Source organism: Ruegeria sp. BB10, assembly GCF_056535725.1.
In genome coordinates this window covers 2471721-2582959 of record NZ_JBQFIW010000001.1, presented here as the reverse complement: position 1 = coordinate 2582959, position 111239 = coordinate 2471721, and the positions used below count along the sequence as shown (strand labels likewise).

Sequence of the window (111239 nt, the reverse complement as noted above, 5' to 3'; positions counted from 1 at the left end):
CTGCGCGTGCGGCCCGATGCGATCACGCAGGACAGTGTGACGCGCGCGATCGAAGCAGGCTACGGCACGCCGCTGCATTTCGAAACTGCTGCCGTTGGGCATTCCAAATGCAATCGTTATGCCAGTGTGGTCACCGCTGGAGGGCGCGCGGTCTCGTTGCTGTCGAACCGGCGGCTGGTGCATCGGGTGATCGCCGCGCTTGAAGGCGTTGACGATAAGCAGGACGCGCATATCCGCATCCGCCCCAAACTGCGGCGCATGATCTGGCGGCACCCGCTTCTGGCCTTGCGGGCGCTTGGTCATCTGGCGTTAAGCGTGGTGCGTCTGGGATCAGGGCTGCTGCGCGGCCCGGTGCGGCGGCAGGCCGTGTTCATCCATAACTTCATGGCGGCGGATGCGCTTGAGGAGGATCGCTGCGCCTCATGCGTGTTCATGGTCGCGACGGCCAACGGACCGCTGTCGATGTGTGTACACAATGCGCAGCGCGATATGCATCTGGCCAGGCCGGACCGGATCGAAGGCCCGACCGGCCCAAGCTGGTGGAACGCCGCCGTGCCGCGCCTGTCTGGTGGGCCGGATCTGCCCGAGCTTGGCGACCCCTCGCTTGCCCCGCTGAAGCGGCTCAAGGGTCAGATGCGGGCCCTGCACCTGACCCGGAAGGACGCGTCATGAGATACCTGCTGATCCTGCTGCTGCCCTTGCTGGCCGCCTGCGCCAGTGTTGAGCGTTTGGCGCTGCCCGCGCCCGAGGCCTTGCCGGGGCAGACCTTGACCAGCTACGCGCCACTACCCGGACAATGGGTTGATCACAGTGATTGGACGGCTTTCCTGTCCCGTTATGTCGCGCCGGATGCGCAAGGTGTAAATCGGCTGGCTTATGGGCAGGTGACGCAGGCCGACCGGGCGCGGCTGGATGGTTATCTGACCGATTTGCAAGCCGTGGATCCGATGCAACTGACTCGCGATCAGCAGCTGGCCTATTGGATCAATCTCTATAATGCAGTGACGGTGGATGTGGTTCTTGATAACTATCCCGTGGCCTCGATCCGCGACATCAAAGACGGGCCGCTGTCGATCGGCCCCTGGAACCGGCCTCTGGTTGAGGTGGCGGGGCAGACGCTGACCCTGAACGATATCGAGCATCGCATCATCCGACCCACATATGATGAGCCCCGCATCCACTATGCGTTGAACTGCGCGGCCGTGGGTTGTCCCAATCTGATGAGCCGCGCTTGGCAGGCCGAGACCTTGGAGCAGGACTTTGCCGCGACCGAGCGTGCCTATGTCAATGATCCGCGCGGAGTGCGGTTCAATGATCACGGGAGGCCTGTCCTGTCAAAAATCTACATCTGGTTCCGCGAAGATTTTGGACCAAATGAACAGGCCGTGCTGGCCTATATTCGAACGGTCGCCGATCCCGACTTGCGGGCCCGACTGCAGCAAACACAGCGGGTCAGGGCGTATGATTACGATTGGCGGCTGAACGACGCAGCCGGTTCATAGCACGATCTTCCGATCACACCTGGCCGAGAATACCCTGCGGGAGTTCCACGACGCGGTTCATGTCGGGTGTCGCAACAGGCACAAGGATACCGCGCCGATACCAGGCCGGTCTGTGGCGATTGCTTTGAACGTTCCGGACGTGACTGAGATGAGCATCGCTATCATCGACCTGACCCAAAGCAATGTGGTCAAGAATAATCCGTTCCCACTTGTCCAGATTCTTCCACGAGCGCGGCGCGTTCTTCATCATGATCTTTCGGTCACGATGGGCCTGATGCACGGCGTTCGAACACATCCGCATGTGCAGCAGATACAGCCCTTCAGGCATGTTTACAGTGTAGGAAGATGATCCTCGAGGGTTTATGTGAACCCCATGGTTTTCCAGCCGCATGCCATTTCGTACCGCAAACGCCTTGGAATACCTCGCAAGAACCAGACCATAGCGCCGCTGGGTGGTGATAGGGTCTGGCGTCAGTTCCTTTTCGCTTTCGTGTTGGAAAACCTCAAGGCCGAGGGCAAAGGCGAACGGAACCTCCTGACGCTGCAGTATCTCGGGCACGGTTCCATATGCCCTGTCCGCGACAATGAACTCATCCGAATCCGTGCGAATGACCCAATCATAAGAACTGGACAGAAACTGAACGAAGCGATGCAGCATTTCGAACCGCCACGTGTCGAAATTCGCAACGGGCTCCCTTGGGACAGTGATGCAGTTGCACCCTTGGGCAATCTCACGGTGCCGTGGGTCGGCACCATGAGAGACGATAAAAAGGTTTTCGCGGCCCAGCATGTCGCCGTAATAATCGCACCAGCGCGCCAGCATTTCATAGTCGCGGTACACCATCGTCAGCGCAGCTATTTTCATGCGATGCCCTCTGTCCGGCCCTGACTTTTTACAGCAAGCCTGCGGCGCGCAGCAGTTCCTGCATATTTGCTTCGGGCCTTGGGCCGATATGGCTGATCACTTCACGGGCGCAGACATTGCCGATGCGGGCGCAGGTCTCATAATCGCGACCGGTGGCCATGCCATACAGAAACCCGGCGGCAAACTGGTCGCCCGCGCCGGTCGCGTCCACCGGCACCACCTTTTCCACCGAAACGTCGGTGCGCTGACCGTCATACAGAACCGTTACCCCGTCACCCGACCGGGTACACACGACCAGAGGGCAGATCGCGGCGGTTTTTGCCAGCGCTTCTTCCAGATCGTCGGTTTCGAACAGCGACTTGATCTCGGCCTCGTTGCCGATGACGAAATCCAGCTCGTTCTCGATCAGCAGCAGGAAATCGACCCGGTGACGTTCCACGCAGAACGGGTCCGAGATGGCGATGCCCGCCATTCCGCCGCCTTTGTGACAGTTTCGCGCAGCCTCAAGAAACGCCGCCTTGCCCTTTTCCTTGTCGAACAGATACCCCTCAAGGAACATAAGCTGGCTGTTGCCTGCCACGTCAGCAGAGACGTCCGCCGAGGACAACTCGGACGAAATCCCCAAATATGTGTTCATCGACCGTTCCCCATCGGGCGAGACAAAGATCATTGAGCGCGAGGTCGGCAGTTCGCCACCCGGCACCGGCGGGTTCACGAAATCCACGCCATCTTCGTTCATCGCATCCGCATAGAACCGGCCCAGCGCGTCATCATGCACCCGCCCGATAAACGCGGCATCCAGCCCCAGTGCGCCGGCCCCGGCGATGGTATTTGCCACAGACCCGCCCGGCGTCTGAACCCGACCTTCCATCGAGGCATACAGCACCTCGCCGCGTTCCTGTTCGATCAGCTGCATGATGCCTTTTTCGATGCCCATCAGTTCCAGGAAACTGTCATCGGCCTGGGAAATCACGTCCACAACGGCGTTTCCGATGCCAACAAGCTGGTAGGTTTTCATAGGTTCTTGTCCTCAAATTCGCAGAGATCGCGGATGATACAGGTGCCGCACATGGGTTTGCGCGCCTTGCAGTGATAGCGGCCATGCAGGATCAGCCAGTGATGTGCATGCAGCTGGAAATCGGTTGGAATGTTGTCTTCGATGGCACGCTCGACCGCGTCCACGTTTTTGCCCGGGCAGATGCCGCTGCGGTTGCCGACACGAAAGATATGGGTGTCCACCGCCTGCGCGGGATAGCGCCACCACATGTTCAGCACCACATTCGCCGTCTTGCGCCCCACCCCCGGCAGCGATTGCAGTGCCGCACGGGAATTGGGCACCTCGCCGCCATAGTCTTCAACCAGAATACGGCTGAGCTTGATGACGTTCTTGGCCTTTTGCCGGAACAGGCCGATGGTCTTGATATGTTCGATCAGGCCGTCTTCGCCCAGATCCAGCATCTTTTGCGGGGTGTCGGCAACCTTGAACAACGCGCGTGTGGCTTTGTTGACGCCCGCGTCCGTCGCCTGCGCAGACAGCGCTACGGCCACGACCAAGGTGTAGACGTTCACATGCTCCAGCTCGCCCTTGGGTTCGGGGTCGGCGTCATGGAAACGCGTAAAGATCTCGCGGATCGTGTGATAATCGAGTTGTTTTGCCATCCGGGCCTTAATGCCGTGTGCGGGCCACAGGGTAAAGAGCGTCAGGGTCGGGTTGCGACAAAGAAATGTGCCTCCTGCGGCACGATAAACACGCCGTCCTGCACATAAGGCGCAAGCCGGGCGGCAATGTCTTCTAATACCTGGTCAATCACGGCCTCTCCTTTGGCACGCATGTCCTGCTCGACCGGTAACGCGAGTACCTGAGCGCTCAGGTCTTCAAACCGACGTTGCAGAACGATGCTGTCATGCGAGGTGATCGAGAAACCGGCGTCTCGCAGCAAAGAGGTGATCACGTCTCCGTCCCGGAACGAAAAGGGTGCGCGAGCCTTTTGTGCCGCGTCGTCACTGACATGCGTTGCCAATGCTTCGGCAAGCGCGTCGTTGAAGGGAGAGATAGCGCGCCAGCATGTTAGGCTCAGGCGCCCGCCCGATTTGAGCACCCGGAATATTTCGGACAGTGCCGCAGGTTTATCCGGGAAGAATTGCAACCCCTGTTGGACGCAAACCAGATCAAAACTCTGAGCGTCAAAGGGCAGTACCGAAACATCGGACGCAACCCATTCCACCCTATGGTCCGTCTGCGTGGTCATGGATTGAGCGATATCAATCATTGATTGGTTCAGATCCGTCCCGACAACACGGCCTTGTCCGGGCAAATGCTCTATAATGACCCGCGTTAACGCTCCGGTTCCGCAGGCAACGTCCAGTACATGTCCGTCCGTTGGCAAATCCAGTCGCTTTACTGTGGCTTCTGCCAATGGAGCGAACATCGCGGGTACCGAGTGATCCTGATATTTACGTGCTGCTGCTTCGGACAGGCGAAAGGCATCAATTGGCGACATTGGCAAGCTCCAGAAATGGCGCAAGTTACCAAAGCATGGCCTTTTCGACAAACTGATGGGCGGTTGCGCATGTTCCGGGTCGCTCTGATTGCGTCTGAGGGATTAAGATCAATGCAACGAAGGAGGTGCGATATGAACATCCAGAACGCTGAGTCCGGCTATCATTATAACGTCATGCGGCGCGCGATCGAGTTGATTGATCAGGGCGGTGAGCCCCTCAGCCTGGATGAGTTGGCCCGCCAAATGGACATGAGCCCGGCGCATTTCCAACGCCTGTTCTCGCGCTGGACCGGCGTGTCACCGAAACGGTACCAGCAGTACCTGACTTTGGGTCACGCTAAGGCGCTGTTGCGCGAACGGTTCACGACGCTGGAGACCGCCCACAATGTCGGTCTGTCCGGCTCTGGCCGCCTGCACGATTTGTTCCTGAAATGGGAATCCATGAGCCCCGGCGAATACGCCCGCAAAGGGTCAGGGCTGACGATCTATTGGGGTTGGTTCGAAAGCCCCTTTGGCCCCGCGCTGGTGATGGGTACCGACAAAGGCATTTGCGGCATGGCCTTCGGCGCCGAGACCGGTGAAGAAGACGCGATGGAGGATATGCTGTCGCGCTGGCCGCAGGCGGACTTTGTCGAGGACCCGATGCGCCTGCGCCCGTGGGTGCTGAGCGCGTTTGGATCGGTCAGTGATCGGTTGGAGCCGACACCGCTCTACCTGATCGGCTCACCCCTGCAGATCAAAGTTTGGGAGGCTTTGATGCACATCCCATCAGGCCAGGTCACCACCTATTCCGAGATCGCGCAGCGGGTAGGGTCTCCGCAAGCGGTGCGTGCGGTCGGTACAGCGGTGGGGCGCAATCCGGTCAGCTGGCTGATCCCCTGCCACCGGGCGCTGCGGAAATCCGGCGGTTTGGGCGGCTACCATTGGGGCCTGCCGGTCAAACGCGCGATGCTGGCTTATGAGGCCGCGCAGGCGGATGCCTGAAAACAAAGCGAGGCACCGCAAGGTGCCTCACAATTGGATTATTCCAAGTCTGTTTACTCGGCTGCCCAGCCGCCGACGGATTTGACTTCCAAAAAGTCCTCCAAACCCCAAACGCCACCTTCGCGCCCGTTGCCGGATTGTTTCATCCCGCCAAAAGGCGATCCGGCGCTGCGTGACTGGCCATTCATTTCAACCATGCCCGACCGCAGCACCCGCGCCATGCGATTGGCGCGCGCGGCGTCCTGTGTCTGAACATAGTTTGTCAGACCATAAGGCGTGTCATTGGCGATCTCGACGGCCTCTTCTTCGGTGTCGAAGGGCATCATGGTCAGAACCGGGCCAAAGATTTCTTCACGCGCGATGGTCATCTGATTATTGGCATCCGCAAAGACGGTGGGGCGGACGTAGTAGCCCTTGTTCAAACCCTCGGGCCGTCCGGTGCCGCCAGCAACCAGACGCGCACCTTCATCAATACCCTGCTGGATCAGGTCCTGAATCTTGGTCCATTGCACCTCGTTCACCACAGGGCCGATATGGCGACCTTCCTCAAGCGCGGGACCAACGGTGACTTTGTTGGCTACCTCTGCCGCAATCTCCACCGCCTGATCATAGATCGCGCGCTGGACCAGCATGCGGCTGGGCGCGTTGCAGCTTTGGCCGGTGTTGTTCATCATGTGCAGCACACCGCGTTTAACGGCCTTTTCATCGGCATCGGCAAAGATCACATTCGCGCCCTTGCCGCCCAGTTCCAGATGCACTTTCTTCAGCGTTTCAGCCGCGGCTTTGGAGATCGCCGTTCCGGCGCGGGTCGATCCGGTAAAGCTGACCATATCCACATCTGGGTGTGCCGAAAGTTGCGAGCCTACGCCCATCCCATCGCCGTTCTCCAGGTTGAACACGCCGGGCGGGAATCCTGCGGCGTCCATCATCTCGGCAAAGATCATCGCGTTCAGCGGGCTTTGCTCGGACGGTTTCAGCACCATGGTACAGCCCGCAATTGCCGCCGCACCGACCTTGAGCGTGATCTGGTTCATCGGCCAGTTCCACGGTGTGATCAGGGCCGCAACGCCGACGGCCTCGTGAATGATGCGGTCATTGGGGGCATGATCGCCCAACGGGCGTTCGAATTGGAAATCCTTTGCGGCGCGGATGAAGTTCTTGAGGTGATAGATGCCCGCACCCGCTTGCGAACTGCGTGACATATCCAGCGGCGCGCCCATCTCAAGCGACATAGCCTGCGCCAGATCTTCCGAGCGGGTCTGGTAGACCTCAACGAGCTTCTCCATCAGCGCGATCCGTTCCGCAACCGGAGTGGCCATCCAGCTGGGCAGAGCCGCCTTGGCCGCAGCGACGGCGGCATCCGTATCGGTCTGTGCGCCCAACGAGATCACCGCGCAGGGTTCCTCGGATGAGGGGTTGATCACGTGAAAGTCATTGGCCGCCGAGGGGGCGACCCACTGACCGTTGATATAGAAATCGCGTTTTTCGATCATGGCGCATCCTCCTGTGCCAACAGCCCGAAGCCGGGAATCGCGGCCACTCTGTCACCGGGGCAAGGGCACGGCAAGGAAAAATTTGATCAAATTATTTGACGCCCTTATGTGGTTTAACAATCGCGCAAAGTGTTTAGGTTTACGGCAACCGACTCGGGTTTTTCACAATAAAGGAGATTCGCCATGGGTTTGCGCATCAATGATACGGTTCCGAACTTCACTGCAGAGACGGATCAGGGCACCATTCAGTTCCATGATTGGATCGGTGACAGCTGGGCGATCCTGTTTTCGCACCCCAAAGATTTTACTCCTGTTTGCACCACCGAGTTTTCGGCTGTGGCGCAGCTGAATGACGAATGGGCGGCCCGCAATACCAAGGTTCTGGGCGTGTCGGTCGACGGGGTCGAGGATCACAAGAAGTGGAAAAAAGACATCGAGGCTTACGGCAACGCCAACCCCGGCTTTCCGATCATCGCCGATGACGGGCTGGCGGTGTCCAAGGCGTTCGACATGCTGCCAGCCGAGGCGTATCTGCCCGACGGTCGCACGCCTGCAGACAGCGCCACGGTGCGCTCGGTCTTTATAATCGGGCCGGACAAGCAGCTGAAACTTTCGATGACCTATCCGATGACCGTGGGCCGGAACTTTGCCGAGATTCTGCGCGCGCTGGACGGGTTGCAGATGTCGGCCAAGGGCGTTGCGACGCCTGCCAACTGGGTGCCGGGTGAAGACGTGATCATCCCTCCCGCCGTGTCCAACGACGAAGCGAAAGAAAAGTTCGGCGAGTTCGAAACGATCTTTCCCTATCTGCGCAAGACCAAGGCACCGTCGTAAGGCGGCACCGGGTCCGGGGGGCTGTCTGCCCCCCTCGCGCCTAACGGCGTACTTCCCCCGAAGGTATCTTCAGCCAGATGAAGCAGGCGGGCGCTGCGGGTGCAGGTGCAGCTTTGCCCGATAAGCTGCGCGTTTGAATTCGCGGGTCAGTTTATCCGACAGTGGCGGTTTGGTTTGGATGGTCGACCCACCGATTTCGCGCGCCACCTCTTGATTGCCACTGCCCAGCAGGGCGTGGATGGGTTGGCCGGTCAGCCAGTGCATTTGCATGAAGGTATCTACCGGGCGGTCAATCTGTTCGGTGGCGGCAAGCAATCGTTTGGCCGCGTGTCGACCCACCATCTGACAGACGCATTGCAACCCGATCACCTTGGGCAGGATCAGCCGAAGCCCGTTCTGTTCGGCCAGAGTCTGAACCGGGACCTCGCGCTGCTTTACCGGAATGCGGATATAATGGTCGGGTGTGGCGATCGGGGCCAGAACCTTGAGCGTCTCGGCCATGCGGGCGGGGTCGATACGCAGGTCATCTTCGGTGATGATGGCCAGATCAATTTCTTCATCGACCAGCTTGCGCCAGATGCGGCGATGGCTTTCGAACACGCCGATTTCAGCCGGACGGAGGGGAAAGGGGTAATGCGGGCGGTGCAGATTGCCGGGATGAAGCTGAACACCGGCGATCTGTTCAGGATCACGGCCATTCACGGCCTCGAACAGTTCGGCATTTGGCAGATCGGCGCACAGCTTGTCGGCATTGGGTCGCCGGGCGGTGCTAGAGGACATATGGATGATAAAAGATCGCATGATCCCGTGCATAGAACACGGGACCATGCGGGGGAAGAGGAACCGGATAGAAACTCTGCCCCCGTGCGCACTCAGAACCCGTAGCGCAGGCCGACATTGACGCTGAACGTGTCGATATCGTCCTCGACAGAGCCGGTGGAGGCTCCGTTGGGTGCCACGCGGTTGGTTGAGACGTCGAAGGCACGAGAATAGCGGGTATCGAGGGTTAATGCAGTGGTTTCGTTGACCTCATAAGCCACGCCGGCGATGACTTGGGCTGCAAAGTTCGTCTCACTGTCGTCCAGCCGCACGCCCGGCCCGTAAGAGATGTCGATATCGGAATAGGTTACGCCAAGACCCAGACCCACATAGGGTGTGAAAGCGCTGTTTTGCTTGATGTCGAACAGCACATTGCCAAACAGCGAGGTCTGCGTGATATCGCCCGATGTATTCCCCTCGTTCCCCGGCCCGTTGCCCGAGAAATTGACGCCGTCCACGTCGTTGTCGCGGTAGGACAATTCCAGTTCGACCCGGGTGCCGATGCGGTCATTAGACCATTGTGGAATTTCCTTGCCAACGGCGATACCCAGCCCATAGCCCGCGTCAAAATCGGTGTCCACGGATTGTGGCGATCCGTTGACCGTGCCGCCGAAGTCGCTGTCTTGCAATTGGCTGTAGCCTGCGAAGCCCTGAATATAATGGCCATCAGTCAGGCTTTGGGCAGCCAGTGCCGACGCGCTGACCGTCAGGGCCGCCGAGGCGAGAAAGAGACGAGAAACCATAACCATGTCCTTTGTTCCGAATTGGGTACAAGGCACATGTGGGCAATTGAGACGCGAAAAGAAGGCGCGGGAGCTTCACGTTGAGTCACAGGTTATTTGCACGGTGTGAGTGAATAAATCCGCCTTGAATTTCAGGTTTGATCTTTCCTGGACTTGGGCGCTTTGGGCTCGTTCATCAGCGGAGCGGTCAAAAGCTCTTCGACAAAGAAACTGAGCAGTTGAAGCCGCCCCGTGACATCTGCCTTACGATAAATCGCTGCGCTTTGTGCCTTGATCGTCCCTTCTTTGGTCTGCCTGAGTTCGGCGATTTCCGCGATGGACAACCCTTTGATGGACAGCAGCGCGACGTCACGTTCAGCGTCGCTGAGTTGCCATTCGCTGAACTGGTTGTCGATGATCTTGGCAAAGGCACCCTGCGCCACACCAAGCTGACGCTGCATTTCGCGCACGCGTCGATTTTGCGTGCGTATCAGGGTAATGGTTGCGGCCAGTCCCCCCATCAGCGCCAGCGACAGGACCAGTTCAAACCCGTGCAGATGGCGGAACCCGGCACTTTCGCCTCCGGTCCAATCCAAGACTGCGTCGGTCAAGAAAAAGGCGGCGCAGAGGACCTGCACCACCAGAAGGAGCCAGAGTAAAGACGTCTGTGAGAGCTTCATGGCGCTCCTTTGATATCGCGCGGTCAGTCGTCGTCTTTTTCGATTTCGATGGCGGTCACCTCGCCATCCGTTTCGGTCAGGACCAGTTCAGTTTCCACGCCATCCTTGCTGAGTTCAACCTCGATCTCACCATCTTCGAATTCGATCTCTTCGATCTGGTACCCCTGCGCCTCAAGAGTCGACCGGATTTCGGCCTCGTTGGTTCCCAGTTTGTCGCCAAGCCCTACGTTGGCCAGAGCCAGGGCCGGGGCAGTTACGATCAGGCCGGTCAGTGTCAGCATCTTGAAGGTTTCCATATCGCATCTCCTTTTGTGCATTGCGTCGGTGCGATCGAACTGGGGATGGCCCCCGGCTGCTGCGATTGGATTTTGGTTGAAACTGGCGGGTTTAAACCAAGGTTTACGCCGCAATTTCAACGAAACAGGGGCATTTAGGCCTTACGGTTCTGAACGCAACCAATTTGTGGTAGGGTGTTGTCGGGGGAATAATCTACAGGCTTGCGACCAACGACGTCGGGATTTTCAGACTGTGCATAACAGGAGAAGACGATGGGTTTTACTGATTGGTATATTGAAGGCGACGCTTTTGGGAACTGCAACTGCGGGTATGCATGCCCTTGCCAGTTCGAAGAATTGCCAACCCATGGCCATTGCCGCGGGTTTGAAGTGTTGGAAGTTTCAAAGGGGCATTTTGGCGACACGGATCTAAGTGGTACGAAGGCTGCTCTTATCTATGCCTGGCCGGGTCCCATTTTCGAGGGCGGCGGTGAGATGCAGGTGATCATCGATCCAAGTGCCTCGGACGCCCAACGCGCCGCATTGGAAAAGGTCTTTCACGGCGAAGAGACCGAGGAAATGGCGACCCACTGGCATGTTTTCCGTACGATGTGCGACAACGTTCACGAGACTCTGTATGTGCCGATTGATTTTGAGATGGACATGGACGGGCGTACGGCCCAGGTCACCATCGGGGATGTGCTGAAATCTTCCGGCGAACCGATTCAGGCACCGCATGGCGGTGGCCCGCATCGCGTTCGGATTGATATCCCCGGCGGTATCGAATTCACCCTGGCCGAGATCGGCAGCGCGTCGACCAAGGCAGACGCGGCGATCAAACTGGACCTGAACGACAGCTATGGTCAGTGGCATGTTATGAAGCACGGGCCGACAGGGGTGGCGCACTGATTGTCGAGCAGCGCCGCATTTGTCCAAAACCCGAATTGCGGCGCAGTTCACACTACATATCGAGTGTTCGAGCGCCTTTGAATGTCTCGAACCCGTTTGTTGTCTCGGTCAGTTCTGCCTCGTAATGGGCAATCATTGACATAGCGATGGGCTCGATCTGCTCGTGCCAGACTGGCCCTTCGTAGAAGTCATTCTTTAACCGCTCTCTTGCTTCCAAAGAGGGGAAAGCGCGCATCCAGTGTACTTTGTTGGCATCCTCCAGATCGCGGAGTGGCCCAAAAATAAGCATGCCTGCATCGCGTAGAGCAGAGCGGTTATGCTTTTCAAAAAACGCAATAAATTCCTCCCGGAGGCCGGGTTTCAGCGTGTAATGACGAATTTCCAGGATCATTGCATTGCCTCACAGAAGAACTCTTTAACTGTCGCCATGGTTCGAGGACGTTTCAAGGGCAGCCCAAACAAAAAAAGACCCCGGCTGAAACCGGGGTCTTTCCTGTTCGAAATAGAAAGGCAGATTACTCTGCGCTTTCCTCTTTCTTCTCTTTCTTCTCGGGAACGATCTCTTCACCGGTTTCCTGATCGACCACTTTCATCGACAGGCGCACCTTGCCGCGATCGTCAAAGCCCAGCAGCTTGACTTTCACTTCCTGACCTTCCTTCAGAACATCTGACGGATGGTTCAGGCGGCGATTTTCGATCTGGGACACGTGGACCAGACCGTCGCGCTTGCCAAAGAAGTTCACAAAGGCACCAAAGTCGACGATCTTGACCACTTTACCGGTATAGATCTGGCCCTCTTCGGGTTCTGCGACGATCGAGTGGATCATCTCATAGGCCTTCTTGATCGATTCACCGTCGGGCGAGGCGATTTTGATCACACCGTCATCGTTGATGTCGACCTTGGCACCTGAAACCTCAACGATTTCGCGGATGACCTTACCGCCCGAGCCGATCACTTCACGGATCTTGTCGGTCGGGATGTTCATGGTCTCGATGCGCGGTGCATGGACCGAGAATTCGTTGGTCTCGGACAGGGCTTTGCCCATCTCGCCCAGGATGTGCATCCGGCCGTCCTTGGCTTGCGCCAGGGCTTTCTCCATGATCTCGGGCGTGATGCCCGCAACCTTGATGTCCATCTGCAGCGAGGTGATGCCGTTTTCGGTACCAGCCACTTTGAAGTCCATGTCGCCCAAGTGGTCTTCGTCACCCAGAATGTCCGACAGGATGGCATAGTCGCCGTCATCTTCCAGGATCAGACCCATGGCCACACCGGCAACCGGTGCTTTCAGCGGAACACCCGCATCCATCATCGACAGCGAGCCGCCGCAGACCGACGCCATCGAGCTGGAGCCGTTGGATTCGGTGATCTCCGACACGATGCGGATCGTGTAGGGGAAGTCGGTCGCCGCAGGCAGAACCGCCTGCAGGGCGCGCCATGCCAGCTTGCCGTGGCCGATCTCACGACGGCCGGGGCCACCAACGCGGCCAACTTCACCTACCGAATACGGAGGGAAGTTGTAGTGCAGCAGGAAGTTCGATTTAAAGTTGCCGTGCAGCGCGTCGATGAACTGCTCGTCATCACCGGTGCCCAGCGTGGTCACGGCCAGCGCCTGTGTTTCACCACGGGTGAACAGCGCGGAACCGTGCGTACGCGGCAGCATCGAGGTTTCTGCAACGATCGAGCGGATATCGGTGGTCGAGCGACCATCGATCCGCTTGCCGCCTTTGACGACGTCGCCGCGCAGAATACCTGCTTCGAGCTTTTTCATCGCGGAACCAAGATTGCCATCTTCCAGCTGTTCCTCGGTCAGTGCTTCTTTGATCGCTTCACGGGCAGCGGCAACAGCAGCGGTGCGCTCCTGCTTGTCAGTAATGGCAAATGCGGCGCGCATCTGCTCTTCACCGGCGGCCTTAACGGCAGCTGACAGTTCGGAGTAATCCGGCGCCTGGAAATCGAACGGCTCTTTCGCGGCTTCTTCGGCCAGCGAGATGATCAGGTCGATGACCGGCTGAATCTGCTCATGCGCAAAGTTGACCGCGCCCAGCATTTCCGCCTCGGACAGCTCGTAGGCTTCCGATTCCACCATCATCACGGCGTCTTTGGTGCCAGCAACAACCAGATCCAGACGCTGTTCGGGGTTCAGGCGCAGGTCCTGCATATCGTCGACGGTCGGGTTCAGAACGTATTCGCCATCCTCAAACCCAACGCGGGCACCGGCGATCGGGCCACGGAACGGCGCACCGGAAATGGTCAGCGCAGCCGACGCAGCGATCATCGCGACGATGTCGGGATCGTTGACCAGATCGTGGCTCAGCACGGTGCACATCACCAGAACTTCGTTCTTGAAGCCGTCAACAAACAGCGGGCGGATCGGACGGTCGATCAGACGCGCGGTCAGCGTCTCTTTCTCGGTCGGGCGCGCCTCGCGCTTGAAGAAGCCACCCGGAACCTTACCGGCGGCATAGTATTTTTCCTGATAATGCACGGTCAGCGGGAAAAAGTCCTGACCGGGTTTTTGTGCCCGCGCAAAGGTCACGTTTGCCATGACGCTGGTCTCGCCCAGCGTGGCAATCACGCTGCCGTCCGCCTGACGGGCAACTTTGCCGGTTTCCAGTGTCAGCGTCTCTTCGCCCCACTGCATAGATTTCTTTGTTACATCAAACATATGCGTATCCTAGATGGGAGCGCTCCCGGCCCTCCGGGTCTCCCGTTTGCATGGCGGCCCCATTGCCGCCGACCCCATTTTAACTTTCGTCTGAGTGCCAGGGTCAGGGCACAACGTCTCAGATATCGCGCGCATACATGAGATTGCGCCCAAAGGAAAGCGAAACCGAACCGGGTTGGCGGTCTGCCGCCCTGCTGAATTCGTGATGATGCCGGCATGGACCTGGGGTGGTACAGGCCGCTAAGGTACGGGGGCATTTCGGGTTTCGGGCGGAGAATGCAGATGACGGCCTGGCTAAGGATTATACCGCTGGCATTGCTGGGTTTCATCGGCCCGGTTTCGGCCGCGCCAGGTGCTGCGTTAGATTGGGCCGCGCTGCCGGACCCGTCGGTCCAGACCTATGACGATCCGTTTCGCGCGCTTACCCCCGAGCAATTTGATGATCTGTTATTCGCGGTCCGCCTGCGCAGAAGATTGCAGCAAGACGTCGGCAGCGCGGAAGACCGCCAGAAATGGCAATCACTTCTGATGGAAACCGAAGATGCCCTTGCCGCCGACCAGATTGACGTCGACTGGCTGCTGTCCCAGCGCGAATACGTGTCCGAGCGCCGAAACAGGGCCAACACAAGCGGCAATCCCGGTCTTGACGGTCAGACGGTGACCCTGATGGGTTATGCCATTCCTGCGCCATCGGATGAAGATGGCCAATCGGTGGCCTATCTGGTGCCTAAGCCCGGCATGTGCAGTCACCTGCCACCACCCGCGCCGAACCAGATGATCCGGTTGAAATTGCGCAACGGCTGGACACCGGCCTATACGCATGAGCCGGTGCGCCTGACCGGGCAACTGGTAATCGATCCTTCGGACCATGAGATGAACGTCGTTGACGGGCTAATGCCGATGCGTGCCACATTCCGGATGGATGTCGACCTTGTCGAGACGCTGGAAAATCAAGAGGGTCAATCCACCTGGACGCCATCCCTCAGGGACCGGTTGCGCGCGGCGGGCAGTCGTAAAACCCGTGGGGCGCCGTTACAGGATTAATTGCCCGTTTTGCCGTTTTTGGCAGTAAAACCCCGAAAATTGCGCGGATTTGGCGAAATTTTGATGATCGTGTAAGCTCTTACCAGAAGACTCGCGGTCGACATGACGGGAAACGCGCCAAGGGAAAACCAGAAAACTTGCCGTCCACCGACCGAAGACCTTGGCGTTTGCACGCAGCAAACTGAGGGAAAGTCGAATGGCACAAACCAAGAAAATGCTGGATCCAGATCCACGGATCTATGATTTCGAGACCGAATATGAGCTGGGCCAGGATAATGTCAGGCCTTTCGGGCTGGATATCCACAACCCGGTCTTTCTGATCTCTAGTATCCTGATCTTTGCCTTTGTTCTGATCGCATTGGCAAACCAGGAAGCCGCCGCCACGTTCTTTGGCTGGCTACGGCCCTGGCTGACCAGTACGTTTGATTGGTTCCTGGTCCTGTCTGTGGACGCGATTACTCTGTTCTGCCTGGTGCTGATCATCCTGCCCGTGGGCAAGGTCCGGATCGGCGGCAAGGACGCCAAACCCGATTATTCCTATGCAGGTTGGATCGCGATGATGTTCGCCGCCGGCATCGGCATCGGTCTGCTGTTCTTTGGCGTGATGGAGCCGGTCTATTACAACTTTGCCGAGGACGGTAACGCCGTGCCGCTAGGCATTGATATCGCGGTACCCGGCAATGAATATGCTGGTGTCGTTGGTACCATTCACCATTGGGGTCTTGAAGGTTGGGCGGTTTACGCCGCAGTGGGTCTTAGCCTCGCAATCTTCAGCTACAACCTGGGCCTGCCGTTGACCCTTCGATCTGCGTTCTACCCGATCCTGGGTGAGCGAGTCTGGGGCTGGTGGGGCCATTTCATCGATACGCTGGCCGTCTTTGCCACCCTGTTCGGCCTGACCACATCATTGGGTCTGGGCGCGCAGCAGGTTGCGGCGGGGCTGTACGAAGTGTTCGGCATCGAATCCAGCCCGACCGTCGTTGTCCTGCTTATTATTGGCATCACCATGATTGCACTGGGCTCGGTCCTGATGGGTATGGATGCAGGCGTCAAACGGCTGAGTGAGATCAACATGATCATGGCCGTAGGGCTGTTCATTTTCGTCATTGTTGTCACCGGAATTGGCACAGCCATCTCACGGTATTTCAACGTGATGACGGATTATGTGCTGCACCTTCCAGCGCTGTCCAACCCGTTCGGACGTGAGGATACCAGCTACTTCCATGGCTGGACCACTTTCTACTGGGCGTGGTGGATCGCATGGTCACCGTTTGTGGGCATGTTTATTGCCCGTATCTCGAAGGGCCGCACGGTACGAGAATTCGTCATCTGCGCCCTGCTTGCGCCAACAGCGGTTTGCGCCCTGTGGATGTCGACATTTGGCGGTGCAGCCATCGACATGCTGAACGCAGGCGGAGCAGAAGGTGTTCGCGCCACGGTGATCGACAGTTATGCCCCCGAAGGCGCGCTGTTCGGCTTCCTGAAAGAGCTGCCACTGTATAGCATCGTGGCCCCAATTGCGCTGGTCCTGATCGTGGTGTTCTTTGTCACCTCGTCGGACTCGGGTTCGCTGGTGATCGACACGATCACGGCGGGCGGCAAGATGGACGCCCCAGTCATCCAGCGTGTGTTCTGGTGTACGCTCGAAGGTCTGGTCGCCATCGCATTGCTGCTGGGCGGTGGCCTCGCCGCCCTGCAAGGCGCGGCGGTATCGACCGGCATCCCCTTCACGCTGGTAGTTCTGATCATGTGCTACTGCTTGTGGCTGGCACTGAAGTCGGAGAAGGCGAAGATGTGAGGTAATCCCTGACACAACGGAAGCGCTCGCCATCAGGCGGGCGTTTTTTGTTGCGCCTTAGGTCGGTTCTCGGCCTAAAATCTGAAAGCTTTGTTTTGCTATCAAACAGAAGAATTCTAAGCGGGGAATTCGCCGAACAGAGGTTTTGATTGCTCTGATGCCGCTGGACAAGCTTTCGCATTTGTTTGCCCTTTGGGGAATATAACGTGCCGACAGCGCTTGAACCTGCGGGTCGCCGCATCCGGGAAACAAATCCATTATCTCTTGCCGGGCCTCTTCCGAGACTGATTTTATGGCTTCTGGCCCTGTAAAAGGCTTTCCGTTGGTGTGCCGTTGGACCAGATGATTTCATGCGTATCGAACAGAAGATGGAAATACACCACCCCGTCTGATGTGTTTTCCAATGTCTCAACGCCGCCAAGCGGAAGAAGCTTGTTCGCCGGGATCAAGATATCCTTACAATCAAACATGCGCAGAGCGACCGTTGAGGAAACAAGAACACGATGCTGTGGTGAGACGACAAGATCCTGCTTTGGGTATCCTGCCCCCAAGGCACCGGCGCGGATCAAAATCGGTTTTAGTCTCGGCTGGGCCTCAAGTTCAGCGTTGCTGAGACAGCGTGACCCGATCCATCGGATAGGTTTATGGCCATGATCATAGGTCAGAACCTGATCTGACACTTGCAGGTCCTCGACCCGCCTTGGACCCTGAAGCGTTTCAATAAGGGTTCCGGACGCAAAGCATAGCACGTCCACAAACTCGCCGCTTGCGTTTGTTGGGCCCGTTTGTGACTGGTTGATGTCAATTTCGTTTTGCCCGCTATCATTCCAAGCCGCAGCAATTGCATCGGTGTTTACGGTCAATCCATTGAACAGCGCCAGCGGTTCCAGCGGCCCATTGTTCACCTTCACACCAAACAGCGCGATGGTTCCGTCCGGATTTACCTCTAACCGGACGACGGGCTCCCCATTCGTGTTTCCCAGCTGCCAAACGGCAGGTGTGTCGATCTCATACCTGTCACCGTCAGCAAACTGAACCGTTTGGCCCGCGGTTCCAGGTATCTGAAATTGAAGCTCATTTGGGGCTCCGGCAGGCCCGCCGACAAACAGATCGACGTCATTGATCTGAAGACTGAAACTGTTGTCCAGACTATCGAAGTCAATAACGAATCCGCCACCAGGGGACGTATCTGTAAAGTCGGTGGAGCCACCACCACTGATGCTGAAGTCTGTCATTTAATTTCTTCGGTCCCAAATCTTACGCGGACACAAAATCCATGTGCGGGGGTTCAATCAAGGCCGCAATGAGGTCATTTCGCGGCATCGGGAAAGTGTGTTCCGACGCTAAGGTTGGCGAAGTGTAAGGAAAAACTGTATTCGTTTCATCACGTTCGCGATTCATGCGCTTTACCATCACTGGCAAGGGTAAAACAAAAAAACGCCCGCCAAATTGGCGGGCGTCTGAATTGTACCAGCTGTAGAGTCCGATCTTAGCGGCGGATGCCCAGCTTTTTGATCAGGTCCTGATAACGTGCTTCTTCCTTGCCCTTCAGGTAGTCCAGCAGTTTACGGCGCTGGGCGACCATTTTCAGCAGACCGCGACGACCGTGGTTGTCTTTCTTGTGGGTCTTGAAGTGCTCGGTCAGGGTGGTGATGCGCGAGGTCAGGATGGCAACCTGGACTTCTGGCGAACCGGTGTCGCCGTCCTTGGTGCCGAATTCTTTCATGACGCGTGCTTTTTCAGCGGCAGTAATCGACATCGGGGTCTCCTTTAAAAGGTTAGAGTTGATGGCGCAGGCCGGGATGTCGTCCAGCACAGGCCCATGGAGAAAACCGCACCGATTCCGATGCGGATGCGGATGCGGATGCGCGCGTATAAGCGTATTTTTGACGAATGGCAAAAAGATTCTTCGGGCTCAGCCCAATGCAGTCAGCTGTGCCAGATCGATCTCAGAGATTAGCTGAATGTCGTCGGCGGTCAACCCTTCGGCCCCCAGCAACTGCGCCACATCCTGCCCGTCGATCAGCACATGGGTTAGATTCTCGTTTTCAGCGTCGGGTTCAATCTGGATATCAGGGTCTTCCTGACCATCCCATGACACAAACAGCTTGTCCTGGCCAGGTTGGAAATCCATCACAGTGACCGCTTCATCCTCGTCCTCGGGGGTGAGGATAATGTCATCCGCGCCGTCGCCGCCGGTGACAATGTCACCGCTGTCAGCCAAAATCGTATCATTCCCGGCACCACCGTTCAGGAAATCGACGGAGTCTTCGTCTTCTTCACCGGTCAGGACGTCGTCACCCTCGCCGCCGAACAGAACATCCTCGCCCGCGCCGCCGTCCAGCATGTCGTTGCCATAGCCACTATGCAGCGCATCGTCGCCTTCGCCACCGTCAAGCGTGTCCTCATCTTGCCCGCCATAGAGCGTATCTTCACCCTCGCCCCCTTCCAGCTGATCTGCGCCGGAATGACCATAAAGCATGTCATCGTCTTCACCCCCGGTCAGCAGGTCATCCCCATCCTCGCCATGCAGAATATCGTCGCCCGCGCCTCCTGACACGAAATCCGCCCCTTCACCGGCGAACAGCACGTCATTTCCGGCACCGCCGTCGATGGTGTCATTCCCACTATATCCATTCACTTGGTCGTCCCCGTCCTGACCGGTCAGCACATCCGCCTCTTCGGTTCCGGCAATCACCAGATCACCATCGAATTCGGACAGGATGGTTCCGGTCGATGGTTCCTGTTCTTCCGCGGTGTCTTGGGACGTGGTCGGGTCTTCGTCGGTTTCGTCGATCTCAAGGTACTTGCCGTCAGAGACCTCGTCAGGCTGATCGTCAATGCTGTCTTCATCTTCGGGAGCGTCTTCAGGGACAAACGCGTCGCTCATGGCAAAGGCTGCGCCACCGACAGCGGCCAGACTTAGGAATCCGATCAGAAACATGGGAACCCTCCGTGAACGTACTGCCCCGAGGGTAAATGTCTCATGCGGTCAAGCACTTGGTCAAAGCCAAGCTGATCTCGTGGTTAACCTTTTGTCACCACGGTTCGGGTTGTTGAGTATAGGCGATATAGAGCGGGTGTTTCGGGTGTCCGCCCTTGGTCAGTCCCAGGTGAAACAGTGGTTGGCCGGTGCCGCGCAGCAAGGTTTCCACCGCCGGGCCGCGATCCAGATGCGCACCATGGGTGCCCCAGGCGGCAATGACCTGATCGGCCCATTCGACGCCGTCCAGAATCGCCGCGTCATTCGCAGGCCCGACCGGATCGGTGGCGGCGCGCATCTTGCGCGGATCTGTGTCGCGCCAGGCAAAGATGTTGGTCACCTGAAACGCCCCGAACCCCAACGCCCGCGCCCGCCGTTCACAGCGTTCGACGGTGGGGTCGTTCTGCACCTCGGTCGCGGTTGAGGGGTTCAGCATCACGAACAGCGCCTTGCATCCCTCCGGGTCCCAGATGCGGGCCAGGCTATAGCGATACTTCTCGCAATCGGAATAAATGGCGGTCGAGGGCGCGTCGCCCTTGGTATGCGTTCGGGTGATCATGCCCTTCGCCTAACACGTGGCTCAGGCGACGAACACCCGGCTGGGGTGCAATTCGCCGGATTTATAGATGCCCACGGCCACAGCCTTGCCATCCAGCGAGGCCCATGCCTCGTCGCCGTATTCCACGTCCGAGGCCAGCACCATGCCCGGGTTGCCGTTGCGCAGGCGAGTGGCCCCTTCGGGGGTACATTTCAGTTCGGGCAGATCCGACAGACCGGTTTCCAGCGGATGCAGATACTCGTCCAACGCGGTTGTCTTGGCCATTTCGTCGATCTGTTCGATGCTCAAACCGTCCTCGGCCTCAAACGGGCCGGACCAGATGCGGCGGAGGACCTTGACGTGGCCGTGGCATCCCAGTGCCGCCCCCAGATCGCGGGCGATCGAGCGAACATAACCGCCTTTGCCGCAGGTCATCTCCAGAACAACGTGATCGGCGTCAGGTCGGTCGACCAGAACCAGTTCCTCGACCCATAGGGGGCGGGCGGTCAGTTCCACATCCTCGCCATCGCGGGCCAGCTTATAAGCGCGCTGGCCGTCAATCTTCACTGCCGAGAACTTGGGCGGAACCTGCATGATCTCACCCAAAAAAGGGGCCAACGCCTGTTTGATATCCTCATCCGAGGGGCGCGCATCGCTTTGTGCAATCACCTCACCTTCGGCATCGTCGGTATTAGTGGCCTGACCCAGACGCACGGTGAATGTGTAGGCTTTCAGCGCGTCGGTGATGTGGGGAACGGTCTTGGTTGCCTCCCCCAATGCCACGGCCAGAACACCGGTCGCTTCGGGGTCCAGCGTGCCTGCATGGCCCGCTTTTTTCGCGTCCATCGCCCAGCGTACCTTGTTGACCACTGCGGTCGAGGTCATGCCCGCAGGCTTGTCCACCACCAGCCAGCCGGAAATGTCGCGACCCTTGCGTTTACGTCCCATCTTGCACCTTGCCCTTTGCTGAGGCGCGCGACCTAACGGATCACCCGGGTCCTGTCAATTTCCCGGTGTGTCTTCGACCACACCCACGATTGGTCCCAGCGAAAAGCCAACGTCCGAGCGGTTGCTGGCCCGGTCGTACATGCGTGAGATATTGCCATCGAAGAACAGCGCATTCGGCGTTTCCAGCACGTCGCGGAAAAGGCTGCCGAATTCATGAAAAGTGACGTAGTCATCCGAGATTGCGAACACCGCCCGCGTGCCATCGGCGCTGGTGCCCACCCCGTTGCGCACATAGAGCGAGGTCGAGTCAGGCAGAAAGCGCGGATGCAGCTCACCGTCGATCACCAGCATCGGGCCGGATTGGGTGGCAAACCGGCAGTCGGGGGCCTGTTCGACGAAATCCAGCGTCTCGAACACATCGGCACGACCGTCGCGGATGCAGAACACGCCGTTGGGCAGCAGGCCGAAATTGCCGGGTCCGGGATTCGGGATCACGCGCATGACCTCTTCGCCCTCTTCGACATAGTGGCCGACGGGCGAGCGGTCGTCGTGATACATACCGGCGTTCATCCCAAAGGCCAGACGCTTTCCACTGGGTTCAAGCGCCTCGTTCACCGATGAGAAATGCCCCAGCAGGTCGTCATTTTCGTCGTTCAGAAACAGGCGCAGGTCTTCATTGGCGGCGTCCACCTCGCAAAAGGTATACCGCTTATTCCCGTGGGTCAGCTTTTCGCAGGTGACCGCGCCGGCCTGCGCGGCCCAGAAAACCGCGCCCAACGTGACCAGTGTGCGGATCACTCGTCCAGATCGCGGCGCACCGCGTCCTGATTGAACATGCGGCGGGTGTCGTCCAGACGATCGAAAGTATCATCCAGACGGAACCGCAGATCGGGCGAAAACTTTAGGTTGAGCTTTTTGCCGATCACGCGCCGCAACTCGCCCTTGTTGCGAGCGAGCAGTTCGATCACATCTTCCTGCCCTTTGCCTCCAAGGGGCAGCACATAAGCGGTGGCGATCTTCAGATCGGGCGAGGTGCGCACCTCACCTACAGTGATCGACATGCGGTTCAGGTCGGGGTCGTGGACATCTCCGCGCGCCAGAACCTCGGACAGGGTGCGTCGGATCAGTTCGCCGACGCGCAGCTGTCGTTGGGAGGGGCCGGGGCCATCGTGGAATTTGTTCTTTGCCATATCCCCGATCTAAGCGCAAAGCTGGGCTTTGCCAAGCGGGCGCGAACCGGGTAGGAGGCTTTGAGCCGACTTTAGAAAGGACCAGCGCAATGACCCATATTCCGGGGATCGTCATCACAGGGGCTTCGGGCCGTATGGGGCAGATGCTGATCAAGACCGTCACCGACAGCGATCAGGCGCGTTTGGTCGGTGTGGTCGAGCGTACAGGCCATGATTGGATCGGTCAGGACGTGGGCACGGCCATGGGCGGTCAAGCGCTGGGCGTCACCGTGACCGATGACCCGCTTGAGGCATTTTCGCAGGCGCAGGCGGTGATCGATTTCACAGCACCCGAAGCGACGCTGGAATTTGCCGCGCTGGCCGCGCAGGCGCGCTGCGTGCACGTGATCGGCACCACCGGCATGTCGGATGAGCAGATCGCAGCGCTGGAGCCAGCTTCGCGCCATGCCGTTATCGTGCGGGCCGGGAACATGAGCCTTGGGGTCAATTTGCTGGTGCAACTGACCAAGAAAGTTGCCGCCGCGCTGGATGAGGACTTCGACATCGAAGTGATTGAAGGGCACCATCACCACAAGGTCGATGCGCCCTCGGGCACTGCGCTGATGCTGGGTGAGGCCGCCGCCGAAGGGCGCGGTGTCATTCTGGCCGACGTGTCCGACCGGGGCCGCGACGGGATCACCGGGGCCCGTAAACGCGGAGACATCGGATTCCACGCCATTCGCGGTGGCGATATCGTCGGCGAGCATGACGTGCTGTTCGCCGCCCCCGGAGAACGCATCGTTCTGCGCCATCTGGCCACCGACCGCGCCATCTTTGCTCGCGGTGCCCTAAAGGCAGCGCTATGGGGGCAGGGCAAGGCCCCCGGCCAGTATGACATGGTGGATGTGCTGGGGCTGTAACCCCGATTAGCGGAATGCGGCCAGACCGGGCGGTTCTGCACCATCCTGTTCTGCCGTTGCAAAGAGCAGCCCCAATCGTTGATCCCATGTCGGGTACTGGCCGGTCCGGGCATAGGTCAGGCGCTCGGCCCCGATGGAAATGCCAAGGGGCGCGGCCTCACCTCCGATCACGATCTCGCCGATCTCGGTCCAGTTGGCGGACGGAGGATAGGCCGTGGGGGCGAGTTCATCCGTATCACCGACGCGGTAATAGACGCCCATCGTCACGATATAGGCATCGCCAAACGGATCAGGAAAGAAAAAGCCCGAGGCATCGCGGGCGGCCAGGGCCTCAACCTCATCGCGCAGCAGCACTTTTTCGGTAAAGGGTAGGGCCATCTCGTCCAGCACCGTGCGCATATCCTCGGACTGCGGCACGCTGACAAAGGCAATGCGGGTGGGGTCAAGATCGAAGGCTTCGGTCAAAATGCGCATCATCAGACGCGTCGTGGCTTGACCGTCTGTGTCTGCGGGATGGCAGCCAACCTCATGAAATAGTGGCAACACGTCCGCACGAGATTTCTCACTGACATCGGCAACCCGAGCCAACGGTTGAATGACAAAAGCGTTCGAGGGCAGCGCGGATTGGTCAAAATCGTGCCGCAGCCCCTCGTTATAGTCATCGCGCCCGGAAGCAATGGACAGTGGTGCTGCTTCGTTGAACCCAAGCCCCGAGAATGTTTTTCTCAGATGATCGAGCGTCGTGCTGAATTCCTGTTCGAACGCCGCATTTTGGTCTTCCGCTGCTGTTGCCACGCGCGGCAAAAAGGTTCCGACCGTTGCTGCGGTTCCCAGCTGGACAACTTTGCGCCTGTTCCATCCCATCGGATACCTCCCGTGCCTGTTGGACGTGGCATCAGAGTATCACAGATGTTTCGGCTAAGGGTTAAGGGTTTCTGAAGACGGGCTTCCTGAGGTGCAATTACAGATCCTTCACCTTATCTTCACGCAGCGGGCAGGCCAGATAAACACCGAATTCTGTGCCGATATCGGCGCTGACACGAGCGTGGACCCGGCCCTGGCGGTCGAGGAACCGTTGATTGTCTTCGACGGGGAAAATCCCCTCGTGCCAGATACCGGGGTGGATATAGAGGCCTCGCGAGCCGTCACACCAGAAAGCGACCACCTTTTCGGGGGTCAAATTGTCCCCGGGCAGCGCAGCGGGAACGATGAAGGGCTTGTTGTCCAACGGCCAGAACATCTGTCCGCCGTCTGGGTGATAGTTCATATGCCACAGCAGCACCTGATCACGCGGCGCGGTTTGCTGGTCGGTCTGTGCCTGTTGCGGGTCGGCGGACCAGCCCAGAACATAGTGGCCTTTAACCGCCTCGTTCTCACCATACAGCACGTCGCCCTGCCAGTCGCATTTGAACGTGCCCTCAACCCAGCCACCTTCATCGCCGGTGCCTTCGTCGATGGGGCGCCAGCCCTGTTGGGGCCAGCGAGAGATTTCGATCTCGAAGCCGTCCGGGTCATCGACCAGACAGCCATAGCCCTTGACCGACGCGTCTGTGGCCCGGATCAGGGGCACCTCATGCCAGGGCAGGGACGGCTTTGAACTGGCCTCAAAGATATATTCGGGGGCGTTCATGCCGCCCCCAGATGTTTGTCGACCATGCGTTGCACCATCGGCGCGAAATGGGTGAAATCCGGCGTCTTCATATCCGCACGCTTGCCTGCCTCGTCCAGATAGCGGACCTGAATGATTTCTTTCAGGTTCGGGTTGGCCTCGAATTCCGCGACTTCCTCGGCGCTCATCGGACCACCCTGCAGCTCCAAAGTGTGAACCGAAGCTGTGGATAGGCGGTTGAAATATTCAGGCTTGGTGGCACAGAGATACCGTTTGGCCGCCACATGATAGCGGCAGCAATCGGTGATGACTGACGGGAAGAACTGTTCCAGAACTTCGGCCCCCGCATCCTCGTGGTGGCGATCCTCGGTATCGTCGGGGTGATAGGTGCCGAACTCGGATGTGAAATGGCCGATATCGTGCAGCAGCGCGCCAACGATGATTTCCTCGGACTGGCCGTTCTGTTCGGCAATTGTGGCACCTTGCAGCATGTGTTCTGCCATCGTGACCGGTTCACCCAGATATTCCTCGCCACCACGACGGTCGAAGATATCCCCGATAAAGGCCACGATGTTGTCGCGGTTGAGGGTTGAGAAATCGGGTTTCATTCCGCTGCCTCCGGTTGCGCCATGTCCATCGCTGCGAGCGTCGACAGCAATCCATCCTTGTCGGCATAGCAGCCTTGTAGCCAACGCGATCCTGCGCCGGAATAGCCCAGCCGCGCGTGTAGGACGCGGGTGTTGTCGACGATGAAACTTTCACCCGGTTCCAGCTTGAACGACACGCCCATGGCCGGATCGTCGATGATCTCGCCAAGTTGGCGATAGGCAGCATAGTAGGCTTCCATCTGATCGAATGGCACGTCAACAAACGGGGCGGAAGACCGATTGTTGAAGCGGATGCCGACTAGCTCACCGTCCGGCGACAACTCGATCATTGGGCGGCGAGACCGCAGGCAGATGCCGTCCGAACCTTTGTATTCAAATCGCGCGGGATAGCCTGCCAGCAGGGCGAAGCCTTCGGGGTTCTGATCGCGCAGTTTTTCGGCGGCACGGAAACCATCGACTACAATGGAATCGCCACCTTCGGCGCTGTTTTCCAGACAATAGAGGATTTGCAGCGTCGGCACCGGGTCACGATAGGGGTTGTCGGTATGCGCCTGAAGACCAAGGCCAGTATAGGCTAGGTTGGTCGGGTTTACCTCGGTCCGAACCTCAAAATAGGGGCCATAGTTGGTTTCGCGGACGTAGCCGAACAGATCGGCCACCTTCAGCAGTGATTCCGGCTCAGTCGGGCCGCCGGTCAGCTTGGCAAAACCGAACTTAGCCACTGCAGCCAGCCAGCCGCGCTTGGCGGCGGGATTGGCGTGGACTTCACCCCAATCAGCACTTGGCGCTTCGATGCCGCGTTCCCACGTGGTGATGCCATGTGCGACACGGCCTGTTTCTAAGGACCGGGCGCAATCATAGACGTGATCGGCCAGCCAATCGGCGGGGAAGGTCACGGTCTTGTCTTCGGGCTGGAAAGTGACCGTTAGATCGCCATTGCTGATCTCGGCGGAGCTGACTGAAATATCGACGGGAATGTCGCTGATGGTGATCAGACGCTGACCGTTTCCGGGCGCGCGTGTCTCCGGATCCAGCGCATTATCGCGCAGCCAGATCGCATGGAAACGGGCCTGAGTTCCGGTGTCAAATTCAACAGTCACAACCGAAGTATCGTGATTGGCAGTGCGCAGCATGGGGGTCTCCTGTTCAGCGCGGGCTTTGATTGAGCAGATACGCCTCTTGTGGCATTAACACAATTAATCCTTCTTTCGGCTGAGGCTTGGAAAATCTTATGGCAAAGAAAAAAATCGGATTGCCGCCACTGGATTGGCTGCGCGTGTTCGAGGCCGCCGGTCGGTTGGGTGGTTTTTCCGCCGCCGCCCGAGAGTTTGGGCTGACACAGGCAGCCGTCAGTCAGCGGATCGGTAACCTGGAGGCTTGGCTGGGCCGGTCCCTGTTCGTGCGCGAGGCACGAGGCGTGTCACTGACGGTTGAAGGCGAAAGCTATCTGCCGCTGGTGCAAGAGAGTTTGCAGGCGTTGGAGCGCAACACCGAAGATTTGTTCGGCAAATCCCCGCAAGAGCTGCGCGTCGCGGGCCTGTCTTCGAACATCCACGCGCTGGTTCTGCCTGGGCTTGCCCGGTTTCAGGAAACGCGACCCAATGTGCGGGTGATGACCGACTCGGTGGCGCGCCGGTCGTCCTTGGATGAGGAGCGGACCTGGTTGCAAATCCGTTATGGGCGTGGGGCCTGGCCCGGTCGGGATGCGGCCCTGATCGCGCGCGAGGTTCTGGTGCCGATGGCCGCGCCCGGTGTAAAATGGGGGGTGCCGCTGATTGAGCTGCGTGGCGAGCGCCCGGCGTGGCGGGATTGGGCGCGTAAGACGGGGCATGGCGAGATGCCGCCGTCACAGATCAGTTTCGATTCGATGGAACATGCCATTTCGGCGGCCCGGCAGGGGATTGGGGTGGTGCTGGGCTCGGTGCCTCTGGCCAGCGCGGATTTGCAGGCCGGTCGGCTGTGTCGGCTGGATCTGCCCGATTTGCAGACCAATGACGGCTATTGGCTGACTTGGCCCGAAGAGCGGGTCAAATCGAAAAAACAGCGTGCCCTGATTGCCGATTTTCTGCAGGCCCTTCAGGGCTGATCAATCAGAAATCGACGGCGATGCCCTTTTTTTCCCAATCGCCATAGCGGGCCGGATCAGGGCCGTCGCGCCCGCCCAGTTCCTTGGGCATCTCTTTTTCTTCTGCCTCGGCCTTGCTGCGGCGTTCTTCCGCCTCGGCCAGGGCGCGCTGGGCGGCGGGGGGCAGGTCTTTGTGGTCGTCATTCGTGGTGTCGGGCATGACATCGGGTTCCTTTCCGGGCACGGGCTTGATATACGCCCCCGTCCGCCTTTGGCAATGCGGACGAGAGTCACATCAAAGGCGGTTTCATGTCCGACAACGCAACAGCGGCGCGACGCAGCGCGATCTATCTGTTGGATCAGATATTGGGTGAGGGGCGGCTGTTGTCCGAATGCCTGGCCGCAGGCGCGTTGGATCGACTGGCCCCCGAGGATCGCGCGCGGGCGCAACGTTTGACCTTGCAAACCCTACGCGGTTTGGAACGAGCTGACCGCCTTCTGGACAATCACCTTAACAGGACGCCTGCTCTGACCGTCCATAACGCGCTGCGCCTGGGCGCGGTTGAGCTGTGCCAGGGTGAGGCCGCGCATGGTGTCGTGAACTCGATGGTCGAAATTGTGGGGCGGTCGCGCAAACATGGCCGGCTCAAGGGGTTGGTCAACGCTGTGCTGCGCAAGGTTGCCGCCGAAGGGCCGGAAGCCTGGCCCAAAATGCGGGTGCCGCGCCTGCCGGACTGGCTGCGCGAGCCGCTGATCATGGCCTGGGGCACTGATGCCGTTGCAGGCATGGAGCAGGCGCATTTCACTGGCGCACCGCTGGACCTCTCACTGAAACCGGGGGCCACGGGACCGGGTGAGGCACTGCCGACCGGGTCGATGCGTATGCAGGATGCGGGGCAGGTCTCAAACCTGCCGGGGTTTGATCAGGGCGACTGGTGGGTGCAGGACGCGGCGGCGGCTTTGCCGGTGTGTTTACTGGCACCAAAGCCCGGGGAAACCGTGCTGGATCTGTGTGCTGCACCGGGCGGCAAGACGCTGCAAATGGCGGCTGCCGGGGCCAAGGTGACGGCTCTCGACATCTCAGAATCGCGGTTGGAACGAGTACGCGAGAACCTCAAACGCACTGGCTTACAAGCGCAAGTCAACGCTGGTGACGCGCTGGAGCATCAAGGCCAGTATGACGCGATCCTGCTGGACGCACCCTGTTCGGCCACCGGAACCATTCGGCGCCACCCGGACCTGCCCTTTGCCAAGGACGGCTCGGAATTCGGCGGGTTGATTGAACTGCAGGCGCAGATGCTGGCCCATTCCTGGACCCTGCTAAAACCCGGCGGACGGTTGGTCTATTGCACCTGTTCCCTGTTGCCTGACGAAGGCGAGGTGCAGATCGAAGAGGCGCTGGAACAATATCCCGACATGAGCATCGACCGCACCGCGCTGGACGTGACCGGGGTGGATCAAAGCTGGATCACCGAAGAAGGTGGCCTGCGTCTGCGGCCCGATTATTGGGCGGATCGCGGTGGCATGGACGGGTTCTATATCGCCTGCCTGAACAAATCCGCCTGATGGCACGCTTTTCGATGACTTGACGATCACACCGGTCTATCGTTGGGTCTCAGGCGCCAGCAGAGCGTGAGAGGCAGAGTAACGAGCGTCATGTCAAACTCAGATACCATGACAAACCGGTGGACGCGGTTTCAGAACCGTCTGTATGCGCGGCTCAGTCAGCGGCGCAAGGCCGCTGCCGGCTTCGTCACCGAGCCTGAACCGCGCACTGTAGGATCGTTTGCCCGGGGGCGGCAGCTGGTCGCCGGAAATCTGCTGTTTGCCGGGTATCTGGTCGAGGCACAGGATACCGGCCTGTGGGACGTGGCGGCGCCTAGCACCGGTTTTGACAGTGAACGTCACGGTTTTGCCTGGCTGGATGATCTGGCCGCCGTCGGCGATATGCGGGCGCGGGAAAAGGCGCAGCGTTGGGTGTGGGGTTGGATCGACGCGCATGGCCGCGGGCAAGGGCCTGGCTGGGCACCCGATCTGACCGGCCGACGGGTGATGCGCTGGATCAACCACGCCGTCTTCCTTCTGCGCGGAATGGATGACAAGCAGAGCGCTGTGTTCTTTCGCGCGTTGGCGCAGCAAACCTGGTTCCTGTCCAAACGCTGGAAAGCGGCCACGCCAGGCCTGCCCCGGTTCGAGGCTCTGGCCGGTCTGGTTCAGGCCGGACTGGCGCTGAAAGGGTTGGAGCAGATGGCTGACCCGGCCCTGCGCGCCCTGGCAAAGGAATGCGAACGGCAGATCGACGCGCAGGGCGGTATTTCCACCCGCAACCCTGAAGAGTTGCTTGAGGTGTTTACCCTGCTGTCCTGGACCTCGGCCGCGCTGAGCGATCAGGGGCGGGGCACCCCCGGCGCGCAGGCCGATGCGATCAAACGCATGGCGCCGACGCTGCGCAGCCTGCGCCATTCAGACGGCGCATTGGCCCGCTTTCATGGCGGTGGGCGCGGGATCGAAGGGCGGCTGGATCAGGCGTTGGCTCAAAGCGGGGTTCGCCCGCAACACGCAACTGGGTTGGCGATGGGATTTGCACGGCTTTACGCGGCCCGGACCAGCGTGATCGTCGATGCTAACGTGCCGCCCAAGGGGGCTGCATCCTATAATGCCCATGCCTCGACCCTGGCGTTTGAGCTAACTTCGGGGCGGCGGCCACTGATTGTGAACTGCGGATCAGGCGAAAGTTTCGGAACGGAATGGCGGCGAGCCGGGCGCGCAACACCTTCGCATTCGACCCTGTGCCTGGATGGCTATTCTAGCGCGCGTTTGGCACCAGCGGGGAATGGAGGTGAACGAGAGGCTTTGGTCGATGCACCGCAAGACGTACCGATTGATTTCGAAGAGGCATTCGAAGGCACCCGCTTTATGGTCGGGCATGACGGCTATACCAAAGTGTTCGGTCTGACCCATGCGCGTACGTTCGAGCTGCGATTTGATGGGCGAGAACTGACGGGCGAGGATATTCTGCTGACAGCTACCGACAAGGCCAAGCGGCAGTTTGACCGGGCGCTGGACGCTTCGGGCCTGAACGGGATCGGGTTTGATATCCGGTTTCACCTGCATCCAGACGTGGATGCGGCCATTGATTTGGGCGGCGCGGCGGTGTCGATGGCGCTCAAAAGTGGCGAAATTTGGATTTTCCGCCATGATGGCGTGGGAAAATTATCCGTTGAACCAAGCGTTTACCTTGAAAAAGGCCGTTTAAAGCCACGCGCGACAAAACAGATCGTTCTATCCGGGCGCGCAATGGAGTATGCGACCCGCACCCGGTGGACGCTGAGTAAGGCTCAGGATACAGCCTATGCCGTGCGCGATCTGCACCGGGACGAGCCCGAGTTTGACTGACGCCAAAAGGACCTTTGGACCCATGACCGATCTTCACCCCGTGCGCCGCGCGTTGCTTTCCGTTTCCGACAAGACCGGGCTGATCGAGCTGGGTAAGGCGCTGGCCGAGCGCGGGGTCGAGCTCCTGTCGACCGGCGGTACAGCCAAGGCGCTGCGTGATGCAGGGCTTGAGGTGAAGGATGTCAGCGAGATCACCGGTTTCCCCGAAATGATGGATGGTCGGGTCAAGACTCTGCACCCGATGGTGCATGGCGGCCTGCTGGCGCTGCGCGACAACGACGGCCACGTGGCTGCGATGAATGAACATGGTATTGGCGCGATCGACTTGCTGGTTGTGAACCTCTATCCGTTCGAGGCGACGGTGGCCAAAGGCGCAGGTTATGACGAGTGCATCGAGAACATCGATATTGGCGGCCCTGCGATGATCCGTGCGGCCTCCAAGAACCATGCCTTTGTGAACGTAGTTGTGGATGTCGAGGATTACTCTTCGCTCCTGGATCAGTTGGAAGAGAATTACGGCAAGACATCCTACGGTTTCCGCCAGTGGCTGGCGCAAAAGGCTTACGCCCGGACCGCAGCGTACGACACCGCGGTTTCGAATTGGATGGCCGACGCACTGCAGCTTGATGCGCCCAAGCGCCGCGCCTTTGCCGGTGAGCTGAAACAGACCCTGCGTTATGGTGAGAACAGTCATCAACAGGCGGCTTTCTACACTGATGGAACCAACCGTCCGGGTGTGGCGACCGCCGTTCAGCACCAGGGCAAGGAGCTGAGCTATAACAACATCAACGACACCGACGCAGCGTTTGAACTGGTGGCCGAGTTCGATCCTGCAAAAGGTGCGGCCTGTGCGATCATCAAACACGCCAACCCTTGCGGCGTAGCTACAGGCGCGACCTTGCTGGACGCGTATAAGTCGGCATTCGACTGCGATCGTACTTCGGCCTTTGGTGGGATCGTGGCACTGAACCAACCGCTCGACGCGGAAACCGCACAGGAAATCACCGGGATTTTCACCGAAGTCGTGATCGCCCCCGGTGCATCGGATGAGGCCAAAGCGATCTTCGCGGCCAAGAAGAACCTGCGCCTTCTAACCACCGAAGCCCTGCCGGACGTGACCGCAGGCGGCAAGACCGTGCGTCAGGTAGCGGGCGGTCTGCTGGTGCAGGACAAGGACAATGGTTTTGTCGGCATGGACGATCTGAAGGTCGTCACCAAAAAGGCGCCGACCGAAGAGCAGATGCGCGACCTGCTGTTTGCCTGGAAAGTGGCGAAACACGTTAAGTCCAACGCCATCGTTTACGTGAAAGATGGCGCGACTGTTGGCGTTGGTGCAGGCCAGATGAGCCGCTTGGACTCTGCCATGATTGCCGCCAAGAAGGCCGAACGCATGGCCGACGCGCTCGGCTTGCCGCAGCCGCTCACCATCGGCTCGGCCGTTGCGTCTGATGCATTTTTCCCCTTCCCTGACGGGCTGATGGAAGCCGCTGAGGCTGGTGCGACCTGTGTCATCCAGCCGGGCGGTTCAATGCGTGATGACGAGGTGATCGCGGCCGCGGATGAGGCCGGATTGGCCATGGTCTTCACCGGCATGCGCCACTTCCGCCACTGATGCGCTCTCGTATTCTGCTCTGGGCCGCGCTGGCTGCGTTTGCGATCGACCAGATCAGTAAGTATCTGGTCGTTCACGTGATGCGTGTGGCCGAGGGAAATATCGACGTGCTGCCGCCGCTCTTGGTGTTCAAATACGGTGAGAATCGGGGCATCAATTTCGGCCTGTTCCAAGGCGACAGCGACACCGCCCGTTGGGTGCTGATCGGCATCTCGCTGGCTGTTGCGATTGGCGTGCTGATCTGGCTGATGCGGACAACCCCGTCCAAGCTGATGTTGTTTTGCGGCGGGTTGCTGATTGGTGGCGCGCTTGGGAATGTGGTGGATCGGGTGCTGTACGGCTATGTTCTGGATTTCCTGAACATGTCCTGTTGCGGCCTCAACAATCCGTTTGTTTTCAACCTGGCCGATGTGTTCATCTTTGCGGGTGCTTTCGGACTTGTGTTGTTCGATGGCAAAAAGCCCTCGTGACGCGCCGGGTGATATGCGATAAAAGCGCCTGAAACTGGCTGGAGACTCTGATGCGGTTGCCGCGTTCCATTTTTGCTGTGACATTGGCCTTTGCGGTTGCCGGGTGCTCGGATATCGGTTTGCGCCATCTTGAGGCACCGGGGGACGGACCGGATGAGTTTTCGGTCATGCCGGTCAAACCGCTGACCCAGCCCAAGGACTATAAGTTCCTGCCTGCGCCCACACCGGGCGGTTCCAACCTGACCGACCCAAACCCCAAGGCGGATGCCGTGGTGGCGCTGGGCGGTAGCGAAGCGGCGTTGAACCCGAATGCCGCAATTCCTGCATCTGATGGCGCGCTGGTGACGGCCTCAAGCCGCTATGGCGTACCGTCCAACACGCGTCAGGTCGTCGACACCGAAGACGCCGAGTTTCGCAGAAAGCAGGGCCGCTTGACCCGTCTGCGCCTGTTCAAGATAGACCGCTATTCGCAGGTTTACAGTCGCGAGGCACTTGATGCCAATCGGCAGAACGAAGCAGCGCGTCAGGCCGGGATTGAGACGCCCTCGGCCCCACCGGCTGATGAATAAATCTTAACTTTCCGTCATCACCCTTGAACCTGCGCACCACAACCGTAGTTTGAACACCATCAAACGAAACGGAGGACGCCCCATGGTTCGGGCCCTGGCATTATCTGCCGCCCTGTTCGCCGCCACCCCTTTGCTTGCCAAGGAAGGGCACGAGGCGGTTACCACTTTCACGCTGGATAACGGCATGGATGTCGTTGTGATCGAAGATCACCGCGCCCCGGTCGTGCAGCACATGGTCTGGTATCGCGCCGGATCTGCGGATGAGCCTGTTGGTTCGTCCGGCGTGGCGCATTTCCTGGAGCATCTGCTGTTCAAGGGCACCGATACGCTGGCACCGGGCGAGTTCTCCGCTACCGTCGCCGCCAATGGTGGCAATGACAATGCTTTCACCTCCTATGACTACACTGCCTATTTCCAGCGTGTAGCCGCCGACCGGTTGGAGTTGATGATGCGGATGGAGGCGGACCGGATGCGCAATATCCGCCTGAGCGAAGAGGATATCGCAACCGAGCGTGACGTGATCCTTGAAGAACGCAACCAGCGTACCGAAAACAGCCCGCGGGCGCTTTTTGGCGAGCAGATGAGCGCGTCTCAGTACCTTAACCATCGTTACGGCGTGCCGATCATCGGCTGGAAGCACGAGATGGAGACGCTGGACATGGAGGATGCGCTGTCCTTCTATCAGACCCATTACGCGCCCAATAACGCCATTCTGGTGGTGACCGGCGATGTGGAGCCGGATGAGGTCAAAACTCTGGCCGAACAGTATTATGGCGTTATCCCCGCCAACCCGGACTTGCCTGAACGCGTACGTTCGCAGGAACCGCCACAATCGGCCGAACGTCGCCTGACCTTCAAGGACGCGCGTGTTTCGCAGCCTTATGTCCAGCGCAGCTATCTCGCGCCCGAACGGGATGCCGGTGCGCAGGAAAAAGCCGCCGCGCTGTCCCTGCTGGCCGAATTGCTGGGGGGCAGCACCACGTCCTACCTGAACGAAAAACTGCAATTCGAACAGCAAAAGGTCGTTTACACGGGTGCCTTCTATCGCGGCGTCTCGCTGGACGACACGACCTTTGATCTGCTGGTCGTCCCGGCCCAGGGCGTGTCGCTGCAAGAAGCCGAAGAAGCCATGGATCAAGCCGTCGCCGACTTCATCGCTGAAGGTGTGAACGAAGAAGACCTTGACCGGATCAAGATGCAGCTGCGCGCCGCCCAGACTTATGCGCGCGATAATGTGGACGGGATCGGCAACCGCTATGGCCGCGCCCTGACCAGCGGCTTGACGGTCGAGGATGTACAGGCGTGGCCCGATATCCTGCAGGCCGTGACCGGGGAAGAAATCATCGCCGCCGCCCGTGAGGTTCTACAGCCCGAGGCGTCGGTCACCGGATGGCTGATGCGCGACGATGAGGTGACGCAATGAAACGGATTTTTGCAACCCTGATCGCCGTTGTCATCGCGCTGCCTGCTTGGGCTGAGATCGAGATCGAAGAGGTCACCTCACCCGGCGGTATCACCGCATGGCTGGTCGAGGATCACTCGATCCCCTTCACCGCGCTGGAACTACGTTTTCGCGGTGGTACCTCGCTGGATGAGCCCGGCAAACGCGGCGCCACCTATCTGATGAGCGGTCTGATCGAAGAAGGCGCAGGTGACATGGACGCCCGCACCTATGCGCGCGAGTTGGAATCACTGGCGGCCTCGTTCCGGTACAATGCGTCGGATGATTCCGTTTCGATTTCGGCGCAATTTTTGACTGAGAACCGGGGCGAAGTCATAGACCTGTTACGCACCACGATCCACGAGCCTCGGTTCGATGAAGACGCGGTTGAGCGGGTGAAGGCGCAGATTCTGTCCGGGCTGCGCTCGGACCAGACTGACCCCAATGACATTGCCGGGCGCAATTTTGCACAGATGGCATATGGCGATCACCCCTATGGGTCTGAGGGCAAAGGCACGATCGAAAGCGTCAGCGCATTGAGCCGTGATGATGTGGTCACCGCCTATGACAATGTGTTCGCCAAGGACCGCCTCTATGTCGGTGCGGTGGGCGATATCACAGCCGATGAGCTGGGCGCGTTGCTGGACACGTTGCTGGCGGATCTGCCCGAGGCGGGCAAACCCATTCCGGGCCGTGCTGACGTGGACATCCCCGGTGGCGTCAGCGTGGTCGAGTTCGATACGCCGCAATCCGTGGCCCTGTTCGGCCACGCGGGGATCGACCGGGACGATCCGGATTTCTTTGCCGCTTTTGTTCTGAACCACATTCTGGGTGGCGGTGGTTTTGAGAGCCGCCTGATGCAGGAGGTGCGCGAAAAGCGTGGCCTGACCTATGGCGTCGCGACCTATCTGGTACCCAAGGATCTGGCTTCGGTCTATCTGGGCTCGGTGTCCTCGGCCAATGACCGCATCGCCGAAGCGGTCGAGGTGATCCGCGACCAGTGGGCGCGTGCCGCGACCGAAGGTGTGACTCAAAAAGAACTGGACGACGCCAAGACCTATTTGACCGGAGCCTATCCGTTACGGTTTGATGGCAATGGCCCGATCGCCGGGATCATGGTCGGTATGCAGATGGAAAACCTGCCCATCGACTATATCGCCACCCGCAACGACAAGGTGAACGCGGTGACGTTGGACGAGGTGAACCGCGTGGCCAGTGAATTGCTGGATCCCCAGGGGCTGCATTTCACTGTTGTCGGCAAACCCGAAGGTTTGGAAACCACAAACTGATCAAAGGGGGCTGAGCAACGCTCAGCCCTTTTTCCCCGCTGCGCTGCGCAGCATCTGCCCCATCATCTGCCCGAACTTGCCGGACCCGCGCTGATACAGCGCGCCATCAACGGACAGAACTGTGCCACTGATATAGCTGGCCATGTCCGAGCTGAGGAACAGGCAGGCATTGGCTACATCCTGTGTATTTCCCCAACGCCCCAGCGGCACATCGCGGCGCAGTTCCTCGTGGGCGTTTTCCGTTGGTGCCAGACGCCGTGCGCCTTCAGTTCCTTCAATAAATCCTGGCACCACCGAGTTCACGCGGATGCCTTCGACCCCCCATTCCATCGACAGGGTGCGAGTGATCTGATCGACCCCGGCTTTGGCCGCGCAAACATGGGCTTGCCCTTCGTAGGGCAGAAACGCCTGTGGGGCCGAGATATTGATGATGCTGGCGCCGGGGCGTTTGAGGTAAGGATAGGCCCCCTTCATCACATGAACGGTGCCCATCAGGTCGATATCCACCACGGTCTTGAACGCATTGACCGACATCTCGGAGGTCAGGGCCGGGAAATTCCCCGCCGCGCCAGAGACCAGAACGTCGAAATCACCCAAGGCGTCATGGAATTGTTTCAGCCCGTCCGCCACTGCCTGCGCATCGCGCACATCAAAGGCTGCGCCAACTACTTCGGCTGCGCCGGCCTCTTTTAGCGCGGCAAGCGTGTCATCGACCTTGTCCTGCGACCGGCTGGCAACGGCCAGTTTGGCCCCCGAGGCCGCAAACGCCTCGGCAATGCCGCGGTTGATGCCGCTGGTGCCGCCAATGACAATGACGGTCTGTCCTGAAAAATCCATGTAGGCCTCCCTAAAACGGGAGCCCTACTCGCCGTAGGGCACCCAGATGTTTTTCACTTCGGTTGCAGCCTGCAGGAAGCGGCGCGAATGGTCCACGCCCCAATCAAATGCCGTCGCGTTATTGACCCAGGTCCGTTTCAAATTTCCGGCCGAAACGACCTCGATCTCTTGTGAAAGATCAGTGGACGAGAACGACCAGACCGCATCGACGTTCAGGTGTGAGGCCAGCGGTTTCGCCAGTTCCACGTGGCTGCCGGTCAGGATGTTGACCACACCTGCGGGCACGTCGGACGTCTCAAGAATCTGGTAGAAGTCGGTTGCTGCCAGCGGATAGGGCTCGGACGCAACCAGAACTGTCCGGTTACCCATAGCGATCGCCGGGGCCATGGCCGAGACCAGACCCAGCAAAGGTGCCTCATCCGCGCACAGCGCGCCGATGACACCAACGGACTCTTTCATGGCAATGGCAACGCCCCGGATCGGAACGCCATGCACTTGACCGTCATATTTGTCCGCCCAGGCGGCAGCGGTGAACAGGCGCTGGATCGAGGCCTCGACCTCTTTCGCACCATCCTTCTTACCGGTCATGGCATCGAGACGAGCCGCGAATTCATCAGCACGGGCCGACAGGTTTTCACCAATATAATACAAGATCTGCGCCCGCAGATGGCCAGTGGTTTTAGACCAGCCCTTGGCGCCCGCCGCAGCTTCAACCGCGTTGCGGACGTCCTTGCGGTTGGCCAGGCCCACATGGCCCAAAAGGCCGGATTTACCCCAGACAGGTTTGGAATAGCCACTATCGGGTCTTGCCTGCTTGCCGCCGACATACATCTTGGCGGTGCGGTCGATGGGATCAACCGGAGCACCTTCGCCCAGGGTCGCCTCAACCTTGGCCAGCGGTTTGACCTTGCCCTTGGGCTTGGTATAGGCCGCCAGACCTTCCCAACCGCCTTCACGGCCAAAGCCGCTTTCGCGCACACCGCCGAATCCGGCGGCAGCATCGAACAGGTTGGTGGCATTGACCCAGACCACGCCCGCGACCAGTTTGGGCGCAATATCCAGTGCAAGGTTCACATTCTCGGTCCAGACCGTCGCGGCCAGCCCGTAGCGGGTGTTGTTGGCCAGCTCGACCGCCTCTTCCGGAGTGCGGAAGGTGGACGATACCAGTACCGGGCCAAAAATTTCTTCCTGCATCAGCGGGTCCGAGGTTTCGAGCCCCGAGATCAGCGTCGGTGGGTAATAGCACCCGTTCGCGGGCAGGTCGCAGGCCGCCTGATGAACGTGACCGGCGGTGTTGCTTTCGACCATGCTCTTGATGGTCTGCAACTGAACCGGGTCCACCACTGCGCCCACGTCGATACATTTGTCTAGCGGGTCCCCAATGCGCAGCTTGTCCATCCGCGCGCGCAGTTTCTCGTGGAAGCGGTCGGCGATGCCTTCCTGCACCAACAGGCGCGAGCCTGCGCAGCAGACTTGGCCTTGGTTGAACCAGATCGCGTCGACCAGACCTTCAATGGCTGAATCGATATCGGCGTCGTCAAAGACGACGTAAGCAGACTTGCCTCCCAGCTCCAGAGTCAGTTCTTTGCCTGAGCCCGCAGTGGCTTCGCGGATGCGACGGCCCACAACGGTCGAGCCGGTAAAGGCGATCTTGTCCACGTCTGCGGAAACGATCATTTCGCCCACGGCACCGTCGCCGGTGACGATGTTGACCACGCCTTTCGGCAAACCGGCCTGGGAGCAGATATCAGCGAACAGCAGCGCGGTCAGCGAGGTGTATTCAGCCGGTTTCAGAACCACGGTGTTGCCCATCGCGATCGCAGGGGCGATTTTCCATGCCAACATCAGCAGCGGGAAGTTCCACGGAATGATCTGCCCGCACACACCCAACGCCTGCGCATCGGGCAATTCGCTTTCCATCAGCTGCGCCATGCCCGCGTGGTAGTAGAAATGTCGCTGCGCCAACGGGATGTCGATGTCGCGCGATTCCCGGATCGGCTTGCCGTTGTCGAGGCTTTCCAGCACGGCAAACAGGCGCGCGTGTTTCTGCAACAGCCGCGCAATGGCATAGAGGTATCGCGCACGGCCCGCACCGCCCAGCTTTTCCCATTTCGGTTGCGCCTTGCGGGCGGCGGCAACGGCTGCGTCCACATCGGCCTGTTTGGCTTGGGTCAGCTTGGCCAGCACCTCTCCGGTCGCGGGGTTGCGGCTTTCGAACCCTTTGCCGGGCTTGGTGAAGGCGCCGTCGATATAGTGACCGAACTTATCACCCTGATCGACCAGCCAGGCCAGTGCCTCGGCGGCGCTTTCGGGGGCAAGGCCGTAATCCATCGTCTCGAAGATTTCTTTCACAGTCATGACTTCATCTTTTCCCAAATACTCACTGTCCTGACACTTGTCACAGGCTCAGCCGAGTGAATGCCTGTAACCGGCGGAATACGCGCCCGTTACATAATGTTCCAACTGCCGTTCGATATCGCCCAGCAGGGACGATGCGCCAAAGCGGTACAGGTCCGGCTGCAGCCAGCGGTCGCCCAGCTCATCCTTGATCAGCGACAGATACACCAGCGCATCCTTGGCCTTGGATATCCCGCCCGCAGGCTTATAGCCAACGCGATACCCGGTGCGGTCATAATAGTCGCGGATCGCGCGGATCATCACCAGCGACACGGGCAGGGTGGCGTTGACGCTTTCCTTGCCGGTCGAGGTCTTGATGAAGTCCGCCCCGGCCATCATGCAGACCAGCGAGGCGCGCGCGACGTTGCGCAGGCTGCCCAGCTCTCCGGTGGCAAGGATGGCCTTTACATGCGCATCACCGCAAGCCACGCGAAAGGCTTTCATCTCATCATACAGCGCCTGCCAATCTCCGGACAGCACGTGGCGGCGCGAGATGACGATGTCGATCTCTTCGGCGCCAGCTTTTACGCTTTCTTCGATTTCGGCTGCACGCAGGTGGAACGGCGAAAGGCCCGCCGGGAAACCGGTTGACACAGCCGCAACCGGAATGCCGGAGCCTTTCAGCGCCTCAACCGCCGTGCCGATCATGTCGTGGTAGACGCAGACAGCCCCGGTGGTGATCGGCGGCATGTCCAGCGCCTGCAATACCGAAGGTGCCACCGGCTGACGCGCCTTGGCGCACAGGCGGCGCACCCGGCCCACGGTGTCATCGCCGGACAAGGTGGTCAGGTCGATCATGGTGATCGCCTTCAACAGCCACGCGGCCTGATACTCTTTTTTAACCGAGCGACGACCGGGCAGCGTCGCGGCCCGGCGTTCGATGGCCGAGGTATTGACCTGCACGGCGCGTACCCAATCCAGATCAAGATTCATGCCGGGGTTTCTGGGTTCGGTCACTTGCGGCAGATGCGCGGTGCGCACGGGGCTTTCTGAGCTCTGCGTATCCATAGTCACGTCCTTTGGGAGGTTTGCGCCAAAATCGCACGAGCCGCACGTAAAGGGAAGGTGCAGCAAGGGTCGATCTGCAAATTTTTTGACCAAATGGACAAAAATAGGCATTTTCTTGCGAATAATTCGCAATAGCGTTGACTTAGTTGCGAATGGTTCGCATATTCATTCTCAACAGGACACCAAATCGGGATCTGACTATGATTCGTCGCAGCTTTCTTGCAGCGCTGGCATTTGCGGCTGCTTTGCCTCTGACGGCCTGGGCCGAGACACCACTGAAAGTGGTCGCAACCACTGGTATGATTGCTGACGCCGCGCGTCAGGTGGGCGGGGACCAGGTCGAGGTGAAGGGCCTGATGGGTCCAGGAGTCGACCCGCATGCCTATCGCCAGACCCGCAGCGATATCGTTGCGATGACCCGTGCGGACCTGATCCTTTGGCACGGTCTGTATCTGGAAGCGCAGATGGAAGATTTCTTCCATGACCTCGGTCGCAAACGCACTGTGGTGGCCGTGGCTGAAGGGATCGACAAGTCCAAACTGCGCGCGCATGACGATTATGCCGACAAATACGACCCGCATGTCTGGATGAGCCCGACCCTGTGGCGTGATGTGGTGGTTGAGGTGCAAGAGGCCCTGACCGCAGCGCGCCCCGAAGCGGCGGATATTTTTGCCGCTAATGCAGAGGCGCATTTGGCCGAACTTGATACGCTGACCACCTATGCCAATCAGGCGCTTGCAGCTGTTCCCGAAAACAACCGCGTGCTGGTCACCGCGCATGACGCCTTTGGCTATTTCGGCGCGGCTTACGGCTATGAGGTGATGGGCATTCAGGGCATCTCGACCCAGTCCGAGGCCGGGCTGAACCGGATCGGAGAGCTGGTGGATACGCTGGTCGATCAGCAGCTGACGGCGGTGTTCGTTGAAAGCTCGGTCTCTGACCGGTCGATGCGGGCGCTGATCGAAGGAGCTGCTGCCAAAGGTCACGACGTGGGTGTGGGCGGCGAGCTGTATTCCGACGCCATGGGAGAGCCTGGCACGTATGAAGGCACTTATGTTGGCATGTTGGATCACAACATCACTGTCATCGCCGGGGCGCTGGGCGCGGATGTGCCTGATCGGGGTATGAACGGCAAATTATCGGCGGGGTTTTGAATGATGCTGGAACTGGCCGCTGATCAGGGTGTTTCAATTACCGGGCACAGTTTGGACGAGAGCCCTCTAGCCATTCGTGGATTGACCGTTTCCTATGGCCAGAAACCTGCGGTGTTCTCGGTGGATATGACCGTGCAGACCGGTGCGATGACGGCGATCATCGGACCTAATGGCGCGGGGAAATCAACCCTTCTCAAAGCCGCATTGGGAATCGTATCGCCGCTCTCCGGGCAGGTCACTGTCTTTGGCAAACCGCTGGAGCAGCAGCGTGCCCGCATCGCCTATGTCCCGCAGCGCGCCAGTGTGGACTGGGATTTCCCGACTCGCGTGATCGACGTGGTGCTGATGGGCCTGTCGCGGCAGTTGGGCCTGTTGGGCCGCATTCGAGCCCGACATATGTCGCGGGCCATGGATTGCCTGAACCGGGTCGGCATGCGCGACTTCGCAGCTCGTCAGATTGGCCAGCTTTCCGGCGGTCAGCAGCAACGGGTTTTTCTAGCCCGCGCATTGGCGCAAGAAGCTGATCTTTACCTGTTGGACGAACCTTTTGCCGGGGTCGATGCGGCCACAGAAAAGGCCATCATCGCGGTTTTGAAATCGCTGAAAGAGGCGGGCAAGACCGTCGTTGTCGTGCATCATGATCTGGCCACCGTTACCGATTATTTCGACCACGTCTTCCTGATCAACACCCGTAAGGTGGCCGAAGGAACAGTGGCCGAGGCCTTTACCGCCGAAACCCTGCAATCGGCCTATGGGGGCCGTTTGGCCACCGCCCAGATCGACCAGATCTCACGCGCGCTGGGGTAAATCATGCTTTGGGATGCTCTGAGCCTGCAGCTTGGCTATAACGCCACGCTGGTCGCTATTGGTGCGACCTTGTTGGGCGTATCCGCCGGGGTGACCGGTACTTTCCTGTTTCTGCGCAAACGCGCGCTGGTCAGCGATGCGATCAGCCATGCGACCCTGCCCGGCGTGTGCCTGGCCTTCATGGTGCTGGTCGCTTTTGGCGGCGATGGACGCAATCTGATCGGTCTGCTTGCCGGATCGGCGATCTCGGCCTGGATTGGTCTGCTGTGTATGAATTGGCTGACCCGGCGCACGCGGCTGGCCGAAGATGCTGCCATCGGCGCGGTGCTGTCCGTTTTCTTCGGATTTGGCATCGTACTGCTGACCGTGATTCAAACCATGGGCGTTGGTCGTCAGGCGGGGCTCGAAGGGTTCTTGCTGGGCTCCACTGCTGGGATGTTGTGGGCGGATGCGCTGATCATTGCGATTGGCGGGGCAGCGACGCTTGTTCTGGTGATGATCATCCGCCGTCCGATGACCATGGTGGCGTTTGACCCGGAATATGCCGCCGCACGGGGTCTGCCGGTGCATCGGATTGATCTGGCGATGATGGGATTGGTGATGGCCGTCACCGTTGTCGGGTTGAAGATCGTCGGGCTGATCCTGATTGTGGCATTGCTGATCATACCGCCCGTGACCGCGCGGTTCTGGACCGACCGCTCGGACCGAGTTGTTTTGCTCGCTGGTTTGGCGGGTGGGTTGGTCGGGTATCTGGGCGCGGCCCTGTCGGCCTCGGCGCCGAACCTGCCGACCGGTCCGATCATCGTGCTGGTCAGTTTTGGCTTTTTCGCGCTGTCCCTACTGTTTGCACCTGTTCGCGGTGTTCTGGCGGCGGTGTTGCAACATCTGAGATTCCAGCGCCGAGTGCATATTCGCCAAGGTTTGCTGGCGCTGGCACAAGGCCAGAAAATCTATGAACCGCTGACTCTGCGCTTGTTGAAACGCGCTGGCTTTGCCCGCGCCGATGGCGTTGCTACCGAGGCTGGTAAAGCCCGTGCCGCCAAGGCGCTGCGCGACGAAAAACGGTGGGAATTCGTACGCGCGGATCAGGCGCATGAGGCGACGGCGGCGCTTTATGACGGGCTGCGCGATATCGAAACGGTGCTGACCCGCGATCAGATCGCGGATATCGACCACCTGATCGGTGGCCCGCAGGAGGTCCAGCCATGAGCGGTGAAGAATTTGTCCCCCTGTCCCTGACGCCTCTGTTGATCGGGATCTTCGCCGCCATCGCCTGCGCCCTGCCGGGAAATTTTCTTGTACTTCGCAAACAAGCCCTAATTGGGGACGCAATCAGCCACGTGGTGCTGCCCGGCATCGTTGTGGCCTTTCTGCTGACCGGAGCGATCTCGACCTGGCCCATGATGCTGGGCGCGGCGGGTGCAGCCATTGTTGCCGTTGTGATGATCGAGGCGATCCGGCGGCTGGGCCAGATTGAACCCGGTGCTGCGATGGGCGTGGTATTCACCACCATGTTCGCAGGCGGTGTGCTGCTGCTGGAGCAGACCGATACCTCGACCGTGCATCTGGACGTGGAACATGCGCTGTATGGCAATCTGGAAAGCCTGATCTGGCTGGATGCTGTGGGCTGGTCATCGCTGTTGGACCTGACGGCTTTGGCCGGGCTGCCGCCGGAGCTGCCGCGGATTGCGCTGACGCTGGTCGGGGTGGTCCTGTTCATCTGGCTGTTCTGGCGCCCGCTAAAGATTTCGACCTTCGACGAAGGCTTCGCACGCACCATCGGCATTCGCACCGGCGCGCTGGGTATGGCGTTGGTGATCGTGGCTGCAATATCGGCCGTGGCCGCGTTTGATGCAGTGGGGTCAATTATCGTGATCGCCATGTTCATTTGCCCCCCGGCGGCGGCGCGGATGATGACAAATCGGCTGGAAACCCAAATCGCCTGGAGCGTCATTTTCGCCAGCGTGTCGGCAATATCGGGCTATGTGCTGGCGGGCTACGGGCCGCTTTGGTTGGGCAGTACGGATGCGGTCAGCGCGGCGGGGATGATCGCAACCATGTCCGGCCTGATCCTGGCCTGCGCCGCATTGTGGGGCCCGTGCCGCTCCCGCGCCGGAGCGCCCCAAGCCACTTGACACGGCGCTTTCCCGCTGTTGGTCAATGCGAGGGGTCGGCTGAAATTCGCCCAGACGCCCAGCGAGGACAGAGTTAATGATTGTCGCGCGGCGTTTCGTGTTAGGCCCGCCGCAATAAATTTCTGAATGACCACCACTCACTTGGATCGTTCGGACAATCGTGGCAAGGTTTGCCGTCTGTTGACATCGGCACAGCGCGATTGTTCGAACGCCCCCTCCCTCCTAAAAATAGGACTGCCAAATCAGTGGCAGAATCGTGCGCGCATATGCTAGGTCTGGTGGTATGGTGCAGGCAAACCCCAATATCAGCGAAATCCGCCCCGTAATCCGTCAACTTGACGATGCTGCAATCAACCGCATCGCTGCGGGTGAGGTGGTGGAACGCCCCGCCTCGGCTGTCAAAGAACTGGTGGAAAACGCCATCGACGCCGGATCGACCCGGATTGCCATCGATATCGCTGATGGTGGCAAGACGTTGATTCGCGTCACGGATGATGGGTGCGGGATTTCGGCGGACGATCTGCCACTGGCCCTTTCGCGCCACGCGACATCCAAGATCGACGGGTCGGATCTGCTGAACATTCACACGTTCGGCTTCCGGGGCGAGGCGCTGCCATCGCTGGGTGCGGTTGGGCGGCTGAACATCACCAGCCGGGTGCCGGGGTCAGATGCGGCCCAGATATATGTATCTGGTGGCAAGGTGGAGGCGGTGAAACCCGCCGCCTTGCGTGCAGGCACGGTGGTCGAGCTGAGGGATCTGTTCTTTGCCACGCCCGCTCGGCTGAAATTCATGCGCACCGACCGGGCCGAGGCGCAGGCGATCACTGATACGGTCAAACGTCTGGCCATGGCCGAGCCCGCCATCACTTTTACGCTGCGCGATGTCTCGGGCGGGGGCGAAGGTCGCGTGACCTTTCGCGCCGATCGCGAAAATGGCGATCTGTTCGATGCGTTGCACGCCCGTCTGGCCCGCGTGATCGGGCGCGAGTTTGCCGAGAACGCATTGCAGATCGATGCCAAACGCGAAGGCATTCGCCTGTATGGCTATGCTGCCTTGCCGACCTATTCGCGTGGCGCAGCGGTGGCGCAGTATCTCTTCGTCAACGGCCGTCCCGTGCGTGACAAGATGCTGACCGGTGCGCTGCGGGCGGCCTATTTCGACTTTCTCAGCCGTGACCGGCATCCGGCGGCCGCATTGTTTATCGACTGTGACCCGATGCTGGTGGATGTAAATGTTCACCCTGCAAAGTCCGAGGTTCGGTTCCGCGATCCCGGCGTGGCGCGGGGGCTGATCGTCTCGGCCTTGCGGCATGCGTTGGCCGAGGCGGGGCACCGAGCGTCCTCGACCGTGGCAAATGCAACGCTGGGCGCGATGCGGCCCGAACCGGCACAGCCCACTCCCGCCCGGGTGTATCAGTTGGATCGTCCTTCGCCCGCAGCCCGGCAGGCCGCGTTTCACGCGCAGGCGCCGGGTTTTGCCGAACTGTCCCGCGATTATAGCGGTAGCATCGTGGAGGCGGCTCCGCCAGTTTCGACCACAGAAGAAGAGCCCCCGATGCAGGACCTGCCCTTGGGTGCGGCGCGCGGGCAAGTACATGAGAACTACATCATTGCCCAGACCGCTGATGGTATGGTGATCGTCGATCAGCACGCTGCGCATGAGCGTCTGGTTTATGAAAAACTAAAAACCCTGATGGCCGAGAACGGCGTCGCGGCGCAGGCACTGCTGATCCCGGAAATTGTCGAGCTGTCCGAAGGCGACTGCGCGCGTCTGATGGCTGTTGCGGATGACCTGTCGCGCCTTGGGCTGACGTTGGAACCCTTTGGCGGCGGCGCCATCGCCGTGCGCGAAACACCTGCCATTCTGGGCGAAGTGGATGCCCGTGCAATGATCCTGGATATTCTGGATGAACTGGCCGATCAGGGCGAAAGCCAAACGGTGCAGGCGCGGATCGAAGCAATCCTCAGCCGGGTGGCCTGTCATGGCTCGGTCCGGTCTGGCCGCCGGATGCGGGCCGAGGAAATGAATGCCCTGCTGCGCGAGATGGAGGCGACTCCCCATTCCGGCCAGTGCAATCATGGGCGACCCACTTATGTGGAACTGAAGCTGAGCGACATCGAACGCCTGTTCGGGCGCAGTTGATCCCGGCGCTTCGCCGGGCTATGAAGAATAAAACAAGAACATCCGAGGCGACATGATCGAGATTGCTGGCACAGAAATGGCTTTGAACGACCCTGTGGTGCTGATCGCGGGTGGAGTGGTGGCATTGATTCTGCTGCTGCTATTCCTGTCCTTGCGGGCAGCCAACCGTTCCGCCCGAATGGCAGAACCACTGGCGCGGCAGATGGCGCATTTGGGTCAACACGTGCAGCAACTGGGGCAGGGCCAGGAACAGTTGCGCGGTGGTTTGCAGCATGTGTCGGATACACAGGCCAATGCGCAGGTGCAGGTGATCCAGACGGTTGAATCGCGCCTGTCCTCGGTGCAGCAGCAGATGAATGACCGGCTGGCAGACAACGCGATGAAGTCGGCCCGTGCGCTGGCTGAAATGCAAGAGCGGATGAAGGAATCGCTGCATGGCTCGTCGAAACAGACCGCGACGTCTCTGACACAATTGCAGGAACGGCTGGCTGCCATCGACAAAGCGCAGGACAATATCACCAAGCTGTCGGGCGATGTGCTGTCGTTGCAGGATATCTTGTCGAACAAGCAGACACGCGGCGCGTTTGGGGAAATTCAGTTGAACGATATCGTCTCGAAGGCATTGCCGTCGGACAGCTTCCAATTGCAGGCGACTTTGTCGAACGGGCGCCGAGCGGACTGCCTGATCCACCTGCCAAACCCTCCCGGACCGATTGTGATCGACAGCAAATTCCCATTGGAGGCGTATGAGGCGTTGATCGCTTCGACCAATGATGCCGAGTTGAAAGCGGCGGTTCAGATGTTCCGCAGCACCGTGCGCAAGCACATCAACGATATTGCCGAGAAGTACATTCTGGACGGCGAAACCGCCGACGGCGCGCTTATGTTTCTACCGTCCGAGGCGGTATATGCCGAGTTGCACGCCAAATTCCCGGAACTGGTGCAGGAGAGTTTCAGCAAGCGAGTCTGGATCGTTTCCCCCACCACCTGCATGGCGACGCTGAACACGATGAGAGCGATCCTGAAGGACGCGCGTATGCGAGAACAGGCGGGGGCAATCCGCAAGGAACTGGGCCTGTTGCACAAGGATGTGGAGCGTCTGGGGGACCGTGTTTCGAACCTTGATCGCCATTTCGGACAGGCAGCCAAGGATATCTCGGAAATCAAGATCAGCGCCGAAAAAGCCGGGCGTCGGGCACAGCGGTTGGACAACTTCGATTTCGAAGAGCTTGCCCCGGACGATCACAATAATGTGGTACCGCTGGGCAAATCCGAAGGCTAGGCTTTACTGAATCGACAGATCCAGATTGTAGCCGACTGTCCTATCAGTATCCCGATCATTGCCCATCAGATAGACGCGGATCGTATAATCTCCGTCTTCGGGCAGGTCGATGCGGGCGGTGTTGCCATCGATAGAGCCGTTGTAGATCGCAACGCCGTCACTGCCGGGTGGCAGGATGTTGAAGTAAATCACGCCATTGCCATTGGTGTCGCTGACCTTGAGGTCGGCGAACATTTCCTGACCAGCCTGCGCGCCCAGCGTGTAGTCAAAATATTCATTACCGGTGATCGCCCCGTTTACCATGGTACCGAAATTGCCGGGTTCAAATTTCACTTCTGCCGCACGCTGTGCCCACGCTGCGCTGGCAAGGCATGCGATCAATGCAGTCAGTTTCAGATGATGTCTCATGAAACGTCTCCCGAACCTATTGATGAGTCAGTGTAGCACGAGCCGCATCAACGCTTCAGATTCGTAGGAATGGCTGGAACAGGCGCGGCATCAACTTGGTAAACTTCAAGGGCGCGTCAGTTACGGCCAGACAGATGCAATCTTCGGTGATATCGGCGGTCGGCGTGTGGTGCAGGCTTTCATCCGCAATCTCAACATCTCCACGACCGAAATGGTCGACCTCGTCCGAGAACGCGCCTTGCAGAACCATCGTCAGTTCCATGCCGTTGTGGCTGTGATCGGGCACGGCCGCACCGGCCGGAATGAATAGCAGGCGGGCGGTGGCCTCGCTCGTGGTGGGTAGGATCGCCTGTTTTACACCCATGCCGATGGATCGCCATTTGATGTCATTCACATCGCCGCCGACATAATCCTGCAAGGGCGCGGGCAGAACCTTGCATCCCGGACGTGCGGGTTTTGCAATCGGGGCTCCCTGAGCGATCAGCGCCATGGTTGCGGCTAGAGACCCATCGCTCATGCTGGTAGGGCTGTCCTGCTCTTGCAGAACACATCCGCCCACAGCGTCAAAGCTTTCGGCCCGGGCGCGGCAGTGGTCACACAGGGACAGGTGTGTTGCCACCATCAGGTCGAACGCTTCGGGCAGGTTGCCCGCGGCGTAGGCCATCAACAGATCGTCTGTCAGGTGATGTTTGATATCGTTGCTCATCTTCGTCATCTCAATTCATCGCATGGCGCAAGCGATCCAGCGCCAGCCGTATCCGTGATTTGATCGTACCCAAGGGCAACCCGGTCTGAGATGCGATTTCTCGATGGCTCAGATCACCAAAATAGGCCTGTTCGATCAGTTGTCTTTGCGCCTCGGGCAACGCCGCCATGGCGTCGCGCAGCTGCGCGGTTTCCTGTTGCAACGCGACCACGTCGTCCTGATCTGGTTCCGCCTCAGGCCCCCACCACAGATCCTCGGGTTCGGGTCGGCGTTGTTTGCGCAGGACATCGATGCGCTTGTTCCTTGCAATCGTGAACACCCAAGTGGCCACGGTCGCGCGAGTAGGATCGAACAGATGCGCCTTGTGCCACAAGGTCGCCATCACCTCTTGCGCGCACTCCTCGGCCAGCGCGGCGTCGGACCCTGATTTAATCAGGAACGCCTTAATGCGCGGCGCGAAGTGTTGGAACAGTTCGGCAAAGGCCGCCTGATCCTGCGCGTCCCGAATGCGCCTGACGTGGCTCACCCACTCAGTTCTGGTGTCGCAACTGCCTTCCGCTTTGTTCACCGGCTTGCCCCTGATGCGTTTGCTTGTGCGCCAAGGTTTCAGTGCTGGCCTTTCGGCCGCCGGTTCATCCAAGGTCACGGTATCGATCTCGGTAAACATAACCACATTACGCGGCCCAGCCCAAGACGGATCACTTTATTTGCTGTTTTTGATCCGTGTCGCGTCAAATATCGTACTATCTGATAGAAACACATGAGGGAAAGAATGCCGCCGGAACGGTTTGCACGGAGATCGGAGAAAATTGCGTGAACACGGTCGACCATATTGCAGGCCATACCTTTCACGGGCGCAAGGGCGCGATTCAGAACGCCTTTCGGTATTCCGTCGACTACATCTTGTTGGATCCGGAAAGCCATCCGGCCACTCCGGCGCTGTTTTCCCTGAACCGGACTAATGTCACCAATTGGCGGCATCGTGACCATGGGGGTGAGCCAGGGCAGGGGCGCGGTGCGGCCTGGCTGCGGGAGCAGTTTGACCAGATGGGCGTGACCCAACCGGATCACGTGACATTGCTGACCCAGCCGCGAGTGTTCGGCCATGTGTTCAATCCTGTCAGCTTCTGGTTTTGCTTTGATGTTGACGGCCAGCTTTACGCCGTGGTGGCCGAGGTCACAAACACCTATGGCACGCGCCACAGCTATCTGTGCCACACCCCCAACTTTGCGCCGATCCGACCCTCGGACCGGATCGTGGCGGACAAGCTGATGCATGTCTCGCCGTTTCAAAAGGTCGAAGGGTCTTATACCTTCCGGTTTGACTATCGCCCGGACCGAGTGGGTGTCTGGATCGATTACGGGCGCGACGATGGTGGACTGATTGCAACCCTGACCGGACGGCGGGCTCCGCTGACCAATCGCACGATCCTGTGGTCTTTGCTGCGCCGACCTTTTGGTGCGCGCCGCGCGTTTTTCCTGATCCTGTGGCAGGCGGTGAAGTTGAAGGCGAAAAAGGCCCGGTTCCGCCCGTTTCGTACAGCCCCCATTCCCGACCACCCGGTTTCCCGCATTCGCGAGCCTTAAGCTGGCATAGTTTGCGTAAGATCAAAGACTCAGGCGCCGTGGGGTGGTTGTGCTAGGATGAAACCGCGAACACGAGGAGTTGGGTCATGTTGGAAATCTCGGCAAGAAAAATCGCTCAGGTCGCCATGATGGGGCGTGAATTGAACCGCGCCGAGGGCGAACTGCGCGCCTTTATCGACCGTATGGGTGAGGACGAGCAGGCCGAGCTGGTTGCTGTCATGTGGATCGGACGCGAAAGCTTTTTCGCCGAGGATCTAGCCGAAGCCATCGCAACCGCAAAATCCGAGGCCTCGACCCCCTGCGCCGATTATCTGATCGGCACACCACACCTGTCGGATCACCTAGAAAACGGTCTGGATGCGCTGGGGATTTCAGCCGAGGACGTGGAAAACGATCTGATGTAGGCCGGTTTGAACAAAGCGCCTTTTCCCCATGCTTGGTGGTCATCAAATCCGACCGCCAGTTCGGCGGCGCAAAGAACTGTTGCAGCAGGGTCGTAAACTGGTGGATGCTCGAACCATGCGACTCGATTGGCGTATTCTAGTGGGACTTGTGTTTGCCGTGGCCAGCATGGCCGCTCCGCGCGTTTCGAACGCCTGTTCAGTTTGTACAACATTGCCGGAATACTCTCTTGCAGACCGTATTCTGTCTGCGCGTGTGATTGTTCTGGCTGCGCCGTCGCCGACCAATCCCTTTAAGTACGCCTCGGTTTCCGTGCTGAAAGGCGCGCCCGCGCAGCTAGAGACCCTACCGGATATCCCATTCCTGGTTGACAGCGTGACGCGATCAGCCTTCCGCGTCGACCCTGAAAGAGTTGTTTTGATGATCTACGGCAGCGGATCTGTGGACAAGTCAGGCCGCAGCTTCGCAAGCGCCTGGTCCAAAGGTTTCCTGATGACGCAAGAGCGGGCAGCTTTTCTGGAAGCGGTGCGTTTTCAGGGTAAACACTGGATCGTCGGAAAGACGGCTAACCCTGCACGCGTCACTTTTTTTAGCCAATATCTGACGCATGAAGACAGGCTGTTGCGCAATGCCGCGCTTGCAGAGGTTCATCGCGCACCGTATCCGACTGCCCGACAGGTGCGGGACGTTGTGACAACCGCGTCTTTGTTGCAGGAGTTGCGCGATGTAAATCGCCTTGCTTATGCGCCGGCTGTCATTCGATTGTTGGGTATGCAATCCGATCCTGCCGCGCAGGCATTCGTTCGACAGCGGTATCAGCCCGCGTTGCGTGCCGGTGACCGGAACATGGCGGATTGGGCGCTGGCCGGGATCGAGGTGGACGGCGCAGACGCAGTAGAAGCGATTGGGCAGGCGTTAGCGCAGGCGAACTGGTCGCCAGAAGATAAGCAGAAGTTAATTCAGGTTCTTGCCGTTGGCGGTTCCACATGGCCGGAATTGCAAGAACAAATACTGGAGATTTACAAGCTTGAGCTTGAACGCAGCGCGGAACTGGCAGGCTGGATCGCCTTGTCTGTACGGACATGGGATACGGATGCATTGACGGCGTCGTTCAAACAAGTTTTGGCGCGTGAAGACCTTGATGCCGCGGTTTTGTTTCTGGTTCAAAACGCGCTGGATATTGGTGACTTGGATTAAATTATTTTATTTCAGCTAGTTAAACCTGACCGTGCCATGTTGTCGGCGTCTGGTCCTGCGAAGATTAAGCGGATTTAATCCAACCCTCCGACGCTTTTAACCCCGAACCCTTTTCTCTGTTTCAACGACAAACGCAATTCAGAGTTAAAGGAGAAAGTCATGGGATACGCACAAACAGTTACTCCGCAAAAGGGGCTCTTCTTCGGTCTGTTCTCGAATTACGCCGAAGCACGGGTCGAACATTTTCGCCGCGATATCTTTGCCAAATCCGTTCGGGCACTGGAAAACCTCAGTGATCGTCAATTGGCAGACATCGGCATCCCACGCAGTGAGATCAAGCAACGCGCCTATGAGAGCGTTTATCACAAGAAGCCTTACTCGGGCACCGCACACTGATCCACGGGCCGCGCCGAATATCGTAAAATACTTGGAGGAGAAAATGTTTGATTTTAACCCAAATCGCGACCAATCGATAAATGCCAGTTCCGTGTTGTTGTTCGACCGGGCGATGCGGTTGCAGGCGATCAGTTCCAGCATCGTACGCGCCGCACAAGATCTGAACCGCTTGAACGATTCCGAACTCGCCGAACTGGGCATCAACCGCAGTGATATCGAAACCGTAATCGATCGCTATATCTAACGGATCACCTAGCAAGACAAACCAAAAGCCATTCCGATATTTCGGGATGGCTTTTTTTAACCTTTAAGCGGCCCATTCTCGAACGGGCGGTGTCAGCCGTTCATTTCAACTGGTCTACGATCTGAAGATGCTGAGCCAGCGTGTCGATTTCGGCCATCCAGTCCTGTACCAGTTTCGGGTCACTGGGGGCGGCGTGGACGCCAGCTGGGATGGCGCGGTTCAGGACCGCCTCGACCGCAAGCGACACCGGGATCGACACCAGTCGCGCCATGGCGGTGCCACGCGCGTCACCCCAGGCGTCCATCACATAGGTCTTGTGCCAGATCGGGATGCCGTCTTTTTCCGCCTTCAGCCCGACGCACAGGACCACGCGGTCGGGTTCGCCCTTGTCATAGGCGTTTTCTTCCCAGAACTGGTCTGACATCTCTTTCAAGCGCGCGTCACCTTCGGGGCCGGACAGGGTTTCGATTTCGCGGAATACATCAGACCACGCATCGGCCCAGCCGTTCAGGCGCAGGGTGCCGCGGACAAATTCCTTGACCGGCCAGTGCTTTTCAAAGTGGTACTGCTCCATGAACGGGATCGAGTCGCGGTTGGGGTAGACCTCAAAGCTTTCGGGCGTCGGCAGCGGCGCGATATAGCTGGTGATTGCGTCCCAGGGACGGGCCACGTCCAGCGGAACATAGTCGCGGATCGACTTGGACGGCGAACGCAGCGCCTTGAGTACCCCCAGCGGCGACCAGCTGAATTTATAACGGAACGGGTTGGGATTCTTCGGAATTCCACCGCAATACGAAATGAAGCTCAGGTGGTTCTGGGCATCGAACGCATCCGAGGCGCGGTAGTCATCGACCAGTGAATGCGCCATCAGGTGGTCTATGCCTGGGTCCAGCCCGACTTCATTCACCAGTGCCACACCGGCTTCGCGGGCCTTGTCGTCCAGCGCACGCATCTCGGGCGCGATATAAGACGAGGAGACGAAATTGGCCTGTTTCGCGATGGCCAGTTCGGCCAGCGGCACGTGCCAGGCACCCGGCAGCATCGAGACGATCACGTCGCCTTTTTTCAGCACCGCACCCAGCGCATCGATGTCAAAGGCGTGGATGTCGTCGGTCAGGTCACCGACCTCGGCTTTGGCTTTTTCGATGGTCCGGTTCCAGACGGTGACCTTGTGCCCGCCTTCAATTAGGCGGCGCAGGCCGGGGATGGCCGACAGGCCGGTGCCACACCAATGAATCGTCATCGCTCAGAATCCTTCGATATGAGTGTTATAGGTCGCCGCCGCCCGGCCCCAGACACCGGAATCCAGATTGGTCAGGGTCAGCAGCGAAGGCAGCAATTGCGCGGCATAATCTTGCGAGCTTTCGACCGGCAGCATTGACGGAAGGTTGTCGATGGCCATCACGTCCATCACCGGATCAGTCGCCACACGCAGGGCAGGAGCGTCCCAGGTGGTGGCACGGTCATAAACGGGCACCGGGTTGTAATCGCTGTCGGGGTCGCAGGCCACATCGCCTATGGCGGTCAGCTTGCGCGGCGCGGTCAAAGCCTCACGCGGTACAAAGACCGGGGTGCCGGGGCGTGCAAAGATGCAGTTCAGGAACAGATTGTGGTCAAGGATTTCCGGGAACGGTCCGCCACTAGACGTTTCGGCCATGTCCCATTTGGTAACGCTGACCCCCATGGCCTCGCATAAGTCTGCAGCCCCGGTGCCCACTCGGCCCAGAGCGCCAATGACAATGGCGCGGGGGCGAGTTGCGCCCGTTGCATCCAACTCAGTCAGCAACTCCGCGTTCAGCGCGTCTTTGCTGGCATACACACCGACCGGCGGGCATTGCTGACCAAGTTGCTGCGCTGCCCAGGTCTTGAGCGTCACAGCAGCGCCCGCATATCCAGCCCAATAGCCGAAGGCGGCGACGCGGCGGCCGGCTTCGTCCACCAGATATTCCAGATCATAGAGCGTTCCGCCGCCGGCCTTGAACCGCGCAAGCAGAGCACGGCCTGAATGCTGACCCTTGTAGGCGTGGCCGAACATGATGTGGCGGTGGGGCAGGGGCGTACCATCTTCGGGCAGTTCCTTGAGACCGAAGATAATCGCGTCCAGCGGTGCCCGGGGCCAGGAGTTTTCGGGCGCGATCTCGCATCCGACCTCTCTGTAACCATCAATCGGGATTGCGCGCACGGAACTTTCCTCAACCGTCACGCGGATGCCGGCTGCGATCAGATCAGCGGCGCCTTCGGGGGTCAGCCCGACCCGTTCCTCATTCGGGCGCTGTTCTGCCCGGACCCAAAGATGTGTCATGCGTTATCCTTTTGTCAGAGCATTCCGGCGGCGCGCACCGCCTGAACCGAAGAACGTGCCTCCATCGCCGCGCGGAAGGTCAGAATTTTGGGAAAGGCCGAGACGTCGACGCCGTCGACTTCCAGCCAACTGCAAACCACATAGAGATAAGCATCTGCCAGCGAGACGGCCTCGCCCAATACAAACGGCCCGCGCAACCCGTTGGAGGAGATATAGTCGCAGGACGCGGTCATCGTCTGTGGAACCTTGTCCGTCATGTCTTTCCAGCTGGATTTCTTGTCGGCCCAGCGGGCGCCGCGCAATTTGTGCGCGTGGTTCACATGCATGGTCGAGGCCAGGTAATACATCACCTCGCGCATCCGGGCGGCCATGACCGGATCTTTGGGCACCAATTCGGCTTCGGGCGCCTTGGCCGCGATATATTCCAGCAGAGCGCCGGTTTCGGTCAGGATACCGCCATCGACCACCAGTGCCGGAACCCGGCCCTTGGGATTGATTTGTTTATAAGCTGGTTTCGTTTGTTCTCCCCCAGCGAAATCCAGTTGGATCGCTTCATACTCTAGCCCGGCCTCTTCCAACGCAATGGCAACAGCGACCGAGATTGTGCGGGGGGCATAGTATAGCTGCATCATAATGGCCTCCGAGGTCAAAGGTGGGTTTGCGCGTATTGCCTGTCGGGCGAGTCCAGGTGCGGCACCGCATTGAACAGAACCGGGCTTAGCTGCGCGCCGATCGGGTGCAGGCGATGCAGCGACGTGTTCATGATGGCCAGCGCCACCCGTGCCATCGCCGGGATATCCAGATCCATCGCTTGCCGTACCACCATCGAAATCAACCCGCCCGAGGTCACAACGATGGCCGGCCCGCCCTCGGTTCCAATCTCGCGCAAAGCGTCCGAGACACGGGTTTCGAACTCGGCAAAGGTTTCGGGCGTATCCGTGATCTCACCCCGGGCCCAGGCGGCAAAGGTTCGGGGCAGATGTTCGACAAAGCCCTCTCGGTCGGTGGGGATCGCCACGCCGTGCTGCTGTTCATATAGCTGCGCGATGGTGAAATACTCGATCTCATTCAGGCGTGCGTCCCGGATTGGGTCAGGCAAGCCCATGCTGGCCGCAGTTTCCACATGTCGCTGCAACGTGCCGCAATAGACCCGCGGGTAATTGGCGCGTGTATCCTGCAGGTGCGCCCCAAGCCAGCGGGCCTGCTGATGACCCAGATCGCTGAGCCTGTCATAGCTTTCTTCATCCCGTGCGGTGGTGTTGGCCTGTCCGTGACGCACCAGTGTAATATGTGACATTGCAATTCCTCTTGGGCGAAGTCTTAGGGCAGGATTTGGATAGGGGCCAGAGGCGTTTGTCAGGGGGCGGGCAAAAACCGACCTTCGTCAAAGGTTTTGCGTGTTCGTTTTCAGACCCGCGATATCGCGATGTGATCGTTGCCCAACGGAAAATAGTTTCCTATACGATACAAAGCTGCTGCATGCGGCTGTATACGCTTTGTATCGGCAATCATGGCAAATCCTGTTGACTCGCAATAGCGTCCCGGGAACCTTGGTGTTGATTGTAAAAGGGTTGCCATTGCAGACCGCACGGTGATCTTTCAAAACGGCATTCGAAAGGCCCGGATTATGAGCACCGAACCGAAACGCACTCCTCTCTACGATCTCCATGTTGAGTTGGGAGGCAAGCTGGTTGATTTTGCGGGTTGGGAGATGCCTGTTCAGTATCCGCTGGGGATTATGGGAGAGCATAAGCAGTGTCGTGAGAAGGCGGCGGTGTTTGATGTGTCGCATATGGGTCAGGTGATCCTGCGCGGTGAGGATGTAGGCGCGAAGCTTGAGGCGATCTGTCCGCAGGCTTATGCGACGCTGAAGGAAGGCAAAGCCCGCTACGGGTTCTTCACGAACGAAGACGGCGGGATCATGGATGATCTGATCGTGTCGAATGCGGGGGATCATTTCTTTGTGGTGGTGAACGCGGCGCTGCGGCATCAGGACATTCCGCATATGAAAGCGAACCTTGAAGGCGTTGAAGTGACCGAGATCTTCGACCGCGCGCTGGTGGCGGTTCAGGGCCCCAAGGCCGAAGATGTCGTGGGCGAACTGTGCCCGGCGGCGCGGGACCTGAAGTTCATGGAAACCACCGTCGCCGATATCAACGGTGTCGAATGCCGCATCTCGCGGCTGGGCTATACCGGCGAGGACGGATACGAGATCTCGATCCCCGAGGACAAGGCGATCGAGGTCACCAAGGCCTTTCTGGCGCATGAGGATTGCGAACCTGCCGGTCTGGGCGCGCGCGACAGCCTGCGGCTGGAGGCGGGTCTGTGCCTCTATGGCAATGACATCGACCAGACGACCTCGCCGATTGAGGCGTCCCTTGGCTGGGCCATTCAAAAGCGCCGCAAGGAAGAAGGCGGTTTTCCGGGTGCGGACCGCGTACAAAAGGAACTGGCCGAGGGTCCTGCGCGCAAGCTGGTGGGCATCAAGCCCGACGGTCGCGCGCCCGCGCGTCAGGGCGTCGAAGTCCAATGTGCCGAGGGCAATACCATCGGCCAGATCACCTCGGGCAGCTTTGGCCCCACGGTCGGCGGTCCCGTTGCGATGGGCTATGTGAGCAAGGGTCATGGCGAGCCGGGCGAGAAGGTCAATCTGATCATCCGGGGCAAGGCGCAACCGGCGCAGATCGTGGCGCTGCCCTTCGTCAAACAGAATTACAAGCGTTGAAGTCAGGAGAGAGAGACATGGCAACCTATTATTCCGAAGAGCATGAATGGCTGACCGTCGAAGGGGACACGGCCACTCTGGGCATCACCAAACACGCGGCTGAGCAGCTGGGCGAAGTGGTCTTCGTCGAGCAGCAGGAAGCGGGCGACGAGTTCGAAAAAGGCGGCGAGATCGGCGTGATCGAATCCGTCAAGGCCGCGTCCGAGCTTTATGCGCCGGTCGATGGCGAGATCACCGAGGTCAACGAGGCGCTGGCCGACAACCCCGGCGCGCTGAACGAAGACCCCGAGGGCGAGGCCTGGATCTACAAGATCAAGATCGCGGATGCCGCGCAGCTTGAGGATCTGATGGACGAAGCCGGCTACAAGTCCTTCATCGGGTAAATCTATGTCGGAGCCCTGTCCCTGGGGCTCCGCCCGTTCGGGCCTGAATCTGTCCACCGGACAGATTCCGGGACGGCCCTCACTCTCCGCCGGAGGCTCCCGCAGTCTCCGCCGGACCTGACCTTTTCGACAGGAGCGCTGCAATGGCCTTCAAACTGACCGATTACGAAGCCTATGACTTCGCCAACCGCCGCCACATCGGCCCGTCGCCCACCGAGATGCGCGACATGCTCAAGGTGATCGGCTTCAAGACGCTGGACCAGCTGATCGACGCCACGGTGCCGCCTGCGATCCGGCAGAAAGAGCCGCTGGACTGGGGTCCGGCGATGACGGAACGCGATGCGCTCTTTCACATGAAAGAGGTGGCGAGCAAGAACAAGGTTCTGACCTCGCTGATCGGTCAGGGCTATTATGGCACCACCACGCCGGCACCGATCCTGCGCAACATCCTGGAAAACCCGGCCTGGTACACCGCCTATACGCCGTATCAGCCCGAGATCAGCCAGGGCCGTCTTGAGGCGCTGTTGAACTTCCAGACCATGGTCAGCGATCTGACCGGGCTGGACGTGGCCAACGCCTCGCTGCTGGACGAAGCCACAGCCGCTGCCGAAGCGATGGCGATGGCCAAGCGCGGCGGTCGCTCCAAGGCCAACAACGCGGCCTTCTTTGTCGACCGCAACTGCCACCCGCAGACCATCGCGGTGATCAAAACCCGGGCTGAGCCGCTGGGCATCGACGTGCAGGTCGGCGACCCCGATGCGCTGGATGCAGGTGCCGTCTTTGGCGCGATCTTCCAGTATCCCGGCACCCACGGCCATGTGCGCGACTTCACCGCCGAGATTGCGGCGCTGCACGAACACAAGGCGATTGCCATCGTCGCCGCCGACATCCTGTCGCTGGCGCTGCTGAAGTCACCGGGCGAGATGGGCGCGGATATCGCCATTGGCTCGACCCAGCGCTTTGGCGTGCCAATGGGCTATGGTGGCCCGCACGCCGCTTATATGGCGACCACCGACAAGCTGAAGCGGTCGATGCCCGGACGGATCATCGGTGTCAGCATCGACAGCCGCGGCAACAAGGCCTACCGCCTGTCGCTGCAAACCCGCGAGCAACACATTCGCCGCGAGAAAGCCAACTCGAACGTCTGCACAGCGCAGGCGCTGCTGGCGGTCATCGCCTCGATGTATGCCGTGTACCACGGCCCCGACGGCATCAAGGCCATCGCGCAATCGGTGCATCGCAAGACCTCGCGCATGGCTGCCGGTCTGGAAGAGGCGGGCTTTGCCGTGGAACCGGAAGTGTTCTTCGACACCATCACGGTTGAGGTCGGCCACCTGCAGAACGTCGTGATGGAGGCCGCCGTGGCCCGTGGCGTCAACCTGCGCAAGGTCGGTGATACCAAGGTGGGCATCAGCCTGGACGAACAGACCCGCCCCGAGACCATCGAGGCCGTCTGGGGCGCCTTCGGTATCGACCGCAAGGATGACAGCTCGAACGTGGCCTACCGCCTGCCGGATTACGCGCTGCGCGAAAGCGCCTATCTGACTCACCCGATCTTCCACCAGAACCGGGCCGAGGCCGAGATCACGCGCTATATGCGCCGTCTGGCCGACCGCGACCTGGCGCTGGACCGGGCGATGATCCCGCTGGGGTCCTGCACCATGAAGCTGAACGCCACGATCGAGATGATCCCGGTCACCTGGCCCGAGTTCGGTAACCTGCACCCGTTCTGCCCCGAAGATCAGGCGCAGGGCTATCACGAGATGATTGCGGATCTGAACGACAAGCTGTGCCAGATCACCGGCTATGACGCGATCTCCCAGCAGCCCAACTCGGGCGCGCAGGGCGAATATGCGGGCCTGCTGACCATCCGCAACTATCATGCATCGCGGGGTGAGGCGCACCGCAATGTCTGCCTGATCCCGACCTCGGCGCATGGCACCAATCCGGCCTCGGCGCAGATGGTGGGCTATCAGGTTGTGCCGGTGCAGGCGGATGAGAACGGCAACATCGATCTCGCCGATTTCCGCGCCAAGGCGGAAAAGCACAGCGATCATCTGGCTGCCTGCATGATCACCTATCCGTCCACCCATGGCGTGTTCGAGACCACCGTGCAGGAGGTCTGCCAGATCACCCATGATCACGGCGGTCAGGTCTATATCGACGGTGCCAACATGAACGCCATGGTCGGCCTGTCGCGTCCCGGTGACATTGGCGGCGACGTCAGCCACCTGAACCTGCACAAGACCTTCTGCATCCCGCATGGCGGCGGCGGCCCGGCATGGGTCCGATCGGCGTCAAGGCGCATCTGGAAGAGCATCTGCCCGGCCACCCGGAATACGGCAGTGCCATCGGCCCGGTCTCGGCCGCGCCCTTCGGCTCGCCGTCCATTCTGCCGGTCAGCTGGGCCTATGTGCTGCTGATGGGTGGCGCGGGTCTGACCCAGGCCACGAAAGTGGCGATCCTGAACGCCAACTACATCGCCGCGCGTCTGAGCGAGGCCTATCCGATCCTCTACACCTCGGAAACGGGCCGGGTGGCGCATGAATGCATCCTCGACACCCGTCCCTTGGACGAGGCGGCCCATGTCAGCGTCGACGACATCGCCAAGCGTCTGGTCGATTCAGGCTTCCACGCGCCCACCATGTCCTGGCCGGTGGCCGGCACCCTGATGGTCGAGCCCACGGAATCGGAACCCATGGCGGAACTCGACCGCTTCTGCGACGCCATGCTGTCCATCCGGGCCGAGGCACAGGACATCATCGACGGCAAGATCGACGCGGACAACAACCCGCTAAAAAACGCCCCCCACACGGTGCGCGATCTGGTCGGCGACTGGGATCGCCCCTACACCCGAGAACAGGCCTGCTTCCCGCCGGGCTCCATGGGCGTCGACAAATACTGGTCCCCCGTCAACCGCGTCGATAACGCATATGGCGACAGAAACCTCGTCTGCACATGCCCACCAATGGACGCATACGAAGAAGCCGCAGAATAAACACAAAACACAAAACCCCGCCGGAATACCGGCGGGGTTTTTCGCCAATAGGAAACCTGTGTTCCAAATTGCGCACCCACCCTATGTCGTTTTCTGCGGGTGAACGGTCTTTTTTGCTTGCTGGATCTGCGAAGGCCTCATACCCCTGTCCGTGGGACACCCCTCCCCAACGAGGGGCGTGTATCTGGAAGGGTAATACACATGACCATCGAACAACCGGCAACGCGGCCGGCGAATCCGCGTTTTTCCTCGGGCCCCTGCGCCAAACCCCCCACATTTGATCTGTCCAAACTGGCCGATGCCGCGCTGGGTCGGTCGCACCGTGCAGCCGTTGGCAAGGACAAGCTGAAGGCGGCCATTGAAGGCACGCGCGAGGTGCTGGGCATTCCGGCAGATTACAAGATCGGCATCGTTCCCGCCTCGGACACCGGCGCGGTTGAGATGGCGCTGTGGTCGCTGCTTGGCGAACGCAAGGTCGAGATGCTGGCGTGGGAGAGTTTTGGCGCGGGCTGGGTGACCGATGTGGTCAAACAGCTGAAGATTGATGCTGAGGTGAAAACCGCGGATTACGGGCAGATCGTTGATCTGGCGTCCGTGGATTTTGCAAATGACGTTGTGTTTACATGGAACGGCACCACCTCGGGCGTGCGGGTTCCCAATGGCGACTGGATCGCGGATGACCGTCAGGGCTTGACGATCTGCGACGCGACCAGTGCGGCTTTTGCGATGGATCTGCCGTGGGACAAGCTGGATGTCACCACCTTCAGTTGGCAAAAAGTGTTGGGCGGAGAGGCTGCACATGGGATGCTGATTCTTTCGCCCCGCGCGGTGGAGCGGCTTGAAAGCTATACCCCCGCATGGCCGCTGCCGAAGATTTTCCGCCTGACCAAAGGGGGTAGGTTGATCGAAGGTATCTTTGCCGGAGCCACGATCAACACGCCTTCGATGCTGGCTGTCGAAGATTATTTGTTCGCACTGGACTGGGCGCGGTCGGTCGGTGGCCTGCAGGGTTTGATCGCCCGCGCGGATGCCAATGCCGGTGCGGTGCATGCTTTCTGCGCGCAGAATGACTGGATCTCTAATCTGACCGCGGATGCCGCGACGCAGTCGAACACTTCGGTTTGCCTGAAGTTCACCGATGACCGCATTCAAGATGGCGCAGTCTTTGCCAAAGCCGTGGCGAAACGGTTGGAGGTCGAGAATATCGCGCTGGATATCGGCGCCTATCGCGACGCGCCTGCGGGCCTGCGCATCTGGTGTGGCGGTACGGTCGAAACCTCGGATATCGAGGCGATGCTGCCCTGGCTGGCTTGGGCTTTTGAGGCTGAGATCGCGGCGCAAACCGAAGCCGCCTGACCTTTTTCACCGGGCCCCATCAGGCCCGGACCTTCCCTACAATTCAAGGACCAGAGATATGGCCCCCAAAGTACTCGTATCTGACAAGCTCAGCGAAACCGCCGTTCAAATCTTCCGGGATCGCGGCATCGATGTGGATTTCATGCCCGATCTTGGCAAGGACAAAGACAAGCTGGCCGAGGTGATCGGTCAGTATGACGGTCTTGCCATCCGTTCGGCCACCAAGGTCACGCCGACCCTGCTTGAAAAGGCTGACAACCTGAAAGTCATTGGCCGCGCTGGCATCGGCACGGACAATGTGGACAAAGAGGCTGCCTCGAAAAAAGGCGTGATCGTGATGAACACGCCCTTTGGCAACATGATCACCACGGCCGAGCACGCGATTGCGATGATGTTCGCTGTGGCGCGGCAAATCCCCGAGGCCAGCACCTCGACCCATGCGGGCAAGTGGGAAAAGTCCAAGTTCATGGGAATCGAGCTGACCAACAAGACCCTTGGCGTCATCGGCGCGGGCAACATTGGTGGTATCGTCTGCGAACGCGCCTTGGGTCTGAAGATGAAGGTCATCGCCTATGATCCCTATCTGGGCGAAGAGAAAGCCGCCAAGATGGGCGTGGAAAAGGTCGAACTGGACGAACTGCTGTCACGCGCTGATTTCATCACCCTGCACGTGCCGCTGACCGACCAGACCCGTAACATCCTGAGCCGCGAAAACCTGGCCAAGACCAAGCCGGGCGTGCGCATCGTCAACTGTGCCCGTGGTGGTCTGGTCGACGAAGAGGCGCTGGCCGAACTGCTGCAATCCGGTCACATTGCTGGCGCCGCCTTTGATGTGTTCAGCGAAGAGCCCGCCAAGGAAAACGCCCTGTTCAACCTGCCCAACGTCGTCTGCACGCCGCATCTGGGTGCGGCCACGACCGAGGCGCAGGAAAACGTGGCGCTGCAGGTGGCCGAGCAGATCTCGAACTATCTGCTGACAGGAGCGGTGGAAAACGCGCTGAACATGCCCAGCGTCACCGCCGAAGAAGCCAAGATCATGGGGCCGTGGATCAAGCTGGCCGGTCACTTGGGCAGCTTCATCGGTCAAATGACAGATGAGCCGATCAAGGCGATTAACATCCTCTATGACGGTGTCGCCTCCGAGATGAACCTGGCGGCCCTGAACTGCTCGGTCGTGGCGGGGATCATGAAGAAGTTCAACCCCGAGGTGAACATGGTCTCGGCTCCGGTCGTCGCCAAAGAGCGTGGCATTCAGATCTCGACCACCAACCAGGACAAGTCCGGTGCGTTCGAAGGCTATATCAAAGTGACCGTGGTGACCGAAAAGCGCGAACGCTCGATCGGGGGCACGGTCTTCAGCGACGGCAAGCCACGTTTCATCCAGATCAAGGGTATCAATATCGAGGCCGAGGTGGGTGCGCACATGCTCTACACCACCAACGAGGACGTGCCGGGCATCATCGGTGCACTGGGTCAGACCATGGGTGACAATGACGTCAACATCGCCAACTTTACCCTTGGCCGGGCGGAAGCAGGCGGCGAAGCCATTGCGTTGCTTTACGTGGACGAGCCGGTTCCGGCCGAGGCGCGCGCCAAGCTGGCGGAAACCGGTCTGTTCACCCAGATCAAACCGCTGGAGTTCGACGTCGCCTAAGCAGTGTTGAATTTCTGGAACAATTCTTGCCCGCGCCCCTCAAGGCGCGGGTATTTTCTTTTCCTGACAAGCATTTCGCGCCAAAAGCCAGGTACGCGTTTATCCGAGGGATTTTCATGACATCCGCCATCTACGCCATCGGCGATATCCACGGGCAGTTAGAGATGCTGGAAAATGCGCTGTACCTTATCGAACAGGACGGTGGGCGGGATGCGCGGATCGTGTTTTTGGGCGACTATGTAGATCGTGGGCCGGATTGTCGTGGCGTTCTGGACCTTTTGGTCGCTGGGCAAAAGGTCGGACGGAACTGGGTTTTTCTGTTGGGCAATCATGACCGGATGTTCGCCAGATTCATGCACGATGGTTCGACCGCCGAGGCCAAATTGCGGATCGGCGAACACTGGCTGCATGCGCGTTTGGGCGGGACCGAGACGTTGGCGTCGTACGGTGTGACGTACACCGAAGAAGAACGCGTTTACAAAATTCTCGACCGCGCAAGGGCAGCGGTGCCGTCGGACCATGTCGACTTTCTGAACCGGCTGGTGACGTACCATCACCAGGATGAGGTTCTGTTCGTCCATGCCGGGATTCGCCCCGGTGTATCGCTGGCCGATCAGACCGAGGAAGACCTAATCTGGATACGGGGCGAGTTTCTGGATGATCCGCGACCGCACCCGTGGCTGGTGGTCCATGGGCACACACCTTCGGAACAGGCTGAGCATCGCGGTAACCGGATCAATCTGGACGGAGGTGCCGGGATGGGGCGACCATTGGTTCCGGCGGTGTTTGAGGGCCGGGATTGCTGGCTGCTCACCAACGATGGCCGTGTGCCGCTGATCCCTTAACCCTTGGTGAACAGGTCCTTGTAGTCCTCACGCAGGAAATTCTTTTGCACCTTGCCCATCGTGTTGCGCGGCAACTCTTCCAGCACGATCAGTTTGCGCGGGTGTTTGAACCGGGCCAGCGAGTTCTGCACGTTGGCCAGAATGGCCTCGGGGTCCAGTGTCTGTCCCGGCTCGGGCACCAGAATGCCGACCGGTGTTTCGCCGAAATCCGGGTGCGGCACGCCGATCACGGCGCTTTCCAACACGCCCGGCTGGTCATCCAGAACCAGCTCAACCTCTTTGGGGTAAATGTTGTACCCGCCCGAGATGATCAGGTCCTTGCCGCGCCCGACGATGTGAACATACCCGTCCGCATCCAAACGCCCCAGATCGCCGGTGATGAAAAACCCGTCTTCGCGCAGCTCGGCGGCGGTTTTCTCGGGCATTTGCCAATAGCCCTGAAACACGTTGGGGCCGCGCACCTCAAGCATGCCGATTTCACCCTGCGGCAAGTCTGTGCCGGTTTCAGGGTCGGTCACCTTCAGTTCGACGCCGGGCAGGGGAAAGCCCACCGTGCCCGGGCGACGTTCGCCGTCATGGGGGTTCGAAGTGCTCATGTTGGTCTCGGTCATGCCGTACCTCTCAAGGATACGGTGGCCAGTGCGCGCCTCGAACCGCTCATGGGTCTCTGCCAGTAACGGCGCCGAGCCCGAGATGAACAAACGCATGTGCCGGGTCAGATCGCCGGTGAACCTCTCATCGCCCAGTAAGCGGGTGTAAAAGGTCGGAACCCCCATCATCGTTGTGGCCTGCGGCATCAGCCGCAACATGTCTTCAAGATCGAATTTCGGCAAAAAGATCATAGACCCGCCCGCGGACAGCGCCACATTCGTCGCCACGAACAGCCCGTGCGTGTGAAAGATCGGCAGCGCATGCAGCAGCACGTCATCCGCCGTGAACCGCCACTCCTGCACTAGCGTTTCAGCGTTTGACAGCAGATTGGCCTGCGTCAGCATCGCGCCCTTCGATCGTCCGGTTGTGCCCGAAGTATAAAGGAATGCGGCCAGATCATCCTCGGACCGCTGGACCGGCTCAAACGCGGGCAACATCCCCAACGCCCGCCGCATAAGGCTTCCCGAACCATCGGCGTTGAGCGTCTCTAACCGGGCGTCTTGGGCGGCGGCGATAGGGGCCAGCCCCTGTTCTTTTGCGGCGTCACAGACAACCAGTTTCGCACCGCTGTTTTCGATGAAATATTGTAACTCGGCCGTGGTGTATCCGGTATTCAGCGGCAGAAAAATCAATCCGGTCTGCACGCAGGCAGCATAGAGCGCCAGCGCCTGGGGCGATTTTTCAACCTGTACGGCCACGCGTTCACCGGGCTCAAGTTCGTATCCGCTTAGGGTATTGGCGATCTGCGCGGCCATGTCCAGAAAATCGGCATGGGTCAGGATCTGACCATCAGGAAGGTGAAGAAACGGTGTGTGTTTGCCCGCGTGAATGCCAAACAGCCGTTCGTACAGCGGGTTACCCATTTCGTCTTTCCTTTGCGCCTGCTCAATCCTGGGTGAATCTGTATCGGATTGAGCAGAGGGTAAAGAGAAATCCGGGCGCGGTTTAGAATTGCGTGGTCATGCGATACCCGGCGGCAAAGAACATCTTGGCAAAGGTCACGGGCTGACCCTGCAACCAGGTGATGCGCTCTCCGGTAAAGACCGGTTCTCCTTCGGGGACGTCCAGAAACCCGGCGAGTGTTGTATCGGCACGGCTAGCCAGAAAACTCAGTTCGACATTGGTGAAGGGCAGGGTCTGGATCAGCCACTCATTCGGTCCGATCTGCGAGAAATCTGCCTGCTCCACCTGCGGGACCGAGGCCGTGACGATCCAGCGATCCTCAAACTGAAACGGCGTGTTGCCGTTGAAATGCATACAGCGAACATGCATCACGCTTTGCTCCTCAGACAGAGCCAATCGGGCGCTTAGCCATTCCGGAGCAGTCTCTAACTTAGAAGAAACCAGCGCATAGCGATATGTGCCGCCCATCGCCTCAACCTCGTCCCGGACCATGGGAATGGTGAAACGGGCCTGTCGCTGCGGTGCGCTCAACACCCGCGTACCAGCCTTGCGCCGGCGTTCCAGATAGCCCTCGTCAGCTAACTCCCGCAGGGCGCGGTTCACTGTTGTGCGGGTGCAGGAAAACTCGACCGCAAGATCCTGTTCGTTGGGCAACAGAGAGTCGGGCTGCCACTCGCCCGATCGGATGCGGGACAGAACGGTTTTCTTGATGTCTTTGTAGCTGGTGGTGTCACTGGATTGGGGCATGATGACCGTTCCTTTAGACCGAGGCCAGCAGGCCCGCAATCGCGGATCTATAGGCGGATATGATCTGATCACGTGCGACGTGGCGGCCCTGTTTCACCATGTGGCGTCCGGCAGACCACAAGTCAATTACCAGCCCATCAGGGGCGGCAAAACACAGTCCATCCAGCAATTGATCGTCCGTCAATGCGCAGAGCGTCGGGTGGGTCCGGTCAATGGCCAGCAGATCAGCTAACTTGCCCTCGGCAATCTCACCAGCGTTACGTCCAAGTGCTTGCGCACCACCTTGCGCGGCACCGGTATAAAGAGCGTGCCCGACCGAGCCTTCGCCCGGTACCAGGACCGCCCGCTGTTGATCACGCAGACGTTGGGAGTATTCCAGGGTGCGCAGTTCTTCGGGCAAGGAAATCCTAATATTAGAGTCTGATCCGACCCCGAATCGTCCATTTTCTGCGACGTAGGTCGCGCCGTTGAAAATACCATCGCCCAGATTGGCCTCGGTGATCGGGCACAGCCCCGCCACAGCACCGGACTGGGCCAGCGTGCGGGTTTCGGCATCGGTCATATGGGTGGCATGGATCAGACACCACCGCGCGTTCACGTCTGCATTGTCCAGCAGCCAGGCCACCGGACGCTGGCCCAACGCGGATTGTACGTCGGCGACTTCCTGAACCTGTTCGGCGATATGGATATGGACCGGACCCTTGGGTGTGTTTTGCAGCAGTTCGCGCAGGTCTGTCGGTGAAGTTGCGCGCAAGGAATGTGGCGCAACCCCCAATATAGAGTCAGTGCTTGGCAGTTTATTACGGCAATCATCCACCAAATTCAAAAACCGGGACACATCATTGCTGAACCGCAACTGCCCACCTGACAGCTTGTCCTGCGCAACGCCGCCATAGGTGTAGAGGACCGGTAAATGAGTCAGACCGATCCCTGACTGGTGTGCGGCGGAAAAGATACGCTGGCTTAGTTCCGAGAGTTGATCGTAGGCCGCGCCGCCGGGTTGGTGATGGACATAGTGGAATTCACCGACCGAGGCATACCCGGCCTCCTGCATCTCCATGAAAACCAGTGCGGCGATGGCTTCGATCTGGTCGGGCGTCAACCGATCCAGAAAGCGATACATCAGGTTGCGCCATGTCCAGAAACTCTCGCGTCCGGCCATGCGGGTTTCCGTCATGCCCGCCATGGCCCGTTGAAAGGCGTGGCTGTGCAGGTTTGCCAAAGCGGGCAAAAGAACGTCGACGCGTGTATCATCAGGCAGTGCCGACGCCTGGTACTGCACCCGGCTGATACTCCCATGGTCGATTTCTACTCGCACATCGTGAATCCAATCAGAGCCTAATAAAGCTGTCTTGGCATGAATCTGCATTTTGATTTCCATAATGTGTAGACTTCATATCTTTACACCTATACATAAAAATCAAACAAGAGGGGAGCCGAAAAGAATCGCCATGACCAGAAAAGCGGTCTTACTCAGCGCCAGGATGGCCACGATGTCAGAGGGGGGCACGCCCTATGGGCTGTGTCGGGATGCAGCGATCGCCGTTAACGGGGCAAAGATTGTCTGGGTCGGCGAACGCCAGGACTTGCCGCCGGAATATGTCGATTGGCCGGTCGAGGATTTCGGTGAACGGTTGATCACTCCGGCGCTGATCGACGCGCATACCCACGTGGTGTTTGGCGGAAACCGCGCAACTGAGTTCGAAATGCGGTTGAATGGCGCCTCATACGAGGACATCGCCCGTGCCGGGGGTGGTATCCTCTCCACGGTCAACGCCACGCGGTCCGCCAGTGCTGAGATGCTTTTGTCAGATGCTCTAACCCGCGTGGACGCCCTGATTGCCGAGGGTGTCAGCACCCTTGAGGTCAAGTCGGGCTATGGGTTGGATACCGAGACCGAATTGAAGATGCTGCGCGTTGCCCGCCGGATCGGTGAATCCCGCCCTATCCGCGTCAAATCCAGCTTTCTGGGCGCACATGCAGTGCCGCCGGAATATGCCGAATGCCCCGACGACTATATTCGCGAGGTCTGCATCCCAACCCTGCGCGCGGCCCATGCCGAGGGGCTGGTGGACGCGGTGGATGGGTTCTGCGAAGGAATCGCCTTTAACCCTGCACAAATCGCCCTGGTTTTTGATGTGGCGCAAGAGCTGGACCTGTCGGTGAAACTGCATGCCGAGCAGTTGTCCAATCTGGGCGGCGCGCAACTGGCGGCCTCTTACGGGGCTTTGTCGGCGGATCACATCGAATACCTGGATGCCAATGGTGTATCAGCCATGGCAAAAGCCGGAACCACGGCCGTGCTGTTGCCGGGCGCGTTTTACACACTGCGAGAAACGCAGATGCCACCCGTTGATCTGCTGCGCCAGCATCAAGTGCCAATGGCTTTGGCGACTGACTGCAATCCCGGTTCTTCGCCGCTGACCTCGCTGCTGCTGACCATGAACATGGGCTGCACACTGTTTCGTCTTACGCCTGAAGAGGCGCTGGCTGGTGTCACCCGCAACGCCGCGCGCGCGTTGGGGATCAACGATGCGGGCACTCTCGCGCCGGGGCATAGGGCGGATCTGGCGATCTGGAATGTCACTCATCCGGCGGAACTGGCCTATCGCGTTGGCTTCAACCCACTGCACAAACGCCTTTTCGGAGGGATCGAATGACGTCTCTGATTTTGCAGCCCGGTCAGGTTTCTTTGGCGCAACTGGCCGAGATCTATTGGGATCAAACGGCTGTTTCACTGGATTCTGACTGCAAGTCCGCAGTCGATGCAGCGGCGCAACGTATTCAGGCGGCGGCTCGGGGCAATGACCCCGTCTATGGCGTCAATACCGGTTTTGGGAAACTGGCCAGCCTCAAAATCGCGCCGCAGGACACCTCGACCCTGCAGCGCAACCTGATCCTCAGCCATTGTTGCGGTGTTGGTCCCGCCATACCGCAAAGGCTGACCCGGCTGATGATGACACTCAAGCTGTTGTCCTTCGGTCGCGGTGCATCGGGCGTGCGGTGGGAGCTGATCGAGCTGTTGCAGCAGATGCTGGCCCGCGGGGTCACTCCGGTGATCCCGGCACAGGGTTCGGTTGGGGCATCGGGCGACCTGGCGCCGTTGGCCCATATGACCGCAGTGGTCATTGGCGCGGGCGAGGCCGAGGTGAACGGCACTGTCCTGCCGGGGGCTGAAGCACTGAAAACAGTTGATTTAGAGCCTATTCAACTGGGTCCCAAGGAAGGACTGGCCTTTATCAACGGCACCCAGTTTTCAACCGCCTTTGCTTTGGCTGGGTTGTTCGAGGCTTGGCGCGCGGCGCAAAGCGCGTTGGTTGTTTCGGCCTTGTCGACCGATGCGATCATGGGGTCTACCGCACCCCTGCGGCCTGAAATTCACACTTTGCGCGGTCATCGTGGCCAGACCGAAGCCGCCAGCGCCATGCGCGCCGTGCTGGACGGGTCGGAAATTCGGGAAAGTCACCGTGAGGGCGACACCCGCGTTCAGGATCCTTATTGCGTTCGCTGTCAACCGCAGGTCACGGGCGCAGCAATGGATGTATTGCGGCAGGCCGCCGCCACGCTTGAGGTTGAGGCCAACGCAGCCACCGACAATCCGCTGGTTCTGGCCGACGGGATTGTCTCGGGCGGGAATTTCCATGCTGAACCTGTAGGGTTCGCCGCTGATATGATCGCGCTGGCCGTGTCCGAGATCGGTGCCATCGCGCAGCGTCGCATTGCCCTGATGGTGGATCCGACGCTCAGCTTTGATTTGCCGCCTTTCCTGACACCTGATCCGGGGTTGAATTCTGGCCTGATGATTGCGGAGGTCACCACCGCGGCATTGATGAGCGAGAACAAGCACCTCGCCAATCCCTGTGTCACCGACAGCACCCCCACCTCGGCCAACCAGGAGGATCATGTTTCGATGGCGGCCCATGGTGCGCGGCGCCTGATCCGAATGGTCGAGAATTTGAACTACATTCTGGGTGTGGAACTACTGTGTGCAGCTCAAGGGGTTGAATTTCGCGCGCCTCTGGTCACCAGCGGGCCTTTGCAGCAGGTCATTGCTCGGTTGCGGGCTGACATTCCGGCCCTGACCGAAGATCGTTATCTGGCCCCTGAGTTGGAGACCGCGAAACAACTGGTAGCCGGGGCGTCGATCCTACGGGCCGTTAGCACCCCAATGCCCGAGGTGGTGTGATGCAGGTGGTTAGCGTACAGCGCGGGGATGGCCCTATCGTCTTGGGACAACCGCATGGCGGGACCTATGTGCCGGATGACATTGCAGCTCGTCTCAATGGCACTGGGCGTGCATTGGCGGACACGGATTGGCACATAAACAGGCTCTATGAAAAGATTTTGAGTGGTGCGACGGTGGTTCAGTCGCATGTTCATCGCTATGTCATCGACGCCAATCGCGATCCCGACGGTGTTTCGCTTTACCCAGGGCAAAACACGACAACGCTGGTGCCATTGACCGATTTCGATGGGCAACCGATCTGGCGCGACGGGCAGGAACCGTCAGAGGATGAGATCGGTCAGAGGCGCGAAACCTTCCATGTACCCTATCATGCCGCGCTTGCCGAAGAGTTGGAGCGCGTGCGGGCAAAGCACGGCGTGGCTGTTCTGTTCGATTGCCACTCGATCCGCAGTCGCATTCCATTTCTGTTTGAAGGCATGTTGCCCGACATGAATATTGGGACGGATGGGGGTGTGACCTGTGCGTCAAAAATAGAGTCTATTGCGCATGAACATGCCACGTCATCGTCTTACAGCACCGTTCTGAACGGGCGGTTCCGGGGTGGCTGGACGACCCGCCACTATGGCCGTCCGGCCGACGGTCTGCACGCCATACAGATGGAACTGGCGCAATCCACTTACCTGACAGCCGAGGCCGCCCCGTGGAGTTATGACACTGCCAAGGCCGACCGCCTACGTCGTTGGCTGCGCGATATTCTGGAAGCCATCCAAGACACTGCATTGGAGACGATCCCATGACCGACCCTCGCAAGAACACGCGCGATATCTATCCGCCGACAGGCCCCGAGCTGAACGCCAAAAGCTGGCTGACTGAGGCCCCGCTGCGGATGTTGATGAACAATCTGCACCCGGACGTGGCCGAAAACCCGCATGAACTGGTGGTTTATGGCGGAATCGGCCGCGCGGCGCGGACTTGGCAGGATTTCGACACTATTGTTGCCGGTTTGAAGGATCTGGAAGAGGACGAGACCCTGATAGTCCAGTCCGGCAAACCCGTGGCGATCATCCGCACCCATAAGGACGCGCCGCGGGTGCTGATCGCCAATTCGAATCTCGTGCCCCATTGGGCGACCTGGGATCACTTCAACGAACTCGATAAGAAGGGCTTGATGATGTACGGCCAGATGACCGCTGGCTCGTGGATTTACATCGGCACGCAGGGCATCGTTCAGGGCACTTATGAGACCTTTGCCGAGGCCGGGCGCCAGCATTATGGCGGCGACCTGACCGGCAAGTGGATTCTGACCGGGGGCTTGGGCGGCATGGGGGGCGCGCAACCGCTGGCCGCCGTTTTTGCCGGTGCCTGCTGTTTGGCGGTCGAGTGTAACCCAGACAGTATCGATTTCCGCCTGCGCACCAAATACCTCGACGAAAAGGCCGAGACTCTGGACGAAGCGTTGGAGATGATCGACCGCTGGACCAAAGCGGGCGAGGCAAAATCCGTGGGCCTGTTGGGTAATGCGGCCGAGGTGTTCCCAGAAATCTTCAAAAGAGGGAACGAAGGCGTCCGCCCGTATCCCGATATCGTCACCGACCAGACCAGCGCCCATGATCCCATCAACGGCTACTTGCCAATTGGTTGGTCCATGGCGCAGTGGCGTGAAATGCGTGAAACAGACCCTAAAGCGGTTGAAAAGGCTGCGCGGGCGTCGATGAAACAACACGTCGCCGCGATGGTTGATTTTTGGAACGCGGGCGTGCCGACGCTGGATTACGGTAACAACATCCGGCAGGTGGCACAGGATGAGGGGTTGGAGAACGCTTTTGCCTTCCCCGGTTTCGTTCCCGCATATATCCGTCCGCTGTTTTGCAAAGGCATCGGTCCGTTCCGCTGGTGTGCGTTGTCAGGCGACCCCGAGGATATCTATAAAACCGACGCCAAGATGAAAGAGCTGTTCCCCGAGAACGAACATCTGCACCGCTGGCTCGACATGGCGCAGGAACGGATTGCGTTTCAGGGCCTGCCCGCGCGGATTTGCTGGATCGGGCTCGGCGACCGGCACCGCGCCGGGTTGGCGTTCAATGAGATGGTCGCCAATGGTGAGCTAAAAGCGCCGGTCGTGATCGGCCGGGATCACTTGGACAGCGGTTCCGTCGCTAGCCCGAACCGCGAGACCGAGGCGATGTTGGACGGGTCTGACGCCGTAAGCGATTGGCCGCTGCTGAATGCTCTGATCAACACCGCCAGCGGCGCGACATGGGTCTCGCTGCATCACGGTGGTGGGGTCGGCATGGGGTTCTCTCAACATGCGGGTGTGGTGATCTGTGCTGATGGTACCGAGGACGCGGCCCGACGGTTGGAACGGGTGCTGTGGAACGATCCGGCCTCGGGCGTGTGGCGGCATGCGGATGCGGGGTATGACATTGCAAAGGATTGCGCCCGCGCCCATGGGCTGCGATTGCCTGGCATTCTGGGGTAAACATATCAACTGTCTCTGGTGAATTGGCGGCCCCTGCGTTATGCGCGGGGGAGCCCGCAGGAGACCGATGATGTACGTAGCCACTCTGTTGACCAATCCGAACATGCCGAAGCTCGAGCAGGCTTTGGTCGAGTCGTTGTGCAACGCGTGGGGCGGGGGCGATCTGGTTTGGCTCAGCGAAGATGAGGCGGCGCAGTTCACGTTTCCCGAGCTGCCTGATAATCAGTGGGACGTCTGGGCAGAGCTGCAGTTGTTAGAGGTCGACCTGATCGTGCAGCCGTTCGGGAAACGCCGCAAGCTGATGCTGCTGGCCGATATGGACAGCACCATGATCCAGCAGGAATGTATTGACGAACTGGCCGATGAGGCGGGCGTGGGCGATCGCGTCAAAGACATTACCGCGCGGGCCATGAATGGTGAGCTTGATTTCGAAGGTGCGCTGATTGAACGTGTCGGCCTACTGAAGGGCCTGGATGAGGCGGTGATCGACAAGGTTCTGAACGAACGCATTACATTGATGCCGGGCGGTAAGGAACTGGTTGCGACGATGCGCCTGAACGGGGGCTATGCGGCCCTGGTGTCGGGTGGGTTTACGGCCTTCACCGCGAGGGTGGCTGATCTGCTTGGCTTTGATGAAAACCGCGCCAATACATTGCTGGCCGAAAAGGGCAAGCTGACCGGCGATGTACAGCGCCCGATTCTGGGCAAACAGGCCAAGGTGGATGCGCTGGCGCAGATTACCAAGCGGCTGGGCCTGTCCGAGGCCGACGTGATTGCCGTGGGCGATGGCGCCAATGATCTGGGCATGCTGAGCCGGGCCGGAACCGGTGTGGCGCTGCATGCCAAACCTTCGGTCGCCGCCAAATGCGATATTCGGATCAATTACGGAGATCTGACGGCATTGCTGTACCTGCAGGGCTATTCCCGCGCGGCCTTTACCGAGGTCTGATCGCAAGGGGCTTCCCTTTATTTAACAAAAATGTTAAACAATGGTCATGAACACGCTTCTGACCGCATTTTCGGCATTGTCCGATGCCACCCGATTCTCGATTGTCGAGCAGTTGATGCAAGACGGTGAACTGCCCGCTGGTGACCTGATAGAAGGGCGCGGCATGTCAGGGGCCGCGATCTCGCGCCATCTGAAGGTGTTGCGCGCCGCCGGGCTGGTGCAGCAACGGGTGCAGGGCAGCCAACGTATGTATTCCATCCAGCCCGAGGGGCTGCGGGCCATCGCGGAATGGACCATCTCGAAACGGCAATTCTGGGAAAGCAGCCTCGACCGTTTGAACGATTTGATTGAAAGGGAGAATTCATGGCCGACCTGAAATTGGAACGCGCGTTTCCCACATCCCAGGAAAACCTGTTTGCCTGGATCAGCGATGGCGCAAAGCTGTTGCAGTGGTGGGGCCCCGAAGGGATGCATGTGCCCGAACATGATTTGGATTTTTCACGCCTTGGGCCGTGGCACTCGGTCATGGTGAATGCCGAAGGGCAGCGATACAAAGTATCCGGGCAGGTGACCCATGTTGATCCGCCGAATTCAGTGGGGTTCACCTGGGGCTGGCATGACGATCAGGATCAACGCGGAGCGGAAAGCCACGTGACGCTGACGGTCACAGCGACGGAATCCGGTGCAAAGTTGGTTCTTGATCACCGCGAATTGGCCGATGCCGAGGTCGCGGCCAACCACAACCAAGGTTGGACTTCGTCACTGCGCAAGCTGGAAGCTCAGTTTTAAGATTTTCATTAGGGAGGAAGAGAAATGCCTCAGTTCTTGTTTGTCTATCACGGTGGTCACACCCCAACCGACCCCGCCGAAATCGAAGCGACCATGGCCGCCTGGGGCGCATGGTTCCAGAATATGGGCGATGCGCTGGACATCCCCGGCAACCCGGTGGGCCAGTCCTATACCGTCAGCAACAGCGGTGTTGTCGACAATGGCGGTGCCAACCCGGCCTCGGGGTTCACGGTCATCAGGGCCGACAGCATCGACGCCGCCAACGAGATGGCCAAGGGCTGCCCCATGGTCGTCAACGGATCAGGCTCGGTCGAAGTGGCCGAGATTCATCCGATCGAGATGTGATCGCCTTAGCCGGGGAAACCCGGCGCAGGCTTGATGATGCCACATTCCAGCCCGCGGCGGCTGTACTGAATGGCGTTCATGAATTTGCGGGTGGCCGGGTGTTCGGCCTCCAGCACACCCAGATGGGCCAGAATGGATGCGATGGCGCATTCAGCGGCACGCGTGGTGCCGTCTGTGATCTTCAGTGCCACGCCCATGCGTTTTTCCGGAATGATGGCGATGAAAACAGCTTCGGCCCCGGTCTTGATCGCGGCGCGGCCCTCCATCGCGCGCATCAGTTCGGTACAGGCGCGGCTTTCGCCGGCAACCAGTTCGGGATGCTTGATCATCGCAGCGGTCAATTGCTGCGCCGCATCGCTGGCCCGGTCCGACCGGTCGGCGGCCGAGGCAAACCACGCCATCGATCGCGCCAACCCCACCAGCGAGGTGGCAAAGTTCGGCGCTGAACATCCGTCTATCCCATAGGCGGGGCTGGCCTCACCGGTTGTTTCTTCGATGGCTGACAGACAGGCCTGCTGAACTGGGTGGTCGATTTCCAGATACTCCGGCCCGGCCCCCATATGCTGGGCCACGGTCAGGAACCCGCAATGCTTGCCCGAGCAGTTATTGTGAATCTGGCAAGGCGTGTCGTCGGCCAGAATCAATCCGTCGCGCGCGGCCATATCCTGCGGCTCTTGCGGGCCGCAGCGCAGATCATGTTCGGACAGGTTCAGATGGTCCAACCAGGCGGTCACGCGGTCAGTGTGGATATGCGCGCCGCTGTGTGAGGCGCAAGCCAGTGCCAGATGCTCGCTGTTCAGCCCATATTTCGCCGCGGCGCCTGAGGTGATCAGCGGCAGACCTTGGATCATCTTGGCCGAAGATCGTGGGTAGATAATCGCACTTGGATCACCCCAGCTTTGTACGATCTGGCCACTGTCATCACAGATCACTGCATGGCCCAGATGCAGGCTTTCCAACAAGGGGCCGCGCCATAGTTCTGTCATTGGTACCGGCTGCGTCATCAGGCCTCTCCGTAATATGCGCAAAATTCTGCCAATCGCCCTTTCGCCTGTGGCGAAACCTGCGTTAGTGTGTGTATGTCGACAATCATCGGAATACGCAACTTACAGACGAACCGGCAGGGTGCGCAGGCTTTTCCGATGGGTATGAGGTAATAGGTCGAGCTAGGAGGCTGGACAGATGGGATTGAAACTCGTCCGTGTAATCGCGGGCCTGTGCATGGCAGGGATGGCCACTACGGCAACCGCTCAGCAGGCGTCAAGCACCAACCGTGTGGCAGCCAAAACCGATTGGAGCGTGTTCGTCGAAGACGATCCCACCGAATGCTGGAGCGTGTCTGCACCCAAGGAAACCGTCAACACACGCGGTGGCCGGGTGGTCTCGGTCCGCCGCAGCGATATCCTGCTGTTCGTGTTCTATCGTCCCAACGCCGAGGTGAAGGGGCAAGTGACCTTTACCGGCGGCTATCCGTTCGCGGCAGGCTCAACCGTCAATCTTGAAATCGACGGGACCGAGTTTGAACTGATCACCGAAGGCGAATGGGCCTGGCCTGCAACCGAAGGCGAAGACCTCAAGGTGGTTGCAGCGATGAAGCGGGGCACTGAGGCTGTTCTGACCGCCCGGTCCGAGCGTGGGACGCAGACCAAGGACACATTCTCGTTGCTGGGTTTCACGGCAGCGATCGAAGACGCCGAGAAACGCTGCACAAACTGATACGTATCTGAAGACACGCGAGACCCCGTCATTTGGCGGGGTTTTCTTTTTTTGAAGCGTCAAGTGTCGGCTTTACGCCACGTCTGTCTGCAAGTTTGATCCGTATCAAAGCGAGCCTCCGACATTTTTGAACTAATTAGTTCAGCTGAATAGAAGGAGCTTACGAATGCTGAATAAGCCTATTGTCGCGCTGATGATGGCAGTCGCCGTGTTGTTGAGCGCGTGTGAAAAAGATTCTGAAACCTACCCCGTATCCGGTGAGCAATGTGGGCCAGAGGATCCGGTAAAAACTTTGGATGCAGCAGATTGCGATATCCTGCCAGCGGGCATCTGAAGCGGCTTACCTGATAGCATTGATTTCGGCCGCATCGGCGTTGACGGTGCGGCCAATCTGTATTTGGGGCGCAGTAGTTCGCGTGCTACCGTCGGCAGTGGGAACCTCTGGCAGGAGCGAGTTATGCGGTACGTATTGATCATATTGTTGTTTTCCTCTGCGGCACTGGCAGACCCAACGTTGGAATGTTCAGACTCAAGTTCTCAGGTGGAAATTGGGGCGTGTGTTGGCGAGATGGAAGATCGGGTCAGTCTGGCGCTGGAGGAGAGCTACGGATTTGCCATGCAATCGGCCAAAGAGTTGGACGAGATCACCGAGCGGGTGGTGGCGCAGCCCGCCTTGGAAGCTTCGCAATCAGCCTGGGCAAGCTACCGCGATGCGCAGTGCGAAGCGGTGGGCGCTTCCTATGGCGGAGGGTCCGGTACTGGCATCGCCATCACCGCGTGCCGGGTCGATCTGGGACGCGCGCGTGTGGACGAGTTGCTGCGCTTTGCGAATTGATTGATACGATTCCTTTTGATCTTTGCCAGCGATCCTATATAGAGGCGCATCCCAAGCCAGAATCCGTTGAGATAGCCACATGTCGCCCAAAGCGCCGATCACTCAAGATGTCATGACCATCCCCCGCAAATTGCCCGAGGGGAAGATTAACCTTGTCGGCCTGACCCGCGCCCAGCTGCGTGAGGTTTTGATCGAACATGGCACGCCGGAAAAGCAGGCCAAGATGCGCACCGGTCAGATCTGGCAATGGATTTATCAATGGGGTGTGCGCGACTTTGCCGAGATGACCAATCTGGCCAAGGCCTATCGCGCACAACTGGCCGAAAACTTTGTGATCGAAATCCCTGAGGTTGTAACGCGTCAGGTGTCCGAGGACGGCACCCGCAAATACCTATGCCGTATTGCAGGCGGGCACGAGGTTGAGGTCGTGTACATCCCCGAAGAAGATCGCGGCACGCTGTGCATTTCATCTCAGGTGGGTTGCACGCTGACCTGTTCTTTCTGTCACACCGGTACGCAAAAACTGGTGCGCAACCTGACCGCGGCAGAGATTGTCGGTCAGGTGATGATGGCGCGCGACGATCTTGAGGAATGGCCGGTTCCAGGCGCGCCCAAGGACGAAACCCGTCTGCTTTCGAACATCGTTCTGATGGGCATGGGTGAGCCGCTGTATAATTTCGAAAACGTCCGCGACGCGATGAAGATCGCCATGGATCCTGAGGGGATTTCCCTGTCGCGCCGCCGCATCACCCTGTCGACCTCGGGTGTTGTGCCTGAAATCGCGCGCACGGCTGAGGAAATCGGTTGTTTGCTGGCGATCTCGTTCCATGCCACCACGGATGAAACCCGTGACGTGTTGGTGCCGATCAACAAGCGCTGGAATATCGAGGAACTGTTGGGTGCGCTGGCCAGCTATCCGAACGCATCGAATTCCGAACGGATCACCTTTGAATATGTGATGCTGGATGGCGTGAACGACAGAGACGAGGATGCGCATCGCCTGATCGACCATATCAAGCGTCATAACATCCCGGCCAAGATCAACCTGATCCCGTTCAATGAATGGCCGGGCGCACCGTACAAGCGCAGCTCGAACAATCGCATCCGGGCCTTTGCGAATATCATTTACCAGGCGGGTTACGCCTCACCCATCCGCAAGACGCGGGGCGAGGATATCATGGCAGCTTGTGGTCAATTGAAATCGGCCACGGAACGCGCCCGAAAATCGCGCAAACAGATCGAGGCCGAAGCCGGGGTGAAAAGCTGAGGCGTGTTATTGTCGCCAAGTGGTCGACAATAAATAAATTCTCGCCTTGCTGTTCTTTGCATGCGAAATTTGGTATGTTTTAAGCGTCGGGGCTGGATCGGCGCATGTCACTCTTGCGCACAAAGCGGTGAAAGCCGTGGTCTGGCCGTGGCGCGTTTGTTCAGGGCCGCTATCTTATTTCAAACATGATAGGCGGCTTTCAGGCGAACCTTAAGAAACAGGTAGGCCATCCATATGTTTTTACGATTTAAACGTGTGTTTTCGATCTCACTGACAGTGCTGTCAATTTCGGGGTTGTCCGCAACCGACGGGTTTGCGCAATCAACTGGTGAGGACGCGCATATTGCCATCGAGAATCCAGCGGATTTGTCCAAGGAGGAAGCATTGCGCATCTATGAATCCCTGCAGCGGCGCATGGCGCGGGGTTATGGCGCTGCACAGCTGGATTTGCTCCTGAATTATCAGAACTGGCCATTGTTCAACGATGCGCCCTATATCTCGGCCACCCATGGTCAGCGGTATGTGAACAGCTATGCTAATCGCATGGCCCATAACTACGGAACGCTGGCCGAGGGGGAAAAGCTGCCCAAAGGCTCGGTTTTGGCCAAGGACAGCGTGACCGTCACGGATGAAGGCAATATCCATCCCGGCGCTTTGTTCGTAATGGAAAAACTGGCCCAAGGCGAAAGCCCCGACACGGGTGACTGGCGTTATATCATGGTGATGCCGGACGGATCGCTGTTCGGGGACACGATGGGTGCGCGCGCAAACTCGGTCGCCTATTGCCATGATTGCCACGAGGCGGTGGCCGATCGGGACTACACCTTTTTCGTGCCCGAAGAATACATCGTCGGCAATTGATCAACTGCGCTTGAGGCGGGCGGCTCCGATCACCTCGATCAGGGTCTGACGCACGGGTTCGGGCTGCGCCTCAACCGCGTTCAGCACCTCGCGCAGTTCTGCGCGCAGGCCGTGCATCTGGTCTATCAGCGAAATCATCATCGACAGCGCGTCGGGTTCCATCTCGTATTGCTCATGCAATTCGCAGGCCAGTTCCAGACGGGCGACGTCGAGGCTGTGATAGACCAAGCCCTGATCAGTTTGTTCGGGGACCACGATCTCGGCGGCCAAGTATTCGGTCAACCGGGTCGAGGTCAGGCGGGTGACGGTTGCGATCAGCTGCTCTTCGGTCAGAGTGCGGGTCATGACGGCATTCCTTTACGCGGATCATAACTGTGGCTCTCGCGCCATGTCTCCATGAATTGCTTTAGGTCTTCGTCGATCTGTCCGGGCATCGCGATGGTCAGTTCGATCAGCTGATCGCCGCGCTCGGTTGAGCCGCGTTTCTTAACCCCTTTGCCGCGCAGGCGCAGTGTCTTGCCGCTGCTGGTGCCCGCAGGAACGCTGACATTAACGCCACCGTCGATGGTGGGTGCAGGGACCTTGCCGCCCAGAATGGCCTCATCAATCGTGATCGGCAGAGTGATATGAATGTCGTCGCCCTGACGATCGAAGACGGGGTGTTTGGCAACCGAGACGGTCACTAGAGCATCACCCGGCGGCCCGTCGCCAAAGCCCGGATCGCCTTTGCCGCGCAGGCGAATGGTTTGGCCGTCGGTGATGCCAGCGGGAATCTTGACCTCGATCCGGTCGCCATCGGGCAGGGTCAGTTTCTGGCTGGCCCCAAAAACCGCATCCAGAAAACTGATCTGCAGGCTGTAGCCTCGATTGTGCCCCGGCGCGTGGAATTCATGGGTGCGCTGGCCGTATCCGCCACGGCCCCGCATGAACTCGGCAAAGATGTCCGACATGTCATCGGGGTCTGCAGCCTGTCCCCGATAAGGGTTCCCGGCGGCCTCGGCGTAGTCGCGATAATAATGCTGCTGTGGGCGTTCCTGACCCGAGGCGTCAATCTCACCATTGTCGAATTGCGCCCGCTTTTCGGGGTCTTTGAGCAAGTCGTAAGCGGCGGCTGCCGCCTTAAACTTGGCTTCGGCCTCGGCATCGCCGGGCTTTAGATCCGGGTGGCATTCCTTGGCGATACGCCGATAAGCCTTTTTGATTTCGGCGGCGCTGGCGTCTTTGGCGACACCAAGGGCGGAATAGGGATCGTCGCTCATCTCACCTCTCGCGGGTCGGGCTGAACAGGTTGGTTTTATCATGCGATTTCAAGGACCCAAAAGGAAGAGGCTTTTGAAACCGCTCGCAAAACCCCGAAAGTCTGCTAACATATGCACGTTTCGAATTATTTTCTGACGGAGACCCCCATGACGCGCAGAATCAAATCCGCCTTGGCCCTGCTGGCCGGCAATGCCATCGGGTTGCTACTGGCCACGCTGCTGCTGTCAGGGTTTGCGATCAAGCCGATCTCTTTCATCGTCGTGGTGATCGTCTTTACGCTGGTGCAGGTGGTGGCCGAGCCGCTGATCCTGAAGCTGGGCGAGAAAAAAGCACCCGCGCTGAAAGGCGGCATCGCGCTGATCGTTACCTTTGTGGGCTTGCTGACAACCGATCTTGTCACTGCCGGGTTGACGGTTGGAGGTATCTCGAACCTGTTGGCGGCCACGCTTCTGGTCTGGCTGGGGGCGCTGATCGCCAGCATAGTGCTGCCGATCTATGTGTTTACAGAATTGCGTGAGCCCAAGAAGAAATCATAGCGCGTTCAGGCTGATTTCAATCGCCTGCCACAGTTCCTCGACCGGTTCACAGCCGACAGACAGGCGGATGAAGGCGGGGTCGACATCGTCGCCCCAGCGCGCGCGGCGTTCTGCTGAACTGTGGACGCCACCAAAGGAGGTTGCGGGACGCAACATCGGGCAGGCGTTGATAAAGGCCTCGGCCTTAGCCTCGGTCTCAAGCGTGATCGACAGCAGGAACCCAAACCGCGACGTCTGTGCCGTGGCCAGCGCATGCGATGGATCGCTAGGCAGTCCGGGATAGCGGATTTGCCTGACCGTCGAGTGGACGGCCAACCGTTCGGCCAGCACCTGCGCCGAGGAACACATACGGTCGAACCGCACATCCAGCGTTTCCAGTCCGCGATGCAACAGCCAAGCCTCATGCGGGCCGGGGATCGCCCCAGAAACGCGGCGCCATTCTACTACCCGTTCCATAATCTGTGCATTGCGACTGGCCACGTGGCCCATCAACAGGTCGGAATGCCCACCCATGGCTTTCGTATCCGAGGCCACAACCACGTCGATGCCCATATCCAGCGGGCGCTGGCCCAGCGGGGTCAGGGTCGTGTTATCAGCAATCGTGATCCCGCCCGCTACACGTACAGCAGTGGCGATAGCAGGCAGGTCCAGCATGTCCAGCCCGGGGTTTGAGGGGCTTTCGACAAAGACCACATCAAAGCCGTCAAACCCGCCCTCGGTAAAGGTGGCCGTCGGGCGTTCGGTGACCGTTACACCCAGCCCGGACAGGAACTGATCGGCCAGCACGCGCGTGACATAGTACCCATCCGACGGAATCAGCAGGTGCGACCCGGCCTTCAGGGTTGCAAACAATGCGGCTGAAATTGCCCCCATGCCAGACGGAAAAGTCAGGCAGGGCGCACCTTCAAGATGGGCCAGCACATGTTCCAGATGCTCCCAAGTGGGGTTGTCGACTCGGCCGTATGTGGGCAGGCCGTCCGTCACGCCCGGCAGATGATACATACTGCTTTGAGTCAGCGGCAGCGTCACCGGCTCACCCGCGTTCAAGGCATTGCCGCGCAGGTGCAGCATCTCTCCGGTCTTCGGGGCCATGGTTCAGCGCCCCGGTATTTCGTCGCGGGGCGGGGCGGGTTCCCAGTTCTCGATGATCTCGACCGCCTCTTGCGCCGTGTCGACAAACCGGAACAGATCCAGGTCTTCGTCCGAGATGGTGCCCGCGTCCGCAAGCGCCTCCCAGTTGATAACCTTTTCCCAGAACTCGCGGCCAAACAACAGGAAGGGCACGCGCTCCATCCGACCGGTTTGGATCAGGGTCAGGGATTCGAACAGCTCATCCATGGTTCCGAACCCGCCGGGAAAGATAGTGATGGCGCGGGCGCGCATCAGGAAATGCATCTTGCGGATGGCGAAATAGTGGAAGTTGAAGCTGAGCTCGGGGGTCACGTATTCGTTCGGCGCTTGTTCGTGCGGCAACACGATGTTCAGGCCGATGGAACATCCGCCCGCATCCTGCGCGCCGCGATTCCCCGCCTCCATCACGCCGGGGCCACCGCCGGTGACGATGACGTTCTCGCGGCAGCCGGTTTCATTGGATTTCTCGGTCATCAGCCGGGCGAATTCGCGGGCCTCGTCATAGTACTCCGACAGGTTGGCCAGCGTCTGGGTCCGGGCGGTGTGTTTCTGCGACGGCTCGGGAATGCGCGCACCGCCGAACATGACGATGGTCGAGGTGATCTCACGCTCGGTCATGAGCATCTCGGGTTTCAGCAGTTCCAGCTGCAGGCGAACCGGGCGCAGCTCATCCCGGCACAGGAAATCGTCATCGGCAAAGGCAAGGCGATACGCGGGTGAGCGCGTTTGCGGCGTGTCCGGTACCTCACTCGCGGTCGAGCGGTCGGTCTGCGCGTCGCGGAAAGGGCTGAGGCGGTCTTCTCTCATGAGTGATGGTTCCCTGCTTGCGTGTTCTTGAAACAGCTATAGGGTTCGCGGGCAGAGTGCCAGTCACGGAAGAACAAGAATGAATTGGAAGAGTGAAATATTGGCGGCCGCCGACAGGATCAACGGTTATGCGCAGGTGACGCCGGTGATGGAAAGTCGGGCCTTGGGGTTGGGTTACCCGGTTGAGATGAAGCTGGAACACCTGCAGCATACCGGCAGTTTCAAGGCGCGCGGGGCGTTCAATACATTGCTGAGCCAGGATGTGCCCAAGGCCGGTATCGTTGCAGCGTCTGGCGGCAATCATGGTGCGGCGGCGGCCTTTGCAGCGCGCGCATTGGGGTATCCGGCAAAGATTTTCGTGCCGGAAATGGCGGGGCCGTCGAAAATCACGCTGATCGAACGGACCGGTGCGGATCTGAGCGTCGTGCCGGGCGAATACGCTAACGCGCTGACCGGGGCGCAAGCGCATGAGGATGCAACAGGTGCGATGCAAATCCACGCCTATGACGCGCCCGCAACCGTTGCCGGGCAGGGCACCTGTTTCGCAGAATGGGAGGCGCAGGGTCTGCAGGCCGACACGGTTTTGATTGCCGTCGGCGGCGGCGGATTGATTGCAGGCGCACTGGGCTGGTTGCAGGGCGCGCGCAAGGTTGTGGCGGCCGAACCCGAGACATCATGCGCGTTGAACGCATCCCTTCAAGCCGGAGAGCCGGTGGATGTCACCGTTTCGGGTATCGCCGCCAATGCGCTGGGCGCGCGGCGGATCGGGTCGATCTGTTTCGGACTGGCGCAGGGAATGACTTCGGTTCTGGTTAGCGACGAGTCCATTGCCGAGGCCCAGCAGGTTCTGTGGCGCGCGCATCGGATTCTAGTAGAGCCAGCGGGCGCGACCGCATTAGCTGCGCTTCTATCTGGTGCCTATCAGCCGGAACCCAATGAGCGTGTGGCGGTGCTGGTTTGTGGCGGGAACCTCTCGCCGGACCCATTGAACGGCTGAAACTGCAGCAATCAGCCGCAAAGCGCGCATTCTGCGTCGCATTGCGGCCTGTCCCCTGCTTGCGTATAGGCAACACCAACGTGAACAGATTCTGCAGGGAGCCGCCAAATGTCCAACGCGCAACTGGAAGCCGCTATCGAAGCCGCCTGGGAGGCACGCGATACCATCACCCCCGCCACCTCAGGCGAACAACGCGAGGCGATCGAAGATACGCTGAACGCGCTGGACAGCGGTTCGCTGCGTGTGGCCGAAAAGATGGACAGCGGCGACTGGCATGTGAACCAGTGGGCCAAAAAGGCGGTTCTGCTGGGCTTCCGCATCAAGGACATGGAGATTCAGTCGGGTGGTCCGCAGGCCGGCGGCTGGTGGGACAAGGTGGACAGCAAGTTCGCCGGTTGGGGTGAGGATCAGTGGCGTACCGCCGGGTTCCGCGCCGTGCCTAACTGCGTGGTTCGCAAATCCGCCTACGTCGCGCCGGGCGTGGTGCTGATGCCGTCTTTCGTGAACCTGGGGGCTTATGTCGACGAGGGCACCATGGTCGACACCTGGGCCACCGTGGGGTCCTGCGCACAGATCGGCAAGAACGTACACCTGTCGGGCGGCGTCGGCATCGGTGGTGTGTTGGAACCGATGCAGGCAGGCCCCACCATCATCGAAGACAATTGCTTTATCGGCGCGCGCTCTGAGGTGGTCGAAGGCTGCATCGTGCGCGAAGGCTCGGTTCTGGGCATGGGTGTGTTCATCGGCAAGTCGACCAAGATCGTTGACCGCGAAACCGGCGAGGTCACATATGGCGAAGTGCCGCCCTATTCGGTGGTTGTTGCCGGATCGATGCCATCAAAGAACAATATCAGCCTGTACTGCGCGGTGATCGTGAAGCGTGTGGATGAAAAGACCCGCTCGAAAACCGGGATAAATGAATTGTTGCGGGACTAACAGGTAAGAAAAAAGATAATGCCCGAACCACGTTCGGGCATTTCATTTGTTTAAGCTCGGTTATCGAGCGATCTGATTATTAGCGTCCGCGAGCTATATTCTCGTCATCTGACCAACACCAGATAAGCTTAGTTAGCGATCTTCGCCTGGACGTTCGACTGCGCTGCCATTTTCTTCACCGCTAGTGTAGCCGCTGCCGTTGGACTCACCTTCTTCGCCGCCACCGGAGCTGTCGCCTTCTTCGCCGCCACCGGAGCTGTCGCCTTCTTCGCCGCCACCGGAGCTGTCGCCTTCTTCGCCGCCACCGGAGCTGTCGCCTTCTTCGCCGCCACCGGAGCTGTCGCCTTCTTCGCCGCCACCGGAGCTGTCGCCTTCTTCGCCGCCACCGGAGCTGTCGCCTTCTTCGCCGCCACCGGAGCTGTCGCCTTCTTCGCCGCCACCGGAGTTGTCGCCTTCTTCGCCGCCACCGGAGTTGTCGCCTTCTTCGCCGCCACCGGAGCTGTCGCCTTCTTCGCCGCCACCGGAGCTGTCGCCTTCTTCGCCGCCACCGGAGTTGTCGCCTTCTTCGCCGCCACCGGAGTTGTCGCCTTCTTCGCCGCCACCGGAGCTGTCGCCTTCTTCGCCACCACCGGAGCTGTCGCCTTCTTCGCCGCCGCCGGAACCGCCACCTTCTTCGCCTCCGCCGCTGGCTTCAGCTTGCACAGAGTTGGTGGATGCGATTGTCACAACAAAAGCTGCGGGAGCCAGAGCCAGAACGGATACGCTTGCAACAGTAGTTAGAAGTTTAGACAACGTACTCATCGAACTTTCCTTTGTTAAAAAATTGCGACCAATAGTGTTGGGTATTCTAAATTTCGCATGCCATACCTCGTATCGACCCAAAGATGTGGCGCTGCCGTAAGCTAATTTCCGCGCAAATAAACTCAGATTGTCGGCGAAATTGTACCAATTTCAACCATGCGGATTCTCAATAATTTTCGTGTCAATCCAGCGGAGAAATTTTTTCAGTTCCTGTGTGTCAATTTTGCATGAAGGCGGAAGCCTGTTGGCTTTGATGCAATGTATTTCGATTGCCCACAAACCGAATCAGGTCTTGCTGCCGGATCGTTCTATCAGTTGACCATGCTTTGTTGCGCCCGTAATGCAGGCGCCATGGAAAAGCAAAAGAAACCCTCGCGTCAGCAAGTCTATACCTTGCTTGTACAAATCGGCCGCAAGGATGGCGATGGCTTGCCCGACGGCGCGACCGGCGCGGCGCTGATGTGTTTCGCCAGCGGCGTGGATGAGGCCGAAGCCGTGCGCGAGACCGTGGCGATCCTGAAGCAGGCAGACACCGCGCCGCTGGACGTCACCGGCTATGGCACATTGGCCGAGCGAGAAGCGCAGGGCCACGACATTGACGCCGACGAGCGCGCGCTGATGCAGCGGGCATTGGATGAAAACGCGGTCATCGTCGCGCAGATGACGCCGTTTTTCGGGGATGAGTAGCTGGGTTAGTTTCGAACCCCGAACCATTTCCGGTAAATCTCGTCATAGGTGCCGTCTTCACGCAGCGACAGCAGCGCCTGATTGACATCCTCGACCAGGGGTGATCCCGTCGGGAAGGCAATCCCGTAATTCTCTCGCAAGAACACGCCGCCGGTCACTGATGCGATCCGTCGCCCTTCGTGCGAGGCATAGTAAGACAGGATCGGCGCATCAAAAACAACCGCGTCCAGCTCTTTGTCTTGGAAGGCGGTCAGCATCTCATCCAGACCGGAATATCCGGTAAACTCGATCTCGCGCCGGTTCAGGAAATTGGCGGCGGTTGAGTTTGAAATCGTGCCCACCTGTTTGCCATACAGATCGTTGACCGAATTCACGTTGCCGCTGATCGCATCAACCGTCATGACCGAAGTGATGCGCGCGGTAAAAACCGACACGATGAACAGGGATGACACCACCAGAACCACGCCCAGCACACGGCCAAACGGGGTGCGCGGCATGCGTTCTTCGAACCCGCCATTAACCACCAGGTTCAGCGCCCACCAGAAGGACGGGAACCATGCCTCATTCAATTTGCGGTCGAAATAGGGCTGCGAGCGGCGCTCGAACCCCCACATCAGCATGCCACCGCCCAACAGGATGGCAAAGGCCAGGCCAATGGCGATGAACAATTCGGTCGACAGCAACGCATGCAGCAGCGAGGGCCGGCGTGCGGCCTCGGACGGGACCATGATCTGCAAACCGGCCTCAAAGATCGGCTGGCTGAAATCCATCTGCGTTTCGCGCGCCGCGGTGATAGAGATGTTGGCGATGGCCAGATCGGCGGTGCCGTCCTGCACCGCACCCAGCATGTCGCTGAACGCCTCGACCCGGTTGACCGAATAGTCCCAATCCAGCGACTGGGCCAGCGCCGCCAGCAGATCCATGGAAAAACCGGTCTGTGCCCCGTCTTCGACATAGGAAAACGGAGGGCGGGTCACGGTGGTGACGTCCAGTGTCTGCGCCTGGGCTTGTTGTGCAAGCGTGGCGAAGGTCAGGCAGATCAGTGCGAATAGGGCGCGTATCATCGTCAGTTTACCTGTTTGGCGCGGCTCTAACGCAATTTTGACGGGTGCGGCAAGGTGGTCGCGGGGTCAAGGCCCGTGTTTTATTGGGGTATCGGCGCGATACAAACAGAAAAAAGCCCGTGGAATCGGGCGTGCGGGGGTTGGCAATCGGCCCAATTCGTTGAATCTGTGCGCGAACCAGCGTCCGAATGAAGCAAAGAGGTCTCACCATGACAGATCCGGTAGAATTGACAGCGGACCTAATCCGTTGCCCATCGGTCACACCCGAGGAAGGCGGCGCGCTGGTGTTGTTGGAAAAGTTATTGTCGGATGCGGGGTTCGATTGCACGCGGGTCGATCGCGGGGGTGTCGCCAACCTGTTCGCGCGCTGGGGCAAAAAGGGCCATGCGCGCAGCTTTGGGTTCAATGGCCATACCGATGTTGTTCCGGTCGGGGATGAAGCCGCCTGGACCATGCTGCCCTTTGGGGCGGAAATCCGCGACGGCGTGATGTATGGGCGGGGGACGACTGACATGAAATCCGGCGTGGCGGCCTTTGCGGCAGCGGCGGTGGATTTCGTGCAAGACACGCCACCAGACGGTGCAGTCATTCTTGTCATCACCGGGGATGAAGAGGGTGATGCCGTGGACGGCACGACCGCGTTGCTGGATTACATGGAGCGCGCCGATGAACGGATGTCGGTCTGTCTGGTCGGCGAACCGACCTGCCCAAACACGATGGGTGAGATGATGAAGATCGGGCGTCGTGGCTCGATGACGGCGTGGTTCACGGTAACCGGCGTGCAGGGACATTCCGCCTATCCGCATCGCGCCAAAAACCCGCTGCCCGCCATGGCGCGGCTGATGCACGACCTGGCCAGTCATGAGTTGGATCAGGGCACGGATCATTTCGATGCCTCGACGCTGGCCGTTGTGAATATCGATACCGGAAATACAGCAACCAATGTGATCCCGGCGCAATGTCGTGGGGCAGTGAATATACGGTTCAACGATTTGCACTCGGGTGCAAGCCTCAGTGACTGGTTGCGGGCCGAAGCGCAGCGTGTGGCCGAATCGTATGACGTCGAGGTCGATATCAAAATCAAAATCTCAGGCGAAAGCTTTCTGACCCCTCCCGGCCCACTGTCGGATCTGGTGGCGCAAGCGGTCGAGGCGGAAACGGGCCTGCGACCCGAGATGTCCACGACCGGCGGTACTTCGGACGCGCGGTTTGTGAAAAACCACTGCCCGGTGGTCGAATTCGGCCTGGTCGGTCGCACGATGCATCAGGTGGACGAATGCGTCGAGGTGGCGCAGATCGACCAGCTCAAGGCGATCTACACGCGCATCCTGCGGGATTATTTCGCCTGATCCATGCAGCGGACTCTGGTCATCATGGTCAAAGAACCACACCCGGGGCGGGTGAAGACTCGTCTGGGTCGCGATATCGGCATGGTCGGTGCGGCCTGGTGGTTTCGGCATCAGACCCAGTCGTTGATCCGGCGGTTACGCGATCCGCGCTGGCAGATTGTCCTGGCGGTCTCCCCGGACCGCGAGGGGCTGAACAGCCGTATCTGGCCGGTGGATCTGCTGCGAGTGCCACAGGGGAACGGTGATCTGGGCGATCGCATGGGCCGGATGTTGCGGGACATGCCAAAAGGTCCGATCTGTTTAATTGGTGCGGATATTCCCGGCATCACGCGGTGGCATATTGCGCGGGCGTTCAAGGCGCTGGGCTCGGCGCAAATGGTGTTCGGGCCTGCGCCGGACGGGGGCTACTGGCTGGTTGGTGCGCAACGCTATGGGGCAATGCCCACGAACCTGTTCCGCGATGTCCGCTGGTCCACGGAACACGCACTGGCCGATACTCTGGTCTCAATCCCCGGAACGCGGGTGGCTTTTCTGGATCATCTGCGTGACGTGGACACGGTTGCCGATCTGAAACCCTGATCTTTTTTAGTCATGACGCCGTCGCATCCCCGTGATACGCCGGACTTATGACTCGCATCCCTACCAAGCAAGAGGTCCTCGACTGGATCTCGGCGAACCCCACCCTGACCTCGAAACGCGATATCGCCAAAGCCTTTGGCATCAAGGGTGCAGATCGAATTGATCTGAAGCGTATCCTCAAAGAACTTGAGGCCGAAGGGCATCTGGAAAAGCGCAAGCGCAGCTATCGTGACCCGGACCGGTTGCCGCCAGTCAGCGTGTTGCAAGTAAAGGCTCCGAATGCCGATGGTGACCTGTTCGCGCGCCCGCTGGAATGGCATGGTGAAGGCGTTGAACCCATCGTTCTGATCGTTGCGCGCGCCAGCGATCCGGCGCTGGGCGAGGGCGACCGAATTCTGGCTCGCCTGACGGTGGTACATGAAGAAGACCACAACTACGAAGCGCGCTTGATTCGACGTATCGGAACCAATCCGCGCAGGATCGTCGGTATCTTCCGCAAAAGCGCCGAAGGTGGACGGATCGTCCCCATCGACAAGACCGGCTCGACCGAATGGCTGGTGCATGACGGTGCGGTACTGGGCGCCAAGGATGGCGAACTGGTCGAGGCCGAACAGGCAGGCCCCAAGAACCGCATGGGTCTGCCGCGCGCCCGTATCGTCGAGCGGCTGGGTGACCCATCGGCACCCAAGGCGGTGTCACTGATCGCGATCCACCAGCACGGTATCCCCGACGATTTCCCTGATAAGGTGATTGCCGAGGCCGATAAGGCCAAACCCGTCGGCCTGAAAGGGCGCGAAGACCTGCGGGACATGCCGCTGCTGACCATCGACCCCTCGGACGCGCGCGACCATGACGACGCCTGCTATGCGCACGCGGATGAGGACCCGAAAAACCCCGGCGGTCATGTGATCTGGGTCGCCATCGCGGATGTTGCTGCTTATGTGCAGCCGGGAACCGCACTGGATCGCGAGGCGCGAAAGCGTGGTAATTCCAGCTATTTCCCGGATCGTGTGGTGCCGATGTTGCCGGATCGCCTGTCCGGCGATCTGTGTTCGCTGCACGAAGGCGTTCCGCGCGCCTGTATCGCCGTACGGATGCAGATCGACGCAGACGGCAACAAGATCGAACACCGGTTTGTGCGGGGCCTTATGCGTTCGGCCGCTTCGCTGCACTATGCCGAGGTGCAGGACGCCATTGACGGTAACCTGAATGACCGCACCGGACCTTTGTTGGAAACTGTTCTGAAACCGCTCTACGCCGCTTATGCGGCCCTGAAGAAGGCGCGCGCCGAACGGCAGCCGCTGGAGCTGGACCTGCCGGAACGCAAGATCGTTCTCAGCGATGCGGGCGAGGTGACCAGCGTGGCGTTCCGCGACCGGTTGGACGCCCATAAGCTGATCGAGGAGTTCATGATCCTCGCCAATGTCGCCGCCGCCGAGACCCTGATTGCCAAGCGCCGCCCGCTGCTGTTCCGCGTGCATGAAGAGCCCGCGCCTGAGAAACTGGAAAGTCTGCGGGAAACGGCGCAGGCCGCCGGTCTTAATTTGGCCAAGGGCCAGGTTCTGCAAACCCGGCATCTGAATGCGCTGTTGAACGCCGCCGCCGGGACCGAGGATGCCGAGTTGATCAACCTCAGCACATTGCGGTCGATGGCGCAGGCGTATTACAACCCAGAAAACTTCGGTCATTTTGGCCTGGCACTGCGGAACTATGCGCATTTCACTTCGCCCATTCGACGCTATGCCGACCTGATCGTGCATCGGGCGCTGATCACGGCCCACGGCTGGGGTGACGACGGGCTGACCGAGGACGAAATCGCCCGGCTGGAAGAAACCGCCACCCATATCTCGGACACCGAGCGGCGTTCGATGATGGCCGAACGGGATACGACAGACCGCTACCTGGCTGCCTATCTCAGCGAGCGCGTAGGCAATGAGTTCAGTGGCCGTATCAGTGGTATCGCCCGGTTCGGGGCCTTTGTGAAAATGGACGAAACCGGTGCGGATGGTCTGGTGCCCGTCCGATCACTCGGGCGCGAGTTCTTCCATTTCGACCGTGAAGCAGGGACGCTGATGGGATCAGACACCGGGCTGATCATCGCCATCGGACAGCGTGTCACCGTGCGTCTTACCGCGGCGACGCCTGTGACCGGCGGTTTGGAACTGGAATTGTTGTCCATTGACGATCAGGCCCTGCCACGGGGACGCGGTGCGAAAGGGCGGCCAACCCGACGCAAAGCGGTTAGCAACAAGCGCAAGAAAGACAAGATCAAACGCAAGGTCGAACGCAAACGCCGTCAGAGGTGATAGGTCAGCGCCCGCGCAATCAGCCAGCCATGGCGCGTCGGGTCGATCTGCGCGGGGTCGTCAAACAACACGGCCCTGTTGCCATCCAGCCGATCCTCGCTGGGAAAGGCCGAGGTGAAATCACCCATCAACCGGCTTTGGCAATGCACATACAGTGCAAACTGCGCGGCCTTATGCTTGCCGATCCGGATTGTTGAACCCTTTGGGGCCAGATAGGCGGGCTGACCCCAGCGCAGCGATTCCTGCAAAGGCTGCGCGTCGGGCGAGGACGCGGCAGTGTCAAAGATCAAGTCACGCAGGGCAAGCGCCCCGACACGAGCATCAATTGGCAGCGCGTCAAATGCGGCGGCAACTTTTGGATCGTCAAAGGGTGTCATCTCAGCAGCTTATTCCGTTTGGCCGGGCGCGTCAGGCATTTTGACTTGAGCGCTTTGTGAATCTCTCATTTTGCGCTATCCTGAGGTTGAGCAGTAATCAGGAATTTCGGAATGCGTAAATGCGTAAGTGGCATCATAGCCGCTGCATTATGGGCATCCATTGTGCAGGCGGAATCCCACAAATCAGCGGATGGGTCACAGACCTTTCAGCTGGCCTCGGCTGATATAACCGTGTCCCTCCGACCGGTCGTGCGGCCTTCAGCTAAGGAGTATCGGGTGTCGACCGAAGGAAACGCGCGGTTTCAGGCGTGGCTGGGGGCGTTCCGCGAACGGGCAGAACAACAGGGCATTTCAGCCGCGACGCTGGATCGGGCGCTGGCGGGCCTGACCTATGACAAGAAAATCATCGAACGGGATCGCAATCAGGCTGAGTTTTCAAAACCGATCTGGGAGTATCTGGATGCCGCTGTGTCAGACACGCGAATCCGCAACGGTCGCGCCGGGCTGGAACGCCATCACGCGACCCTGACCCGGATCGAGGCGCAATATGGCGTCGAGAAAGAGGTTGTAACGGCGATCTGGGGGCTCGAGACGTCGTTCGGGACGTTTAGGGGAAGTGATCAGACCATCCGCTCACTGGCGACACTGGCCTTTGACGCGCGGCGGGCGCAGTTCTTTGAAACTCAATTGATCGCGGCTTTGCAGATCGTTCAGGCCGGGGATGTCAGTGCCGGGAAAATGGTCGGCAGCTGGGCGGGCGCGATGGGTCATACACAGTTCATGCCGACCTCATACCTGGATCACGCGGTGGATTTCGATGGCGACGGGCGGCGCGATATCTGGTCCGAGGACCCGACCGATGCGCTGGCCTCTGCCGCCGCCTACCTAGCGCGGCACGGCTGGACCAAGGGTCAGCCTTGGGGTGTCGAAGTACGTTTGCCGCAAGGGTTCGACTATGCCGTGGCCAAACGGGGTTATACATTGATGCCCTCTGACTGGGCCGCGCGCGGCGTGTTGGGTCGCAATGGTACGCCGGTGCCGGATTACGGACAGGCGGCCATTCTATTGCCCGCCGGAGGGCAGGGCGTGGCGCTGATGATCTTCGACAATTTCGGCGTGATCGAGAAATATAACGGTGCTGACGCCTATGTGATCGGTATCGGCCATCTGTCCGACCGTCTGGCCGGCCAAGCGCCGTTTCAAGCCAACTGGCCGCGCGGTGACCGGGTGCTGAGTTTCACCGAGAAAAAGGAACTGCAATCCCGCCTGACCGAGGCTGGCTTTGATACGCAGGGCATCGACGGGCGCACCGGACCAAACACGACCGACGCCGTCCGCGCGTATCAGTTGGCGCAGGGGCTGCTCCCGGATGGATATGCCAGTTTGAAGCTATTAGAGCGGTTGCGGTGATAACGAACGGGTCCTGTATAGTGTTTAGGTGCGTGGTGCGGACATTCTCTCAGTTTTTGGCTTTATGGGATGAGTAACCTCCCGACTACCGGCACTCACTACGATAGACGGGAGGTGGACCCAGCAGTTTAGCGGGTCGCGACGCCAGTAGAGGTAATAAAAAACCGGATCGCATTCACATATTTGAATCTAAGTTGCATCAAATCAAGTTTTTTATCGCGCGACAATTTTTATATTCCCGCGCGATGCGGTTGCAATGCTCGTGTGCTGAGCTTTGCTTCGCGCTGAAAACTGCTAGCACGCCTGACAGAGGCTGGAACTGATACACAGGGTAAAGACACAGGCAAACCGAGCCAAACACGACCGGCGTCGTACGAACGTACCAACTGTGCCGAATTTACTGCCGGATGATTTCGTCAGCTTGAATATGCAAGGGCAGCTTCAAACACTAACGTCACTGAGGTGTCTTAGTCTGAATCTTATGGTCTCGGCCGCCATTTTGTTGTGACTACCCGCCACGTATATTGCCGGTAGCGTCATCAATCCCAAGTGTGCCTCAAATGATGAGGCCGCACTATGACCGAAGACACACCACAACCAGCGCAGTACTATGACAAACACGACATCTGGACGTTGGATCCAACGTCCACGGACAAAGAGGTCTATGATGTCTTTGCTACAGAAGTCGCCAAACTTGTTCAGTTGCTGGATGAAAACGAGCCACTCATGTCGCGGGATTTTTACGCACGACTTTTTGTGTCACTATTGGGGTTGTCCCGAGTTTTGGGAGAGTACGATGATAGCTGGAGCCGGAGTGTCTATTCTCCGGACGAAATTTAGCTCTGTCACATATAACCTAATGAGGCAGAGCAAGACTCGTATCTTCAAAACTAAGGGCGGTTGCTAATCCAACCGCCCCTTGCGTTTCGTAGATACTCTGAACGCCGACCTATGCCGCCACCTTCATCAAGCCCTGCGCGATGATTTCGGCATGTGCCTCATCCAGCGACTTGTAAATCCGCACGAACATCTCGTCGATATCCTCAGGGGTCAGGATCAGCGGGGGTGAGATGATCATCCGGTCACCCACATGGCGCATGATCAGGTTGTTGGCAAAGCAGCGGTCGCGGCAGATATAGCCCACGGTGCCGGGGTCCGAGGCAAACTTGGCACGGCTGGCCTTGTCTGGCGTCAGCGCGATCGAGGCCATCATGCCGACGATTCTGGCCTCACCGACCAGCGGGTGATCGGCCAGCGCCTCCCATTTCTCTTTCAAATAGGGCGCGGCCACGTCGCGGACGTGTTCGACGATCTTCTCCTCTTCGAGGATGCGCAGATTTTCCAGCGCAACGGCCGCCGCGACCGGGTGGCCGGAATAGGTGTAGCCATGGTTGAACTCGGTGCCGCCGATAACCTTGGCGATCTCATCACTGACGATGGACCCTCCGATGGGCGCATAGCCCGAGCTGAGCCCCTTGGCGATGGTCATGATATCCGGTCGGATACCTACGGTTTCTGAGCCGAACCAGTTGCCCGTGCGGCCAAATCCGCAAATCACCTCATCCGCGATCAGTAGGATATCGTATTTATCGCAGATCCGCTGAACCTCGGGCCAGTAGCTGTCGGGTGCCACGATCACGCCGCCCGCACCTTGCACGGGTTCGGCGATAAAGGCGGCAACGCGGTCTTCGCCCAGCTCCAGAATGGCGTCTTCCAACTCGCGCGCGCGGGCTAGGCCGAATTCCTCGGGGGTCATGGTGCCGCCTTCGGCCCACCAGTTCGGTTGGTTAATGTGGTGGATGTTGGGGATCGGAATGCCGCCCTGCGCGTGCATCCCGGCCATACCCCCGAGAGACGCGGACCCCACGGACGAGCCGTGATAGGCGTTGTGGCGGCTAATGATGATGTTTTTATCGGGCTGGCCTTTTTCGGCCCAATAGGTGCGCACCAGACGGATGTTGGTGTCATTCGCCTCGGATCCGCCGCCGGCGAAGAAGACGTGGTTCAGATCGCCCGGCGCCAGTTCTGCAAGCTTCGCGGCGAGCGCGATAACAGGCACATGGGTCGTTTTGAAGAAAGTGTTGTAATACGGCAGCTCGCGCATCTGGCGGGCGGCGACCTCGGCCAGTTCATCGCGACCATAGCCGATATTGACGCACCACAGACCGGCCATGGCGTCCAGAATCTCTTCGCCCTCGCTGTCGGTCAGATAGACGCCATTGGCGCGGGTGATGACGCGGGCGCCTTCCTGGCCAAGCGAACCATTGGCCGAGAACGGGTGCATGTGATGGGCAGCATCCAGCGCCTGCAATTCAGCGGTGGGCATGTGATTGGTGATAGTGGACATCCGGACGTCTCCTGCAAAAGCGGTTGGCATTTACAATATGATCAAATTTTTCCCTGTCAATCGAATCGCCAATTTCTAGCCGTCGGTCAGGGCGTCGGCCATCAGTTCCATCCCCTGTTCGATATCCTGAGCCGTAGCTTTTGCTGCCATTTTCGCATCTTTTGCGCGCAGCGCGGTGATAATGTCCTTATGCCGGTCCGGCAGGCTCTGCGTGCCGAAACGGCCACAGACCACACGCAGAGACGGCCCGAATCTCAGCCAGAGCCGCTCGGTCAGATCAAGCAGAATTGGGGCGTCAGCAAAGGAATAGAGGGTTTCGTGAAACGTGTGGTTCAGATGCAGATAACCGCTGACGTCGCCGTCCGCGATTGTGCGGTCAAGCCGCTGATCGATCCGTTCAAGGTTATCGATATCCGCACTGTTCATATTCGCAACTGCGCGGCTTGAAAGCTCTGATTCTATTGAAATTCTGGCAAATATCATCTGTTCGACATCTCCCGCCGACAACAGCGGTACGCTGACCCTGCGGTTGCCCTGAAACATCAATGCGCCATCCGAGATCAAGCGGCGAATCGCCTCACGCACGGGGGTCATTCCTACCCCCAGCGAATCAGTCAGTCCCTGTATCGTGACGGGCTGTCCCGGCACCAAGTCACCGAACATGATCTGCGCTTTTAGGGTTTGATAGACCTGTTCGTGCGCGGGTCGTTTTTCGGTCTCTACCTTCGCGCTGGATGCCTTATTTTTGATCAAATCCAATTGGTTTGCCCCGTTTCCAGTGATGATGTCTTGCCAGGTTTCAGGCCTCGTGAAACCATACGCGGGATCGGGGGAAAACGCAAAACTTGATCAAATCCAAAAAAACGGGATTATACCCGTACACTTGCAGGGAGAAGAAAATGACAATCAAAACGCTGACCATGACAGCGGTCATCGCGCTGGGGACTTCTGCGGCCTTTGCCGAAGAAGTGCGTGTTTACAACTGGTCCGACTATATCGATGAGGACCTGCTTGCGAAGTTCGAAGAAGAAACCGGCCTGACGCTGATCTACGACGTGTTCGACAGTAACGAGGTTCTTGAAACCAAGATGTTGGCCGGTGGTTCGGGGTATGACGTTGTGGTGCCGTCCGGAACATTCCTTCAGCGCCAGATACAGGCTGGTGCATTTCAGGAGTTGGATTCGTCCAAACTGTCCAACGCGGGCAACCTGTGGGACGTAATCCAGGAACGCACCGCGGGTTATGATCCCAGCAACGCGTATTCGATAAACTACATGTGGGGCACCACTGGACTCGGCGTGAACGTCGACAAAGTCAAAGAAGCGCTGGGTGATGACGTCGCCCTCAATAGCATGGATCTGGTGCTGAAGCCTGAGAACATGGAAAAGCTGGCCTCTTGTGGGGTTCACTTCCTGGACGCGCCAGCCGAGATGATACCAATGGCTTTGCAGTACATAGGCGAAGATCCTGATAGCCACGATCCTGACGTCATCAAGAAAGTCGAAGAGGTTCTGACTAGCGTCCGCCCTCACATCCAAAAGTTCCATAGTTCGGAATATATCAACGCATTGGCCAATGGAGATATATGCGTAGCCGTCGGCTGGTCGGGCGATATTCTTCAGGCACGCGATCGCGCAGCAGAGGCTGACAACGGTGTCAACATTGAATACCACCCATTTGCCGAAGGCTCGTTGATGTGGTTCGACCAGATGGCAATTCCGGCGGATGCTCCGAACCCAGAAGGTGCACACAAGTTCCTGGATTTTATTCTGGATGCCAATAACATGGCCGCTGCATCGAACTACGTTTACTATGCCAATGGCAACAAGGCGTCACAGGAGTTTCTTGTAGAAGACGTGATCGGTGATCCGGCGATCTATCCTGATGATGCTACCATGCAGAATCTCTACATCACGACGCCATACCCGTCGAAAACACAACGGGTGGTGACCCGTCTGTGGACCAAGATCAAATCGGGCACCTGACCGGTTATCTGCACAGGGCGGATTGGCCCGCCCTGTGCCATTTCCCAGATTGATGCACGGGGGCCGTTTTGAACTCTGACGTCTTTGAGCCGTGGAATGATCCACAGGCGAAACCTTTGATCCAGTTCCGGAATGTCACCAAACGGTTTGGTGAATTCACGGCCATCGACAACCTGTCTCTGGATATCTTCGAAAGAGAATTCTTTGCTTTGCTGGGGCCTTCGGGCTGCGGCAAGACCACCATGATGCGGATGTTGGCAGGGTTCGAAACGCCGACCGAAGGGCACATCATGTTGGGCGGTCAGGACATCGACCCGATCCCGCCGAACAAGCGGGCGGTGAACATGATGTTCCAGTCCTACGCACTGTTCCCGCACCTCAGTATCTGGGACAATATTGCCTTCGGCCTGCGCCGGGACAACATGCCCAAGCATGACTTGGAAGAGCGTGTCGAAGAGATGCTGCGCCTGACCCGGCTGGAACAATTTGCCCGCCGCAAGCCGCATCAGATCTCGGGTGGGCAACGTCAGCGTGTGGCGCTGGCGCGGTCGCTGGCCAAGGCACCAAAGCTGCTGTTGCTGGATGAACCGCTGGGCGCGTTGGACAAGAAACTGCGGCAGGACACGCAGTTTGAACTGATGGACATTCAGGAAAAGACCGGCACCACCTTTGTGATCGTGACCCACGATCAGGAAGAGGCGATGACCGTCGCCAGCCGCGTCGCGGTGATGGACCAGGGCAGGTTGATGCAGGTGGAAACGCCGGATCGCATCTATGAAAACCCGAACTCGGTCTATGTTGCGGACTTCATCGGGGATGTGAACATCATCGAGGGCCGGGCGTCTGCCAACGGCGAAGACTCCTATCAGATCGACTGGGCCGAGGGGCAGGCACCGCTGACGGCAACCTCAGCAAATGGGTTTTCTAGCGGTCAGACCTGCCATCTGGCGATCCGGCCCGAAAAAGTGACGATCTCGGCGGATCGCCCGGCAGATGCGATCAACGCAGTGCAGGGCAAGGTTCATGACATCGCCTATCTGGGCAACCTGTCTACCTATCATGTCGAGCTTGCAAACGGCACGATCATCAAGGCGCAGACGGCCAATACCCGTCGAATCTCGCGCCGGTCGTTCACCTGGGAAGACCCGGTCTGGCTGTCTTGGACAGCGACGGCCGCGGTTCTGCTGGCCAGCTGATGCGCCGCGCCTTTCTAATTGCCGTTCCCTATGTCTGGCTGTTGGCGCTGTTTCTGGTGCCGTTCTTCATTGTTTTGAAGATCTCGTTGTCGGATACCGAACTGGCCATCCCGCCCTATACGCCAACACTGGACCTGTCGCAGGGCTGGGCCGGGATCAAAGAGTTCTTCAGCCAGCTGGATTTCGAAAACTTCGTCTGGCTGACCGAGGATGACCTGTATTGGAAAGCCTACCTGTCCAGCGTCAAGATCGCGGTGATCTCGACTTTTCTGACGCTGTTGGTGGGCTATCCGATTGCCTACGGCATGGCCCGCGCGCCGGTCGAGTGGCGGCCCACGCTGATGATGCTGGTGATCTTGCCGTTCTGGACCTCGTTCCTGATCCGCGTTTACGCGTGGATGGGGATTTTGTCGAACGAAGGCTATCTGAACCAGTTTCTGCTGTGGCTGGGCATCATCTCGACCCCGCTGACCATTCTGAACACGCAATGGGCGGTCTATATCGGCATCGTCTACACGTATCTGCCGTTCATGATCCTGCCGGTTTATTCGTCACTGGAGCGTATGGACGGGTCCCTGATCGAAGCGGCTGAGGATCTGGGCTGCTCACGCCTGCAGGCCTTTTGGCTGGTGACTGTTCCGCTGTCGCGCCCTGGCATCATCGCGGGGTGTTTTCTGGTGATGATCCCAGTGATTGGTGAGTTCGTGATTCCATCATTGTTGGGCGGCTCGGGCACATTGATGATCGGCAAGGTGCTGTGGGAAGAGTTCTTCTCGAACCGCGACTGGCCGGTGGCCAGCGCCGTGGCGGTGGTACTGCTGCTGATCCTTGTCGTCCCGATTGTGCTGTTCCAGCGCAACCAGCAAAAGCAGACGGAGGCCGAGCAATGAACAGGCTAAGCTGGTTCAACGCGGTGTCCCTGACGCTGGGATTTGCGTTCCTCTATATCCCGATGATCATCCTGATCATCTTCAGCTTCAATGAGAGCAAGCTGGTGACAGTCTGGGCCGGGTTCTCGACCAAATGGTATGGCGAAGTGATCCAGAACGAAGCCTTTCTGGATGCAGCCTGGGTGACCGTGCGCGTCGCGGTATTCTCATCCACATTGGCGACAATCTTGGGTACCGCCGCGGCCTATGTGTTAGTGCGCGGTGGGCGGTTCTTTGGTCGCACGCTGTTTTCCGGCATGATCTACGCGCCGCTGGTGATGCCCGAGGTTATCACCGGGCTGTCGCTGCTGTTGCTGTTCATCGGCATCGGGTTGGATCGGGGTATCCTGACCATCGTTCTGGCGCATACGACCTTTTCGATGTGTTTCGTCTCGGTCGTCGTGTCTTCACGCCTAGTGACCTTCGATAAATCTCTGGAAGAGGCTGCGCTGGATTTGGGCTGTTCACCCGCTCAGGCGTTCCGGCTGGTGACTTTGCCGATCATCGCGCCTGCGGTGATCTCGGGTTGGTTGCTGGCCTTCACTCTGTCGCTGGATGATCTGGTGATTGCGTCGTTCACCTCTGGGCCGTCGGCGACAACCCTGCCGATCAAGATCTTTTCGGCCGTGCGCCTGGGTGTCAGCCCAGAGATCAACGCATTGTCCACGATCATGATCGCGATTGTGACGGTGGGCGTTATCACCGCATCATTGGTCACAAAACGCGCGATGGTGCGGCAAAAGCAGGATGAAATGGCTGCTGCGCGTACCGAATGAAGCGGCTGTTCCCGGATTACACCTATGGGCCCGGCCCCCGGACCAACTGCTGGTGGGACGAAACGATTGCCAGCCCCGACTGGCCGGTTCTCAACGGTGAACAGAAGGTAGACGTCGCCATTGTTGGTGGCGGTTTCACCGGGCTGTCAACGGCGCTGTATCTGGCAAACGCGTGTGTTTCGGTTGCGGTGCTTGAGGCCCGGACACCTGGTTGGGGCGCCTCGGGGCGCAATGGTGGCTTTTGCTGTCTGGGCGGATCAAAACTGAGCTACAGCGCAATGGTCCGCCAATTCGGTGAGGCGGCCGCACACAGTTATGATCAAGCTGAAATGGACGCGGTTCACCTTGTCGCTGATCTGCTGAAAACCAATGCCATAGATGCGGATGTGCATTCACAGGGTGAAACCCAACTGGCCCACACCCCCCGTGCGATGGAAAGGCTGCGCAAACGGGCCGAGGCCACGGGCACTTTGCACGCCCCAGATGATCTTCCCGGACTTGGGTTTGGTGGTCGGTTTTATGGCGGGTACACTAACCCGGTCGGATTTGCACTGAACCCCAGAAAATACCTGTTCGGGCTGGCGCAAATGACCCAGACACTGGGCGCCAAGCTGTTTCAGAACAGTGCGGTGCAGACAATTCGGAAGACGCAATCTGGCTTTGACTTGGAGGCAGCCTCGGGTCGGATCAGCGCCGCAAACGTTCTGATCTGCACCAATGGTTACTCCAGTGAGGACGTGCCGCCCTGGCTGGCTGGCCGGTATATGCCTGTCCAATCCACGGTTCTAGTGACGCGCCCTCTGACGCAGGAAGAATTGCAAACCCAGGGTTGGACATCTGACCAGATGTCTTACGATACCCGCCATTTGCTGCATTATTTCCGCCTGATGCCCGACCGACGGTTTCTGTTCGGAATGCGCGGCGGGTTGCGCGCGTCTCCGCAGGCTGAGGCGGCCATTCGCCGGAAGGCTCTGAACGATTTCAGGCAGATGTTCCCGGAATGGGCGTCGGTCGATGTCACCCATATGTGGTCCGGTATGGTCTGCCTGTCGCGAGGGTTAACGCCGTTTGTGGGTCCCGTGACGGATCAACCGGGGATGTTCGCCGGGTTTGCCTATCACGGTAACGGGGTGGCGATGGGGACCTATTGCGGACGGGCGCTGGCTCGGATGGTTTTGCAGCAAGAGACCGGGCTACCTGAACCCATAACACGTGTCCCGGCGCGGTTTCCGCTGGGACGCTGGCGGCGCGCATTGATGCCGCCGGCCTATGCCATGATGGGGCTATTGGACTTATGACCGCTTTAGCACCGCGCGTTCTAGTTCCAACCCCGTGGCATAATCCGGTGACCCGTTTTCGATCCGCCACAAACAATAGGCCGCCATCCGCCAGGCATACCAACGACGCAGCGATTTGAACCGGGTCACGATGTCTGCGCGTCTGTACGAGGACAGAAACTGATCTTCTTCCTCAGGTGTCAAAGCTGACCCCCGGTACAGGTGCTGCATTGCGGGCGACATAAACAGTGCAACGTCTTCGCACGGATCGCCCTGCACCGGGCATTGCCAGTCGATCAGGGTCAGCCCGGATGGCGCAACCAGAATGTTCCCTGCAACCGGGTCGCCGTGTATCAGGCAAGTCTGTTGGGTCGGTTGTACCTGTTCGTCAGGTTTTAGCTGTTCCAATTGGTGCCGCATGGCCGAGGTGCATCCGTCAAGGATGCTCTGGCCGTGCCGGGCCAGATCCGCACTGCCATTGCATCCGCGGGGCGCCGGAACTGACACATCCAGCCCATGTAGTTTGCCGAGCAATAGGGCAACGTCGGTTGTGTCCTTACGCCAGGGCGTACCCGGCGCGTGATCGTAAAACACCCATCGACCATTTTGATGTTGACCCGCCGCGCGCAGACGCGGGGCAAACCCGGTCGGCTCCAACGCGGTTAGGCACTGCGCTTCCAACTCGGCATCGTTGCGAAACAATGGATTGCGCAACCCTGTTCGGTACAGTTTCAAAACCTTGCCGCCGTTCTCTTCCAGCACTTTCCAGACCTTATTGGTCCGACCGCCATACAGGGTTTGAAACTGTGCATCAGGTGCGATCAGCCTTCGGTGACGCAGGTCATCAACAAGATCCAAAGGGGGGAGTGTCGGGGCGGGCAGTGGGTTCACCAAAAAAACGAGTCGCAGTTTGCACTGGTTTGGCCTGTCCCGCCCTGCAGATCAAGTTCCGGTTCGGACCCCGGTCACCATCCCTGCCGGAACCACCTGCCCGCTTTCCAACGTCAGCACGACCGCATCCTCGCCAACCTGTGCCTCGACCACCTGACTGTAGGTTGAGACAGGCTGGACTGAAAGCAACTCTTCCCCGTCATAGCTTTCCAATGTGGCTGAATAGCTGCCGGTCGGCAAAGGGCTGCCATCGCTCGTTGTCCCGGCCCAGTCAAATTCGGTCTGGGTCACCGGTACGGAAATCCTTTCGATCTCGGTGCCGTCACTGTCCCGGATCACCATCACCGCACTGTCTGCCGCCGGTTCAGCCTGCGCGGACAGGGTCACAGGCTCGCCATCAAAGTGGAACGCTGCGGTGGTCTGGACATCCATACCGACCCAATTGGCAAGATCCTCCAGCTTTATACCGCCCAGAGACAGCGCCAGTTCGGACAAAAGCTCGTTGCTCTGAACCTGTTGTTCAACCATCGAAAATTGCGCCAATTGCGAGGCGTACTCGGTCGAATCCATCGGCTCCAACGGGTCCTGATTTTGCGCCTGGGTCGTCATCAGCAACAGGAAAGTATCGAAATCCGACGCGATCGAGGTTGCCTGTGACTGGGATGCTGATTGGGCCTGGGTATTGGCTTGCGTCGTCGATTGGGTTGGGGTGATCATGCTTAAAGCCTCATGTCGATCCGGCCGTCGGGGCCTAGTTTCGGAATGGTGGGGCCCGCCTCGGTGACAGGCTCGTCCTGCGTTTCCGCAAGCCGGGTGCCGTCGCCCGAGTCAGACCTATCCTGCTGTGCGTCTGCAGAGGTGCCCAGATCAAAGGACAGGTCGCCCAGCCCAAAGTTCTGGAATTCGGCCTCCAGCACCGAGATGTGACGGCGCATCATATCCAGTGTTTCCGGCCGTTCCGCCGAGATTGTTACGTGCAGACCATCCTCGCGACCATTAAAGACTATCGAAACGCGTCCCAGTTCTTCGGGGTTTAACGCGACCTCGATTGTGCCTTGCTGTCCACGCGCGGAAACAACGGTTGCCATTTGATTGGCAACCGCGCGTGCCGTTTCAGCGCGCGCCGTCGATGTAATGGTCTGTGTTAATGGTGCCGAATCGCGGGCAGAGGACAATGTCGGGGTCTTTCTGGTGGTCGATATTTCTTCGATTTCGGGAAAGGTCTGAAGCTCGGTCTGCGTGTTGGTTTGATCCGTGGCCAAAAGCTGCATTTGTACAAGTGTTGACGCCCGATCAGGCACCACCGCTTGCGATTGCGCCACCTGTGGCGTCGCGGGGACACTTGGTCTGCCCAGGTCGGGTCGGATGATGGGCGAATGATCCAACATCTCTTTCGGGAGCATATTCGGTGTTACAAGCCCGGCGGGAAAGCTTGGCGGATTGGTGGCCGCCTGGGGCGTTCTTCTTGGGGAAACTGTACCGAAAAGCATGGCTTGAACGGCTGGAGATACCGCACGCCGAGCAGGGCCCGCCGCGGGTTCCAACCTGGCGGCTTTTTGAGGGGGCGGGTGCGTCTCGTCTACCGTTTCAGTCTCCGCCTCAACAGTTGATGACGTCATGGTTGGTTTTTCAGCCAACGTCTTGGCAACCGGAGCCTGAACAGCTTCCGACACAGCCGCGCGGAGTTCGGCAGGCGGCTGATCCTCGGGGGTATCGGAAACATCCGGAATTTCAACGTTTGCAGCGATGTCGTCCACCTCTGACGCCGTGTCTGGGTCCTGAACCAAAAGGTCGGTGAGATCGGGCTCGGCTGACTGGGGATCGGCCTCTTGATCCATGACCATTTGAAAGGACGCGGCCCCTTTGGACGCACGAGGTTCTTGCGGTGTTGCATCGGGTTTCGCGGCGGTGCCCGACGAAGACAACAGTGCTGAAAGTGGGTTGGGCATTTTGCTCCGACTCCGTTTGTGTGAACGGAAATCTGCCCGCAGGAGGTTACGTTTATTTTAACCGCTTTCGCCTTTGATCGAGAAAGTTCGATGCAAATTTCGGAGAAAGTGATGAAGATTTCCACAACCCTTCCTACCGCGCAGCCCCCCACCACGGCCGAGAAATTGCAGGCTGCGGCGGTCGAGTTGGAGGCCGCGTTTCTGGCGGAAATGCTCAAATCTTCTGGGTTGGGCAAGGCCAGCGAATCTTTTGGCGGCGGTGCGGGCGAAGATCAGTTTTCGTCCTTCCTCGTGCAACATCAGTCGCGTGCGTTGGCCGCATCCGGCGGCATTGGCCTGTCCGAAATTTTGTTCCAGTCCATGATGGAGAAAACCGATGCCGACCAATTCTGAAACCGACCTGATCCGATCCCTTGAGGAAGTGCTGGATCTTGAGCGATCCGCGCTTGTCGACGGGGATCTGGACCGGCTGAGCCATTTGGCGCCGGAAAAGGAAAAGCTGATCGGTGCGATCAATGAATTGCAGGTTTTGGACAGCGCCGAATTGATTCGCCTGCAGCAGAAAGTCGAACGGAACCAGGCGCTTTTGAACAGTGCCGCCGAAGGGATTCGGGCCGTTGCCAGCCGTATGGCCGAATTGCGGCGCGTTCGGCAGGAGTTCAGCACCTACGGAGCGGACGGGCAGCGCAACGGATACGCCGTGCGTCGCAATGCGAAACTGGAAAAACGTGCATAGGAGCGGGTTTGATTCAAATCCGAATTTTCTGAGTGAGGGGCTTTAGCATTCCGTTAGGGGATCAGGGGCAAAGGTGGCCGGGCATCTGAAACAACAGGTGGCGCGAACAGCCCGACGGCGGATCGCATTGATCAGAAAGACGTCAAAGCCCGCATGTGGTGCGGGGTAAGCATGGGCGCAAAGGGCCCGAACGAAAAAGGAAGAAAGCTATGTCCAGCATTCTGACAAACAATGGCGCAATGGTGGCGCTGCAAACCCTGAAATCGGTCAACAAGAATCTGGAGATGACCCAGAACGCGATCTCGACCGGTAAGGACGTCGCAACTGCCAAGGACAACTCGGCCGTCTGGGCAATCTCCAAAGTCATGGAGTCGGACGTCAAGGGCTTCAACGCGATCAAAGACAGCCTGGCGCTGGGTGAATCGACCGTTGCGGTGGCGCGGAACGCGTCGGAAACCGTGACCGATCTGTTGACGCAGATGAAAGAGAAAATCGTCGCCGCGCAGGAGGACAACGTTGACCGCGGCAAGATCAATGATGATGTGACCGCTCTGCGGGATCAGATTGCGTCGGTTGTTGGTGCGGCACAGTTCAACGGGCTTAACCTAGTGGACGGCTCGGCCGGTACTGCTTCGATCTTGTCCTCACTTGATCGGGATAGCACTGGTGCAGTGAATTCGTCGTCGATTTCGGTTGCAAGTCAGGACCTGTCCATTGGCGGTTATACTGCCAAAGGCGTACTTGCAGGTTCGGGAGGCGCGACCACCGACAATGATGTTGCAGGCTTTACCATGGATAAAGCCGGCGGGTCAGGTGACATTGTGATCGACAGCTCGACTGACAACTTTGAAGTTGGTGATAGTGTCTCGATCCGAGTCGGTGATCAGGATGTGTCGTACACCATTCAAGCCAGCGATCTGGATCCCTCTGGAACCTATGACGATGCCTATACAGATGCTCTTGTTGCTGTTGGCCTCAAGAACCAGGTTGATGCCCTGGGCATCACAGGTGTTGCAGTCGACTATGACTCGGGATCGCCGAACACCCTGTCCTTTACTACAGGTACGGCAACGGCTGGTGCGGATGCGGATCAGGACATTACCGTGTCGGCTCAATTCACTAATGCTGGTTCCGGTGGGCTTGGCGCACTCAGCTCGATTGACGTTTCGACAGATGCAGGCGCGGCAGCCGCACTGGGCACCATCGAAACACTGATCGACACGTCGATTGATGCAGCGGCAGCCTTTGGTTCGGCGCAAGGCCGTATCGAAACACAGCAGGATTTCGTTTCCAAACTGACCGACTCGTTCAAGTCCGGCATCGGTTCGATGGTTGACGCCGATATGGAAGAGACCTCGGCCCGTCTGCAAGCTCTTCAGGTTCAGCAGCAACTGGCCACTCAATCGCTGTCGATTGCCAATCAGGCGCCGCAGTCGATCCTGTCGCTGTTCCGTTAATTTTCGGAACCTGGTCGGGGCGCCCAGACGCGCCCCGACTCTGACCGCCAAAAGACGGCCTATTGGAAGGATTTCAAGTGACACCGCAAACTCTTGCACAACGTGCCTACGCGCAGACCGCCGCCCCGACCCGCACCCCGCGCGATACCGAGTACGAGGCGATTTCGAAGATCACGCATCGGCTCAAGGTTGCGGCGGCCCGACGCAAAACCGATTTCGGAGGGTTCGTTCACGCGCTACACGAAAATCGTCGCTTGTGGACCGTTCTGGCAACTGGCGTGTCCGACTCGGACAACGCGCTGCCCAATGAATTGCGTGCGCGAATCTTCTATCTGGCAGAATTCACCGAGCAACACAGCAGTCAGGTTTTGGGCAATAAGGCGACCGTTGAACCGCTGCTTGAGATCAATATGGCCGTCCTGCGCGGCCTGCGTCAGATGGGTGCTACCTGATGGGGGGGCTGGTTCTGAAACTGGCACCGAAAGAGAGGGTGCTGATAAACGGCGTGGTTGTCGAAAACGGAGATCGCCGCAGCCGCTTTTCAATCATGACGCCGGACGCAAATGTCCTGCGCCTGCGCGATGCCATTCACCCGGATGAGGTGACTACCCCGGTGCGGCGGGTGTGTTATGCCGCCCAGCTTGTCTTGTCCGGCGATATGGAGCCTGAGCGGGCGCGGCAACAGCTTTTGCGGCGGGTTGAAGAGTTGAGCCAAGTCTTCACCGATGCCGACAGTCGTCGTGTTCTGTCCGAAGCTACTGAGGCTTTACTGGCCGAACAGTATTACAAATGCCTGAAATCCCTGCGGGCGCTGTTGCCGCGTGAAGAACGGTTGATGGCGTATCAGCAATGACATTCCGGCCTGTCATCCCCTCTGATGGTATTGTCGGCTGGCGTTTTTTGCAGCGTACCTATGATACGCAGCTCGAAAGCTTTTCGGCCTCGCCAGTCAATGAACGAGAGACAAAGTACTTTCTGGACAATATCGGCAAGGTACAGACGGCTGAGGAATTGGTTTCGGATAGGCGGTTGCTACAAGTGGCGCTGGGCGCCTTCGGGCTAGAGGATGACATCAACAATCGCTATTTCGTCCAGAAAATTCTGTCCGATGGGACAAGCGCCGAGGATGCATTGTCCAACCGTCTGGCCGATAAGCGGTATCGGGAGTTTTCCGAAGCCTTCGGCCTGGGTCCGGGCGAGGTGCGCAGAACGGGTTTGACCACCTTTATGGAAGCAATTGCGCAGGACAATGCCGTGTCTCGGTTCGAAATCGCTGTTGGTGAGAGCGATGAGACGATGCGCATATCGCTTTATACGCAACATACCTTGGCGGATCTGGCCGCGCAGGACAGCAGTTCGGACACTAAGTGGTTCGATCTGATGGGGCAACCGCCGCTGAGAAGCATGATGGAGACGGCGCTGGGGCTGCCATCAAGTTTCGCGCAGTTGGACATCGACAGGCAGCTTGAGGTTTTCAAGGATAGATTGTCGGGCCTGACTGGATCAGACGATCTGGCCCAATTTACCGACGAGGCGTCGGTGGCCCGGCTGACAGACCAATATCTTGCACGCAGCCAGATTGCACAGCTGCAAAACACGATTTCCCCTGCTCAAACGGCGCTGATTTTGCTGGGGGCGTAACCTAGGCGCGACACAGATAACTATCCGAAAACTCAGGCGTTCAACACGGCATCCGCCGAAGTTCTGAGTGCAAATGCGGTCACTGGCTGGGACACATTGTGCAGCTTGACCTCGCCCAATGACAAAGCATCCGCGCATGCAGGCTGAATATCGGCCGAGACGACAATGCGCTGACCGATCGTTTTGCTGTATTCCCCCAACCGGGCCGCGACATTTGCGGCCTGTCCGATGACTGTGAAATCCAGCCGTTCGCGCGATCCGACATTGCCATATGTGACCCGACCATAGGCAACCCCGATCGAGCAATCGCAATGAACGTCTGAGCCAGATTGGCGCAACTCACCAAGTTTTTCGACAATTTCAACGGCTGAGCGTTGCGCGTTTCGGCGCGCGACCATGGAATCTTCACCCT

115 protein-coding genes and 1 pseudogene (2 of these 116 cut by a window edge) are annotated in these 111239 nt (G+C 59.1%); 66 read left to right on the top strand and 50 right to left on the bottom strand.

From position 1 onward, the window contains the following. A protein-coding gene (locus ACR3EP_RS13355; RefSeq protein ID WP_480638266.1) for a radical SAM protein crosses the window boundary here: on the top strand, positions 1-672 show its 3' portion. The gene continues 702 nt to the left of window position 1, outside the view; only the last 672 of its 1374 coding nucleotides appear in the window; the start codon falls outside the window, past its left edge; it ends in the stop codon at positions 670-672. Beyond that, complete coding sequence (locus tag ACR3EP_RS13350; protein WP_480638264.1) at positions 669-1502, top strand: DUF547 domain-containing protein; 834 nt, start codon at positions 669-671, stop codon at positions 1500-1502. The genes ACR3EP_RS13355 and ACR3EP_RS13350 overlap by 4 nt, the downstream gene beginning before the upstream one ends. Before the next feature lie 13 nt (positions 1503-1515). Here the strand turns inward: ACR3EP_RS13350 and ACR3EP_RS13345 are convergent, their stop codons facing one another. The 4 genes from ACR3EP_RS13345 to ACR3EP_RS13330 are packed head-to-tail and all read right to left on the bottom strand — an operon-like array spanning position 1516 to position 4868. Then, on the bottom strand, positions 1516-2367 hold the full coding sequence (locus ACR3EP_RS13345) for a glycosyltransferase family 2 protein (RefSeq protein ID WP_170410751.1): 852 nt from the start codon (positions 2365-2367) through the stop codon (positions 1516-1518). A 28-nt stretch (positions 2368-2395) separates the two neighbouring features. After that, positions 2396-3385 carry an adenosine kinase gene (locus tag ACR3EP_RS13340; protein WP_170410748.1) on the bottom strand — a complete coding sequence of 330 codons (990 nt, stop codon included), beginning with the start codon at positions 3383-3385 and terminating at the stop codon, positions 2396-2398. Beyond that, positions 3382-4026: an endonuclease III gene (gene nth, locus ACR3EP_RS13335; protein WP_170349787.1), complete on the bottom strand. Its 645-nt coding sequence runs from the start codon at positions 4024-4026 to the stop codon at positions 3382-3384. Before nth ends, ACR3EP_RS13340 begins: the two co-directional genes overlap by 4 nt. A 41-nt stretch (positions 4027-4067) precedes the next feature. After that, positions 4068-4868, bottom strand: a complete 801-nt coding sequence (locus ACR3EP_RS13330) for a class I SAM-dependent methyltransferase (protein WP_425081366.1) — start codon at positions 4866-4868, stop codon at positions 4068-4070. A 132-nt stretch (positions 4869-5000) separates the two neighbouring features. Here ACR3EP_RS13330 and ACR3EP_RS13325 point away from each other — a divergent pair, with 132 nt between their 5' ends. Beyond that, positions 5001-5852, top strand: a complete 852-nt coding sequence (locus tag ACR3EP_RS13325) for a methylated-DNA--[protein]-cysteine S-methyltransferase (RefSeq protein WP_480638262.1) — start codon at positions 5001-5003, stop codon at positions 5850-5852. 53 nt (positions 5853-5905) lie between these two features. Here ACR3EP_RS13325 and ACR3EP_RS13320 read toward each other — a convergent pair whose 3' ends face one another. Continuing rightward, entirely contained in the window at positions 5906-7345 is a 1440-nt protein-coding gene (locus tag ACR3EP_RS13320) for an aldehyde dehydrogenase family protein (protein ID WP_480638261.1), read from the bottom strand. A 183-nt stretch (positions 7346-7528) separates the two neighbouring features. Here ACR3EP_RS13320 and ACR3EP_RS13315 point away from each other — a divergent pair, with 183 nt between their 5' ends. Next, the gene (locus ACR3EP_RS13315) at positions 7529-8179 is read left to right on the top strand and encodes a peroxiredoxin (protein WP_170360748.1); all 651 of its coding nucleotides are present in this window, start codon (positions 7529-7531) and stop codon (positions 8177-8179) included. Between the two features lie 69 nt (positions 8180-8248). Here ACR3EP_RS13315 and ACR3EP_RS13310 read toward each other — a convergent pair whose 3' ends face one another. From ACR3EP_RS13310 to ACR3EP_RS13295, 4 genes are all read right to left on the bottom strand, one after another. Further along, the gene (locus tag ACR3EP_RS13310) at positions 8249-8980 is read right to left on the bottom strand and encodes a glycosyltransferase family 25 protein (protein WP_480638258.1); all 732 of its coding nucleotides are present in this window, start codon (positions 8978-8980) and stop codon (positions 8249-8251) included. 71 nt (positions 8981-9051) lie between these two features. After that, positions 9052-9741: an outer membrane protein gene (locus ACR3EP_RS13305; RefSeq protein ID WP_480638257.1), complete on the bottom strand. Its 690-nt coding sequence runs from the start codon at positions 9739-9741 to the stop codon at positions 9052-9054. A 131-nt stretch (positions 9742-9872) separates the two neighbouring features. Then, positions 9873-10331 carry a helix-turn-helix transcriptional regulator gene (locus tag ACR3EP_RS13300; RefSeq protein WP_480638255.1) on the bottom strand — a complete coding sequence of 153 codons (459 nt, stop codon included), beginning with the start codon at positions 10329-10331 and terminating at the stop codon, positions 9873-9875. Between the two features lie 92 nt (positions 10332-10423). Beyond that, positions 10424-10696, bottom strand: a complete 273-nt coding sequence (locus ACR3EP_RS13295; protein ID WP_480638253.1) for a PepSY domain-containing protein — start codon at positions 10694-10696, stop codon at positions 10424-10426. Between the two features lie 252 nt (positions 10697-10948). Between ACR3EP_RS13295 and ACR3EP_RS13290 the strand changes: the two genes are divergently transcribed. Then, on the top strand, positions 10949-11584 hold the full coding sequence (locus ACR3EP_RS13290; protein ID WP_170360738.1) for a DUF1326 domain-containing protein: 636 nt from the start codon (positions 10949-10951) through the stop codon (positions 11582-11584). 52 nt (positions 11585-11636) lie between these two features. Here ACR3EP_RS13290 and ACR3EP_RS13285 read toward each other — a convergent pair whose 3' ends face one another. Both ACR3EP_RS13285 and pnp read right to left on the bottom strand, forming a co-directional pair. Beyond that, entirely contained in the window at positions 11637-11975 is a 339-nt protein-coding gene (locus tag ACR3EP_RS13285; RefSeq protein WP_480638250.1) for an NIPSNAP family protein, read from the bottom strand. A 124-nt stretch (positions 11976-12099) separates the two neighbouring features. After that, positions 12100-14250, bottom strand: a complete 2151-nt coding sequence (gene pnp, locus ACR3EP_RS13280) for a polyribonucleotide nucleotidyltransferase (protein ID WP_170410729.1) — start codon at positions 14248-14250, stop codon at positions 12100-12102. Between the two features lie 282 nt (positions 14251-14532). Here pnp and ACR3EP_RS13275 point away from each other — a divergent pair, with 282 nt between their 5' ends. Then, positions 14533-15294, top strand: a complete 762-nt coding sequence (locus ACR3EP_RS13275) for a DUF3299 domain-containing protein (protein ID WP_480638249.1) — start codon at positions 14533-14535, stop codon at positions 15292-15294. A gap of 196 nt (positions 15295-15490) precedes the next feature. Next, positions 15491-17092: a BCCT family transporter gene (locus tag ACR3EP_RS13270; RefSeq protein ID WP_170376187.1), complete on the top strand. Its 1602-nt coding sequence runs from the start codon at positions 15491-15493 to the stop codon at positions 17090-17092. A 290-nt stretch (positions 17093-17382) separates the two neighbouring features. Here ACR3EP_RS13270 and ACR3EP_RS13265 read toward each other — a convergent pair whose 3' ends face one another. The 7 genes from ACR3EP_RS13265 to rbfA all read right to left on the bottom strand — a co-directional run bounded on the left by ACR3EP_RS13265 (position 17383) and on the right by rbfA (position 22751). After that, complete coding sequence (locus ACR3EP_RS13265) at positions 17383-18327, bottom strand: Hint domain-containing protein (RefSeq protein WP_480638248.1); 945 nt, start codon at positions 18325-18327, stop codon at positions 17383-17385. Positions 18328-18581: 254 nt separating this feature from the next. Then, positions 18582-18851 carry a 30S ribosomal protein S15 gene (gene rpsO / locus ACR3EP_RS13260; protein ID WP_039543122.1) on the bottom strand — a complete coding sequence of 90 codons (270 nt, stop codon included), beginning with the start codon at positions 18849-18851 and terminating at the stop codon, positions 18582-18584. A gap of 156 nt (positions 18852-19007) precedes the next feature. After that, on the bottom strand, positions 19008-20036 hold the full coding sequence (locus ACR3EP_RS13255) for a calcium-binding protein (RefSeq protein ID WP_480638247.1): 1029 nt from the start codon (positions 20034-20036) through the stop codon (positions 19008-19010). A gap of 94 nt (positions 20037-20130) precedes the next feature. Then, on the bottom strand, positions 20131-20634 hold the full coding sequence (locus tag ACR3EP_RS13250; protein ID WP_480638246.1) for a DUF1643 domain-containing protein: 504 nt from the start codon (positions 20632-20634) through the stop codon (positions 20131-20133). A gap of 21 nt (positions 20635-20655) precedes the next feature. Then, complete coding sequence (truB, locus tag ACR3EP_RS13245; RefSeq protein ID WP_170360721.1) at positions 20656-21561, bottom strand: tRNA pseudouridine(55) synthase TruB; 906 nt, start codon at positions 21559-21561, stop codon at positions 20656-20658. A gap of 54 nt (positions 21562-21615) precedes the next feature. Continuing rightward, positions 21616-22359 carry a phosphodiester glycosidase family protein gene (locus ACR3EP_RS13240; protein WP_170360719.1) on the bottom strand — a complete coding sequence of 248 codons (744 nt, stop codon included), beginning with the start codon at positions 22357-22359 and terminating at the stop codon, positions 21616-21618. After that, on the bottom strand, positions 22356-22751 hold the full coding sequence (gene rbfA / locus ACR3EP_RS13235) for a 30S ribosome-binding factor RbfA (RefSeq protein WP_170349805.1): 396 nt from the start codon (positions 22749-22751) through the stop codon (positions 22356-22358). The genes ACR3EP_RS13240 and rbfA overlap by 4 nt, the downstream gene beginning before the upstream one ends. Before the next feature lie 89 nt (positions 22752-22840). On the opposite strand from rbfA, the gene dapB reads away from it, so the two are divergent. Further along, a complete protein-coding gene (dapB, locus tag ACR3EP_RS13230; RefSeq protein ID WP_480638244.1) occupies positions 22841-23650 on the top strand; it encodes a 4-hydroxy-tetrahydrodipicolinate reductase in 810 nt (269 codons plus the stop codon). A gap of 6 nt (positions 23651-23656) precedes the next feature. On the opposite strand, the gene ACR3EP_RS13225 is transcribed toward dapB, so the two are convergent. The 4 genes from ACR3EP_RS13225 to tmpA form a co-directional block, all read right to left on the bottom strand. Next, a complete protein-coding gene (locus tag ACR3EP_RS13225) occupies positions 23657-24514 on the bottom strand; it encodes a hypothetical protein (protein ID WP_170349807.1) in 858 nt (285 codons plus the stop codon). A 97-nt stretch (positions 24515-24611) separates the two neighbouring features. After that, on the bottom strand, positions 24612-25280 hold the full coding sequence (locus tag ACR3EP_RS13220) for an ureidoglycolate lyase (protein WP_170360713.1): 669 nt from the start codon (positions 25278-25280) through the stop codon (positions 24612-24614). Continuing rightward, positions 25277-25867 (bottom strand): (R)-1-hydroxy-2-trimethylaminoethylphosphonate oxygenase, encoded by a 591-nt coding sequence (tmpB, locus tag ACR3EP_RS13215; protein ID WP_170349809.1) that lies wholly within the window; start codon positions 25865-25867, stop codon positions 25277-25279. Before tmpB ends, ACR3EP_RS13220 begins: the two co-directional genes overlap by 4 nt. Then, complete coding sequence (gene tmpA, locus ACR3EP_RS13210; protein WP_170349810.1) at positions 25864-27000, bottom strand: 2-trimethylaminoethylphosphonate dioxygenase; 1137 nt, start codon at positions 26998-27000, stop codon at positions 25864-25866. The genes tmpB and tmpA overlap by 4 nt, the downstream gene beginning before the upstream one ends. 98 nt (positions 27001-27098) lie before the next feature. On the opposite strand from tmpA, the gene ACR3EP_RS13205 reads away from it, so the two are divergent. Continuing rightward, positions 27099-27953 (top strand): LysR family transcriptional regulator, encoded by an 855-nt coding sequence (locus ACR3EP_RS13205; protein WP_480638243.1) that lies wholly within the window; start codon positions 27099-27101, stop codon positions 27951-27953. A gap of 4 nt (positions 27954-27957) precedes the next feature. Here ACR3EP_RS13205 and ACR3EP_RS13200 read toward each other — a convergent pair whose 3' ends face one another. Next, positions 27958-28152, bottom strand: a complete 195-nt coding sequence (locus ACR3EP_RS13200) for a DUF1674 domain-containing protein (protein WP_480638241.1) — start codon at positions 28150-28152, stop codon at positions 27958-27960. Positions 28153-28241: 89 nt separating this feature from the next. Here ACR3EP_RS13200 and ACR3EP_RS13195 point away from each other — a divergent pair, with 89 nt between their 5' ends. The 7 genes from ACR3EP_RS13195 (at position 28242) to ACR3EP_RS13165 (ending at position 36709) form a co-directional block, all read left to right on the top strand. Next, positions 28242-29498 carry an RsmB/NOP family class I SAM-dependent RNA methyltransferase gene (locus ACR3EP_RS13195; protein ID WP_480638239.1) on the top strand — a complete coding sequence of 419 codons (1257 nt, stop codon included), beginning with the start codon at positions 28242-28244 and terminating at the stop codon, positions 29496-29498. A gap of 90 nt (positions 29499-29588) precedes the next feature. Next, positions 29589-31328 (top strand): heparinase II/III family protein, encoded by a 1740-nt coding sequence (locus ACR3EP_RS13190; RefSeq protein ID WP_170410691.1) that lies wholly within the window; start codon positions 29589-29591, stop codon positions 31326-31328. Between the two features lie 22 nt (positions 31329-31350). Next, a complete protein-coding gene (gene purH / locus ACR3EP_RS13185; protein ID WP_480638237.1) occupies positions 31351-32940 on the top strand; it encodes a bifunctional phosphoribosylaminoimidazolecarboxamide formyltransferase/IMP cyclohydrolase in 1590 nt (529 codons plus the stop codon). Beyond that, the gene (gene lspA, locus ACR3EP_RS13180; RefSeq protein WP_170349816.1) at positions 32940-33410 is read left to right on the top strand and encodes a signal peptidase II; all 471 of its coding nucleotides are present in this window, start codon (positions 32940-32942) and stop codon (positions 33408-33410) included. The genes purH and lspA overlap by 1 nt, the downstream gene beginning before the upstream one ends. A gap of 50 nt (positions 33411-33460) precedes the next feature. After that, on the top strand, positions 33461-33979 hold the full coding sequence (locus tag ACR3EP_RS13175) for a DUF3035 domain-containing protein (protein ID WP_170349817.1): 519 nt from the start codon (positions 33461-33463) through the stop codon (positions 33977-33979). 82 nt (positions 33980-34061) lie between these two features. Continuing rightward, positions 34062-35402: a M16 family metallopeptidase gene (locus ACR3EP_RS13170; RefSeq protein ID WP_480638234.1), complete on the top strand. Its 1341-nt coding sequence runs from the start codon at positions 34062-34064 to the stop codon at positions 35400-35402. Further along, complete coding sequence (locus ACR3EP_RS13165) at positions 35399-36709, top strand: M16 family metallopeptidase (RefSeq protein ID WP_170549861.1); 1311 nt, start codon at positions 35399-35401, stop codon at positions 36707-36709. The genes ACR3EP_RS13170 and ACR3EP_RS13165 overlap by 4 nt, the downstream gene beginning before the upstream one ends. A 21-nt stretch (positions 36710-36730) precedes the next feature. On the opposite strand, the gene ACR3EP_RS13160 is transcribed toward ACR3EP_RS13165, so the two are convergent. The 3 genes from ACR3EP_RS13160 to deoC are packed head-to-tail and all read right to left on the bottom strand — an operon-like array spanning position 36731 to position 40951. Beyond that, entirely contained in the window at positions 36731-37546 is an 816-nt protein-coding gene (locus ACR3EP_RS13160; RefSeq protein WP_170515957.1) for an SDR family oxidoreductase, read from the bottom strand. A 24-nt stretch (positions 37547-37570) separates the two neighbouring features. After that, positions 37571-39904: an aldehyde dehydrogenase family protein gene (locus tag ACR3EP_RS13155; protein WP_480638232.1), complete on the bottom strand. Its 2334-nt coding sequence runs from the start codon at positions 39902-39904 to the stop codon at positions 37571-37573. 48 nt (positions 39905-39952) lie between these two features. Then, the gene (deoC, locus tag ACR3EP_RS13150) at positions 39953-40951 is read right to left on the bottom strand and encodes a deoxyribose-phosphate aldolase (RefSeq protein ID WP_480638230.1); all 999 of its coding nucleotides are present in this window, start codon (positions 40949-40951) and stop codon (positions 39953-39955) included. A gap of 200 nt (positions 40952-41151) precedes the next feature. Here deoC and ACR3EP_RS13145 point away from each other — a divergent pair, with 200 nt between their 5' ends. The 6 genes from ACR3EP_RS13145 (at position 41152) to ACR3EP_RS13120 (ending at position 48472) form a co-directional block, all read left to right on the top strand. After that, the gene (locus ACR3EP_RS13145; protein WP_480638228.1) at positions 41152-42105 is read left to right on the top strand and encodes a metal ABC transporter solute-binding protein, Zn/Mn family; all 954 of its coding nucleotides are present in this window, start codon (positions 41152-41154) and stop codon (positions 42103-42105) included. A 3-nt stretch (positions 42106-42108) separates the two neighbouring features. After that, on the top strand, positions 42109-42912 hold the full coding sequence (locus ACR3EP_RS13140) for a metal ABC transporter ATP-binding protein (protein WP_480639027.1): 804 nt from the start codon (positions 42109-42111) through the stop codon (positions 42910-42912). 3 nt (positions 42913-42915) lie between these two features. After that, a complete protein-coding gene (locus ACR3EP_RS13135) occupies positions 42916-44121 on the top strand; it encodes a metal ABC transporter permease (protein WP_480638226.1) in 1206 nt (401 codons plus the stop codon). After that, positions 44118-45047 carry a metal ABC transporter permease gene (locus ACR3EP_RS13130; RefSeq protein ID WP_170349825.1) on the top strand — a complete coding sequence of 310 codons (930 nt, stop codon included), beginning with the start codon at positions 44118-44120 and terminating at the stop codon, positions 45045-45047. Before ACR3EP_RS13135 ends, ACR3EP_RS13130 begins: the two co-directional genes overlap by 4 nt. Positions 45048-45330: 283 nt before the next feature. Continuing rightward, on the top strand, positions 45331-47190 hold the full coding sequence (gene mutL / locus ACR3EP_RS13125) for a DNA mismatch repair endonuclease MutL (RefSeq protein ID WP_480638224.1): 1860 nt from the start codon (positions 45331-45333) through the stop codon (positions 47188-47190). Between the two features lie 52 nt (positions 47191-47242). Continuing rightward, positions 47243-48472, top strand: coding sequence for a DNA recombination protein RmuC (locus tag ACR3EP_RS13120; protein WP_170349827.1), 1230 nt, complete (start codon positions 47243-47245; stop codon positions 48470-48472). Positions 48473-48475: 3 nt separating this feature from the next. On the opposite strand, the gene ACR3EP_RS13115 is transcribed toward ACR3EP_RS13120, so the two are convergent. Genes ACR3EP_RS13115 through ACR3EP_RS13105 form a run of 3 tightly spaced genes read right to left on the bottom strand, consistent with a single transcriptional unit; the run spans position 48476 to position 50253 of the window. Next, entirely contained in the window at positions 48476-48880 is a 405-nt protein-coding gene (locus ACR3EP_RS13115; protein WP_480638222.1) for a hypothetical protein, read from the bottom strand. A 55-nt stretch (positions 48881-48935) separates the two neighbouring features. Beyond that, a complete protein-coding gene (locus ACR3EP_RS13110; protein ID WP_480638220.1) occupies positions 48936-49586 on the bottom strand; it encodes a ChrR family anti-sigma-E factor in 651 nt (216 codons plus the stop codon). A gap of 10 nt (positions 49587-49596) precedes the next feature. Continuing rightward, positions 49597-50253 carry a sigma-70 family RNA polymerase sigma factor gene (locus tag ACR3EP_RS13105; protein ID WP_480638219.1) on the bottom strand — a complete coding sequence of 219 codons (657 nt, stop codon included), beginning with the start codon at positions 50251-50253 and terminating at the stop codon, positions 49597-49599. Positions 50254-50399: 146 nt separating this feature from the next. Between ACR3EP_RS13105 and ACR3EP_RS13100 the strand changes: the two genes are divergently transcribed. From ACR3EP_RS13100 to ACR3EP_RS13080, 5 genes are all read left to right on the top strand, one after another. Next, entirely contained in the window at positions 50400-51173 is a 774-nt protein-coding gene (locus tag ACR3EP_RS13100) for a DUF1365 domain-containing protein (protein ID WP_480638217.1), read from the top strand. Positions 51174-51259: 86 nt separating this feature from the next. Further along, a complete protein-coding gene (locus ACR3EP_RS13095) occupies positions 51260-51577 on the top strand; it encodes a DUF3775 domain-containing protein (protein WP_170326413.1) in 318 nt (105 codons plus the stop codon). A gap of 115 nt (positions 51578-51692) precedes the next feature. Then, entirely contained in the window at positions 51693-52772 is a 1080-nt protein-coding gene (locus ACR3EP_RS13090; RefSeq protein WP_480638215.1) for a hypothetical protein, read from the top strand. A 159-nt stretch (positions 52773-52931) separates the two neighbouring features. Beyond that, on the top strand, positions 52932-53168 hold the full coding sequence (locus ACR3EP_RS13085; RefSeq protein WP_170349833.1) for a DUF1127 domain-containing protein: 237 nt from the start codon (positions 52932-52934) through the stop codon (positions 53166-53168). A 43-nt stretch (positions 53169-53211) separates the two neighbouring features. Further along, the gene (locus ACR3EP_RS13080) at positions 53212-53412 is read left to right on the top strand and encodes a DUF1127 domain-containing protein (protein ID WP_170360670.1); all 201 of its coding nucleotides are present in this window, start codon (positions 53212-53214) and stop codon (positions 53410-53412) included. Positions 53413-53512: 100 nt separating this feature from the next. Here the strand turns inward: ACR3EP_RS13080 and ACR3EP_RS13075 are convergent, their stop codons facing one another. From ACR3EP_RS13075 to ACR3EP_RS13060, 4 genes are read right to left on the bottom strand one after another with little or no spacing between them, the layout of a single operon-like run. After that, complete coding sequence (locus ACR3EP_RS13075) at positions 53513-54655, bottom strand: saccharopine dehydrogenase family protein (RefSeq protein WP_480638213.1); 1143 nt, start codon at positions 54653-54655, stop codon at positions 53513-53515. 3 nt (positions 54656-54658) lie between these two features. Continuing rightward, on the bottom strand, positions 54659-55714 hold the full coding sequence (locus tag ACR3EP_RS13070; RefSeq protein WP_170549824.1) for a saccharopine dehydrogenase: 1056 nt from the start codon (positions 55712-55714) through the stop codon (positions 54659-54661). 14 nt (positions 55715-55728) lie between these two features. After that, complete coding sequence (locus ACR3EP_RS13065) at positions 55729-56343, bottom strand: glutathione S-transferase family protein (protein ID WP_480639026.1); 615 nt, start codon at positions 56341-56343, stop codon at positions 55729-55731. A 17-nt stretch (positions 56344-56360) separates the two neighbouring features. Further along, the gene (locus tag ACR3EP_RS13060) at positions 56361-57011 is read right to left on the bottom strand and encodes a histidine phosphatase family protein (RefSeq protein ID WP_480638211.1); all 651 of its coding nucleotides are present in this window, start codon (positions 57009-57011) and stop codon (positions 56361-56363) included. A 330-nt stretch (positions 57012-57341) separates the two neighbouring features. On the opposite strand from ACR3EP_RS13060, the gene gcvT reads away from it, so the two are divergent. From gcvT to ACR3EP_RS13030, 6 genes and pseudogenes are all read left to right on the top strand, one after another. Next, entirely contained in the window at positions 57342-58439 is a 1098-nt protein-coding gene (gcvT, locus tag ACR3EP_RS13055; RefSeq protein WP_480638209.1) for a glycine cleavage system aminomethyltransferase GcvT, read from the top strand. A 17-nt stretch (positions 58440-58456) separates the two neighbouring features. Beyond that, complete coding sequence (gcvH, locus tag ACR3EP_RS13050) at positions 58457-58822, top strand: glycine cleavage system protein GcvH (RefSeq protein WP_170352139.1); 366 nt, start codon at positions 58457-58459, stop codon at positions 58820-58822. Positions 58823-58965: 143 nt separating this feature from the next. Further along, positions 58966-61820, top strand: a pseudogene (gene gcvP / locus ACR3EP_RS13045) (aminomethyl-transferring glycine dehydrogenase). Positions 61821-62021: 201 nt separating this feature from the next. Continuing rightward, positions 62022-63176: a phosphoserine transaminase gene (locus ACR3EP_RS13040; protein ID WP_480638207.1), complete on the top strand. Its 1155-nt coding sequence runs from the start codon at positions 62022-62024 to the stop codon at positions 63174-63176. 58 nt (positions 63177-63234) lie between these two features. Then, positions 63235-64830 (top strand): phosphoglycerate dehydrogenase, encoded by a 1596-nt coding sequence (serA, locus tag ACR3EP_RS13035; RefSeq protein WP_170378171.1) that lies wholly within the window; start codon positions 63235-63237, stop codon positions 64828-64830. 116 nt (positions 64831-64946) lie between these two features. Then, positions 64947-65675 carry a metallophosphoesterase family protein gene (locus ACR3EP_RS13030; RefSeq protein WP_480638205.1) on the top strand — a complete coding sequence of 243 codons (729 nt, stop codon included), beginning with the start codon at positions 64947-64949 and terminating at the stop codon, positions 65673-65675. On the opposite strand, the gene ACR3EP_RS13025 is transcribed toward ACR3EP_RS13030, so the two are convergent. The 3 genes from ACR3EP_RS13025 to ACR3EP_RS13015 all read right to left on the bottom strand — a co-directional run bounded on the left by ACR3EP_RS13025 (position 65672) and on the right by ACR3EP_RS13015 (position 69345). Beyond that, a complete protein-coding gene (locus ACR3EP_RS13025) occupies positions 65672-67189 on the bottom strand; it encodes a malonate--CoA ligase (protein WP_170517131.1) in 1518 nt (505 codons plus the stop codon). The genes ACR3EP_RS13030 and ACR3EP_RS13025 overlap by 4 nt on opposite strands. 82 nt (positions 67190-67271) lie before the next feature. Continuing rightward, positions 67272-67976 (bottom strand): GntR family transcriptional regulator, encoded by a 705-nt coding sequence (locus ACR3EP_RS13020; RefSeq protein ID WP_170378177.1) that lies wholly within the window; start codon positions 67974-67976, stop codon positions 67272-67274. 13 nt (positions 67977-67989) lie between these two features. After that, positions 67990-69345, bottom strand: a complete 1356-nt coding sequence (locus ACR3EP_RS13015) for a formimidoylglutamate deiminase (RefSeq protein ID WP_480638202.1) — start codon at positions 69343-69345, stop codon at positions 67990-67992. Positions 69346-69427: 82 nt separating this feature from the next. Here ACR3EP_RS13015 and hutI point away from each other — a divergent pair, with 82 nt between their 5' ends. From hutI to ACR3EP_RS12975, 8 genes are all read left to right on the top strand, one after another. Continuing rightward, a complete protein-coding gene (gene hutI, locus ACR3EP_RS13010) occupies positions 69428-70636 on the top strand; it encodes an imidazolonepropionase (protein ID WP_480638200.1) in 1209 nt (402 codons plus the stop codon). Continuing rightward, positions 70633-72162: a histidine ammonia-lyase gene (gene hutH / locus ACR3EP_RS13005; RefSeq protein WP_480638198.1), complete on the top strand. Its 1530-nt coding sequence runs from the start codon at positions 70633-70635 to the stop codon at positions 72160-72162. Before hutI ends, hutH begins: the two co-directional genes overlap by 4 nt. Beyond that, on the top strand, positions 72162-72959 hold the full coding sequence (hutG, locus tag ACR3EP_RS13000; RefSeq protein ID WP_480638197.1) for an N-formylglutamate deformylase: 798 nt from the start codon (positions 72162-72164) through the stop codon (positions 72957-72959). The genes hutH and hutG overlap by 1 nt, the downstream gene beginning before the upstream one ends. Beyond that, positions 72956-74641 (top strand): urocanate hydratase, encoded by a 1686-nt coding sequence (hutU, locus tag ACR3EP_RS12995; protein WP_480638195.1) that lies wholly within the window; start codon positions 72956-72958, stop codon positions 74639-74641. The genes hutG and hutU overlap by 4 nt, the downstream gene beginning before the upstream one ends. A 70-nt stretch (positions 74642-74711) precedes the next feature. After that, positions 74712-75590 (top strand): phosphoserine phosphatase SerB, encoded by an 879-nt coding sequence (gene serB / locus ACR3EP_RS12990; protein WP_226689262.1) that lies wholly within the window; start codon positions 74712-74714, stop codon positions 75588-75590. 46 nt (positions 75591-75636) lie between these two features. Next, the gene (locus ACR3EP_RS12985) at positions 75637-75966 is read left to right on the top strand and encodes an ArsR/SmtB family transcription factor (RefSeq protein WP_170517124.1); all 330 of its coding nucleotides are present in this window, start codon (positions 75637-75639) and stop codon (positions 75964-75966) included. Beyond that, positions 75954-76379, top strand: a complete 426-nt coding sequence (locus ACR3EP_RS12980; protein ID WP_480638192.1) for an SRPBCC family protein — start codon at positions 75954-75956, stop codon at positions 76377-76379. The genes ACR3EP_RS12985 and ACR3EP_RS12980 overlap by 13 nt, the downstream gene beginning before the upstream one ends. A gap of 24 nt (positions 76380-76403) precedes the next feature. Continuing rightward, entirely contained in the window at positions 76404-76724 is a 321-nt protein-coding gene (locus ACR3EP_RS12975) for a YciI family protein (RefSeq protein WP_170351117.1), read from the top strand. Between the two features lie 5 nt (positions 76725-76729). Here the strand turns inward: ACR3EP_RS12975 and ACR3EP_RS12970 are convergent, their stop codons facing one another. Then, a complete protein-coding gene (locus ACR3EP_RS12970) occupies positions 76730-77728 on the bottom strand; it encodes an asparaginase (RefSeq protein WP_480638190.1) in 999 nt (332 codons plus the stop codon). A gap of 178 nt (positions 77729-77906) precedes the next feature. Between ACR3EP_RS12970 and ACR3EP_RS12965 the strand changes: the two genes are divergently transcribed. The 5 genes from ACR3EP_RS12965 (at position 77907) to ACR3EP_RS12945 (ending at position 81403) form a co-directional block, all read left to right on the top strand. After that, a complete protein-coding gene (locus tag ACR3EP_RS12965; RefSeq protein WP_170351115.1) occupies positions 77907-78440 on the top strand; it encodes an invasion associated locus B family protein in 534 nt (177 codons plus the stop codon). Between the two features lie 166 nt (positions 78441-78606). Further along, a complete protein-coding gene (locus ACR3EP_RS12960; RefSeq protein ID WP_170351114.1) occupies positions 78607-78774 on the top strand; it encodes a hypothetical protein in 168 nt (55 codons plus the stop codon). 123 nt (positions 78775-78897) lie between these two features. Beyond that, positions 78898-79275 carry a lysozyme inhibitor LprI family protein gene (locus tag ACR3EP_RS12955; RefSeq protein ID WP_480638188.1) on the top strand — a complete coding sequence of 126 codons (378 nt, stop codon included), beginning with the start codon at positions 78898-78900 and terminating at the stop codon, positions 79273-79275. Between the two features lie 79 nt (positions 79276-79354). Next, complete coding sequence (gene rlmN, locus ACR3EP_RS12950; RefSeq protein WP_170378193.1) at positions 79355-80542, top strand: dual-specificity RNA methyltransferase RlmN; 1188 nt, start codon at positions 79355-79357, stop codon at positions 80540-80542. A gap of 234 nt (positions 80543-80776) precedes the next feature. After that, positions 80777-81403, top strand: coding sequence for a cytochrome P460 family protein (locus ACR3EP_RS12945; RefSeq protein WP_170413991.1), 627 nt, complete (start codon positions 80777-80779; stop codon positions 81401-81403). On the opposite strand, the gene ACR3EP_RS12940 is transcribed toward ACR3EP_RS12945, so the two are convergent. After that, a complete protein-coding gene (locus ACR3EP_RS12940) occupies positions 81404-81748 on the bottom strand; it encodes a hypothetical protein (RefSeq protein ID WP_480638186.1) in 345 nt (114 codons plus the stop codon). It abuts the gene before it with no gap. Then, entirely contained in the window at positions 81745-82662 is a 918-nt protein-coding gene (locus ACR3EP_RS12935; protein WP_170351109.1) for a DnaJ C-terminal domain-containing protein, read from the bottom strand. Before ACR3EP_RS12935 ends, ACR3EP_RS12940 begins: the two co-directional genes overlap by 4 nt. Positions 82663-82809: 147 nt before the next feature. Between ACR3EP_RS12935 and ACR3EP_RS12930 the strand changes: the two genes are divergently transcribed. Then, positions 82810-83199 (top strand): hypothetical protein, encoded by a 390-nt coding sequence (locus ACR3EP_RS12930; RefSeq protein WP_170351108.1) that lies wholly within the window; start codon positions 82810-82812, stop codon positions 83197-83199. On the opposite strand, the gene ACR3EP_RS12925 is transcribed toward ACR3EP_RS12930, so the two are convergent. After that, the gene (locus tag ACR3EP_RS12925) at positions 83194-84291 is read right to left on the bottom strand and encodes a cystathionine gamma-lyase (protein ID WP_480638184.1); all 1098 of its coding nucleotides are present in this window, start codon (positions 84289-84291) and stop codon (positions 83194-83196) included. The genes ACR3EP_RS12930 and ACR3EP_RS12925 overlap by 6 nt on opposite strands. Before the next feature lie 3 nt (positions 84292-84294). Further along, positions 84295-85137, bottom strand: coding sequence for an LOG family protein (locus ACR3EP_RS12920; protein ID WP_170351106.1), 843 nt, complete (start codon positions 85135-85137; stop codon positions 84295-84297). Between the two features lie 79 nt (positions 85138-85216). Here ACR3EP_RS12920 and ACR3EP_RS12915 point away from each other — a divergent pair, with 79 nt between their 5' ends. Next, complete coding sequence (locus ACR3EP_RS12915) at positions 85217-86134, top strand: threonine/serine dehydratase (RefSeq protein ID WP_480638182.1); 918 nt, start codon at positions 85217-85219, stop codon at positions 86132-86134. Between the two features lie 108 nt (positions 86135-86242). After that, the gene (dapD, locus tag ACR3EP_RS12910; RefSeq protein WP_170400127.1) at positions 86243-87070 is read left to right on the top strand and encodes a 2,3,4,5-tetrahydropyridine-2,6-dicarboxylate N-succinyltransferase; all 828 of its coding nucleotides are present in this window, start codon (positions 86243-86245) and stop codon (positions 87068-87070) included. A gap of 132 nt (positions 87071-87202) precedes the next feature. Here the strand turns inward: dapD and ACR3EP_RS12905 are convergent, their stop codons facing one another. Beyond that, entirely contained in the window at positions 87203-87871 is a 669-nt protein-coding gene (locus tag ACR3EP_RS12905; RefSeq protein ID WP_480638180.1) for a hypothetical protein, read from the bottom strand. A 351-nt stretch (positions 87872-88222) separates the two neighbouring features. Between ACR3EP_RS12905 and ACR3EP_RS12900 the strand changes: the two genes are divergently transcribed. After that, positions 88223-88558: a hypothetical protein gene (locus ACR3EP_RS12900; protein WP_480638178.1), complete on the top strand. Its 336-nt coding sequence runs from the start codon at positions 88223-88225 to the stop codon at positions 88556-88558. 5 nt (positions 88559-88563) lie between these two features. On the opposite strand, the gene ACR3EP_RS12895 is transcribed toward ACR3EP_RS12900, so the two are convergent. After that, on the bottom strand, positions 88564-89622 hold the full coding sequence (locus tag ACR3EP_RS12895; RefSeq protein WP_170398116.1) for a transporter substrate-binding domain-containing protein: 1059 nt from the start codon (positions 89620-89622) through the stop codon (positions 88564-88566). A 209-nt stretch (positions 89623-89831) separates the two neighbouring features. On the opposite strand from ACR3EP_RS12895, the gene dapE reads away from it, so the two are divergent. The 3 genes from dapE to rnr are packed head-to-tail and all read left to right on the top strand — an operon-like array spanning position 89832 to position 93856. Continuing rightward, the gene (gene dapE, locus ACR3EP_RS12890; protein WP_480638176.1) at positions 89832-90971 is read left to right on the top strand and encodes a succinyl-diaminopimelate desuccinylase; all 1140 of its coding nucleotides are present in this window, start codon (positions 89832-89834) and stop codon (positions 90969-90971) included. Positions 90972-90974: 3 nt separating this feature from the next. Next, positions 90975-91550 (top strand): TIGR04282 family arsenosugar biosynthesis glycosyltransferase, encoded by a 576-nt coding sequence (locus ACR3EP_RS12885; protein ID WP_480638174.1) that lies wholly within the window; start codon positions 90975-90977, stop codon positions 91548-91550. A 47-nt stretch (positions 91551-91597) separates the two neighbouring features. Then, positions 91598-93856 carry a ribonuclease R gene (gene rnr / locus ACR3EP_RS12880; protein WP_480638172.1) on the top strand — a complete coding sequence of 753 codons (2259 nt, stop codon included), beginning with the start codon at positions 91598-91600 and terminating at the stop codon, positions 93854-93856. On the opposite strand, the gene ACR3EP_RS12875 is transcribed toward rnr, so the two are convergent. Further along, complete coding sequence (locus ACR3EP_RS12875) at positions 93847-94233, bottom strand: DUF1801 domain-containing protein (RefSeq protein ID WP_170398126.1); 387 nt, start codon at positions 94231-94233, stop codon at positions 93847-93849. The two genes, rnr and ACR3EP_RS12875, sit on opposite strands and share 10 nt — an antisense overlap. Before the next feature lie 111 nt (positions 94234-94344). Between ACR3EP_RS12875 and ACR3EP_RS12870 the strand changes: the two genes are divergently transcribed. Then, the gene (locus ACR3EP_RS12870) at positions 94345-95643 is read left to right on the top strand and encodes a lytic murein transglycosylase (RefSeq protein ID WP_480638170.1); all 1299 of its coding nucleotides are present in this window, start codon (positions 94345-94347) and stop codon (positions 95641-95643) included. A 576-nt stretch (positions 95644-96219) separates the two neighbouring features. Continuing rightward, positions 96220-96483, top strand: coding sequence for a hypothetical protein (locus tag ACR3EP_RS12865; protein WP_170378221.1), 264 nt, complete (start codon positions 96220-96222; stop codon positions 96481-96483). Positions 96484-96592: 109 nt separating this feature from the next. Here the strand turns inward: ACR3EP_RS12865 and ACR3EP_RS12860 are convergent, their stop codons facing one another. Continuing rightward, positions 96593-97990 carry an aspartate aminotransferase family protein gene (locus ACR3EP_RS12860; protein WP_480638168.1) on the bottom strand — a complete coding sequence of 466 codons (1398 nt, stop codon included), beginning with the start codon at positions 97988-97990 and terminating at the stop codon, positions 96593-96595. Between the two features lie 75 nt (positions 97991-98065). After that, a complete protein-coding gene (locus ACR3EP_RS12855; protein WP_170506753.1) occupies positions 98066-98749 on the bottom strand; it encodes a GntR family transcriptional regulator in 684 nt (227 codons plus the stop codon). Between the two features lie 140 nt (positions 98750-98889). Here ACR3EP_RS12855 and ACR3EP_RS12850 point away from each other — a divergent pair, with 140 nt between their 5' ends. From ACR3EP_RS12850 to ACR3EP_RS12830, 5 genes are all read left to right on the top strand, one after another. Next, positions 98890-99975, top strand: coding sequence for a polyamine ABC transporter substrate-binding protein (locus ACR3EP_RS12850; protein ID WP_170351092.1), 1086 nt, complete (start codon positions 98890-98892; stop codon positions 99973-99975). Positions 99976-100043: 68 nt separating this feature from the next. Then, the gene (locus ACR3EP_RS12845; protein WP_480638165.1) at positions 100044-101171 is read left to right on the top strand and encodes an ABC transporter ATP-binding protein; all 1128 of its coding nucleotides are present in this window, start codon (positions 100044-100046) and stop codon (positions 101169-101171) included. Continuing rightward, on the top strand, positions 101171-102061 hold the full coding sequence (locus ACR3EP_RS12840) for an ABC transporter permease subunit (RefSeq protein WP_170362382.1): 891 nt from the start codon (positions 101171-101173) through the stop codon (positions 102059-102061). Before ACR3EP_RS12845 ends, ACR3EP_RS12840 begins: the two co-directional genes overlap by 1 nt. Then, a complete protein-coding gene (locus ACR3EP_RS12835; RefSeq protein WP_170351089.1) occupies positions 102058-102876 on the top strand; it encodes an ABC transporter permease in 819 nt (272 codons plus the stop codon). Before ACR3EP_RS12840 ends, ACR3EP_RS12835 begins: the two co-directional genes overlap by 4 nt. After that, positions 102873-104174 carry an NAD(P)/FAD-dependent oxidoreductase gene (locus ACR3EP_RS12830; protein WP_480638162.1) on the top strand — a complete coding sequence of 434 codons (1302 nt, stop codon included), beginning with the start codon at positions 102873-102875 and terminating at the stop codon, positions 104172-104174. Before ACR3EP_RS12835 ends, ACR3EP_RS12830 begins: the two co-directional genes overlap by 4 nt. On the opposite strand, the gene ACR3EP_RS12825 is transcribed toward ACR3EP_RS12830, so the two are convergent. The 3 genes from ACR3EP_RS12825 to ACR3EP_RS12815 form a co-directional block, all read right to left on the bottom strand. Beyond that, the gene (locus ACR3EP_RS12825) at positions 104169-105011 is read right to left on the bottom strand and encodes a phosphotransferase family protein (RefSeq protein ID WP_480638160.1); all 843 of its coding nucleotides are present in this window, start codon (positions 105009-105011) and stop codon (positions 104169-104171) included. The two genes, ACR3EP_RS12830 and ACR3EP_RS12825, sit on opposite strands and share 6 nt — an antisense overlap. A gap of 84 nt (positions 105012-105095) precedes the next feature. Continuing rightward, positions 105096-105761, bottom strand: a complete 666-nt coding sequence (locus ACR3EP_RS12820; protein ID WP_480638158.1) for a flagellar hook capping FlgD N-terminal domain-containing protein — start codon at positions 105759-105761, stop codon at positions 105096-105098. A gap of 2 nt (positions 105762-105763) precedes the next feature. Continuing rightward, a complete protein-coding gene (locus ACR3EP_RS12815) occupies positions 105764-106993 on the bottom strand; it encodes a flagellar hook-length control protein FliK (RefSeq protein WP_480638156.1) in 1230 nt (409 codons plus the stop codon). A gap of 111 nt (positions 106994-107104) precedes the next feature. On the opposite strand from ACR3EP_RS12815, the gene ACR3EP_RS12810 reads away from it, so the two are divergent. The 6 genes from ACR3EP_RS12810 (at position 107105) to ACR3EP_RS12785 (ending at position 110827) form a co-directional block, all read left to right on the top strand. Next, positions 107105-107386 carry a rod-binding protein gene (locus tag ACR3EP_RS12810; RefSeq protein ID WP_480638154.1) on the top strand — a complete coding sequence of 94 codons (282 nt, stop codon included), beginning with the start codon at positions 107105-107107 and terminating at the stop codon, positions 107384-107386. Next, positions 107370-107729: a flagellar biosynthesis protein FlgN gene (locus ACR3EP_RS12805; RefSeq protein WP_480638152.1), complete on the top strand. Its 360-nt coding sequence runs from the start codon at positions 107370-107372 to the stop codon at positions 107727-107729. Before ACR3EP_RS12810 ends, ACR3EP_RS12805 begins: the two co-directional genes overlap by 17 nt. Before the next feature lie 209 nt (positions 107730-107938). Further along, positions 107939-109186: a flagellin gene (locus ACR3EP_RS12800; RefSeq protein WP_170351083.1), complete on the top strand. Its 1248-nt coding sequence runs from the start codon at positions 107939-107941 to the stop codon at positions 109184-109186. Positions 109187-109263: 77 nt separating this feature from the next. Continuing rightward, positions 109264-109638, top strand: a complete 375-nt coding sequence (flaF, locus tag ACR3EP_RS12795) for a flagellar biosynthesis regulator FlaF (RefSeq protein WP_170362375.1) — start codon at positions 109264-109266, stop codon at positions 109636-109638. Beyond that, positions 109638-110039, top strand: coding sequence for a flagellar biosynthesis repressor FlbT (gene flbT / locus ACR3EP_RS12790; RefSeq protein ID WP_170362374.1), 402 nt, complete (start codon positions 109638-109640; stop codon positions 110037-110039). The genes flaF and flbT overlap by 1 nt, the downstream gene beginning before the upstream one ends. After that, a complete protein-coding gene (locus tag ACR3EP_RS12785; RefSeq protein ID WP_480638149.1) occupies positions 110036-110827 on the top strand; it encodes a DUF1217 domain-containing protein in 792 nt (263 codons plus the stop codon). The genes flbT and ACR3EP_RS12785 overlap by 4 nt, the downstream gene beginning before the upstream one ends. Positions 110828-110859: 32 nt before the next feature. Here the strand turns inward: ACR3EP_RS12785 and ACR3EP_RS12780 are convergent, their stop codons facing one another. Beyond that, a protein-coding gene (locus ACR3EP_RS12780; protein ID WP_480638147.1) for a DUF427 domain-containing protein crosses the window boundary here: on the bottom strand, positions 110860-111239 show its 3' end. Its footprint extends 1192 nt past the window's final position; only the last 380 of its 1572 coding nucleotides appear in the window; its start codon lies off the right edge, out of view; the stop codon is at positions 110860-110862.

Coding starts and splice junctions, on each gene's coding strand:
- ACR3EP_RS12860 (WP_480638168.1), bottom strand. CDS start 97,990: ATGTCCACTATCACCAATCACATGCCCACCGCTGAATTGCAGGCGCTG.
- ACR3EP_RS12980 (WP_480638192.1), top strand. CDS start 75,954: ATGGCCGACCTGAAATTGGAACGCGCGTTTCCCACATCCCAGGAAAAC.
- ACR3EP_RS12810 (WP_480638154.1), top strand. CDS start 107,105: ATGAAGATTTCCACAACCCTTCCTACCGCGCAGCCCCCCACCACGGCC.
- serA (WP_170378171.1), top strand. CDS start 63,235: ATGGCCCCCAAAGTACTCGTATCTGACAAGCTCAGCGAAACCGCCGTT.
- ACR3EP_RS12865 (WP_170378221.1), top strand. CDS start 96,220: ATGACCGAAGACACACCACAACCAGCGCAGTACTATGACAAACACGAC.
- ACR3EP_RS13155 (WP_480638232.1), bottom strand. CDS start 39,904: ATGACTGTGAAAGAAATCTTCGAGACGATGGATTACGGCCTTGCCCCC.
- ACR3EP_RS13020 (WP_170378177.1), bottom strand. CDS start 67,976: ATGCCCCAATCCAGTGACACCACCAGCTACAAAGACATCAAGAAAACC.
- ACR3EP_RS13320 (WP_480638261.1), bottom strand. CDS start 7,345: ATGATCGAAAAACGCGATTTCTATATCAACGGTCAGTGGGTCGCCCCC.
- ACR3EP_RS12955 (WP_480638188.1), top strand. CDS start 78,898: ATGCGGTACGTATTGATCATATTGTTGTTTTCCTCTGCGGCACTGGCA.
- ACR3EP_RS13165 (WP_170549861.1), top strand. CDS start 35,399: ATGAAACGGATTTTTGCAACCCTGATCGCCGTTGTCATCGCGCTGCCT.
- ACR3EP_RS12975 (WP_170351117.1), top strand. CDS start 76,404: ATGCCTCAGTTCTTGTTTGTCTATCACGGTGGTCACACCCCAACCGAC.
- ACR3EP_RS12875 (WP_170398126.1), bottom strand. CDS start 94,233: ATGACACCCTTTGACGATCCAAAAGTTGCCGCCGCATTTGACGCGCTG.
- ACR3EP_RS12930 (WP_170351108.1), top strand. CDS start 82,810: ATGACGCGCAGAATCAAATCCGCCTTGGCCCTGCTGGCCGGCAATGCC.
- ACR3EP_RS12970 (WP_480638190.1), bottom strand. CDS start 77,728: ATGACGCAGCCGGTACCAATGACAGAACTATGGCGCGGCCCCTTGTTG.
- hutI (WP_480638200.1), top strand. CDS start 69,428: ATGACCAGAAAAGCGGTCTTACTCAGCGCCAGGATGGCCACGATGTCA.
- ACR3EP_RS13140 (WP_480639027.1), top strand. CDS start 42,109: ATGCTGGAACTGGCCGCTGATCAGGGTGTTTCAATTACCGGGCACAGT.
- ACR3EP_RS12895 (WP_170398116.1), bottom strand. CDS start 89,622: ATGATACGCGCCCTATTCGCACTGATCTGCCTGACCTTCGCCACGCTT.
- ACR3EP_RS12940 (WP_480638186.1), bottom strand. CDS start 81,748: ATGACCCGCACTCTGACCGAAGAGCAGCTGATCGCAACCGTCACCCGC.
- serB (WP_226689262.1), top strand. CDS start 74,712: ATGTACGTAGCCACTCTGTTGACCAATCCGAACATGCCGAAGCTCGAG.
- ACR3EP_RS13290 (WP_170360738.1), top strand. CDS start 10,949: ATGGGTTTTACTGATTGGTATATTGAAGGCGACGCTTTTGGGAACTGC.
- ACR3EP_RS13065 (WP_480639026.1), bottom strand. CDS start 56,343: ATGCAGCTATACTATGCCCCCCGCACAATCTCGGTCGCTGTTGCCATT.
- ACR3EP_RS13115 (WP_480638222.1), bottom strand. CDS start 48,880: ATGAGACATCATCTGAAACTGACTGCATTGATCGCATGCCTTGCCAGC.
- ACR3EP_RS13015 (WP_480638202.1), bottom strand. CDS start 69,345: ATGCAGATTCATGCCAAGACAGCTTTATTAGGCTCTGATTGGATTCAC.
- ACR3EP_RS12850 (WP_170351092.1), top strand. CDS start 98,890: ATGACAATCAAAACGCTGACCATGACAGCGGTCATCGCGCTGGGGACT.
- hutG (WP_480638197.1), top strand. CDS start 72,162: ATGCAGGTGGTTAGCGTACAGCGCGGGGATGGCCCTATCGTCTTGGGA.
- ACR3EP_RS13275 (WP_480638249.1), top strand. CDS start 14,533: ATGACGGCCTGGCTAAGGATTATACCGCTGGCATTGCTGGGTTTCATC.
- ACR3EP_RS12840 (WP_170362382.1), top strand. CDS start 101,171: ATGCGCCGCGCCTTTCTAATTGCCGTTCCCTATGTCTGGCTGTTGGCG.
- ACR3EP_RS13310 (WP_480638258.1), bottom strand. CDS start 8,980: ATGCGATCTTTTATCATCCATATGTCCTCTAGCACCGCCCGGCGACCC.
- ACR3EP_RS13060 (WP_480638211.1), bottom strand. CDS start 57,011: ATGTCACATATTACACTGGTGCGTCACGGACAGGCCAACACCACCGCA.
- ACR3EP_RS13085 (WP_170349833.1), top strand. CDS start 52,932: ATGGGATACGCACAAACAGTTACTCCGCAAAAGGGGCTCTTCTTCGGT.
- ACR3EP_RS13255 (WP_480638247.1), bottom strand. CDS start 20,036: ATGTTTCTGATCGGATTCCTAAGTCTGGCCGCTGTCGGTGGCGCAGCC.
- ACR3EP_RS12805 (WP_480638152.1), top strand. CDS start 107,370: ATGCCGACCAATTCTGAAACCGACCTGATCCGATCCCTTGAGGAAGTG.
- hutH (WP_480638198.1), top strand. CDS start 70,633: ATGACGTCTCTGATTTTGCAGCCCGGTCAGGTTTCTTTGGCGCAACTG.
- ACR3EP_RS12800 (WP_170351083.1), top strand. CDS start 107,939: ATGTCCAGCATTCTGACAAACAATGGCGCAATGGTGGCGCTGCAAACC.
- tmpB (WP_170349809.1), bottom strand. CDS start 25,867: ATGAAACCCGATTTCTCAACCCTCAACCGCGACAACATCGTGGCCTTT.
- dapB (WP_480638244.1), top strand. CDS start 22,841: ATGACCCATATTCCGGGGATCGTCATCACAGGGGCTTCGGGCCGTATG.
- lspA (WP_170349816.1), top strand. CDS start 32,940: ATGCGCTCTCGTATTCTGCTCTGGGCCGCGCTGGCTGCGTTTGCGATC.
- tmpA (WP_170349810.1), bottom strand. CDS start 27,000: ATGCTGCGCACTGCCAATCACGATACTTCGGTTGTGACTGTTGAATTT.
- ACR3EP_RS13270 (WP_170376187.1), top strand. CDS start 15,491: ATGGCACAAACCAAGAAAATGCTGGATCCAGATCCACGGATCTATGAT.
- ACR3EP_RS12960 (WP_170351114.1), top strand. CDS start 78,607: ATGCTGAATAAGCCTATTGTCGCGCTGATGATGGCAGTCGCCGTGTTG.
- ACR3EP_RS13195 (WP_480638239.1), top strand. CDS start 28,242: ATGTCCGACAACGCAACAGCGGCGCGACGCAGCGCGATCTATCTGTTG.
- ACR3EP_RS13170 (WP_480638234.1), top strand. CDS start 34,062: ATGGTTCGGGCCCTGGCATTATCTGCCGCCCTGTTCGCCGCCACCCCT.
- rbfA (WP_170349805.1), bottom strand. CDS start 22,751: ATGGCAAAGAACAAATTCCACGATGGCCCCGGCCCCTCCCAACGACAG.
- ACR3EP_RS13160 (WP_170515957.1), bottom strand. CDS start 37,546: ATGGATTTTTCAGGACAGACCGTCATTGTCATTGGCGGCACCAGCGGC.
- dapD (WP_170400127.1), top strand. CDS start 86,243: ATGTCCAACGCGCAACTGGAAGCCGCTATCGAAGCCGCCTGGGAGGCA.
- ACR3EP_RS13295 (WP_480638253.1), bottom strand. CDS start 10,696: ATGGAAACCTTCAAGATGCTGACACTGACCGGCCTGATCGTAACTGCC.
- ACR3EP_RS12920 (WP_170351106.1), bottom strand. CDS start 85,137: ATGAGAGAAGACCGCCTCAGCCCTTTCCGCGACGCGCAGACCGACCGC.
- mutL (WP_480638224.1), top strand. CDS start 45,331: ATGGTGCAGGCAAACCCCAATATCAGCGAAATCCGCCCCGTAATCCGT.
- ACR3EP_RS13110 (WP_480638220.1), bottom strand. CDS start 49,586: ATGAGCAACGATATCAAACATCACCTGACAGACGATCTGTTGATGGCC.
- ACR3EP_RS13135 (WP_480638226.1), top strand. CDS start 42,916: ATGCTTTGGGATGCTCTGAGCCTGCAGCTTGGCTATAACGCCACGCTG.
- ACR3EP_RS13090 (WP_480638215.1), top strand. CDS start 51,693: ATGCGACTCGATTGGCGTATTCTAGTGGGACTTGTGTTTGCCGTGGCC.
- ACR3EP_RS13315 (WP_170360748.1), top strand. CDS start 7,529: ATGGGTTTGCGCATCAATGATACGGTTCCGAACTTCACTGCAGAGACG.
- ACR3EP_RS13190 (WP_170410691.1), top strand. CDS start 29,589: ATGTCAAACTCAGATACCATGACAAACCGGTGGACGCGGTTTCAGAAC.
- nth (WP_170349787.1), bottom strand. CDS start 4,026: ATGGCAAAACAACTCGATTATCACACGATCCGCGAGATCTTTACGCGT.
- ACR3EP_RS13305 (WP_480638257.1), bottom strand. CDS start 9,741: ATGGTTTCTCGTCTCTTTCTCGCCTCGGCGGCCCTGACGGTCAGCGCG.
- ACR3EP_RS12925 (WP_480638184.1), bottom strand. CDS start 84,291: ATGGCCCCGAAGACCGGAGAGATGCTGCACCTGCGCGGCAATGCCTTG.
- ACR3EP_RS13220 (WP_170360713.1), bottom strand. CDS start 25,280: ATGAACGCCCCCGAATATATCTTTGAGGCCAGTTCAAAGCCGTCCCTG.
- ACR3EP_RS13225 (WP_170349807.1), bottom strand. CDS start 24,514: ATGGGATGGAACAGGCGCAAAGTTGTCCAGCTGGGAACCGCAGCAACG.
- ACR3EP_RS13345 (WP_170410751.1), bottom strand. CDS start 2,367: ATGAAAATAGCTGCGCTGACGATGGTGTACCGCGACTATGAAATGCTG.
- ACR3EP_RS13145 (WP_480638228.1), top strand. CDS start 41,152: ATGATTCGTCGCAGCTTTCTTGCAGCGCTGGCATTTGCGGCTGCTTTG.
- purH (WP_480638237.1), top strand. CDS start 31,351: ATGACCGATCTTCACCCCGTGCGCCGCGCGTTGCTTTCCGTTTCCGAC.
- ACR3EP_RS13325 (WP_480638262.1), top strand. CDS start 5,001: ATGAACATCCAGAACGCTGAGTCCGGCTATCATTATAACGTCATGCGG.
- rnr (WP_480638172.1), top strand. CDS start 91,598: ATGACTCGCATCCCTACCAAGCAAGAGGTCCTCGACTGGATCTCGGCG.
- ACR3EP_RS13030 (WP_480638205.1), top strand. CDS start 64,947: ATGACATCCGCCATCTACGCCATCGGCGATATCCACGGGCAGTTAGAG.
- ACR3EP_RS13025 (WP_170517131.1), bottom strand. CDS start 67,189: ATGGGTAACCCGCTGTACGAACGGCTGTTTGGCATTCACGCGGGCAAA.
- ACR3EP_RS13105 (WP_480638219.1), bottom strand. CDS start 50,253: ATGTTTACCGAGATCGATACCGTGACCTTGGATGAACCGGCGGCCGAA.
- ACR3EP_RS12945 (WP_170413991.1), top strand. CDS start 80,777: ATGTTTTTACGATTTAAACGTGTGTTTTCGATCTCACTGACAGTGCTG.
- pnp (WP_170410729.1), bottom strand. CDS start 14,250: ATGTTTGATGTAACAAAGAAATCTATGCAGTGGGGCGAAGAGACGCTG.
- ACR3EP_RS13285 (WP_480638250.1), bottom strand. CDS start 11,975: ATGATCCTGGAAATTCGTCATTACACGCTGAAACCCGGCCTCCGGGAG.
- ACR3EP_RS13205 (WP_480638243.1), top strand. CDS start 27,099: ATGGCAAAGAAAAAAATCGGATTGCCGCCACTGGATTGGCTGCGCGTG.
- ACR3EP_RS13120 (WP_170349827.1), top strand. CDS start 47,243: ATGATCGAGATTGCTGGCACAGAAATGGCTTTGAACGACCCTGTGGTG.
- ACR3EP_RS13130 (WP_170349825.1), top strand. CDS start 44,118: ATGAGCGGTGAAGAATTTGTCCCCCTGTCCCTGACGCCTCTGTTGATC.
- ACR3EP_RS13265 (WP_480638248.1), bottom strand. CDS start 18,327: ATGACAGACTTCAGCATCAGTGGTGGTGGCTCCACCGACTTTACAGAT.
- ACR3EP_RS13200 (WP_480638241.1), bottom strand. CDS start 28,152: ATGCCCGACACCACGAATGACGACCACAAAGACCTGCCCCCCGCCGCC.
- rlmN (WP_170378193.1), top strand. CDS start 79,355: ATGTCGCCCAAAGCGCCGATCACTCAAGATGTCATGACCATCCCCCGC.
- ACR3EP_RS13095 (WP_170326413.1), top strand. CDS start 51,260: ATGTTGGAAATCTCGGCAAGAAAAATCGCTCAGGTCGCCATGATGGGG.
- gcvT (WP_480638209.1), top strand. CDS start 57,342: ATGAGCACCGAACCGAAACGCACTCCTCTCTACGATCTCCATGTTGAG.
- ACR3EP_RS12835 (WP_170351089.1), top strand. CDS start 102,058: ATGAACAGGCTAAGCTGGTTCAACGCGGTGTCCCTGACGCTGGGATTT.
- ACR3EP_RS12785 (WP_480638149.1), top strand. CDS start 110,036: ATGACATTCCGGCCTGTCATCCCCTCTGATGGTATTGTCGGCTGGCGT.
- ACR3EP_RS12965 (WP_170351115.1), top strand. CDS start 77,907: ATGGGATTGAAACTCGTCCGTGTAATCGCGGGCCTGTGCATGGCAGGG.
- rpsO (WP_039543122.1), bottom strand. CDS start 18,851: ATGTCGATTACTGCCGCTGAAAAAGCACGCGTCATGAAAGAATTCGGC.
- ACR3EP_RS12870 (WP_480638170.1), top strand. CDS start 94,345: ATGCGTAAATGCGTAAGTGGCATCATAGCCGCTGCATTATGGGCATCC.
- ACR3EP_RS12935 (WP_170351109.1), bottom strand. CDS start 82,662: ATGAGCGACGATCCCTATTCCGCCCTTGGTGTCGCCAAAGACGCCAGC.
- ACR3EP_RS13040 (WP_480638207.1), top strand. CDS start 62,022: ATGACCATCGAACAACCGGCAACGCGGCCGGCGAATCCGCGTTTTTCC.
- ACR3EP_RS12815 (WP_480638156.1), bottom strand. CDS start 106,993: ATGCCCAACCCACTTTCAGCACTGTTGTCTTCGTCGGGCACCGCCGCG.
- ACR3EP_RS13340 (WP_170410748.1), bottom strand. CDS start 3,385: ATGAAAACCTACCAGCTTGTTGGCATCGGAAACGCCGTTGTGGACGTG.
- ACR3EP_RS12985 (WP_170517124.1), top strand. CDS start 75,637: ATGAACACGCTTCTGACCGCATTTTCGGCATTGTCCGATGCCACCCGA.
- flbT (WP_170362374.1), top strand. CDS start 109,638: ATGGGGGGGCTGGTTCTGAAACTGGCACCGAAAGAGAGGGTGCTGATA.
- ACR3EP_RS13070 (WP_170549824.1), bottom strand. CDS start 55,714: ATGACACATCTTTGGGTCCGGGCAGAACAGCGCCCGAATGAGGAACGG.
- ACR3EP_RS13175 (WP_170349817.1), top strand. CDS start 33,461: ATGCGGTTGCCGCGTTCCATTTTTGCTGTGACATTGGCCTTTGCGGTT.
- hutU (WP_480638195.1), top strand. CDS start 72,956: ATGACCGACCCTCGCAAGAACACGCGCGATATCTATCCGCCGACAGGC.
- deoC (WP_480638230.1), bottom strand. CDS start 40,951: ATGGATACGCAGAGCTCAGAAAGCCCCGTGCGCACCGCGCATCTGCCG.
- gcvH (WP_170352139.1), top strand. CDS start 58,457: ATGGCAACCTATTATTCCGAAGAGCATGAATGGCTGACCGTCGAAGGG.
- ACR3EP_RS13080 (WP_170360670.1), top strand. CDS start 53,212: ATGTTTGATTTTAACCCAAATCGCGACCAATCGATAAATGCCAGTTCC.
- ACR3EP_RS12820 (WP_480638158.1), bottom strand. CDS start 105,761: ATGATCACCCCAACCCAATCGACGACGCAAGCCAATACCCAGGCCCAA.
- ACR3EP_RS12885 (WP_480638174.1), top strand. CDS start 90,975: ATGCAGCGGACTCTGGTCATCATGGTCAAAGAACCACACCCGGGGCGG.
- truB (WP_170360721.1), bottom strand. CDS start 21,561: ATGGGACGTAAACGCAAGGGTCGCGACATTTCCGGCTGGCTGGTGGTG.
- ACR3EP_RS13075 (WP_480638213.1), bottom strand. CDS start 54,655: ATGACGATTCATTGGTGTGGCACCGGCCTGTCGGCCATCCCCGGCCTG.
- ACR3EP_RS12830 (WP_480638162.1), top strand. CDS start 102,873: ATGAAGCGGCTGTTCCCGGATTACACCTATGGGCCCGGCCCCCGGACC.
- dapE (WP_480638176.1), top strand. CDS start 89,832: ATGACAGATCCGGTAGAATTGACAGCGGACCTAATCCGTTGCCCATCG.
- ACR3EP_RS12900 (WP_480638178.1), top strand. CDS start 88,223: ATGGAAAAGCAAAAGAAACCCTCGCGTCAGCAAGTCTATACCTTGCTT.
- ACR3EP_RS13250 (WP_480638246.1), bottom strand. CDS start 20,634: ATGATCACCCGAACGCATACCAAGGGCGACGCGCCCTCGACCGCCATT.
- ACR3EP_RS12915 (WP_480638182.1), top strand. CDS start 85,217: ATGAATTGGAAGAGTGAAATATTGGCGGCCGCCGACAGGATCAACGGT.
- ACR3EP_RS12905 (WP_480638180.1), bottom strand. CDS start 87,871: ATGAGTACGTTGTCTAAACTTCTAACTACTGTTGCAAGCGTATCCGTT.
- ACR3EP_RS13350 (WP_480638264.1), top strand. CDS start 669: ATGAGATACCTGCTGATCCTGCTGCTGCCCTTGCTGGCCGCCTGCGCC.
- ACR3EP_RS13330 (WP_425081366.1), bottom strand. CDS start 4,868: ATGTCGCCAATTGATGCCTTTCGCCTGTCCGAAGCAGCAGCACGTAAA.